Below are 115,343 nucleotides of genomic sequence, written 5' to 3'. Positions count from 1 at the left end.
ATTTTCATATCCTGACGTACCTGGTTTATAGATGATCACGTTATTCATTTCATCCTGTACGTATTTAAACCCGTGATCTTTCGCAAAATTCACAAGAAAATCACTGATCTGTTTCGTATTTCCGGAACCGTGAGGAATCTTACAGATCTCCTCAAAATAATGAAAGACTCTCTTAGGTTCACAATTCTCTAATGCTGGCATAAATTCTGCCTCCTTCTGCTCCATAAATTCATTTATTTTTATAATAATCATATACTGTAAAAAAAGCAAGGCCGGGATCTTATGAAATCGAAAATATTAACACTTTTCAGTATCTGTCTGCTGCTTTTTCTGCTTCTTCACCCGGACGAAGGGCTCCTGGGTGCCAGGGACGGATTGACGCTGTGGCTGAATGTTATGCTTCCAACCCTGCTTCCCTTCCTGATCTTCACCGGAATTCTTTTAAAAGCCGGAAATCTCACAAAACTCCTGAATCCATTTTCCCTTCTGTGGGAAAAATGTTTCGGTCTTTCTCCAGCCGGAGCCTATGTTCTGATTCTGGGTTTTCTGTGCGGTTACCCTATGGGAGCAAAGATTGCCCATGATCTTTACATAAATGATCAGATTTCCAAAAAAGAAGGCGAATATCTTCTTTCTTTTTCCTGCAACGCCAGTCCTGCTTTCGTTGTTTCCTATCTGACCGGCAGCATTTTGCAGAACAGAATCCATCCGATGCAGATAGTCCTGATCCTGTTAACTGCTGATCTTTTCTGCATGCTTTTTTTTCGATTTCTGATATATCATGGAAACACACTGACTCCTGCCAAAGTTAAATCCATAAAAAAAGAGACATACCAGCAGGACTCCACAGGAGTCATCCTGGATGTCTCGATCATGAACGGATTTGAAACCATCACACGGCTCGGGGGCTATATTCTGATATTTTCATTGGTATTTACATGTATCAGACATTACTGGCCATTCTCCGAACAGACCAGTATCCTGTTTACAAGTCCCATCGAGCTGACCACAGGATTACAGCAGATCGCTCACTCCCGGTATTCATGGAGATTTCGCTGTATATCCTCCATAACTCTTACCGCATTCGGTGGGCTCTGCGTTATGTTCCAGACAAAAAGTGTACTGGAAAACCGATTATCACTGTTTCCTTATGTTACATCCAAATGTCTGAATACATCCCTGGTTTTCCTGTTCTTAGTTCTCTCCGATATCGTCTAACAGTTCATCCTCATCACTATCACTGGAAGCACTGTCTTCGTCCTGGAAAGTATTGGAAATTGCAGCTGCCTGTGCAGTCTGTGGCGCAAGTTCCTGTCGGTTATGGTTTACAACTTCAAGACAACTCTGCAGTGCATCGATAAATGCTTTATATTTACCGCCGGCATCCTCAAGTGTCTGGTTCAGAACAGAACCAATATTCGCCATCATATCATCTGTATATGTGATCGCACTGAGACGGATACTGTTGGCATCCTGTGTTGCAGAATCAAGGATCTCCTGAGCCTGCTTGTTGGCAGCATTGATCGTTTCATTTGCCTGTGCATACGCCTTCTGCATGATCTCATGCTGTGTAACCAGCTCCTGTGCTTTCGTCTGCGCATCTGCGATCAGGCTGTCAGCCTTGGACTGTGCATCCTCAAGGATTGCATCCTTATTGCTGATGATCTTCTGATAACGTTTGATCTCATCTGGAGTTTTCAGACGCAGTTCACGTAAAAGTTCCTCAATCTCTTCTTTATTCACTACGATCTTGGTAGTGGAAAGAGGCTGAAATTTACAGCTGTCCACATACTCTTCAATCTCCTGAATGATCTGTTCAATTCTGCTGCTCATAAATACACTCTCCTTATTTCTCTGTTTCTCTTTTTTTCAATTTTTCTTCGACTGCTTCCGTAATCTCACTTGGAGCAAACTTACTCAGATCTCCTCCGAAATTCGCAACCTCTTTCATGATCGTGGAGCTTAAGTATGCATATTCCAGACTGGTTGTGAGAAAAACGGTATCCACATCCGGTGCAAGAACACGGTTGGTCTGCGCCATCTGCAGCTCGTATTCAAAATCCGTGACAGCACGAAGACCGCGAACGATCACCTGGGCATGATTCTCCCTGGCAAAGTTCACAGACAGGCCCTCAAATGCTTTCACCTCCACATTCGGGATATCTTTTGTTGCCTTTGCTAGTATCTTAACACGTTCTTCCACAGAAAACAACGGACTTTTTGCAGAATTGTGCAAAACGCCCACTATAACCCGGTCAAAAGAAATGCTTGCTCGTTTAATAATATCAAGATGACCATAAGTTGCCGGGTCAAAACTTCCTGGGTATACGGCTGTTATCATATGTCTGTCTCGCTTTCATTTTTTTAGGAAAACATGCTTATTTGTTTTATATTCCTTGGAACGTATCAGATGATAGCCCAATTCCTCCACATAAGAAAAATCCGTGTAAAGATCTTCTTCTATGATAATAAGCGTGTTCTCGTTTGCAAGAGTACTGTCAGCCAGATATTCGAGAACCGGCTGCTCCAGATGCTGTTCATAAGGTGCATCCATAAAGATACAGTCAAAAGGTTCTCCACCTTCCAGTGAACGCAACGCCTGCAGTACATCCATGTTCAGCAGTTTACCACCTTCAGAGAGTTTTGTAAATGAAAGATTTTCACGGATACATGCACATGCCTTGGGATTTTTTTCAACAAATACTGCATAATCAGCGCCTCGGCTCAATGCCTCGATACCAATAGCTCCGCTTCCGGAAAAAAGATCCAGGAACCTGCAACCTGGTATTTCAGGCTGGAGAATGTTAAAAAGAGTTTCCTTAATACGGTCTGTTGTTGGTCTTGTCTCATTTCCGGGAATTGTTTTTAAATTTAATCTACGTGCTTTTCCTGCTATTACTCTCATTTCAGATTTAATCTCCAATCCAGATCACCACGGGCCAGTCCGAGAATCAAAAGCTCCGCAGTGGCAATATTTGTAGCAACCGGAATATTATACTGGTCGCATCGTTTAACAATACTCATGATATCCGGTTCTGCCGGATCCATCATGACAGGATTATAAAACAGGATCACCATATCCAGATCCTGTCTTTCTACCATCTCCATAAACTGCTTGTCTCCGCCAATGCTTCCGGCAAGAAACTTATGGACATGAAGGCTGGTCGCTTCCTCAATTCTTCTTCCCGTTGTTCCGGTTGCATATACTTCGTGTTTGGCAAGGATATTCTTATATGCAATACAGAAGTCTTCAATCAGAACTTTCTTACTGTTATGTGCAATAATTCCTAAATTCATAATTCACCTCTCCATTCTGACCTCGGGTTACATCCCTTTTTCTCCACTGTATAGCGGTAAAACCATATAACTCTGTAATTGATTTTAGCATATCGCCCAAAAAAGTGCAATTTAATTCATACAAATTCATGAAAAATTAATATTTTCTCTTTCGGGATTCCTGTGAATTTATGGTTGCTGCCAGCTGTTTCCGGTTTGATAATCAATTTCTATTCCCGGCTGTACGTTATATACAAAAACGTGAAAGGCTACGTTCTGATCCTTTACAGATTCCGCTTCCATTTCCACACCGCGGGCCACAAGTTCTTTTCCTGCAAAAATCGGAGTAACGCGATACATACAGGGATTCCCGGTACTGTGTACATAATCTGCCACTTCATTCTCAAAAGGCAGCATTCCGGTTACATTAAGATACCGGGTTCCCGTGATCAGATTTTTTTCATTTGCATTCTCCCCGGTAAGCTGATAACCGATCAGATGACAGCGATTATAAAGATATCTGCCATCTACATTATCATATTTTACTGTATGCCAGCCCGTTGGTTTGATCATTCCGATAGCACCTCGTTCCTCTGTCGGCATCAGCTGGGGTGTGATCTTGGATTCCGCATATCCACATCGTCCAAGAGCATCCAGTTCGCTGTAAAATTCATATGCAGGGCCATTTTTCTTTTCTGCTGAAAATTCCGGAATATTTCCATCAAGCTCTACACAAGGACTTCCACTGTATTCCGGTATATTTTCCAGCGAAATATCTGCATTCTGTCCTCCGGCCTGATTTCCTGTCTGCTCCAGTATTTTATAAGCTGTGTGGGAAATCGCTTCGGATATATTTTCTGAAAAATTTTTTGTATTTTCTTCTATATATGTAAAAAATATATTACAAAAAATCTCGCTCTGTTCCCTGGCTTTATCCAGGCTGTCCGGCGGTTTCCAGCCATTACACAGTGCAATGGTAATACAAAGTATCAATCCTGTTATGATCTTTTTTGCTGGCTGTTTTTTTCTTTTTGATTTTCGTCTGTATGTGGGATAGCGCTTCTTTTTCACAAAATCCCCCTTTACTTATCTGCCAGATATTATATGCACCACAGAAAATATTATAACTTCTGTTTTTTATAAAAACAACCATACATTCGATTTTAATTTTTTATATTATTCTGTAAATTTCCTTTAACTGCCAGTGTATTATTTCCGCTATTTCATATACTAGCAATGTAACATCAAACCAAACAACAACCAAGGAGGAAATGAATTATGCCAAGTAACACTTCTTCTAACAAAGCAGTTGTACCAGAAGCAAAAGGCGCACTTGACTGTTTCAAATATGAGGTAGCAAACGAGCTGGGTGTTCCGCTTACAGATGGATACAATGGTAACCTTACTTCCAAACAGAACGGTTCTGTTGGTGGATATATGGTAAAAAAGATGATCGAAGCTCAGGAACGCCAGATGTCCAGCGGTTCTCAGGGCAGCCAGCAGTACTAATCCGATTTAAGTAAATCCATTGCCATGTAAAGCTGAAAAGTTTATGCAGTAAAAAATGCTGTCTGACAAAATCCGTGTTGTCAGACAGCATTTACTGTATTTGAGAATCCTATTCATTTCCTACAAAAACTTTCTGATCTTTTGATATACTACTTCCGCAAATTCTTTATGACCAGATGCATTGAGGTGTTCCTGATCAGCCTCACAGCAATGTACATAAGCCGCTGCCGGAAGAAATTCAATCTGACGTTCTTTTGCTATTTTTTCGTATACAGACTGGAGATTTCTGGATACGGCCACCGACTCTCTGGAAAACTCCTGATCGTAGCCTTCCTGCCATACTTTTTCCCCAAGATAAATCGGTGACATCAGAAGAACCTTCGCTTTTGGAGCATATTCCTGAATCTGATCCAGAAGTCGAAGAATCCCCTTTCCGATCACATCTGCAGATGCTCCGAAAACTGTTTTGCAGTCATTGGTTCCCAGCATAAGAGTGATCACATCTACCTGTGCATGTGTTTCCAGCAAAGTTGGCAGAAGTGCTGTCCCCTTCCGTCCATCACGAAGTGGATCTTCAAAAACAGTCGTCCGTCCACATAACCCTTCTTCAATCACTCTGTATTTTTCTTTGTTTAATTTTTCCTGAAGAAGACTTGTCCAGCGCACACCCCAGGGCAGCCGTTCTCTGCTTTCTCCGTCGTATCCCCAGGTATTGGAATCTCCAAAGCATAAAATCTGTTTCATATATATTTCCTCTTTTCATATCTGTTTACTATGTTTATGTGTTGAAGATATCGTATCATACTCTTTTTTCTTCGTCAAATATGCAAAAGAAATAGCCTGCCATAGGCTAATCCTATAGCAGGCCAGAATATATAATCGTGATATTTATTTACTCGTCCAGATTACAGGCCGATAAATCCTGTAACATCTCCATTGATCACATAATGCGCACCATTATCTTCCGGTTTGATATAGATTTTCAGATCTTTCAGATCTGTTGCTTTTTTACCCATATCATCTGTCCAGATTTTTTTGATCCGGTCAGCAACTTCAGAAGTATGTATCTCTTTGCCCCAGTACTGGACATATACTTCTGTAACTGTCTCTGCCTTTTTGGCTGTTGCAGTTTTTCTTGTAGTCGTCTTTTTAGCTGTAGTTGTTTTTCTTGTGGTTGTTTTCTTTGCAGCAGGTTTCTTAACTGGTTCCTCAGTCTTTACAGCTGCTGTTTTTTCTTCAGCAGGTTTCGCGTCTGCTTTCTTCTCCGCCGGTGTTTCAGCTGCTTTTTTTGTCTCTACAGAAGCTTTTGCATCGTCTGTCTTCGGTGTCTCAGCCTGAACGGCTTTCTCTTCGGATGCGGTTACTACAGATTTTGCAGGAGTCTCGCTTACTGAAGCCGTTTTTGCAGTTGTCTTAGTTGCAGCTTTCTTTGTTCTAGCCATTTTATAGCCTCCTTACAAGAGATTTGTTAATCTTTTCTCGAACTTTAGGATATCACTTTTTGGGGAAGAGCGCAAGGTCAGATGCCCAGATTTTCCAGATCTTCACTCATATATCCCATCAGTCGTTCCTTCAAAGCCTTATGTTGCGGTAATCTGAGATCAAAATCCAGTGCAAGGATCTCTCCTGCCGCCTCACTGGCATTCTTCAAAATCCCGGCATCATTATAGATATCACCGATCTTAAATTCCATCAATCCACTCTGGCGGATACCAAAAAGATCTCCAGGGCCCCGGAGCTTCAGGTCTTCCCCTGCAATATAAAATCCATCATTAGATTCATTAAGGATCTTCAGGCGCTTGGAAGTATCTTCTTCATTATTTCCCTGAATAAAAATACAGTAAGACTGAAACTCTCCACGGCCTACACGTCCACGAAGCTGATGAAGCTGAGCAAGTCCGAAACGTTCTGCATTTTCCACCATCATTACTGTGGCATTCGGAACATTCACCCCTACTTCTACAACTGTTGTAGACACCAGTACCTGTATCTCCCCAGAAGCAAACGCTTCCATAATCCTGTTTTTTTCTTTTGGTTTCATCTTTCCATGAAGAATCTCGACACAGATATCATCAGGAAGAGCCTCCCGAAGTTTTACAGCATAATCCGTCACATTTTCAGCATCCAGACCTTCACTTTCTTCCACCATAGGACAGATCACATAAGCCTGTCTTCCCATATGGATCTGTTTTTCAATAAAAGAATATGCTTTTGGGCGATAAGAAGTACCCACCACGCAGTTCTTAATAGGAAGTCTCTGTGCTGGAAGCTCGTCAATAATGGAGATATCCAGATCCCCGTACAAGATGATCGCCAGGGTCCTCGGGATAGGAGTAGCGCTCATAACAAGTACATGCGGTGGATTTCCTCTGGTAGTCAGTGCCTCTCTCTGACGTACGCCAAACCTGTGCTGCTCATCTGTGATAACCAGTCCAAGATTTTTATATTCTACCTTCTCCTGGATCAGCGCATGAGTCCCGATGATAACATTTGCCTCACCTTCTGCAATCTTCTGATAGATTTCCCGTTTCTGTTTTGCCGTACTGGACCCCGTCAGAAGTACCGGATGGCAGGAAGTAATATTCTGTTCTTCCATTAATCTCAGGAATCCCTCATAATGCTGATTGGCAAGTACCTCTGTTGGTACCATCAGTGCACTTTGAAATCCGTTTTCCGCAGAAAGCACCATGGACAGAAACGCAATTACTGTTTTACCACTTCCAACATCTCCCTGAACAAGACGGGACATTAATTTATGACCGCTTAAATCTCTCTCAATCTCATGCCATACATTTTTCTGGGCATTCGTCAGTTCGTAGGGAAGACCTTCGATGATTTCCTCTGTTGTCCACACTGGTTTCATGGAAAATGTATTCGGTGCTTCCTCTGTCTTTTCTTTGAGAAGCTGCACTGCCAGTACAAAAAGAAGAAACTCGTCAAACACGAGCCTTTTTCTGGCAGTAAGCAATTCCTGCATATTCCCCGGAAAATGTATGGTACGTATTGCAAAATTATCGTCCGCCAGCTGATAGTGCTCCCTGATCTCATCTGGCAGATATTCTGTTTTTAAGGGTCTTGTATCCAGGACCTGCCGGACAAGTTTGGTAATTGCCTTATTGGTAAGGCCTTTGGTCAGGGCATATACTGGCTGCATACTGTGGACAACTTCCTCATAAGCTGCGGGAGTAAATATCTCCGGATGTTCCATCTGCAGTCGTCCTTTTTTACGGATGATCTTTCCTCGGAAAATAAATACACTGCCCTTCTTCAACGTTCCTTTTAAATAAGGCGCATTAAACCAAGCTACTGGAAGACGGCCGCTCTGGTCTGCCACTGTTGTAGTCAAAATCTGCAGATTCCGTACCTGGTTGCTATACAGGCTGCCTGTTATCGTTCCACGAATGGAAACTGTTTTTTCTTCTTCTGCCGATGCGATCTCAACTGGCTCTTCATATACATCATAAGTCCGTGGATAATAACGGAGAAGCTCCTCCGTAGTCGTAATTCCGATCTTCTGGAAAAGCTTCTCTGTTTTATCACCCACGCCTTTTAATTCACGTAAAGGTGTCTTATCATTCATTTTTAGTACTCTTTATTCTACGGAAATCAGGTAATAGTAAATTGGCTGTCCACCCTGGTTCAGCTCGACTTCACAATCTGGATATTTTTCGGAAAGTTTATTGGAAAGATCCTCTGCCTCTTCTTCAGATATATCTTCTCCATAATAAACACTGATGATCTCAGATTCCTCATCTATCATCTCTGCAACCATGTCTTCTGCAACCTGAAGCCGTTCCTTACCAACCGCAAGGATACCAGCATCACCGATTCCCATAATATCGCCCTCGTGGATTTCCTTGTCATCAATCCGTGTGTCGCGGACTGCATAAGTAACCTGTCCTGTCTTTACTCTGGAAATGGCATCTGTCATAGAAGCAAGGTTCTCTTCGCCGTCTTTTTCCGGAACAAAACTGATCATTGCGGAAATTCCCTGCGGGATCGTCTTAGTCGGAACTACGATGATCTCTTTATCTTCTGTCAGATCTCTTGCCTGATTAGCCGCAAGGATAATATTCTTATTATTCGGGAAAATATAAATTGTTTTTGCATTTACTTTATCGATAGCGTTGAGCATGTCCTCTGTGCTCGGATTCATGGTCTGACCGCCTTCGATCAGATAATCCACACCAAGCTCACGGAAAATCTGAGAAAGTCCCTCTCCCACAGATACAGAAATAAATCCATGGTCTTTTGGTGGTTCTTTCTCCTTCTCAGCCTGTTCTCTGGCAAGTTTCTCAGCATCTTTGATCAGCTTTTCCTGATGCTCCTCACGCATATTATCAATCTTCATGCGTGAAAGCTGGCCATATGTGAGTGCACGCTCGAAAGCCTGACCCGGATGATTGGTATGCACATGCACTTTAACGATCTCGTCGTCTGCTACCAGTACAATGGAGTCTCCGATAGAATCCAGAAATTCACGGAAACGGCTGACCTCTTCCTGTGGAAGCGGTTTCTCAAGAAGGATGATAAACTCTGTACAGTATCCGAATTTGATATCAGCCTCTGCCTGAGGAGAAATCTTTGTAATCTTTGGAGCCGCTGATGCCTCAAACTGGGAATAATCTACTTCTTTTCCGTGATATCCGTCAATGGCACCACGTAAAACTTCCAGAAGACCCTGTCCGCCAGAATCTACCACACCTGCTTCTTTCAAAACAGGAAGCATTTCCGGGGTTCTGGCAAGTGTCTCTTCCGCATGCTGGAATATCCCATCAAAAAATGTGTCCAGATCTGATGCAGAATCTGCAAGTTCAAGTGCTCTGTCTGCTGCTGCCCTGGCAACTGTAAGAATGGTTCCTTCCTTCGGCTTCATAACTGCTTTATATGCTGTTTCAACACCACGTTCCATAGCTGCGGCAATTGCAGGTGCATCCAGATCTGTCAGCTTGCGCACACCTCGGGTAAATCCACGCAGAAGCTGTGAAAGGATAACACCGGAGTTACCACGGGCGCCACGAAGAGAACCGGAAGAAATAGCCTTGGCCAGGGTTTCCATATCCGGATCTGCAAGAGCACCCACTTCGGAAGCAGCAGACATGATGGTAAGCGTCATGTTCGTTCCCGTATCCCCGTCAGGTACGGGAAACACATTCAGTTCATTGATCCATTCTTTCTTCGCTTCCAGGTTCTTGGCTCCGGCCAGAAACATTCTGGAAAGTATTTTAGCATCTATGGTTTTGTTATTCACCACAAGTTCCTCCTCTAAAACTAATCTATTGCTCGTACGCCCTCAACCATGATATTGATCTTCTCGATCTCCATTCCTGTAAAGGCCTCGACTTTATATTTTACATTGTTGACAAGATTGTCCGCAATAGTACTGATATTCACGCCATATGCTACGATGACATGGAAATTCAGTCGGATCTTATTGTCATCAGTGATCTTAACACTGATACCATGTTTCAGACTGTCAATACGCAAAAGTTTAACCAGTCCATCCTTCATACTGATAGCTGCCATTCCAATGATACCAAAACACTCTACTGCCACACTGCCGGCATAAGTCGCAATGACATCCGTATCAATTACGATCTGACCCAATCCGGAATCTATACGTCCATTCATATGGTTACCTCCACTGTTTCATTTAAATTAAATTATATGTAAATCTATTATAACCTTTTTTTAACAAGAACACAACGCTTAATTTCGCCATGATTTTCAGCATTCCTTCCAATATAGAAGTTCCGTAAGAAAACTCTTTGCAGAATTTTTGATAAATTTCCTTTTTTTGCTTGCAAAAGAGCAATTCATCTGTTAAAATGGTGACTGTTGATAAAAGGAGGTGCTATTCATGGCTAAATGTGCAATCTGCGATAAAGGAGCTCATTTCGGAAACAATGTGAGTCATTCCCATAGAAGATCCAACAAAATGTGGAAATCTAACGTTAAATCCGTCAGAGTAAAAACAACTGCCGGCGGAGCAAAGAAAATGTATGTATGTACTTCTTGTTTAAGATCCGGAAAAGTTGAAAGAGCGTAAGTAATATCGTATGCCCCCGTAAAATGCGGGGGCTGTTTTTTATTTCTAAATATTATTATAAATAAACGGAAAGCCTGCTAACCGCACACTTTCCGTTTATCTGCAAAACATATGATATCCGCATAGCAGACATACCACTGCGATCGAGATCACAATAAAATTCTCAGTGATAAGAATTCCAAGAACCATTCCTACTCCGATAAAGAACAACATAAAACCTGTTAGCTTTCCCACTCCTGTCTGCTCATTTCTTTTTTGTTACAGTATATGCACAAAAGCAGGACAGAATACTTATCATCACAAAATCTTATACAGACTTCTTCACAGATAAGATATCCTTAATCTTCTTTCTCATCGGCGCTCTCATCTCCACCTGCACCTGGGACAAAACGATTCACAAAGTCGGGAACCATATCCAGAACTTTTGTCAATCCATCCTGATTCTTAACGTTTACAAGCTTGGTGGTTCCATTCTGGATCACAAGTACTGCACAAGGCGTCATCTTTCCGGCCAGACCGCCGCCACCGTTATTTTTTTTATCTCCTTCAAATGCTCCTGCACCTACACCAAAAGATACATCTACCAGGGGAAGAATGATCGTATCACCTACATGAATGGCATCCCCTACAACAGTTTTGGCCGATACAAAGCCATCCATTCCTTTAAATAATGAATTCACGGTATCCTTGAAATTATTCTCTTTCTCCATGATTGACCTCCTTATGTCTCCATCGGTGGATGACGTATTTGATATTTTTATTAAAATAAAGCTCTATTGCTATCTTTATAAGTACAACTCCATAAATCCGGCCTTTCAGAAAGATTTCGCCTTCCAGAATATTTTCACCATCAAAAAGCGGATTTACCATTATTTTATTTTTGTGGAAAGGAATTGTCATTCCCAGCAGCGCCAGTACCGTACCTGTGACAGCCGGATCCTCACTTCCAAAAGTAATCTTTCCGGTGATTCTGGTTGGCAACACATGATGTATCAGTTTTTTTCCATCTTCCCATAAGAAAGAAATCGCAGCTCTGGTCCGTGGATGGTCAATAAATTCCCTCCACCAGTTTATCTTATCACAGAATTTTCTGATTGTTAATGCGAATTTCTGGATTTTTTTAAGAATTCTGGATGGTACCCTCAGAGCATTTCGCACTACTGTCAAAAATTTTCCAAGTACTGATTTTATTCTGCCCGCTATTTTAAGAATTAAATCTTTTATTCTTTTTCTGTTTTTATTCTCTGTTTCTTTGTGCTCCGAAACTGAAGTATCTATTTCTTTCGATATCCCATCTTCCCGCCTGTAATCTCTTTCATCACATGCATCCGTCTGTTCCGGCAAAATTTCTGAAATTTTATCCTCCGGTTCTTTTTCCAACAGATCCGGCGTATATCTGTGCCCTTCAATCTCCTCCACTTCAACAGGAGTTGTGTCTTCTTTTATAATAACGGAAGTTTCTTCTTTTTCTTCACTATTATATGATCTGGAATATTTTTCCTGTTCTGTCTGCTTCTTCTGAACAGAAGGATCTTTTTTGCTGGTATCAGTTTTTGTTTTTTTCTTCTTTCCGGAAAGTTTTTGTTTCAATCTGGATAGTGGAACTCCAAAAACACATATTTTTGTTTGAATTTTCCCTTCTTCCCAGAAAGCACGAGCCGAAATAATATGGAGCAGCCAGCTTACCTCGCCCGAGGCTCTTATTTCCCTGATTCCCTCCGTTCGCTTTTTTTCTGCACTTGCTCGGTATCTGACCGGGCAAAAAAGGATCAGGAGCAAAAGCAGAAGAACCAGTCCGATGAGTATCCCCAGAAGGATCAATATCCATTTTAGTATCAGCCATAATATATGCAGCATTCATTCACCTGTTTTTCAGATATTCTTTTATTTTAAAATCACCGGTTTCCGTATATACCTGTTCTATAATATCCTGTACCATCCGTATCGCTCCATCTTTACCTTTAGCCATTCCGATGATCAACGGACAGATTGCTCTGGCACCGCGCTGTACCAGCATACTGGAGGGAAGAATCTCCAGTATATTCCCTGGATTATCTGACAGCGTAACAACATAAATATCCGGTACAAATTTCCCGGCAGTGATCCGTGCTCTTGCTCTGGTAGGATTCTTTATATCATCTCCAATATAATAATCTTTCATCCATTTTAGCACTTTACGACCACCTCCGCTTCTTTAATGTCAAACAGGGCTGCGTAAACACACAGCCCTGTCTTTGTTTTTAGAAATACTTCTGCTGTTTCGCCCAGACGCCCTCACTACGCATCTCCAGATACTCCTGATAAGCCTGCTCCACAATATGCTTCTCATTGGAAAAACGAAGAAGATGATAAATCTCGTGAAACTTGTAATATCCGGAATCTACAAAATATTCCTCGCGCTGGGGTTTGCTATGATAATTATCAGCTATCATGAGATACCAGTGTACCTCTTTCATTACCACATCCTCCGGAACTGTGAAATTATACTGGCTCTTACCAATGTATTTCACAATAGAAGCTCTGACACCTGCTTCTTCTTTCACTTCACGTAAAGCAGTCTGTTCAAAGGTCTCGCCTTCTTCTACAGTTCCTTTGGGAAGCACCCATCCTTCATAACGGTTCCTGTAGGATTTATACAATGCCAGGATCTTACCCCGATGAATTACCACACCGCCACAGCTTGTTGCTTCTATCATATTGCAATCCTCCTGTAATGCGTGTGTCTTTTGCACTGATTACAGTATACCTCTTTTTCTTCATATAGGCAAGGGGCAAGAAGCAGATACTGTCTTAATTAACGAAATTTAATCAAAATAATATGCATCAAATACATCTCCTGCAATGGGAACTGCTGCTTCACTTCCGGTTCCTCCGTTTTCGACGATCACCGCAATAGCAATATCCGGGTTATCTACATTCGAATAACCGATAAACCACGAATGACTGGAACCATTTTCATCAAACTCCGCAGATCCGGTTTTTCCGGCTACCGTATATCCACGCCCGTTAAGCGCAGAAGCTGTACCGTTTTCAACTACATTTTTCATGAGTTTTCCAAGAATACCTGCTTCGTTACTGGTCATCAGGCGTTTATATTCCGTCTTTTCCGTTTCTTTTACAGTATCTCCGGAATTATTTACAATTTTGTCGATCATGGTCGGCTTCATCAGTACACCGTCATTGGCGATCGCACTTGTGATCAGTGCCATATGCATAGGAGACACCAGCGTATTTCCCTGTCCAATAGAGGTCTGCATTACCAGCGCGTTTGCTGAATTTTTTTCCAGGGTAAAACGACTTGTTTTATAGGAGTTCAGAGGAAGAGCTTTGTTAAAAAGAAGATCCTCCGCGGTACTGCGCAAAGAACCGGCCCCGAGATTCAGCCCCATATCCGCAAACGCACAGTTACAGGAATGTGCAAATGCAGAATAAAAATCTTCCTGTCCATGTACTTCACCGTTATAACACTGAATGGTATGGTCATCTACTGTAATACTTCCCTGGCACAGATAAGAATATCCTTCCAGAGAGCCCTTTTGTCTGAAATAATCCAGGGCCGTAACAACTTTAAAAGTAGATCCCGGCGGATACGCACCATTTGTAGCACGGTTAAGAAGACTGCTGTTATTCTCATCATTGACAAGCGTATCCCAGTCCTGTGCAATGGTATTCGGATTAAAATCCGGTTTGCTTACCATGGCAAGGATTCTTCCTGTAGAAGGCTCTATGACAACTACCGCTCCTCTGCGGTCACCCAAAGAATTATATGCTGTTGTCTGAAGATCAGCATTCAGACTTGATATCACGGTATCTCCCTGATTCTTTTTGCCCAGAAACTCATTTTTCATCTGCTCCAGGAAAAAAGAATGGGAAGTCAGAAGCTGAAAATTCGCCTCTGATTCCAGTCCGCTTTTGCCGTTGGTATCATATCCTACCGCATGTGCAAAAATATTTGCAAATGGATAAGTTCTCTCTTCTGTTCCATCTTCATACACATTGGTCTGTGCCAGGACTTCTCCATCAGAAGACTGGATGCTTCCACGCACTACCCTGTCTGAAAACGTATCCTGTCTGGTATTATACGGACTGTTGATAAAATCGTCACTTTTTATGGCATCAAAATAAATCAGATACCCGATCAGACTGACAAAAATCAATATAAAGAACACCGATACAAAAGTAAACGGCCGGTTCTTTTTTCTACGGAGCCTGGCGATATCCCGTTCTCTCAGGCGTTGCTCTCTTTCCTCTTCTTTCAAACGTTTCTTTTCGCTGCGATTCAATTTCTTCGTCCTCATCTTCCCTCAGAATATACAGTCCCTGAATGATTGCAAGCATCAGGATGGTACACATGACAGAACTTCCTCCATAACTTACCAGCGGAAGTGTAACACCTGTCATCGGAATAAATTTGGTCGCACCGCCAATAGTCAGAAATACCTGAAACGCATATTCTGTTCCAAGTCCCAGTGCGATCAGTTTATAAAACGGATTTCGTATCTTCAGTGCAATCGTAACGATCATGAGAAAGAAACTGGTACATACCAGGATCAGGCAGATGGCAAAAATGCCGCCCAGTTCTTCACAGATAGCGCTGAAGATAAAGTCATTTTTTACAACAGGAATTTTCTCCGGAGAGCCCTGGCAAAGCCCCATTCCAAACCAACCACCAGTTCCGATAGCAAACAATGACTGCACGATCTGATAGCCTTCATTCTGATAGACCGCCATCGGATCTCTCCAGGCGCTCACTCTCTGGCGTACATGTCCGAAAAGATGATAAGCTACCACTGCACCAACACATCCACCGCCAAGTCCCAGGAGCATATATCCAGGATTTCTGGTTGCCACATAGATCAGCACAAGATAGGTGACAAAAAAGATCACCGCACTTCCAAGATCTCTGGAAAGGACCAGAATTCCCACATGGATCACCGCTACGATCGTTGCCATCACTACTTTACGAAAATCTACCTTTGTGCAGAGCAGCGATGCCATAAAAAATACAAATGTGATCTTGATCACCTCTGAAGGCTGGATTCCCATCAGTGAAAGTTTTGCGCCATAACTTGTACTTGCCAGAACGAGAACCGCTGCCAGAAGAACAATACCGATCCCTGCATAAATCCATGTAAGATCCTTTAAAAATTTCATCTTACGGATCATTACAGGAATCACCAGTGATACCGCGCTTCCTGCCGCCACGATCAGAAGCTGTTTGGTTGCAGACGGAAGTGAAAGTCTACAGAGCATGATAAAACCAACGCTCAGGAGCATACACATATTATTCAGAAGAAGCAGTGATGCTTCTTTATAGATGATCCTGTACAAAATCTGGATCGCCGCAAAAAAGATCATCATCTCAATATAAAACAAGATAACCTTAAAATCCATGCTCTTTAAATAAATCACAAGAAACGCTGTGAAATCAATAAAAAAGATCATAGTCAGCTGCTGCTGAAGCAGCTCTTTTTTTTCTTCCTCATCCTGGCGCCACACCATATAAAAACAATGAAAGGTGTAGACGATCATCAGCGTGAGGATCACATACTTGGATAACTCTGTAATTACATTAATCATACACTTTTACTCGGCTCCTCTTTTAAAATGGCCTTTTGTATATCTGCGTCCGGAAGGTTTCCCGTTTTTCTGATAAACGGACTGGAATTCTTTAAAGATTTCCCTCGCTTCCTCCGGCTTCTCAACAGTAAATGCCAGTCTTAAAGACTGAAGATTTAATTTTTCCACCCGTTCTCTCTCTCCGGGAAGCCCGTAAGGGATACTGTTATATATGATATTATAGCAGTATTTTGCTTTTTCCAGGCTGCTGCATTCCCATGGAGTACAACAACATTTCACCGGAAATTCACTGTTATAGCGGTCTTTCAGATAGACAGTCTCGCATTTTCCGGTACATCCAAAAAGATTTTTTCTTACACACTGGGCCGACAGCATCAATGGGATATATCCATATAAAAGAAGTTCCGAAGAAGTATTATTCCTGTGCCGCAGCTCTCCTTCATTCAGTTCAAGCGGAACTGTGTTGCGAAGGACACCCTCTTTTTTCCAGAACTCTGTCGCCTCATCATTCCATGTATATAGAGAGGAATCCAGAACACATTTATCTCCGTATCCACACTTCTTCAATGCGGCATAAGATTCCAGATTTCTGACCAGGAATCCTTCCATTCCCTGTTCTATCCATTTTTTTGCTTCCTGCATCCATTTCTCCGGAATCTCTCCTCTCTGAATATGCGGGGTAGAAAGATAAAGTTCCCTTTCTGCTGCAAGTTTAGGTGAAAAATACTTCTTCATGGTATCAAACGGAAAATAAAAACCTGTAATTCCCTTTTCCTTTAAAAGTGCTTCTGCAACATCTTCCTGTTCGCATGAGACATAAAAAGGAAGTGATCCCCCAATCTGCCGCCGACAGATATCTGTTCGTTCCGCATGCTGTTTTTTTACCATTTCTCTACGATTCTGACTGAGTAATGTCTCCCGCAGCTGTTCAAGAGCCTCCCTGCGAACTTCATTAAGAACCTTTACAGGAACAAAAACTTTCCCATTAATCTCAATATTCAGACTTTCCCACTGAAATTCCGTATTTCCCAGTTTTTCCATCTGCTGGCGGATCCGCTGTTCTTCCATAGGCTGATTTTTCGCAAACTGAACTTCCCCGCCCATAGCTGTTACTGTTTTATCTTCACAGGCTACTTCCAGTATAACAGGACTTTCAGGAGAAAGTATTAAATTCCCATGAATTTTTTCTTTTATTTTTCTGATCTCCGGCTGGATGTTTCCGGATTTCTTCTCATTGGCAAAAGCCATCATTTCCGGACCGCGATACATATCATAATATCCAGTGCAGGAACCTCCTCTGCTGAAAAGATCCAGAAGGTATTTCCGGTCTTCCTCCTGAACATGATATTCTTTTCCACTTAAATAGAGGTCCAGATATTTTCTGTATACAGAAGTCACTCCCGCTGTATACCCTGGCTGTTTCATGCGGCCCTCAATTTTCAGTGACATTACACCTGCCTCCAGAATATCCGGAAGAATATCAAGAGTACAGATATCTTTCAGACTCAACGCACAGAACTCTTTATCCCCTTTATATTTTCTGTGATCAAGAGTACCTTTATACGGAAGTCTGCAAGGCTGGGCACATCGCCCACGATTTCCGCTCCTTCCACCGAAAATACTGCTCATCAGACATTGACCAGAATAGCTGTAACAAAGCGCTCCATGGATAAAAGTTTCAATTTCCAGCGGACTTGCTTTATGCATAGCGGAAAGCTCTTCCAGGGAAAGCTCTCTGGCCGGGACTACACGCGTTGCCCCTTTTTCTTCCAGAAATTTCATTCCTTCCGGTCCGGTTATTGTCATCTGGGTGCTTGCATGAATATCCAGGCCTGGGAAATTCCGACGGATAAACGAAAAAACACCAAGATCCTGTACAATTACCGCATCAAGTCCTGCCTCATAATAAGGTGCAAGATATTCAAAAAGCTGTCCTTCCAGCTCTCTGTTTTTCAACAGAGTATTCACTGTGAGATACAATTTCCGGTTATGGATATGTGCGGTTTCAATCGCCGCAATCAGTTCTTCCTGGGAAAAGTTCTGTGCATAAGCTCTCGCGCCAAAAGCCGGGCCCCCTACATATACCGCATCTGCTCCCGCTCCAATGGCGGCCTCAAAGCTCTCATAAGATCCTGCAGGTGAAAGCAGTTCTGTTATCATTTTTTTCAAAGTATTTTCTCATCTCCTGTCTGTTAATCTGATCAAGCGGTTATAAAACAAAAGAGGATTACCGAAGCAATCCCCCCATCCTTTATTTAAGCAGTTCATCAAGTTCCTTCTCCAGTTCCTTCACCTTACCATCAAGAAGATTCTTCTGATCCTGAGCTTCCTGCTCGGCTTTCTTTGCCTCTTCAATCTGCATTTTAAGAGAAATCAGCTCATGCTTCAGATCGTACATTTCCTGATCCTTCTGCTGCAGATCCTGTTCAAAGATCTCTGCCTGCTTTTTCGCCTTAAAATAGTCATCTGTAATATTCAGACTGAGCAGTGTATGCTTGGTCTCCATGGCCTGTCTGGAATATCCCGGCATCTGGCTCAGTTCACTGATCTTATTATTCATATAAGCTGCAACCTTCTGAAAGTACTCCTCAGATTCATATCCGCCCAGAGTAATGATCTTTCCATCGATAACAACCTGTGCTGTATTCTTTACCGCCATTCGTAAAGCCTCCTGAATTCATCTGTTACTGGTCATTTCCACAATAACATTCCTCTATATTGCCAGCCCTACAGCTCACAATTTCTTTCATTATAACTGATTCCTGCAAAAATGTATAGAAGTTTTTCTATTATTTTGTCGATAAATCGGGACGAGGATAGCCAAGATGTGTATATGCCAGCACGGAAGCCATTCTTCCACGCGGCGTCCTGTTCAGAAAACCAGTCTGCAAAAGATACGGTTCATATACATCTTCCAGGGTTCCGGAATCCTCTCCAATGGATGCCGCAAGCGTCTCCAGTCCAACCGGACCTCCCTGGAAATTCAGGATCAGTGTCTGTAAGATACGACGGTCTGTCTTATCAAGTCCGTACTGATCCACCTCCAGAAGATCCAGTGCAAAACAGGCAACATCGTAAGTGATCACACCATCATATTTCACCTGTGCAAAATCCCGCACCCGCTTCAGAAGACGGTTTGCCAGTCGTGGAGTGCCTCTGGAGCGTTTGGCGATCTCAGCTGCACCATTGGGTTCGATTTCCACGCCAAGAACCTGTGCCGAACGGAGAACAATGGTAGTCAGTTCTCTTTTATCATAAAACTCCAGTCTCTGCGTCACTCCGAAACGGTCACGCAGAGGTGCGGAAAGAAGCCCTGCCCTGGTAGTCGCACCTACCAGCGTAAATTTCGGAAGATCCAGACGAATAGAACGGGCAGATGCTCCCTTCCCAATCATAATATCTATGGCAAAATCCTCCATGGCCGGATAAAGAACTTCCTCTACCTGTCGGTTCAGCCTGTGGATCTCGTCCACAAACAGCACATCTCCCTCCTGAAGATTATTCAAAATTGCAGCCATTTCTCCAGGTTTCTCGATCGCTGGCCCGGAAGTAACTTTCATATGTGTTCCCATTTCGTTGGCAATGATCGCGGACAATGTTGTTTTTCCCAGGCCGGGAGGGCCGTAAAACAGTACATGGTCCAGTGCGTCATGTCTCTGTTTCGCCGCTTCAATATAGATCTTCAGAGTATCTTTGGTTTTCTGCTGACCAATATATTCATCCAGACTCTGAGGTCTTAAATTCCCTTCCAGAGAAAAATCCTCTTCTGTAACGTCCGTTGTAATGATCCTGTTTTCCATCTGTCATGCTCCGTTCTATTTCTTGTAAAGCGGATATTTATATTCCACTCTGCTACATGCTTATGAATACCATCACGTTGACTTGTACTCCTGATACAAGCAAGTCCCCACCCACTGCTTATTGCTTTTCGCAATTGAAGCAGGGGACTTACTTGATTCGGTTAGAAATTCTTCAATGCAGCCCGCAGGATTGCTTCCACATCGTCTGCCGGTACATCCTCCGGAACTTTCCGTACTGCCCGGAGCGCATCCGCAGAACTGTATCCCAGCGCAACCAGAGCCTCTACTGCTTCCTGACGACTGTCACGAAGATCCGCAGCATCTATGGCAGCCTCCTCCTGCTGATGAGCGAGTTTTATCTCAAAAGCATCCTCCAGCTTCAGTTTATCTTTCAGCTCCAAAATCATTTTCTGGGCGGTCTTCTTCCCAATTCCAGGAGCCTTGGAAATGGTCTTTACATCATCCGAAAGTACTGCAAAACGCAATTCATCCGCACTGATCCCGGAAAGGATACCAAGTGCACCCTTCGGGCCAACACCATTCACACCGATCAAAAGTTTAAACATACTGAGATCATCTTTTGAAAAAAAGCCATACAGTTGCAGAATATCCTCTCTGACATAAAGAAACGTATGTATTTTTTTCTCTTCTCCTATGCGGACCTTCCCGAGATCCTGCCCTGTCATATAGATTTCATATCCAAGTCCGCCATTCTCCACGATCAGACAATTCTCCACGATATCTGCTACTGTACCTTTTACAAAAGAAATCAACTCCAACGGCTCCCTTCCCGGAAACAACTGAACATCTGTTTCCCATATGAACGCAATAGTAACATAATTTTCATAAAAAATCAACCCGGAATCCAAATCCCGGGTTGATGCTGTATACATAAATATTATTTACTGATTCAGAAAATCCTGATCTTCAAAATAATTGATACGCATGGAAGAACGTACATCATGAAGAGTTGCAGCTGCTTTTTCTCTTGCAACTTCTGTACCTGCTTTCAGGATATCAAATACATCTGCAGTACGCTGCTCCCACATTTTTCTTCTCTCACGGATTGGTCCAAGCTCCGCCTGCATTACATTATTCAGGAATTTCTTAACTTTTACATCGCCAAGACCACCTCTCTGATAGTGAGCCTTCAGTTCATCAAGATTCTGATACTCTGGCAGGAACTCCTCAAAATGCTCCGGCCGGCTGAAAGCATCCAGATAAATAAATACCGGATTTCCTTCCACGCGTCCTGGATCCTGAACCCGAAGATGATTCGGATCTGTAAACATGGACATGATCTTCTTCTTAACCACATCTTCTTCATCAGAAAGATAAATACAGTTTCCGAGAGACTTGCTCATTTTTGCTTTTCCATCGATACCCGGAAGACGTAAGCATGCCTTATTTGAAGAAAGGACGATCTCTGGCTCAGTCAGTGTCTCACCATAAACTGTATTAAACTTATGAACAATTTCCTTACACTGCTCAAGCATCGGAAGCTGATCTTCACCTACCGGTACATGCGTTGCACGAAAAGCTGTGATATCTGCGGCCTGGCTGATCGGATAACAGAAGAATCCAACCGGAATGCTGGCTTCAAAATTACGCTGTTTAATTTCAGATTTAACTGTAGGATTGCGCTGCACACGTGCTACAGTAACCAGATTCATATAATAAAAAGTCAGCTCTGTCAGCTCCGGAACCATGGACTGAATAAAAATATTGGATTTTTCAGGGTCAAGTCCACATGCCAGATAATCCAGTGCAACCTGCAGAATATTCTGGCGAACTTTCTCAGGATGTTCTGCATTATCTGTAAGTGCCTGTGCATCTGCGATCATAATATAAATCTCGTCATATAAGCCGGAATTCTGCAGTTTCACACGCTCTGCCAGTGATCCAACATAATGACCTACATGAAGACGTCCCGTCGGGCGGTCGCCGGTTAAAATAATCTTGCTCATGAATTTCGTTCTCCTTGAAGTATACTGAATATTTTATATCTTATTATAGCCCTTTCAAATAGTCTGGTCAAATATTTTTAACAGTTTATTTTACCGTAATTTTGCATTTTACAGCAACTTTTCCGGATCTATCAGCCTCAAGTAACGAGAATTCGATGCACAATTATTCAAAAGTCACCATTCCTGCGGATCAGGTCACGATACCAGTAAGCGGAATCCTTCCAGATTCTCTCCTGAGTCTCAAAATCCACATAAATGATTCCAAACCGTTCCGCATAACCTTTATCCCATTCAAAATTATCCATCAAGGACCACTGGAAATATCCTCTTATATCAATCTCTTCTGCTGCCCGTTTTAGATTTTTCAGATATCGTGCCAGAAAATCAATTCGGTTGGGATCGTGGACTTTACCATCCTGGGAAACCGTATCGTGGCAGGCCATTCCATTTTCTGTAATGTAAATCGGTTTCCGATATCTTTCATACAGAAATTTCGGTCCCCAGTAAAGTGCTTCCGGTGTTACCGGCCAGTTGGTTGCCGTCTTTGGAAAACCAGCCGGTCGCCTTACTTCTTCCGGCCTTCCATCTGGCCCCATGCGAATGCAGCGTCCGTTATAAATATTCTGTCCATAAAAATCAATAGGCTGAGAGATCAGCTTCATATCTTCATCCGTGATCACAGGCAGATATTTTTCATATTTTTTCATCCCTTCTTCCGGATACTTACCAAGAATAACAGGATCAGACCACCAGGATACATTCCAGGTCCAGTTGGAAAGATCATCCGGCAACGCAAAAAGTGCCTTTCTTGCAGCCTCAATATCTTTCGGCGTTTCTTTCTCCGGATAACACATACCACTGGTCGGTGCATAACCGATCTGCACATTCTGTTTTCCGTAAGCACGCAGCATCTGCACAGCTCTTCCGTGAGCTTTCAGAGCATTGTGGGCCATCTCAAAAGTATCACGTAGCGGCGCTTTCACACCAGGTGCATGACATCCCTGAAGAAATCCCAGGCCGACAAAACATTGTGGTTCATTTAATGTAAAGAAATATTTTACGCGGTCACTGAAACGTTCTGCCACCAGACGGGCATACTGGCCGAATCATTCCACGATCTCCGGATTCATCCAGCCACCTCTTTTATAAATCTCATAGGGAAGTTCCCAGTGATACAAAGTTATGTACGGTTCAATTCCCTGTTCCAGAAGTTCATCGATCAATGCATTATAAAAATCAATTCCTTTTTCATTTACTTTCCCGGTTCCTTCCGGCAGCACACGGGACCAGTCAATGGAAAAGCGGTACCCCTTCAGCCCCAGTTCTTTCATGTATGCCACGTCTTCTCTGAATCTGTGGTAATGATCGCAGGCTATATCTCCAGTATGGCCTTCATATACTCTTCCCGGCTCTTTTGTAAAAACATCCCAGATATTCTGTCCTTTTCCGGAATCTCTGCCAGTTCCCTCTATCTGATAGGAACTGGTCGCTGCTCCCCACACAAAATCTTTTGCAAATCCCATATTGGCACTCCTTTATAGTATATCTTTTTCGATATTGTTTTTATAAATAAAATGGTTAATTTGGGTCCTGATTTCATTATACTGAACCATGATTTCGCGGTCAAGCACTGCTTATAGTCGTCAAGCGGATATTCGCAATCCGCTTCGCTACGTAGCTCTACACCAAATAACTGCTCCGCAGTTTATCAGGAGGAGCTTCCACTCCTCCTGATACAAGCAAGTCCCCACCCACTGCTTATTGCTTTTCGTAATTGAAGCAGGGGGTAGGGACTTGCTTGATTTGGTTAAAAAAAGAAGGCTGCCATATCCGGAAAACATATTCCGGACAGACAGCCTTCTCTTCCCTCTTACAGAATTATATGTCTCGGGCAAACTTCTTTACATTTACCGCATCCTGTACATTTGTCGTAATCAATGTGTGCACAGAAATCCGTAACTGTGATTGCCTCTGACGGACAGTTTTTCTCACATTTTTTACATCCGATACAGCCAAGCTCACAGGCAGCCGTAACTGCTTTACCTTTGGCGTGGGAGCCACAGGCTACACGGATCTGTTTGTCATATGGTACAAGCTCGATCAGATGACGCGGACATTTTGCAACGCATTTACCGCAGGCCTTACATGCTTCCTGATCTACGACTGCAATGCCATTTACTACATGAATAGCGTCAAATGGACATACTTTTACGCAGCTTCCAAATCCCATACATCCATATGTACAGTTCTTCGCACCACTGCCCGGAATGAAAGCCATCATCTCACAGTCTTCCACACCTGTGTACTCATATTTCACAGTTGTCTTATCACAGGTTCCCGCACATTTTACAAAAGCAACCTGACGTGCGGTTTCTTTTACTTCCTGTCCCATGATCGCACCGATCTTGGTCGCAACCGGAGCACCGCCAACCGGACACTGATCTACAGGAGCTTCCCCTTTTGCAATTGCGGCAGCAAGTCCGGAACATCCCGGATATCCACAGCCACCGCAGTTATTTCCAGGAAGAACGCCAAGAATAGCTTCTTCCTTTTCATCTACCTTCACGGTCAATTTCTTGTCTGCAAGTCCAAGGAAGATACCAATGAATAAACCAGTACCGCCGACAATGACTGCAGCCATAATAATTCCTGTTATACTCATGCTCTTCTTCCTCCTATACGATTCCGGAGAATCCAAAGAATGCAATTGCCATCAGTGCTGCTGTAAGCAGAACAATCGGCATACCCTGGAAAGATTCCGGAATGTCATTGTATTCCATTTTTTCACGGATTCCCGCAAGTAATACAATAGCGATCAGATAACCTACGCCTGTTGCAAATCCGTTTACAACACTCTCAAGAATGCTGTATTCATATTTTACGTTATTCAGCGCCACACCAAGAACTGCACAGTTTGTTGTGATCAGTGGAAGGTACACACCAAGTGCCTTGTAAAGAGACGGTACGAATTTCTTGAGAAACATTTCTACGATCTGTACCAGTGCCGCAATAACAAGGATAAATACGATTGTTTTCAGATACTCAAAATGTGTTGGTACCAGAATAAATTTATATAACAGCGAAGCAACAAAGGATGCGATCGTGATAACAAATACAACCGCTCCTCCCATGCCGGCTGCTGTTTCAGTTTTCTTGGAAACGCCCAGGAAAGAACAGATTCCAAGGAACTGGCTTAATACAACGTTACTGCAAAGTGCAGAACCAATAGCAATTAACATTAAGCTTGCCATATTCTATTCCCCCTTTATTCTTTTTCAGAAGGGCATCCGCCACAGGTTGCACAGTTGGAACCGCAGCCGGACTGGATCTTGGAAACATCTTTGCCCTTCTTTGCCATGTTAATCTTTACCTTGTTCTGGATTGCAGCAAGTCCTGCAAGAACCAGGAATGCTCCAGGTGCAAGGATAAAAATAGTGATCGGGGTATAGCCGGCAGAACCGGTAGCTGCATCAGCAACCGGAATGATCTGTGCTCCGAAAGCTTTTCCGGAACCAAGGATCTCTCTCACAAGACCAATGGCAACCAGACCAACTGTAAATCCAAGTCCCATTCCAAGTCCGTCAAAGATAGATGGAAGGACCGGATTTTTGGAAGCATAACTCTCTGCACGTCCCAGAATGATACAGTTAACAACGATCAGAGGAATATAAATTCCAAGTGAATCATAAAGAGAAGGAGTAAAACCTTCCATCAGAAACTGTACAATGGTTACAAATGATGCTACAACTACGATAAAGGCCGGCATTCTGACAGAATCCGGAATTATTTTTCGTAACATGGAAATCAGCATATTGGACATGACCAGAACTACTGTTGTGGAAAGTCCCATACCAATACCATTAATAGCTGAAGTTGTTACCGCAAGAGTAGGACACATACCCAGCATCAGGACGAAAATCGGATTTTCGGTTATAATACCGTTTTTTAATCTTTCACCACAATTATTCATATTCAACTACCCTCCTAAAATGCGTTTTTGCAATAGCCGATAGCTGTATTGACTGCACCGGTAAAAGCTCTGGATGTAATGGTCGCACCGCTGATAGCATCAATAGGTTCTCCCTCTCCGCCATCTTTGGATACATAAAATTTATCGGTAGTTTTTCCAACATACTGATCCTGGAACTTAGCCTCTGTAGCCCGCATTCCAAGTCCGGCAGTCTCACTGATGGAAAGAATGGAAACACCACTTACAGTTCCATCTTTTGTTACTCCCACGGTGATCTTGATATCTCCGCCATAGCCTTCTTTATCTGTTACAGTTACTACATAACCTTTATCCGCAGCCTCGCAGACTTCATCTACGGTAGCTTTTATATCAAGATCTGCTACAGTTTTATCTGCTGCATCCTGATCCACATCAACCGGTTTAAATTCTCCCAGACTCACATCGCTGAACACTGTCTGCCACGCTTCTTTTTTTGCCTGTTCTTCGGTTCTTGCAATGGGCTCTTTTGTAACTTCATAAACCAGTCCAAGTCCAAGTCCGGCAACTACTGTAATGATCGTAAGGATCAATGTATTTCTGATAATCTTACTCATTATTTCCTGCCTCCTTTTCCAAAAGCAACCGGTTTTGTTACTTTTTCAATAAGCGGAACTACCAGGTTACAGATAATGATCGCATAGGAAACACCTTCTGCGGAAGGGCCAAAGAAACGTAATACTGCTGTCAGAATACCCAGGCAGCAACCATATACCAGCTGTCCCTTTGGGGTGATCGGCGTAGTTACGTAGTCAGTAGCCATAAACCATGCGCCAAGCATCAGACCGCCTCCGAAAATCTCACTGAAGAAATAATTTACATCAGTATTACCTGTAGCAATCATGTAAAAAATCAAAAAAACTGAAAAACTTCCGATATATGTAAGTGGAACTTTCAGATCAATGATCTTAAATGCAAGAAGAATCACTGCACCGATGAGAATCGCCAGGGCGGAAGTCTCACCGATCGTACCCTGGATATTACCAAGGAACAGATTTTTTACAGGAATGGAAGTTCCTTCAATAAATCCCTGATTTTTCAGAGTTGCCAGAGGTGTTGCCTGTGAAACAGTATCTACAATTGCATGTGAACTTTTTGATACTGCAAAATTAGTCATCTTTCCCGCAAAAGAAAGCATAAGGAAACATCTTCCGGCAAGAGCCGGGTTCATAAAGTTCTGTCCAAGTCCTCCGAATAACTGTTTTACAATGATAATTGCAACAAAGCTGCCAAGGATCGGCATCCAGATCGGAATCTGCGGAGGCATGTTCAGTGCAAGCAGAAGTCCTGTTACAACTGCACTGAAATCAGTAGTTGTATTCTTTTTATGCATCAGGCGGTCATACAGCCATTCAAAAAACACACTGGATGCAACAGTTGCCAGAATTACAAGAAGTGCATGTGCACCAAAATTCCAGATACCGAAAAATGTCGCAGGCAGAAGTGCGATCACTACCAGCTGCATAATACGGCTGGTCGTCATTTTATCCCTGATATGGGGATTAGATGATACGTTATACATTTGTTCCATTGTTATTCCTCCCCCTATTTCTTTTTCTTGCGTTCAGCAAGAACCATTTTTCTCATAGATTTAATACTCTGAGTCAGAGGTCGTTTGGCAGGGCAGATGTAGCTGCAGCAGCCACATTCACAGCATTCCATACCATCCATTTTTTCGAATCCTGCCATATCGCCGTGTTCTGCAAGAGTTGCAAGACGGGCGGGAACCACATGGCCTGGACAGACGCTTACGCAACGTCCGCAGTTGATACATGCAGTCTGAATCTGTTTCGCTTCGGATACTGCGTCACGCTCCAGGAAAAGCAGGGAAGAAGTTGTCTTCGTACATGGAATATGAAGATCATACAGCGCAAATCCCATCATTGGTCCGCCGGAAATTGCTTTTGCGATCTTTTCTTTCAGGCCACCTGCAGCGTCTACCAGTTCTGACAGATCTGTTCCTGTAAGAACGGAAAAGTTCTTCGGTGTGCGGATACCGTCTCCGGTCACTGTGACATTACGGCTGATAACCGGCTGTCCCAGGATTACTGCTTTATAAACAGAAGTAACGGTCTCTACGTTATCAACCACGCATCCTACGTCTGCCGGAAGCATGGTAGAATTGATCTCTCTGCCTGTTACCGCATAGATCAATGTACGCTCACCACCCTGCGGGTATTTGGTCTTGAGTTCTTTTACTTCCATACGTTCTTTGCCTTTAATGGCTTCTTTCATCTTGGCAATACAGTCCGGTTTGTTGTCCTCAATACAGATACAGCCCACCGCTTTCGGGAAAGCTTTCAGGATTACTTCCAGTCCGCCTACAACGCTTTCCGGTTCTTCCATCATTCTGCGGTAGTCACTGGTAATGTATGGCTCACACTCCGCACCGTTTACCAGGATATGGTCGATCTTGTCCGGTTCTTTAGGTGAAAGCTTTACATGGGTCGGGAAACCTGCACCGCCCTGTCCTACAACTCCGCCTTCCTGAATTCTTTTCAGGATATCTTCTTTGGAAAGATCCGAAAGTTTGGCAGGTGTGTATTCCACAGATTCGTACAGACCGTCATTCTCAATGATGATCGCATCTCCCATGGCGCCTACTGCTGTCAGACGCTTCTCGATTCCCTTTACAGTTCCTGATACAGACGAATGTATCGGGGCGGAAACAAATCCTCCTGCTTCTGCGATTTTCTGTCCTGCAAGCACATGATCACCTTTTTTTACGATGGGCTTGGCCGGAGCTCCGATGTGCTGAGAAACAAGAATTGCCAGATCTCCTTTCGGCAGATACTTCTCAACAGGACAGTTTTTTGACAAATCTTTGCCGTCATAAGGATGGATACCACCCCTGAAGGTTAAAAATGCCATAGATCTCATCTCCTCCTTTATTCTTTGCAAGTACATGCACATTGCGTTTCCGTGCTGTGCATACACTTATTTTCAAAGTTGATTCCCGTGTTTCTGATTTTTCTTTTTTCTCTTCTTTCAGATGAACCGGAAGTGTTACTGCTCATGGAATGAACAGCAACCAGGAAATCCCTCATCCCTGTCCAGCTATGTATGAAAGATTGATTCCCTATGCCATGCTGTGATATACTTCAGTAAGAAATACTCACAATTCTCTCAAGAGAATGATAGATGAAAAACCAATTTATGAAGTGATAGTAGTCATTTTTTCTCACTGTCAATTCCCACATAAATCCAGTACCATTTCCTGTTTTTTTCATCAACTCTACTAATATACTATAACTCATTTCACCTTAAATTGCACTATAGAAAAACATTTTTTTTGTGTATAATCAGATACAATCCATAAAGGAGGAAATTAACATGATTGTTAAAAAAATGCCGATTTTACAAGGGTTTCCAGACTTTGAGACTGTTAAAAAATTGACTAGAAATCACGTTTTTTCAGAACATTTTGCACCACTTTTCTATGATATCGAAACTACAGGACTATCACGAAATTCCACTTTTCTGTATTTGGTCGGTGCCGTCACCTACGAAGAAAATAACTGGCAGATGTATCAGTGGATGATCGAAAATGAGGATGAAGAATACGAACTTCTTAAAACATTTTCGAAATTTCTGGAAAAGTTTTCCTGTACAATCCAGTATAACGGAGACAGTTTTGACCAGCCTTATCTGGAAGCACGCTATCAGATCCACGGGCTTCCGTCTCCTTTTAAAAGCCTGCCTTCTATGGATCTTTATCGACAGTTAAAGCCTTTGAAAGGGCTCCTTAAACTCTCCAGAATGAATCAGCCTTCTATAGAAGCTTTCCTGGGCATCACGGATCGTATTTACTGTGATGGAGGTGCATGTATCCGTCTTTATAAACAATTCGCTTCCGGAAAGAAACCGGAAGCAGGGGAAGTCGTTATGGGACACAATCAGGAAGATCTTCTTGGCCTTGGAAAAATATTTTCCATGCTGTCTTATCTTGCTCTCTTTGAAGAAGATTACGAAGCTCTGGATTGTGAAATTCAAGACGAACAATTGACTTTTACTATTAAAATTTTTTATGATATGCCTGTAGAGTTCTCAAATCATAGTGAAGAATTCTACATAACAGGACAAAAAGATCGTGTTCGTCTTCTCGTAAAATCTCAAAACGGACGATTAAAGCAATATTACTCCAATTACAAGGATTATGATTACATTCCTTCTGAAGACACTGCAATGCCCAAAACATTAAGTGCCTGCATGGATAAAAAGCTCCGCAGACCTGCCAGAAAGGAAACCTGCTACACCTGGTTCCCCGTAACAGAAGATTTTCTGAAAAATCCTTTAAAACAAAAAACCTATCTGAAACACTGTCTTCCATATTATCTTTCCATCCTGAAATAACGTCGTCCCTCTCATATACTGAAAAAGCGAGCCCTTCTCAAAGGACTCGCTTTTTCTGACAAAATAAAAAATCTTCCTCAAAAAAGGCCGTCACATTTGCAGTGACGGCCTCTGAAATTTCAAAATATAATATCTTCTGTACAGTTTCTGAGAAAATTACTCCTCTGTCTGCTCTGCAGAATGATCCTCAAGTGCTTTCATGCTGAGGCTGATCTTTCTGTCCTCGCCGTTGAAATCAACAACTTTAGCCTCGATCTCCTGGCCAATGGAAAGTACATCAGATGGTTTTGCAACGTGCTCTCTGGAGATCTGAGATACATGAAGAAGTGCATCTACTCCAGGTGCAAGCTCAACAAATGCACCGAAATCTGTCATACGTGCAACTTTACCTTTTACTACGTTTCCTACTGCGAAGTCCTCAGCAGCTGTAAGCCATGGGTTCTCCTCCGGGAATTTAAGGGAAAGTGCGATCTTATCTCCGTTGATATCTTTGATAAGAACTGTAACTTTATCGCCTACGTTGAAGACTTTCTTCGGGTTCTCTACTCTGCCCCAGGACATCTCAGAGATGTGAAGAAGTCCGTCTGCTCCGCCGAGGTCGATGAATGCACCGAAATCTGTAACATTCTTAACAACACCCTCAACTTTGTCACCAACGTTGATCTTAGCAAGAAGCTCTTTCTGTTTCTCAGCTTTCTCAGCAAGAAGAAGCTGTTTACGGTTACCGATGATACGGCGTCTTCTTGGGTTGAACTCTGTGATAACGAACTCGATCTCCTGATCTGCGTATTTGGAAAGGTCTTTCTCATATGTGTCGGATACGAGGCTTGCAGGAATGAATACTCTTGCTTCCTCAACGTTAACACAAAGACCACCGTCAAGTACCTGTGTTACAGGAGCTTTCAGAACCTCCTGGTTCTCAAATGCCTCCTCAAGACGTTTGTTGCCTTTCTCTGCAGCAAGACGTTTGTAGGTCAGTGTGACCTGTCCCTCTCCGTCGTTTACTTTGAGAACTTTTGCTTCCATGGTATCGCCAGGTTTAACAACGTCTGTAAGCACAACGCTTGAATCGTTTGTGTACTCGTTCTTTGTGATGATACCGTCTGCTTTATAGCCGATATTCAGGATGATCTCATCATCTTTAACATCGATGACGGTACCCTGTACGATCTCTCCATTTCTGATTGTTTTTACGGAATCTTCCAGCATCTGTTCAAAACTTAACTCTGACATGTTCTTGAACCTCCTCAATAATTTTCTTTGGGGTGGAAGCCCCTGCTGTAATACCTACACAACTACTGCATTGGAACATTTCAGAATCCAAGTCTACAGGTGTTTGTATATAGTAAGTATTTCCACATTCCTTTTTACATATTTCAAACAGCTTTTGAGTATTGGAACTATGTCGGCCGCCTACGACCAGCATAGTGTCTACCTCTCCGGCTATCGCTTTAGCTTCTTTCTGCCGTTCTTCGGTAGCATTACAAATAGTGTTTAAAATATTTAGAATATTTAAAACATTATTATCATAACTCTTTTTGCGAAGAATTTCAACTAATTCTTGAAATTTGTTGTAATTAAATGTCGTCTGTGACACTACACACACTTCTTTTTCCGGAGAAATGGTGAATCTTTCAGCATCTTCGGCATTTTTGATCACAGTGTACGGTCCCTGACACCATCCGCAGATTCCCTGAACTTCCGGGTGATCCGGGTCACCAATGATCACAATATGGGCACCTCTGGCACTTTCTCTCTCAACGATCTTGTGGATCTTCAGCACAAAAGGACAGGTGACATCCACATACCCGAGGCCATATTTTTTAATCTTGTCATAGACTTTACGGCCGACTCCGTGGGAACGTATCACAACGGTGCCATCTTTTAAAGTGGCAAGATCCTCCTCGCTGATCACAGCCACGCCTTTTTTTTCCAGATCTGAGACGACTTCCTCATTATGGATGATCGGGCCCAGTGTGTAGATCGGTGCAGCATCGGAACCGATCAGGTCATAAACACGGTCTACTGCTCTCTGTACGCCAAAACAGAATCCGGCAGTTTCTGCAACTTTTACCTTCATCAATTCACCTTTTTCCTGTATACAGAAAGGATACTCTCAACCACTTCCTCAATCCCCATCTCTGAAGAATCAACAAGAACTGCATCCTCTGCCTGTTTAAGCGGGGAAACGGCGCGGCTCATATCTCTCTCATCTCTGTCAATGATATCTTTCAGGATCTCATCCATATCGCAGGCTTCACCCTTCTCTGTAAGTTCCAGATATCTTCTGTTTGCGCGGGTTTTGGCACTTGCAGTCAAAAAGATTTTTACTTCTGCATTGGGAAGAATAGTGGTTCCGATATCTCTTCCGTCCATAACTACATTGTTCTCGGCCGCAAGGTTGCGCTGCAGTTTCAGAAGATGCGCGCGCACTTCCGGATTGGCAGAACTTACCGATGCCATATTTCCAACCTCTTCCTTACGGAGAAATGCCGTTACATTCTTTCCATTAAGAATCACCTGCTGTTCTCCATTCTCGTAACGGATAGAAATATCTGCATCATGACATGCTTTGGAGATATTTTCATCACCGCTGATTCCTTTTTCCAGAAGATAAAATGCCATGGCCCGGTACATTGCTCCTGTATCTACATAGATAAAGGACAGCTCCTTTGCCACTTTTTTTGCAATTGTGCTTTTTCCTGCACCTGCCGGTCCGTCAATTGCAATATTAATACCCATAATCAAATGCTCCCTTCCTCTTTTCTGTTATTCGATCGCCTGTGCTGCCGCATATGCTGTAGACCACGCGATCTGAAGATTATAGCCACCGGTCACTGCATCCAGGTCAAGCACTTCGCCTGTAAAATACAGATTTTTTACTTTTTTGGATTCCATCGTGGATGGCTGTATCTCTTTTACTGACACACCGCCTCTTGTGATGATCGCTTCCTTAAACTCTCCCATTCCCGTGATCGTAAATGGAAAGGCTTTGATCAGACGGCCAAAAGCCTGACGCTCTTCCCTGGAGATCTCATGTACCGGTTTCTCCCCGGGGATACCGCCAATTTCGATCATGATCGGAGTCAGAGAAGACGGAAAAAGAACACCGATCACATTTTTAAACTGTTTGTTATGATTTGCATCAAATTCACGCAGGATCCGGGCGTCAAGCTGTTCTGCATCAAGCGCCGGCTTCAGATCCAGGAAAGCCTGCAAAGGCTCTTTTTCCAGTTTTTTGCCGATCTGGGCACTTGCAGAAAGGATCAAGGGTCCTGTAACTCCGAAATGAGTAAACATCATCTCGCCAAAGTCTTTATAGAGGACTTTTTTGCCGGATCTTACTGTCAGTTCCACATTCCGAAGGGAAAGTCCCTGAAGTTTGGAGACATAATCTTCTTTTGCCACCAGTGGCACCAGTGATGGTGACTGGGAAACAACTTTATGCCCCGTCTCAGCAGCAAAACGATATCCGTCTCCAGTGGAGCCTGTGGACGGGTAGGAAAGCCCTCCTGTGGCAACTACCACTGCATCAGCTTCAAAAAAGGTACCGTCCGAAAGTAATACGCCGGTAACTTTTTCATCCTGCGTACAAACTTCCTTTACCTCTGTATGAAGATGGATCTGCGCTCCGGCTTTTTTCAGTTCCCGTTCAAGCGCACGGATAATATCTGATGAATGATCCGATACCGGAAAAACCCGGTTTCCACGCTCTGTTTTCAGCGGCACTCCTGCTTCCTCAAAAAATTCCATCACATCTCTGCTTCCATAGGTGTAGAAAGCGCTGTAAAGAAATTTACGGTTTGACATCACTGCCGGAAAAAGTTCTTCGGTATCGGAATCATTGGTGACGTTGCACCGTCCCTTTCCGGTGATGAAAAGCTTTTTTCCAAGTTTCTCGTTTTTTTCCAGTATGTGAACCTGGTGTCCTCTGCGCGCAGCATATACACCGCAGAGCATTCCGGCGGCACCGCCGCCTATGATCGCAACTTTGGACATTACCTGTTATCCTGCCTTTTTTATCTTTTTTATGCACAAAGGAGCCTGCATACAGCAAGCTCCTTTTCCTGTATTGAAATGCGTCTGCATTTCTATGTGTGCTTTATACCGGGTATGCGCCGTTCTTGGTATCTGCCACAGTCTCATCAACTTTGGTCTTCTGAGCCTGACGATATTTAAAGAAGTCCATGGCAACCTGTGGGAACAGTGCGTATGTCAGAACATCCTCATCCTGCTCCTTGTACTGTGCCATCTCACTCTCAAGCTTATCAAGCTCGTCCTCCAGAAGATCAGCCGGACGGCATGTGATCGGCTCAATATCACCGATGCATTTTTTCTGTACTTCCGAATTAAACGGTCTGGCTGTTGCACCATATTTACCGCTTAATACGTCTTTTGTCTCTTTTGTCACAACTTTGTAACGCTCGCCCATGATCACGTTAAATACAGCCTGTGTACCAACGATCTGAGAAGACGGTGTAACAAGTGGCGGCTCACCGAGATCTTTACGAACACGCGGAACTTCCTCAAGTACCTCGTAGAACTTATCCTCAGCATGCTGCTCTTTCAGCTGTGATGTCAGGTTGGAAAGCATTCCACCTGGTACCTGATACAGAAGAGTCTTGATGTTTACGCCAAGGTTCTTCGGATTCAGAAGGCCTGTATCAAGTGCCTCATCACGCATCGGACGGAAGTAGTCAGCGATCTCAGCAAGAAGCTGCTGGTCAAATCCTGTATCATATGGTGTTCCCTTGAAGGTCTCAACCATAACTTCTGTTGCCGGCTGGGATGTTCCAAGCGCAAATGGTGACATAGCTGTGTCGATGATGTCAACGCCAGCCTCTACTGCTTTCATGTATGTCATGGAAGCAACACCGGATGTATAGTGAGAATGAAGATCGATTGGGATCTTTACAGTCTCTTTCAGGGCCTGAACAAGCTCAGTAGCCTTGTACGGAACAAGAAGTCCTGCCATATCTTTGATACAGATGGAATCTGCACCCATATCCTCGATACGTTTTGCAAGGTCTGTCCAGTAATCCAGTGTGTAAGCATCTCCAAGTGTGTAAGCCATTGCAACCTGTGCATGTGCTTTTTCCTTGTTTGCTGCCTTTACAGCTGTCTGAAGGTTACGAAGGTCATTCATACAGTCAAAGATACGAATGATATCGATACCGTTAGCTGCGGATTTCTGTACAAAATATTCTACTACATCATCTGCATATGGACGATATCCAAGGATATTCTGTCCACGGAACAGCATCTGAAGTTTTGTATTTTTGAAGCCGTCGCGGAGTTTACGAAGTCTTTCCCACGGATCCTCTTTCAGGAAACGTAAGGAAGCATCGAAAGTAGCACCGCCCCAGCACTCAACTGCATAGTAGCCGACTTTATCGAGCTTATCAATGATCGGAAGCATCTGCTCTGTGCTCATACGTGTAGCGATCAGGGACTGATGAGCGTCACGCAGGATCGTTTCCACAACTTTCACAGGTTTTTTCTCTATTTCTGCCATAATTATTCTCCTTACAAAATTTTATAAGACGATGGATCAGACGCCAAAGATAGCCATGAATGTACCGGCAGCAACAGCTGTACCGATAACACCGGCAACGTTCGGTCCCATCGCATGCATCAGCAGGAAGTTTGTAGGATCTGCCTCAGCACCAACCTTCTGGGATACACGGGCTGCCATAGGAACGGCAGAAACACCGGCGGATCCGATCAGCGGGTTGATCTTTCCATGAGTAACCTTGCAAAGAAGCTTACCAAGCATGACACCACCAAAAGTACCGCAGGCAAAGGCTACAAGGCCAAGAACTACGATCTTCAGTGTATCTACGTTCAGGAACGCCTCAGCACTTGTGGAAGCACCTACAGATGTTCCAAGAAGGATTACTACGATGTACATAAGTGCGTTGGAAGCTGTCTCAGAAAGCTGTTTAACAACTCCGGACTCACGGAACAGGTTTCCGAGCATCAGCATACCAACAAGTGGAGCTGTTGTCGGAAGGATCAGGCAAACAACGATTGTGATAACGATCGGGAAAAGGATCTTCTCAAGTTTTGTAACAGGACGAAGCTGCGCCATTTTGATCTTACGCTCTTCCTCTGTTGTGAACGCCTTCATGATCGGAGGCTGGATGATCGGTACCAGAGACATATAAGAATATGCTGCTACTGCGATCGGTCCCATAAGAGAAGACTGTCCAAGCTTACCTGCAAGGAAAATGGAAGTCGGGCCATCAGCACCACCGATGATAGAGATCGCTGCTGCTGCTTTTCCGTTGAATCCAAGGAAAATTGCAAGGAAGTATGCAAGGTAAATACCAAGCTGTGCAGCTGCTCCCATCAGGAAACTGATCGGGTTTGCGATCAGCGGACCGAAGTCTGTCATCGCACCGACACCCAGGAAGATCAGTGAAGGAAGAATACTCCACTCATCCAGTAAGTAAAAATAATGAAGAAGTCCGCCAACGCCATTGGATGAATCCTCAATGCTCAGCATAATGTCCGGGTAAATATTTACCAGAAGCATACCAAAAGCGATCGGAACCAACAGTAGCGGCTCAAAACCATGTTTAATGGCAAGATATAAGAACACACATGCCACTGCGATCATCAGGTAGTTTCCCCAGGTAAGGTTGAAAAATGCTGTCTGATGGATCAGGTTTGACAGGGTATTTGTTACATAAGACATTTGTCTACCTCCTGTTTAGTTCATTGTTGCAAGAGTATCTCCATTTTCAACGGCAGCACCCTCTGCAACATCGATGCTGGCGATTGTTCCATCCTGAGGAGCAACAACCGGGATCTCCATCTTCATGGACTCAACGATCACTACGCTGTCACCAGCTTTTACGCTCTGTCCAACAGATGCAACGATTTTTACAACTTTTCCAGGAACGGCTGCGGAAACCTTAACAGAACCTGCGCCTGCTGCCGGTGCTGCTGCCTTAGGTGCTGCTGCCGGTGCTGCCTTAGGTGCCGGTGCTGCTGCCTTAGGTGCTGCTGCAACTGGAGCTGCTGCGTTTCCGTTCTCTTCTACAGTAACTTCATATGCTGTTCCGTTAACAGTAATTGTATAACTCTTCATTTTAAAATCCTCCTAAATAATGATTATCTTTTTCTGCGGTTGATCTTACGGATGGAGCGGACTACAAATCCGTCTGTGCTTGTCTTTCCTTCAGAAGCAGCAATCGCTGCTGCAATCACGGCAACAAGCTCACCATCATCTGTAACATCCTCTACGACTGGCTCAGCAACTGGTGCTGCAGCGGCTGGTGCCGGTGCTGCGGCTGCCGGTGCCGGTGCGCTCTCTTTTTTCTTTCCTTCCACAAGGCCAGGAATATATTTGAAAAGAGAGATCACAAAGATCAGGAATGCCAGGATCACAAATACGGTACCAAGACCCATCAGTGTGTTCAGGGCTGCCTTCTCCATATTCTGTGCCAGTGTATAATTCACATCAACAGTAAGAGAAGTCGGTGTTCCTGATTTATCAAATACATAAGTGAAATTCGCTTTGTTTTTCTCGAAGGATACCGGAACAACAACGGTGTACTGGTCATCGGAATACTCTACTGTGATATCTTTTTCATCGATATCACCTTTTTTCTCACCAAGTTCTTCTCTGGAACCGTCCCAGGCGCTTGCTGCGCTCTGTGTGAAAGCATCCTCTGATTCCAGATAGCCCTGGATATCATCCTCGGACATTGCGATGATCGCATCTGTCAGGCCTTTTGTTGTTGTAACAAGCTGACTCTTTACAGAATCATCAACCTCATCAGCAGCCCATGCAGTAGCTGTGCATCCGATCAGAAGTGCAGCTATGCAAAGAAGTGCCATGCAGACAGAAGAGATCTTTTTATAAAACTGTCTCATACGCTCACCTCACTTAGACTGTTCCATGCTTTTTGGATGGACGGTCTTCCCTTTTTGTGAACAGCATCTCAAAAGCACCGATTACATATTTTCTTGTATCTTCTGCTTTGATCACAGTATCCACATATCCTCTTGCTGCTGCAGATGCGATACCGTTCTGGAGTTCTTTGTACTCAGCTGCCTTCTCATTCAATGTAGAAGCGTCAGCTCCCTCATACATGATCTTGGCTGCAAGGGAAGCATCCATCATACCGATCTCTGCGCTATCCCATGCATAAACCATATCTGCTCCGACAGATTTGCTGTTCATGGCAACGTATGCAGTTCCATATGCTTTACCGATCACAACATTTACCTTCGGTACCGTTGCAGATGCAAAAGCATGTACCATCTCACCTACGGATTTAGCCATCATCTTCTCGTTGCAGAGAGTGGCTTTAAATCCGGTTACGTTGGTAAGAGTAAGTACCGGAATCTCGAAAGCGTCACAGAATTTTACGAACTCTGCTGCTTTTCTTGCGCCTCTGGAAGAAAGAGTTCCATCAGAAACCTCTGTCTTATTACCATCAGCGTCATAAGACTCACTTCTGTTTGCAACTGCACCAACAGTAGCTCCGTTCAGGCGGAGAAAACCTGTTACGATATCCTGTCCGTAAGCTGCCTTTGTCTCAAAGAATTCACCATTATCAGCGATTCTTGAAAGAGCGATTGCTGTGTCGCCTGTGCAGCCTGCGATATCATCACATACTCTGTTCAGGTCGTCTGTGCATTCTTTAAAACTGTCATTGTCTTCATTATTCTCAGAAAGCATGCTGACCAGTGTGCGAATCTGTCCAAGAATCTCATCCTCTGTTCCGATACCATCAACAAGTCCTGTCTCCTCACTCTGGAACTGGGCGGAAGCTGAATCGCATTTTTCCACTCTGTTTCCCTCCAGTGCATTCGGAGTGTTTACAAACAGTCTGCCTTTTTTCTCTTCTACAAATGTAAAATCTGTAAGAGCCGGTACAACTGCCATTCCACCACCACATGTTCCGAAAACAGCAGTGATCTGCGGAACAACGCCGGATGCCAGTGTCTGTTTCAGATAAATCTCACCAAATGCCTCAAGTGCATCGGTAGCCTCCTGAAGACGAAGTCCCGCACAGTCTACAAGACCGATAACAGGTGCTCCAACTTTCAGAGCAAGATCATAAATTTTGGCGATCTTTTTGGCATGCATCTCACCAACTGTTCCGTTCAGTACAGATGCATCCTGGCTGTATACATATACCAGGCTGCCGTCAATCACACCATATCCGGTGATCACACCGTCTGAAGGTGCCTTTTTTTCAGTCATGTTGAAATCTGTAGTTCTGGCTGTGACAGCCTGTCCGATCTCAACAAAACTGTTGGCGTCAAGCAGGGAATTGATCCTTGCAGCCGCTACGCTTTGTGTCGCATTACTCATTATACTATGCCCTCCATTTTTTTATTAATATAACCAAAAATTCAGCCGAGTATAATTGTACCTTTTTTTAAGCGAAAATTCAATACTTTTCGTCATGAATGTTAAAAAATTAACCCCTGACAGATGTCAGGGGTCGACCGATCAGTGAAAATAATCCTGAAAAATCTTATTTACATACCATTTATAGGTGATTCTGCCGATTTTTTCATTCGATGTCACAGAACAGGAGACTATTTCTTTTCCATTCAGCATTGCATGAAGTGTACCGATCTTCTGATTTTCACGTACAGGTGCTGCTATTTTATCCGGAAGTTCTGTTTCCCATATAATTGTTTCTGTTTTTTTCAGAAGATATCTTTTCGTCTGCTCTTTCTCCGGCAGAGACGCATGTACTTTTAATCTCCTCTGCAATTGTTCCGGATATGCTGAATCTTTATCTTTCTCCGGGTATGGACTGTTTTCCTCCGGCACAGCATCTGTCACTGTGATTTCCGGAAGGTCCGGAAGATCCGGGAGAAGCACATAACTGTAATTTTCCCTGCCATAAGACAGCAGTTTTTTTGTATCGGACCATTTGTAATTTTTGTTTCCGGGCCAGCCACATCCAAGCAGTGCCACAATAAACAGTTTTTCATCCTGTCGTACAGCACAGACATAACAGTATCCGGCATTGCCGGTGAAACCGGTTTTTCCGGAAATCACACCAGTCTCCATATCCAGAAATGCATTGGTATTATGAACCGAATAATGTTCCTTTCCGGAAATATCTGAGAATGTATAATCCCTGGTCTGTGTGATATGAACAAATGTCGCATTTTTTATGGCATATGCCATGATCAGTGCCAGATCTCTGGCAGTTGTATGATGAACTCCTCCTTCATCTTCTGCATCCAGCCCATTTGGCGTTACAAAATGTGTGCCTGTACATCCCAGTGATTTTGCTTTTTCATTCATCAGGAGCGCAAACTTTTCCACAGAGCCGCCAATATGTTCTGCAATGGCTACTGCCGTATCATTATGGCTTTTCAGCATCAGCGAATATAACAGATCTTCCAAATAAAACTGCTGGCCTTCCCGCATTCCCAGGTGTGTCTGTGGCTGTGATGCGGCATTTCTGGAAACCTGTACATAATCGTCTCCGGAAGCCATTTCCAGCGCCAGAATGCAGGTCATGACTTTTGTAGTACTGGCATTGGGCCGTCCTTTATAAGCTTCTTTTCCATACAGCACCCGTCCGGTTTCTCCGTCCATAAGAACCGCTGAGAGTGCATAAAGCTGCTCCTCTTTTGCCCACACAGGAAAAATCTGCAGAATAATAAGGACCGCTGTCATCAGCACGACAGCGGCCATACGCCTGTTTTTCATACGATCACCCCACACACATTTCTATAATTGTTTGCAGTAACCATTATATTTTTAATTTTATGCAGAAGTGTCTCCGTGATATAACTTTCTCTTTTTATCTGTCAAACTTGTTATCCATTAAAAGTCAGATTCCATCGTTCGGAAAGATGTCCCGGACGAACTGCCAGTGCAGCCAGTTCTTCCAGCATATCCGGCGCTTTTTCCAGAGCTTCTTCCATAAGGCTGTCCAGTTTCAGAAGTTCTTTTCTGCAATCAACCTCCGGTTCCGGGCTCATAAAAAACTCTGTGATAAAAGCAGCTCGTTTCTTTCCTGCCGGAGAAAGAGCATGTTCTGAAAGTCTTTTCTTTCTTCCTCCATCATCGCATACCAGAATACAGGTAAAAATCTTCATCATCTTCAGTGACAGGTAAATATTCCAGGTACGAATAGCCGGCAGTACCTGATGAATCGTCCAAGCACTGAAAAAATTTGCGCGGATACCGTGGGACGGATAAAAATGCAGAGGATTCTTTCCAGTCTCATACATCAGCATACGGTCAAATTCTTTTTCCAGAAGTGTATGGGAAATCTTGCCCTCTTTTGCTACCTGGTTTACATAGGGGTGACAGGTAGAATCCAGAATATAGTGGCATCCAAATCCCAGCATATATGCCATCAGTGCCGGATTTTTTTCTTTCCTGACCCTGGCCATACCTTTTTCAAAAAATTCCCTTGCTTTTTCTCCATGCATCTTTACTCCATACTGTGTCACCGGATTTTTTGATATAAAATAATAAAAGAGAATATCCGGGCCATGCTGTCCGATCCGATACAGATTTCCATTGCTGCGGATCAGATGCTGCAATTTTTCAGGAAGTTTTCGGCAAACCCTTTTTCCAAAAAGATCATGTGTGTAAGTTGTGGGCATTTTCTGTTCCTCCTCTTTTGCTTATAAAGTGGACATAATCCTCCCCCTGTACAGCAGATTCTGGTATCTGTTGATGTCTTCTGCTTTCTATACATCCAGTTTCAACTGAATTTCTTCCTCAGCCTCCGCCTTAAAATCTTCCAGCTGAACAGGATCCATTTCCGGAAGTTCATCAAGGCCCTGAACACCAAAGCAGCGCAAAAATTCCTCCGTTGTTCCAAGAAGGATCGGACGTCCCGGTGCATCCAGACGGCCAAGTTCTCTCACCAGATCATAATCCATCAATTTATTAATGGCATGATCACATTTCACACCACGGATTTTTTCAATTTCTGCTTTTGTGACAGGCTGTTTGTAGGCAATGATCGAAAGTGTCTCAAGCATAACATCTGTCAACGTTGGTTTTTTCGGCTGTGCAGCAATCCTTATAAGGGAATCGTAATATTCTTTTTTTGTGCAAAGCTGAAAGGAATTCTCTAATTCAATAATCTGAATTCCCCGTTCTTCCTCCTGATAATGAATCATCATATTGCGGATGATATTCTCTGTTGTTGTAACATCCTGCTGGATTGCTTTGGCAATACGGCTTAATTCTACTGCTTCGCCCATTGCAAAAAGAATCGCTTCAATTTCCCCTTCAATTCGTTTGATTTCCACTTATCGTCCTCATTCCTGCTGTGTTATTCTTCCGCAAACTCTGTCAGATTCTTCCATGTTTCCGGATCCGTGATAACTTCTATGTGAATATCATCAAAAAGATCTGCCTGTTCTGCATGAACATGTCCCATTTTCATCAGCTCCAAAATCGAAAGAAACGTAACGATCAGCTGTACTCTGGAATGCTGATCTTCCATCAGCTGCCGAAAACTGAATTTACGATGTTCTTTTGCATAGTCCCGCATCTCCAGGAGTTTGTCTGACAATGAAATTTCTTCTTTTTCGATCCGGCCAAATTTGCTTCGGATAGGATCAATTTTATTTTCCTGCCTGCGGATCAAGCTCTGATAAATCGCACTCATCTTTTCCAGTGTCAGCCCCCGCAGGAGTTCCTGTGGATCAGATGGTGGTGCATATTGCAGCACTTTCTCCGGAAGATCCTGTTTCCGGTAATAAACTCCTGCCGCGTCCCCGAGTCTGTCCCTTAATTCATAGGACATATATTTGTACATCTTATATTCCAGAAGTTTCTGCACCAGTTCTGCTCTCGGATCTTCCTCTTCACCTTCTTCGTTGATTTCTTTAGGAAGGAGCATTTTGCATTTGATATCCAGAAGAGTAGCTGCCATGACCAGAAACTCGCTCATAACGCCAAGATCTTCCTTCTCCATGGAATGCAGATATTCCATATACTGGTCTGTGATCTCCACAATAGGAATATCATAGATATCAATCTTGTTTTTGTCAATCAGATGCAGCAGCAGATCCAACGGACCCTCAAACACATTTAATTTAACAGATATTGCCATAACATTTCCTCATTTCATTTATTCGGAAGGTTTTACATCAATCACCAGCAATTCTCTTGGGTTGTGTATCCTCAGAGGAAGCGTATGCTCTCCAAGTCCTGCACTGACAAACATGTGCTGGTTTCCCTTATGAAAATCTCCGCAGCAGAAAGGCGGCAATACCAGATACTGAGGAGAAGAAAGCCCATAATGCTCACTGAATCGTACAACACCTCCATGATAATGTCCGGACAAGATCATATCTGCACCCCATTCATAATATGTTTTTCCGTATTTGGGGTTATGTGCCAGGAGAACCTGCATTCCATTTCTTCCCGGTTTTCCTATCAGTTTTTCCATGACTTCTTTTTTTAGTTTGGGAGATCTTGGCTTATGATAATATTCAATAGGCAGTTCCAGCCCCCAGAAACAGATGCTGTTTCCTTTCAGGATCGCATGTTCATGTTCATTTCTCAGAATATGCACCCCCGCCTTTTTCAGCGTTTTTTCATATATCCTGTATTGTTTTCCGTTTTCTTCTGAAAGAGACATTTTATATTCATGATTTCCCAGGGCATAATATACCGGAAAATACTGTGCAAGCTCTTTCAGCAATTTGCATGCAGTCACCAGCGTATCCGGACAGGTACGTACCGCCATATCTCCGGCTGACAGTACAGCATCCGGTTTTTCCCTGCGTATCGCTTCAATAAGTCCGGCATTATCTCTTCCGTAAGAAAATCCATGAAGATCTGCAAGTAAAACAAATCGTATCCCTTCCAGATTCCGGATTTTATTCGTATAAATCTGGTATTTTTTTATTCTGAATTTTTTCATTTTATTTTCCAAAACCACAATTCGGGAATGTACAGACCGGACAGTTCAGACAGAGTCCACCTTCTCCAAGTGCGTTAATTTCTTCCGCTTTTATTTTATCATCTGCCATTATTCTCGGAAGGATCAGGTCAAATACTGTCCTTTTTGCATACATGACACATCCCGGAAGGCCGAGTACCGGAATCTGTCTTCCATTCCGTTTCAGATATGCCACCAGAAGCATTGCTCCCGGAAGTACCGGTGCGCCATAAGTTATGATCTCCGCTCCCGTATCACGGATTCCTCCGGGGGTTCGGTCATCAGGATCCACACTCATTCCTCCGGTACAGATGATCAGATCCGCCCCCTCATCTGCAAAAGAAAGAACTTCTTCTGTGATCAGTGCTTTGTCATCACCCGGCATTACCTGCCCGATGATTTCAGTTGGAAATTCAGAAAGTTTTTCTTTCAGCACAGGAGTAAATGTATCCCGGATCAGGCCTTTTCTGATCTCACTTCCGGTTGTGACAATACCGACTTTTTTTTGATGATAGGGCAGGATATCAAAAACAGGATACTCTCCTGCAGCTTCTTTGGCAGCGTCCATTTTCTCTTTTTCGATCACAAGAGGAATAATTCTGGTCCCTGCGATCTTATTTCCTCTTTTTACCGGAAAGTCCCCATGTCTGGATGCGATCATCATCTCTCCAAGAGAATTGACTGCCACAAGTGCTTCTCGTCGGATCTTCAGAACACCATCTATTTCTGATACCACTTCTATCTTACCTTCTTTGATATCTGTTCCATGCATTTTCAAGGAATCGCCCGCACAGATTCTGTAAAGAATTTCTGCCGCCTCATTTTCATGAAGGATTCCTTCTTTTTTTTCCCAGACAAAAAGGTGTTCTTTTCCTACTGAGAGCAAAAGCGGTATATCGTCTTCTTTTACCACATGCCCCTTTTTGAAAAGAACGCCTTTTTTTTCATCTTTTATGATCTGTGTGATATCATGGCACAGAATGTATCCTACTGCATCTTCTGTTCTGATCTCTTTCATGCAAAATCCCTTCTCTGTTCTGTTATTTCTCCAATCCGCTTTATTATACATCCTGTCAGGCATTTTTGTCAAAAACATGTTTGCATTTACAAAATGCTGCCTATAAAAGATATTCCCATGCCGCACATTTCAGCCAGTCGTGATAATCCGCTTTTTGTACTGTCTCTCCATACAGGATATCAATACTTCCTATTTTCTTTCCATTCTGATAGTATTCCTGTTTTCCGGCTTTTTCTCCTTTTTTCACCGGAGCAGTCTGTTCTTCTGGAAGAACCACTTTCTTTTTCACATGATCCGGTTTTGTTCCATCTGTACTGAGATATCGGAATTTTCCTTTATAGACAAGACTGGCTTCCTGCTTTACTCCCTTTCGGATCTTCAGAGGTTTCAATTTTTCCGGTACATCATCTGTATATAATATACATTTTGAAAAACCATAATTTAAAAGGGCAGCCGCATCACGAAATCTTGTTTTGGGGTCCGGCGCTGCCATCACAGAAGCGATCAGTGTAATCCCGTTTCTTTTTGCCACTGCACTGAGACAATATTTAGCAATACTGGTACTTCCTGTTTTCAGTCCCATACATCCTTCATAACTCCGAAGCAGTTTATTTGTATTCGTCAGAGTAAATTTGAAGGAACCTTTTCTGGTTACATGGGTAATATCTTCCATCCATACCGACGAATATGTAAGAACTTCCGGATACCGACTGATCAGTTCCCGGCTCATAAGTGCAATATCATAAGGAGTGGTATAATGATCTTTTGATTCTGTCAACCCACAACAATCCACAAAATGTGTGTTCTTCATGCCAAGTTTCTCTGCCCTCTGATTCATCTGTTCCACGAAGGTCTGCTCAGTCCCTGCAAGATGTTCTGCCATTGCCACGCTGGCATCATTTCCGGATGCGATCACAATACATTTGATCATGGTTTCTGCTTTTTGTGTTTCCCCTTCTTCCAGATATACCTGGGAACCGCCCATGGATTTCGCATAAGCGCTTGTCGTGATCGTATCATCCAAATGCAGCCTGCCATCCCGAATGGCATCAAAGATCAGGATCAGCGTCATAATTTTTGTAATGCTTGCAGGGCTTCTTTTCGTATCCGGATCTCTGGAATAGATCACTGTGCCTGTCTCTTTCTCCATCAGTACCGCACCTGGTGCTTCAATAAGGTTCTGATTTGAATTTTCCAGCGTTTCGTCAGGTTCTCCCCGGACACCAAGAGGGCTGAAAATAAAATTCAGTGCTATGCTCCATACCACTATACTCTTTTTGATCCTGCTGTATTTCATAAACTCACTCCTATAAAATTCTCTCTGTTCTATTTTAAAGGCTTCTGTCCTGAAATATGCCAGAAATCCCAAAACAGACCGAAGAGAACAAAAGCTCTTTGCTTCTATTCTCCCGGTCTCTTTCTTATGAAAACAGTAAGGGAATCGTATTTTTTATACAGTCATTGTGAGAATACCTGTCATATCTGGCTTTTTCATTCACAAAAGTAAGAGATGCCTCTCTGTTTTCCATTGTTAAGGCAGCAACACCTGTGGCAATTTCTTTTGGATCTTTTCCATAGGCTGCCTCTGCTTCTTTCACGATCCGGACATTTTCTGTATTTGCCAGGACTTCTTTCAGATAGTACCGTAAAACAGGTTTTTCCCAGACTGTATACTGACCCAGGGGAATATTCTGAAATGTAACTGCGGCAACGGCATAGCCATTTTCATCCACTTCGTAACTGTCTGGCACAAAAGTCACATAATCTTCATAATGATGAGAAACGCCCGCCAGATCTGTTCCTTCTACAGAAAAGAAAAATGTTGGATTTCCATGCGCCCAGATAATATCCGCTTCTTTTATTTTCTTCATTACAGTAATCGTTCCAAAAGGCAGGATCACAGGTGTATTTTCGGCCTGCAGAAAAATCTCACTCGTCAACACACCTTCTTTTTTCTCAAAAACAACGGTTTTGTCATAATTGCCTTTGTAGTTCTCCGGATTTTTTGTTTCCACGATCCGGAACTTCCCACCGTTTTCCTCTGTGATCAGAAGTTCTTCCGTATAGTACGATTCTCTGTCGCTGTCATATCTTAAAATTCTCTTTTCGCCCAGATCATCTTCATAGGCTTTCTTTTCCTGGTTCCACTGATAAACTGTAAATTCCGCTCCGGTAAGCGGCTCTCCAGTATATACATCTGTTTTTTTCAGGCGGATAACTCCCTTATATTCTGGTACTTTTTTATTCTGTACTTCCAGAAAAAGACTTACGCTTTCATCTGATATATCTACTTCCTGTTCCCATTTTCCTTCATATCCTTTCGGATTCCTGGTTTCTGTTATTTTAAATTTTCCGGTATTATCAGCTGTCTGCAAAAGTTCTTCACTGACATAAAGCTGCTGTTCACTGTCATATTGCAGAACTGTTCCTGTTGTCTTATACGCTTTCCTGGCAGCACTGTATTCATACAGCGTAAACTCTGCATCTTCCAGAATATCTCCGTTTTCTTCATCCGTTTTCCGGATTTCAATTTTCCTTTTATTTTTCTGATAATTCAGGGCTTCAAAGGTAAAGGTTTTAGCTGTTCCTGGCTCTGTCAGCCTGATATCTTTCTGCCAGTTTCCAGTATAATTTACAGGTGCTTTTGTCTCACGGATGCGGAATTTTCCCTGATTATCCTCCGTATAAGAAAATTTTTCCGAATTATAGGTTCGCTTCTGTTTGTCATAAGTCAGTGCTTTTCCGGTTTTTCCATAACTTCCTGTCTTCTTGCTCCATTCATATAAAGTAAATGCCGCACCGGCAAGCGGATCTCCGGTATCACCATCTTTTTTTGTAATAACAACTGTTCCACTGATATCCATAATATCTGTCACACTTACAGCCGTTGTTTTTCCGGATAAAACAGTAAAACTTTTAATCGCTGTGCTTAAGAGATAGCCTGTTGGTGCCTTTATTTCTTTCACATAATATTTACCCGGAATCAATTTGGAAAATGTGTAAACTCCCGTTTTATCTGTGGTTCCGATCTCTATCCTCTGATCTTTTTTATATCTGGTACGGTAACCGGACTTCAATGCTTCTGCCGCATAGATCGCATACTGTGCACCTGCAATCTTTTTTCCGGTATTAGCCTCTGTCTTGGTAATTTTTACATTTCCGTAACCAGATGGTTTCATTGAAAACGTGAGCTGTCCTCTTGTTCCCTGATATACGTATGCTCCAAAATCCTGCACTCCATCTTTTCCTGTCTGTGATTTTCCATCTACCAGAATATAAGAAACCGGCTGTAACAGCATTTTACAGGAATACTTTTGTGATGCTGACGTCTCCAGTGGAAAGATCAGGTAAAAGCGGGCCCCATCTTTCAGAGTCAGACTTGTACCACTCATCATATTCGGACTTGTCAGATGTGCTTCCCGGTCTGCTGCACTTTCCCAATAGGCAAGCTGCCAGGTTGCTGTGGCCGGCCTGGTTATTATAATCCCATTTCCCGCTTTTCCTCCATCTGTTATTTTCAAAAGCGGGCTCATCTGAAATCCGTTTTTCATACTATTCGGTATATACGGCAGATTGTCCGGCCTCGATCGAAATACACTAAGTGGAATTGTCTGACCAGTTGCAGATATCCAGCCGTTTTCTCCATAAACAGACAAAGCAGCTTTATTTCTGGGTGGAATCGTCAATGTCCTGATCTTATTCAGGAAACGGTTGATTCCCACATGCTCCACCTCAGTTTCTGTCGCATAGCCACAATCATTAAAATATGCTTTAGAAAGAGCAATGTGTGTAAAAACATATCGATTCTGCCATTTCGACCAGTTTATGTGACCGCAGGATGGATCATAACTGATTCCCAGATCTCCCGGACCGCCATATCCAAAATACAGCAGTTTCTGAACTGTAGAATTTTTCAGCACTTTGACTGCATCATTTTTCAGTGTAGTGCTGTCCACGCCATCTTTTGTGGCTTTCAGACAATATAAAGGAGAAACTTTTTCTGCTCCCGTATCATCTACATAGTGTACGGATCGATAAGTGCAGCCCATGCGGGTCTGGTTTCCGGATCCCCAGAAATCATTTGCAGCTGTCCAGATTTCATCACAGTAAACTCTTGTCCAGACATCCAGGTAGTACTGAGAAGCACCCAACGCAGTAACCGCAAGAGTCTCATTGTCGTCTGCCGTTACCTGTGCACTTTCCGTCTGCGTAAAACTCTCCGCAAGAGCCGGTGAAAACGCAATCATTTCTCCATTTTCAATATCCTGGATCAGTTCCTGTGCTTCTTCGCTGTTTCCGGTCAGAAGATCTGCATTTTCCTCCGAAAAGACCGCAAAATCCGCTTCCTCACCGGACTGCTGCTCTTCTTCTGAAAAAATTTCTGCTGTTTTCTTATCATTTTCAGAAAAATTTCCAGACTGTTTATTTTCCGAAATCTCTGTTTCGGAATCACCCTGTGCCAGTGTTTCTTCTGTATCAGAAACTACATTTTGTTCCTGCTGTATACTTTCTGTTTCTGATCCACCATCTTCTGGATCTTCATTTTCCACAGCTTCCTCTATCTCTGGCAGATATTCTGAAGAGATTCCCATAACCGTACTGGCAGAAGCAACTATGGAGGAACCAGAGATCAGCAGTGCCAGCAATGTACCGGTTATTTTTCTTTTCAATTTTTTCTTCCTCCTTTCCTGAGTACCAGAATTCCGGCAAGAAGGGCCACTCCTTCCAAAATCAGGAAAAATCGGATTCCTGTATCATCTCCTGTTTTTACCGGAGCTGTTTTCCCGGAAGAAGTTTCTGTTTTCCTAGAATATCCATCAGAATTTTCTTCTTTTTCGGACTGCCCGGCAGGAGTTTGAGATGGCTGTATTTTTTCTTTTTGATCTTCTTCTACGGAAAATATCCATTTTACATCCCCGTTACGAAGTGCAAAATCATTATTAAGCTCTGATGGAACTGTAATCTGGAACTTCATTTCTCCGGATTTTCCCGGTTGGAATATTCCCAGCGAAACAGCTTTATTCAGAGAAACAGCCAAAAGATCTCCGGAATACAGTTTCTTTCCATCCATTGATATCACAAGCTTTAACTTTTTCAGAAATTCCTGATCTTTCACAGACTTACATTCCGCTGAAGTGCGGAAAAAAATCTCCGCCGTATTTTCCGTTGCATTTTTGATCTTAACAGAATCCTCAAGAACATCTCCCGGCATTGCCGCAGAAAATCCTGCAAAGAAATCTTCCGGAGCCGCGATCAGTTTATGTGCGTCTCTCTCAAATACTACCCTGAGCTTAACCTGACTCTTCCGTTTTACAACCCGGCCGTTGGTATCATGTATGCATCGCAGGATCTCCTGATTTCCCCAGGGCGACATAGCATTAAAATCCGGTGAAAAATTTGCAGCCTGAATGGCATCTGCCACGATCGTGATCCCCAGTTTTTTCTCCTGATAAGGTTCTGTCCATTCTTCCGGTATTGTCACTCCGGTAAAGATATCTGCGCTTTCTCCCTGCTCCAGCTTTCTGGTACAGTAAAAATACGCACCTTTTTTTACCCAGTATTTCGGCATTCCCGTCAGATTGGTGTCATTTAATCCTTTTCGGTTTTCCAGGTTATCTGCATACGTGATCTTCACTCTTACCCAACACGGTTCCGAACGATTTGTGATCCTTGGGATTTTGGATATCCTGTCACCAGGAAGGACCATTTTCTGATTCTGATACAAAATTTCTTTTCCATTCTTTTTTTCCAGTTCTTTCATCGAAATATTGATATCACCGGTAGAAATATGGTTCGTCACAGTTACTGAATCCGAAAATTTTCCATACGCAGATACACACATTGCAATACTGCCAGCTGTCAGAATTCCCGCCAGTATCCATTTAAGAAATTTCTTCAAGCTTTTCACTCCTCTCTGTATCTGCAGATATCGGGTTTTTAAAATAGTTCCAGGCACTTTCAAAATCAGAAAATCCTTCTGCCTGAACCGATTCTTCATACACATTGATCTCAAAGTCAGTAATACTGTCCTTATATGTATCATCGATCTTAGACGAATCAATGCGGAATCCGCTGCATAAAGGTGTGGTTTTCTCTCCTTCCGTGACAACATTTCGATAGTAATAATACCCGTCTTCATTGTTATACAGCCAGTTTACTGTATCCAGTCCAAGAAGTTCCACCCCTTTTCCAACATCATAATTGGAGTAGGAAAGAGCCATTCTCACATAACAATCCGCATGAAATCCTCTTTCACCACCGGAAAAGTTTCCTGCCCAGATTTCTTTAATATAGGAGGGATTCTCTTCCACTGGTGTCGGAGTCGGATCCGGAAAATTTTCTTCTATTTCTGTTGTCACATGTCCTACTGCCAGTGTATTTACTTTCTGATCAGAAGCGGAAAGATATGCAGCTGTTCCTGCTGTCAAAAGAAAACCGGCAGTAAGAAAAAAACATACAGAAATTTTCAGATTTTTCATCTGGTGACACCACCAGCCTGTCCTTTATTCTGATTTACATATTTCTGATATGCAGCCTTGGCCTGTTCCAGAACAGTTGTACTGTCATCCCCGGTATTCATGGACTGAATCGCATAAGCACGCACCGGCATATCCAGCTGCTGTGTATCCAGCTGTCCTTCAATGATATTGGCAAAAGTTACTGTGTCAAACAGTGTTGTTGTTTTTTCTCCCGGATTTAAAATATGGTTGTAAGCGTAGGTATACACCATATTCTGTCCGATTTCCTTTTTTTCCAGCTGTGTCCAGTCATTGTTCTTTGCATAACTGAAAAGTTCTGTTTTTGCCAGGGCATTTCTGGTCCCGTCCTGAGCCGCGGTAATTACTTCACTGACAGGCACCGACACCTCCAGATACACAAACGCTTCGTTTACGCCAACATTCTTTACATATGGATCTTTTTTGATCACCTGAGTAGGAACAATCTTTGTATTCTCTTCCGGTTTCCACCCTGGTTCATCCAGTTCAATATCTACTTTACCCACTGTAAAACTGTTGGTAGTTGTTTCAAAATCTGTAAGATATGCCGCAGTTCCTCCAGCTGCCAGTGCTGCGATCATTGCTCCAAGCGCGATTCCTTTTACCATTTTTCTGTTTTTCATCATAAATTCATTCCTCCATGCAATTTTTTTTATTCTTTTTTGGGGTATATGCCAGATCAGAGATCACTGACAGACCTGCCATAATACATACGGCAGTAAATGGGATCCGGGCTTTCAGAAAATATATGATATAGCCCAGATAAGGCAGGCAAAAGACCACCCGCCCGATGATCTGCGACTTTGCCACAGGAATCGGATCTGCGTTCTTGTTGGCGTCGCCTTTTGTGATAAAGGTACCTTCTTCTTTCTTCACAACTCTGTGTGTAACAACGGTATCTTCATTATGAAATGTGATAATATCTCCCGTTTCAGGGGAATACGCTCCTTCTTTTGTAAAAACAACGGCTCCTGTTGGAATCTTCGGTTCCATGGATCCGGAATAAACCACATATGGGCGTATCCCGAAAAGACCCGGAAGGAGAAGTACCATAGCAACTATGAGCATCAAAAACAAAGCTGCATTAAATATACATCGAAACAATATTTTCATTTCTATATTCTGTTTTATATACTATTTTGACAAAGATTTCCTGCTGTGGGAAAAGAAGTTTTTTATCCCGATCGTCCGAAAGATCTGGCGGCGACCGGCCCCAAATATACTGGTCCATAAAAACCTGCTTTCTGTCTGTTTCGCAATAAAAATTGTGGATATCATATGGAACGGAACCGTTCCGAAAAGTTCGTCTTATAAAGACGCTTATAGATAAAAATAAGATCTGTTTCAGATGTTGTTATTATAAAACCGGACTGCTGATAAGTCAACGAAATTCGTCCGACAAAATTCGACCATAAATTCCGACTTTCCAGAGAATTCCAGAAAGGAACTGCCACAGTCTTTTACTCCGGCAGTTCCCGGCAATTACTGTTGCGTAAGAGAATAAATGCACTCCAGCGGAATCATCATGATCTCCTGTATTTCTTTTTTCTCCTCTTCTCTGTTTTTTCCTGTAACCGGAATTTCGATTCGAAAAGCCGGCTGATGTATTGTTTCGCCATAAAACTGTTCAGGCCTTCCCATATTTCTGCGGTCCGACTGTTTCTCATAATCCATAGAATATCGTTCCAGTTTTCCTCTTGTACATTTTTTCAGATGACGCGCCAGGCGATAGCCTTTCTGACCAGCAGAAAATCCCTGTTCCTGCCTGTAATAGATGATCTTTTTTCCTGAACTGCAAAAAACCAGAAGCCCCCTGCTTGTATATTCCTGAAAGATGCGTATCAGTGCTTTTGTCTCATTTTCACTTGCCGGCTGCTGGTGTATCTTTTTTCTGTTGCAAAAACTGGTCGGAAAATTTAAAGCCGGATCCATTCCCCTGGCATTGCACACAAATTCATCACAGGGAACATCCTGCATTTTCAGCATCTGCCGAAAGATTGGATTACGCACAGTTCCATAGCCTTTTCGGCAGATCTCATATCCATCCGGATTCACTACCGGAATAATACAAAGTCTTGTCTGATCCAGAAGTTTTCTCACCTCATAAAATTCCTGAACAGTCCATCCACACTCATAATTCCGGCAAAGTTCCACTGCTGTTTCCGCAAGCCTGTCCGACATCTGCCCATCTGTTCCGGAAAAACCAGCTATACAGAAAATACACAGATCTCCGGTTCCTATTTCAAACATGGGGATCATCCGGTCATCGTGGCTTTTTCCGATCACACGGAACTGTGTGAATTTCTGATATCTCTGAGCCGCTTCCCAGAGCAGATAATAAATATTTTCATAGTTTTTTTCCTGTACTGTTTCCATCTTTTCTTTCCCCCGATCTTTCCGTCATTTTATTATCTATGTATGCGGGAAAGCATAAAAAAAGAACCGGTATCTTAACACCGATTCCTTTTATTCACAAAACAATTCAGGATTCCGCCACCTACAATGATCACCATGGCAACCGCAACCACTCTCTTGGCGGCTTCCTGGGGCAGCTGCCCCTTTGATCCAATGGAAGCCTCATAAAAAGTCAGCGTATAATCAATTTCATGAGGTGCCCCCATGGCCAGTGTATCTGCGATCACTTCCATTTTATCATCCAACGCAGTAACCGGTATGGTAAATACGGAATTTCTGCCCTCTTCACTTTCGTTCAGGAACTTCTCTCCGCCAACGATCATGTAATCATAATTGGAACTGCTCCACTGAAGCTGTGCATACATTCTGCCATTCTTCACCAGCATCAGTGTTGGAGAAGATACACTGGCTTTTCCACTGCCGCCTTCCAGATCTACCTGTATGGAATATTCCCCATCCTCCAGATCTGTTTCTATTCCATTTTCCTTCTGCGCCGCAGCCACAGATACCGGTCCTGCCAGCATCAGTGCGAGAAACAGTACCGGCATTATCTTTATCATGTATTTCATTTCTTTTCTCTCCATTTTCCCGTCTTTTTGTATCACTATAGCACAATGCATGTTTTCTGTAAAGAACCCTTCCGCCTGTTGAAATGTTCCCTGCTTTCAAGTATAATAGAGAGAAATTTGTGTACAAACGAAAGGAATGAACAGAGATGATCGAAACTAAAAATCTCACCAAAACCTTCGACAGTTTTACTGCTGTGGATTCTCTGGATCTTCGCATAGAAACCGGCGAATTTTTTGGACTTCTTGGTCCCAATGGTGCCGGCAAAACTACTACGATCAGTCTGCTTTCCACTTTGCTTCTGCCCACTGCCGGAGAGATCCTGATCAATGGACAGACATTGGGACGCAACCGACCGGATCTGAAACGTAAGATCAGTGTGATCACACAGGAATATTCCATGCGTCAGGATATGAATATGGATGAGATCATGGAATATCAGGGACGTCTTTATTTCATGCCCAGGAAAGAAATCAAAGAAAAAACAGAAGAACTTCTGGATTTCTGCGGACTTCTTCCTTTTCGAAAACGTACGGTACGTAAGCTTTCCGGAGGAATGAAACGAAAACTCATGGTATGCCGCGCTCTTCTCACAAGTCCCGAAATTCTTCTTCTGGATGAACCTACTGCAGGAATGGATGCGCTCTCCAGGCGGCAGATGTGGAATCTTCTCCGTCAGCTCAACGGAAAAAATCTTACCATTCTTTTAACCACTCATTATATGGAGGAAGCTCAGTCTCTCTGCAACCGGGTAGCGCTTATGGATCACGGCAAGCTGGAAGAGATCAACACGCCCTCCGGTCTGATCGAAAGTCTGGGTAAATATACCGTTGACCAGGAAACTCCCGAAGGTCCCAAAAGCCACTATTTTCACAGCAGAGCTGATGCTATTGCTTTTCTGTCCTCTCTGGACGGGCAGTGTACCCTTCGTGAAACAACTCTGGAAGATGTTTTTGTAGAACGTGCAGGCAGACACCTGATGCAGCGATGATCTGCCATATATCATATTACTAATAGAATGGACGATGAATATCATGGGAATACTTACTATTTTATGGGAAAAATGGGTAGAATTTCGAAGAGATTTTTATAAGATCACACTGGCTGCCATGATCGCACCTTTAATGTATCTTATTGTTTTCGGAATGGGAATACAGACCTCTTCCCACGGGGAACCTTATCTGAACTTCCTGATCCCCGGAGTCGTTTCACTGACTACTATGAACGGAAGTTTTAATGCAATTGCCCAAAACTTAAACGTACAGCGTCTTTACGAGAAGGCATTTGACCAGGTCATGATCTCGCCAACTCCTCTGTGGCAGTTTATTGCAGGTCAGATCATCGGTGGCAGTCTCCGCGGTCTTTATGCAGGCGGGATCATTCTTCTGCTGACTATGCCCATTGGAACGGGACTGGTCTTCAATGGATGGTCTCTGCTGGTAATGTTTTTAAATGGTGCTGTATTTTCCGCAATTGGAGTTGTCGTTTCTTTCCTTGCGAAAAATCATGCGGATGTGCCCCGTTTTTCCAACTATATCATTATGCCAATGGCTTTTCTGTGTAACACATTCTTCTCTACAGAAAAGATTCCGGGATTTCTCGGCAATTTCGTGGCTGCACTTCCTTTGTCGCAGACCAGCCATCTGATCCGTACCATCGCTTCCGGCGGTGCGGTAAACTACATCAGTATTCTGATCCTGGCAGCTTATCTTGTTGCATTCAGCATTGCCGCTTCCTGGTTTATCTATAAGAAGAAAAATCTGTAACCATGCTCTGCAACTGATGGTTTCTGCTCATTGAACAAAACTTGTCAAACGGATATTCGCAATCCGTACTCGCTACTTGCTCATAACCGAATAACAATCATATATCTGACAAAAAATCACCGGCTTCTCTGAAGATTGAGAAAACGGTGATTTTTGTTATATCTTTGTTATCCTATTCCGTGATCAGATATCTTTTTTTCTTCTTCTCACAATTACATATCCGCCTGCAAGAAGTGATGCCACGGCAAGTGCTGACATCGTTCCGATCGGTGAATTATCAGCTGTGGATACTGCACTTCTGGAAGTACTTCCATTACCTCCGTTGGAGGAAGTTGCTGATGCCTCTCCTGTTACCGTTGCATCCGGATCTGTACCTGTCTGACCATCTGTTCCACCTGTGCCATCCGCACCAGGAGTTCCCGACGGAGTTAACTCTGCAGATTTGAACTGATATACCGCAGACTCGATGGTATCAAGCGGCTGCCAGTTACCATTGGTGTAAACATATTTCTGGAAGAATACATACAGATTGTAAGTATCTGCTTTTTTAATTCCCTTGGTAGAGCCGATCTTCCATGCTGTATGCTGCTGTTTGGCAGTTGGATTGGCAGCAGTGCTCCAGTAAAGTGGAACCCACTTCACATCACCCTCACCAGGATTGTCATTCGTAGTTCCTGCACCAATGACCGTAAAATCATAGAAGGTATTCGGATAGAACTGCAATGCATCATCCAGTCCCTGCACAATACTGTCTGTTACAGGTGGAGTAAATGCTCCAGGTGCATTGGTTGGTGTTGGTGTCGGAGTTGCCGGTCTTGAAGACTGAGACAGTGTAATCTTAAAGGATTTTGCTGTTTTTACAACACCATTGATCGTTGGCTGTAAATAAATATCTTTTCCCTTGGAATCTTTCGCTGTAAGGTATACTTCAATTTCTTTATCCGGAAGATTGTTAAGTTCGATATTGAATGATTTATCGGCTTTGATATTTATGCTTCCGCTTCCACCGTCTTTATCGGATCCTTTTACTTTCCAGGTGTAGTTACATACACCATCTGCGCCGATGATACAGGTAACCGTAGCGGAAGAATGATCACGCCAGCTTAATCCGGTCCAACGGAGAGATGCTTTCGTGGTAGTGGCTTCTTTCGGACGTTTGGATTCAAGCAGTTTGATCCTCTTGGATACTTCCTGTCCGTCTTTATCCACGAACCATACCAGAAGATCAATCTTGTTCTTGGAATCAAGCTTATCCAACGGAACTGAGAAATTACCGGCTTTGGAAACATCAACTTTGTTCTTTTTATCATTTTTTGCAGTTTTACCACGTACTACCCATTTATAATAGCAAGTTCCTGCTTTGGTAGTATTCAGGGTTACGGATACCTTTGTACGGCCTGACCACTTGGAACCAACGGCTTTTATAACCGGTTTGGTAACCGTAGCCGCAGTCTGTTTGATGGTCTTTTTTGCAGGCTCTGCATTTACAGATCCATCATTTGCTTTTACCCATACATAAAGATCAACTACGCTGCCTGTAAGGTTCTTAAGAGAAACGCTTGCTGTTTCTCCAGCTGCGATCGCTACGCCTTCAGTGGCGTCATCTATGGATGGAGCTGCTGCACCTTTTGCAACCCATTTATAGTAGTATGTACCAGCTTTATCTGAGGTGATCGTTGCTGTTGCGGTAGTTGAACCGTTCTCCCATGTAGAGCCTGTAATCTTAACGGTCGGTCTGTTGGAGACGAGTACTCCTGTAGTGGTATCTACTTTAAAATTCTTATCTCCCTCATAGTGTGGAGCCAGAACGCCAAGCGCTGCTTTAAAAGCTTCATCTGTGACATCTTCAGATTTTGCGATAGCAACATAATTCTCTGCCGCATTTTCTACAGAAAAACCGATCTGTGGAGACGTGATCTCTCCATTGACAACAATTTTTCCGTCTGTACCTGCAAGCACTACATTGGCTGCTGTCTGGCCGTCTGTCTTTGTATTTCCGGTGATCGTTGGCTCAGTATCTGCTGCTCCGTCACCTTTCTTTACAAGGATCATACCTGTACTGTAGACAGCTCCACCATCAGAATGATTGTTACTGATCTGACCGCCTGTGATCTGAACAGTTCCACCTTCATTAAAAATAGCTGCTCCTCTTGCAGTTGTCGTATTATTGGTAAGAGTAATGCCTGTTGTCATGGCAAATTTCGCACCGGATGCTACATGGACCAGAGAACCTGTCACCTGTGTTTCACCTTCAACGGAACCATCAACAGAGAGTGTTCCGGCTCCTTCCGCAACATCTCTCTTTGCCATGTAAAGGATACCGTTTACCTCGAAAAGATTGCCGGCATAGCTGTCCGCACGCTCAATTTTGGCATTCTCATCTTCTCCGACAATTGCAATTCCTTTATTTGCCGGAATTGTAACAGTGTTTGTAAAGGGAATCGTTCCACTGATAATAATCTTTGTAAGATCTGACTCCTGTACATTCGTCGTATCACTCAGTTCCGGAGCTTCATTGATAACTTTCTGAAGTTCTTCTTCACTTTTTACCACAGTTCCCTGCTCCGCTGTCTCCGCAGCAGCCGCCGCCTGTTCCTGTTCCAGCTGCTGCTGGGCAGCCTCGGCCTGAGCCTGTGCTTCTGCTTCTGCCTGAGCCTGCGCTTCTGCTGCTGCCTGGGCCTCAGCATCTGCTGCAGCCTGTGCCCCGGCATCTGTATCAGTCTGAGCATCCGCCTGTCCATCTGTATCTTCCTGCTGGCTGTCCGCTCCGTCTACATTTGTCTGGGCATCAAACTCTGTGCCATCTGCAGCTCCTGTATTCTCCTCTGCAGCCTGGGCCTCGGCAGCTGCTGCGCCTGTATCTTCAGCAGCAAATGCTGCGGCAGGTGCCATTCCCACTGTCATGGAACCGGCAAGCAGGACTGCAAAAAGTTGCTTTTTTTTCATTTATAAGTCCTCCTGTTCGAGTTGATCTGTCTATTCAATTCAATAATCAGAAAAAGTATAGCACACCGTCCAAAAAAAGTAAAGCGGATGCAACACTCCGCTTTACCGGGCATCCGCTTACGGACGGACCTGTCCGTTTCCGTAAATGATATATTTGGTTGTCGTCAGTGCAAGAAGTCCCATTGGTCCTCGTGCATGAAGTTTCTGAGTGCTGATTCCAATCTCTGCACCAAACCCAAATTCATTTCCATCGGTAAACCGCGTGGATGCGTTCACATAAACGGCCGCCGCATCTACCTCATCCAGGAATTTCTGAGCATGGCTGTAATCATTGGTAATGATCGCCTCTGAATGTTTTGTATTATATTTATTAATATGTGCAATGGCTTCCTCTACAGAATCCACTACTTTTACAGAAAGAATATAATCCAGATATTCTGTTCCCCAGTCTTCTTCTGTCGCAGGAACAGATTCCGGCATCAGTGCACCGGCATCTTTATCCGCACGCACTTCCACATGCTTCTCTTTCAGGCGCTCTGCCAGAACCGGAAGAAAAGCGTCCTTTACCTTGCGGTTTACAAGAAGAGATTCGCAGGCATTGCACACACCTACACGCTGTGTTTTGGCATTGATCACAATATCAGCAGCCATCTGAAGATCTGCGGTTTCATCCACATAAATATGGCAGTTGCCGGTTCCTGTCTCGATCACCGGAATCGTGCTCTGGTTTACGACCGCTTTGATCAGGCCTCGTCCTCCCCGTGGTATGAGAACGTCTACATATGCGTTCATCTTCATAAATTCTGCTGCTGTCTCCCTGGAAGTATCTTCGATCAGCTGGATCGCATTCTCAGTAATCCCGCAGGATCTCACGGCTTCACGGATACATTCCACAATCGCGGTATTGGAATGAATGGCATCACTTCCACCTTTCAGGATGACAACATTTCCGGTTTTAAAGCAAAGTCCGAACGCATCAGAAGTTACATTTGGGCGTGCCTCATAAATGATTCCGATCACGCCTAGTGGTACCCGTTTCTGTCCGATCATAAGTCCGTTGGGACGTTTTTTCATGCCGGTAACTTCTCCTATCGGATCTTCAAGACCTGTAAGCTGGCGAAGTCCGTCTGCCATTCCCTCAATACGCTCCGGTGTCAGCATCAGACGGTCAATGAGGCCCTCTGACATCTGATTTTTTCTTCCGTTTTCCACATCCAGGGCATTGGCTTTCAGAATTTCTTCTGTGTGCTCCACAAGAGCTGCTGCTGCAGCTTCAAGGGTTTTGTTTTTATCATTTGTAGAAAGATTTCGAAGAACGGTCTCTGCATCTTTTGCATTCTGTCCCAGTTTTTCAAGCATTTCATTCATTTCAAATACTCCTGCCTTTCTTTCTGTCTCTTTATTGCATTTCAGCATTTTACTGCATATCGCGATAGATCTTTTCTTCGGTAACAACAACCTGTGGCCGGATATCTGTCGGTTCTGTGGGAACTTCCGGAAGGATCTGGAAGGAAAAACCTACCGCAACTCTGCAGATTCCCGGATGTTTCTCCAGAAATCGATCATAAAAACCGCCGCCATAGCCTACACGGTCACATTTCTCATCAAATGCAACTCCCGGCATGATCATCATGGCATCTTCCCATGAAACAGTTTCTCCGTCTTCCCTTGGCTCCGGAATTCCAAAATAACCGGATTCCAGCTGTGAAAAATCCGTCAGTTTATAAAATATCATATCTTTCCCGAATACCTTCGGTACAGCCACTTCTTTGCCATCTTTCCATGCCTGCTCGATCATATAACGGGTGATCACTTCATGATTGTAATCTGCATATGCCATGATCCGCTCTGCGTTTCTGTATTCCGGAAGTTTCGTCAGTGTCTCTGTGATCACATGGCTTTTTTCCTGAATCCAGGCATCATCATGTTCTTTTCTGGCTTTAAAGATTCTTTTTCTAATTTCCTTTTTTTCTTCCATATTTTTCTCCCAGGTTGGTGATACTGCCATCCTTTTCTTTGATATCGATATTATTCAGATGTGCACGAAGGCTTCCCTTTACCGCATCCAGATACTCTTTGCGCAGCTTCGCCTGTTCTACTTTTTCCTCTTCCGTGAGGCCTACACTTTTCTGTTTATGTGCCAGTGCGTTGATTCTGTCGATCTTGATATTGTCCATCATAATAATTATTCTCCTTACAGCAGTTTCTCAATATAATCAATGAGGAAGAATTCTTCCTTCTTGTTTCCAACAAACAAAGTTCCGCAGTTCTTACCCTCCACGATCCTGTGGATATTATGGAAATCATTTCCATTGGCAATAACCATGTCCGCTCCGGCTGCTGTTGCAATGATCGCAGCGGTAAGTTTGGTTGCCATTCCACCGGTTCCCACATTGCTTCCTGTGGAAGATTTTCCAAGTTTTCTCATATTGTCATCCATATTTTCTACAATGTCAATAAACCGGGCATCAGGATTGGAATTGGGATCGTCCGTGAAAAGTCCGTCAATGTCAGACATCAGGATCAGAAGATCCGCGCCGATCAGAGCCGCAACTACAGAAGAAAGTGTATCATTATCTCCGAATTTTACCAGATTCTGGAATTCATAGGAAGAGACAGAGTCATTCTCATTTACAATAGGGATCACGCCCTCTGCCAGAAGCTGATTAAAGGTATTCTGAGCATTCCTGCGGTTGGTATTATTGACCATAGTATTCTTGGTCATCAGGATCTGCGCCACCATCTGATTGTATTCTCCAAAAAGTTTCTGATAGATAGTCATCAGTCTGGCCTGGCCAACTGCCGCACATGCCTGTTTCTTTTCAAGCTCAGCAGGTTTTCCCTTCATTCCCAGAGCTGCTGCTCCCACAGCAATGGCTCCGGAAGATACCAGAACCACATCTTTCCCCTGGTTGTGAAGATCACTGAGTTCTCTTGCAAGGATCTCCAGTTTACGAAAATCCAGTCTTCCTGTTTCTGAATGGATCAAAGATGAAGATCCGATCTTGATTACGATACGTTTCTTGTCTTTCAGACGTTCTCTGTAATTTGCATTCATGTTTCCAATTCTCCTGATACCTGTATATTCACTGCATGATCCGGCCAACCATATTATTGTCCGGATCTGCTTTTTTCTTTATATGATACGGGCTCTGATTCGCTGTATACGCTTCCCGCTTTCTATTGATATGTGACAGAATCAATCCTGTCGTTCTGTACAATCTCAACCCAGGTAGTTCCCTGATTTAAACGGATCTCCTGTTCATTTCCATCATAATAATGAGTTATTCCCCAGGGTGAATCTTTCTCCCAGCGGATATCGATGGCTTTTCCTCTGGTAATAAACTTACCTTCTCCTCCGGAAATGGCATCAATGTTCAGATATCCGTTTCCGTCGTAAGCCGGGCATGAGGAATACTGCAGGATAATATTATCGCAGGTTATCTGCTGGTTATCCAGCTGATCTACATGTTCCTTTCCGAACTGGAACCGTTTGTATTCCCCGGATGTCTCATCGTATTCATACCATGGATGGTTATCTGTGAAATTATCCAGTTTCACTGTATTAGCGGTGATCCCATCCTCCGGTACGATTTCCACCCCATCTTCCGCAAAAAGATAATGTCCCTCGTAGTCTTCTTTATATTCCTGGCTGTATCCCATGGCATCAATACCAGCCTGAAGGTGTGCAGCATCTGTATAGGCATTGTGAGGTGCCTTCCTGTCACTGGTCCGGAAAAATGCCAGTTTTCCCATCTGGATCCCGTTGAGATTGTCGATCACATGCTGTTCCAGATAAGGCAGGGCATAAGCCGCCTGTCCATAATGCGCGTAAATCGCATTGAATTCATTGGCATAAAAGAGATAATAATCGCGGCAGCTGCGTACAGACCCGATCCGTTCCAGCTGATCGTAATCTTCAAGAATTCCCATAAGACGGGTAATGTTTCCCTCTACCGGAGCTTCATACACAACTCCGGCATGATTGATCCCACTCTGCGGCGCACCGGAACTGTTGTTGCCCATCATAACGGCAACCGGCCGCCGGCGTCCGATGCTCTCGGGAACATTCTCACCGGTAAGATAGCTCTTTACCTGTGTTTCTGCCTGACTGCCTGTATTCGGCTCAAAGCCTACCAGATCCTGCTGTGCTCCGAATGCAGGGACGCTCTGAGCGACACAGATGCATGCTGTCATAATACCTGCCAGAATACCTGTCTTTTTCGTTCTCATATATTACCTCCTTTTCTTCCGGCGGAAAGATCTTCCGCTTAACTTTTTTCGCGGTTACGCTGTCTTCCGATCTGTCTTATCGATTGATACCCAGCTCTTTAAGTGCATTCGCCTGCTTGGCTTCCATGACTTTCGCCTCATCCTCTGTCATATGATCATACCCAAGAAGATGGAGCATGCTGTGGGCAACCAGAAAGCAGAATTCTCTTGTAACACTATGTCCGTACTCCTCTGCCTGGGCAAAAACTTTCGGCACTGAGATCATGATATCTCCCAGCAGGAGTTCATCACTGTCCAGATCAAAATAAGATTCATCCTCTTCCACTACAGAATAGTCTGCCGGGGTTTCGAAAGGGATCATCGGAAAAGACAATACATCGGTAGGGGCCTGGATATTCCGGAATTCTGTGTTTACTCTCTTGATCTCCTCATTATCGGTAAGAACCAGATTGACCTGTCCATCATAAGGACATTTCTCCATTTCCAGAACCTTATCCGCAACCTGGGATGCAAGGGCAGCATAATCGATCCCGAGCTCCTGGTCTGTTTCATATTCGATATTTATGGTCATCTTCTGTACTCCTTATTCTTCACAGCATACCTGTCATCTTTCCGGGATTTGGCAGGTTTCTGTTTTTTCTCATAATCATCGTAGGCCTGCACGATCTGCTGTACAAGGGGATGACGTACAACATCCTTGCTGGTCAGCTGGCAGAACCCGATATCATCAATCTTCTTCAAAACCTTCATGGCCACATCAAGGCCTGATGTGGCATCTTTCGGAAGGTCTTTCTGGGAAGCATCGCCTGTGATGATAACCTTGGACCCAAAACCGATTCGTGTCAGGAACATCTTCATCTGTGCAGGAGTGGTATTCTGTGCTTCATCCAGAATGATAAATGCATTATCCAGAGTACGACCTCGCATATAGGCAAGAGGAGCAACCTCGATCAGGCCTTTTTCCATATTTTTTGCAAAGCTGTCTGCCCCCATGATCTGATAAAGTGCATCATACAGGGGACGAAGATACGGATCGACCTTACTCTGGAGATCTCCCGGAAGAAATCCCAGTTTCTCGCCGGCTTCAATGGCAGGTCTGGTAAGAATAATCCTGGAAACTTCTTCATTGCGGAATGCGGTTACTGCCATAGCCATGGCAAGATATGTCTTACCGGTTCCTGCAGGCCCCACTCCAAATACGATCATCTTCTTACGGATCTGTTCCACATAATCCTTCTGTCCAAGTGTCTTGGGTTTAATGGGTCTTCCCTGTATGGTATTACAGATAAAGTCCTTGTCGATTTCCTCCATCACGGAACCGATCTTCTCCATGGCAAGAGAAAGTGCATAATTCACATTCTGCTGTGTGATGGTATTGCCTCTGCCCGCAAGGGTATTCAGTTCCTCCACGATCGCCTTCGCCTGTGTAGCTCCCTCCTGGCTTCCCAGGATTTTAAGAGAACCATCCCGGAAGATCATGGTTACGTTCAGAGTTCTTTCGATCAGCTTCAGATGCTCGTCAAACTGTCCGAAAATATTCGCCTGGCGGTCTGCCGGCACATCCACATATAATTCGATAATGCTGCTAGCCATCCTCTGGTGTCCTTTCTTTCGGCTGCGTCTTTCTTTCTGTAGGGCCTTCCTTTCCTGTCTTTTCTATGACAGTAAGAGAACCTCTGCTGACGCAGTCCTGATGTTTTATTTCTATTTTAACATTATTTTCAGATATTTGAACCCCTTTTTCTATTAATTTTTCTTCATAAATATAAAGCCTCTGAATGGCCTGTTTTTTTGCGGCCTTTTCTGTCAGTTTTTCTTTTCTGATCTCATATTTTCTGGTGGTGATGATTCCCGCGGAAATGGGGAGTCGAAAATTTTCAGAAGGTACAAACGGATATTCACAGATCAGACGATCCTCATTCTTCTTCGCAGCAGGAGACAGATCCAGGATCCAGTTTTTATTTCGGATAAAAAAACTCCGTTTTTCTTTTTCCCTGTAAACTTTTTTCTCTATAGTAAGTGGAAATGTATCATAATAATCAATGGTATAGCGTACATAAACATCTGCATCTGCCTGAACATACTCATAACGGACTACCTCCTGACTGTCATCTGTAATGTTGACAATACCGGAAATCAGTTCCTGTCCCTTTTTTACTTCTTCACCACTCTTGATCAGGGGAGTGCCCTGTCGTGTGACCACAGACTCTACAATTCCATCCACAGTTGAAAAAAGGCTGCAGGCAGCTTTTGATGTTTCTTCAGATAATTTCGTATCTCCTTCCCGGATTTCAAAACTCAGCCTGGTCCCGGAAAGTTTTGCCGATACCCAGGTAATTTCCGGAAACTCCCGCCGCATCTCTTCTGCCAGTGCATTGCAGTGGATCTTCTTTTTGGATACTCCACAACAGATGCCTTTCTCTTCCAGAAAGTCTACCAGCTGTGGCGTAGGATTTAAAATATTCCCCTCTATATGAATGTTCCAGACCCTTCCGGACAGAAAAAAAAGGACTCCGATCACCGTCAGAACTCCTGCCGGCAGGAGTTTATTCCGTCTGCACGCCAGCAGAAAAAAAACAGGTCCTCTTTTTTTCAGGATATGAATATGTACACCCGTTTTCCTCCGAAGAGGACCGATCAGAAAAAAATCTTTCACCCGCATTGTCAGCAGAAGTTCTTTTTCTCCTGTCTGAACGATTCTCCTGAACATTATCCCACGGCTTTTGCACAGATTCAGGAACCGTTCACGCTGTTCGCCTGTAACGGACAGTCTTACAAAACCAGGAATCATTTTTTCTTTCCCTCCTCAAGCAGAATGCTTTCGATCCGTCCGCAGACACACATTTCAAATGCTGTATAACAGGAAATTTCCAGGCGTTTTCCATGGATCACAAGTCTGCCGGACGGAGTCAGAATTATGATCTCCTCTCTTGTATAGCGCTGAAGATTCCTGTAATTTTCAACGATCGCCCGGCGTTTTCCGGTAAGGATCACCTGTGTTTCACGAAACGCCGGTTCCACCGGCAGATCCAGAAACTCCGACATTTTTTTCATAAAAAAATCCTCCGGCATTTATCATTAATCTATGCCAGAGAATTTCTTCATATGTATTATTTGCGGATCAGAACCATGGAAAACCAGAGAATGGTATTTCCCCCCAGATTATATTCCATCTGTTCCCGTTCCACGATCTCATTTACCACGACACCATAGCTTTCCAGACAGGGATGCATATGTTCCGGAAAACGGCAGGGTTTTCCATCCAGATACGCACATCGTTTACAGTAATCACAGGATTCCGTGGAAAGAGTAAAGGTCTCATATCCTTCTCCCTCCAGAAAATCCCGGACTTTTTCTGTAAGATCTTCGTGTGCCATTCGTGTGGAAAGCATCTCTTCCATATTCATCATGTCCGATACTTCCGCCACACTGGAAAAAAAGATTGCCTGGGGAAAACTGTGAATCTTTTTCTCACATTCCGGAAGTTCTCCTACTGCCGGGGGACAGGCCCAGGTGCTGCCATAGCGCTCACATTCCTGTTTGCAGATTGTCCGTACACGTTCCTGCACTTTGATATCAGCTGTGTCCAGCAGACGATACTCAAAAATCGGATACTGGGCAATAAAATCTTCAAATTTTTCTTTTATATCCATACTTACAAAATCTCCTGTTCTCCAAAAAGGCTCATAACTGCCGCCTCATAGTCACCCAAATGCTGGGATTTTTTGATCTTTTTGAGGTATTTTGCGTAATTGGTAAATCCCGGTGCCATATAGCTCCACAGTTCTTTCATACGAAAAAGCACATTTCGTTCTCCGGAAAGGTACTCCTGATACTCCCGATAAAGACAGTCATGGAACTGGCGCATTTTCTGCTTATACTGAGACTGACGGTCTTCTTTTTTCATTCTGGTTCCGCACATAATTTCATCCAGAAGGTAAGGCCTTGCAATGATCCCCCGTCCGTACATGAAGCTGTCCGCATCCGGAAATTTTTCCTGGATTTCCTGATAAGCTTCCACGGAAAAAATATCTCCGTTGTAGCCCAGCGGAACTTTGATTTTTTTCCGCGCCTCTTCGTATAATCCATACCGCGGAGTTCCCTTATAATGGTCCTTCAGAAGGCGTGGATGGATGATCAGCTCCTTTATTGGATATTTGCTGTAAATTTCAAGAAGTCTTTCCCAGTCTTCCTCGTAATCGGTGCCCACGCGCGTCTTAATGGAAATCTCCATCCCTGTGTTAGCAAAGATCTCGTCCAGAAAACGTTCAAGCTTTTCCGGTTCTCCCAAAAATCCGGCCCCTTTTCCCTTGGCTGTTACGGTTCCTGAAGGACATCCAAGATTTAAGTTCACTTCTTTATGGCCATATTCATCCCGAAAAATATGTGCGGTTTTGACAAAGTCTTCCGCATTATTGGTCAGGATCTGGGGAACCACCGGAAGCTTTCCGTTTGTGTCAGGGGACACTTCTTTAATTTCCTTGCTGCTGAGTCTCTTGTTTGGCTTGGCGGTAATAAAGGGGGTAAAATATTTATCCATGGGATAAAAGCATTCATGATATGCATTGCGGTAAACCCAGTTGGTAACACCTTCCATGGGTGCCATATAATTCTTCATTACCGTTCCTCCTTCATACGGAAATAAATCTGTTTCCTTCCGCCACTGCCGGTAGGAATCCTGCCGGTTTCATAACTGCCCAGGGATTTGATAAACGGAGTCAGCTTGGAATACCCGTAATTACGCACATCAAAATCCGGAAGACGTTTTCCCAGCTGATCGCCCAGCTGTCCGGAAGACAGCCAGCCTTCCTCGTCAGAAAATTTCTCGATGATGGCATTAATGGTTTTCCGTACTTTTTTTAAGTCTTTATTTTTCTTTGAACCGGAACTGTTCTGTTTGTTATTACTGCTTTCTGCTTTCTTTGCCTCCGCCGCAGTTTCCAGATCTTCTTTTTTCTCTTCTTCCTGCTGATTGCGGTAAAGGAGATCCAGATATTTAAACTGATTACATGCGGAAATAAAAGGTTTGGGCGTCTTTTCCTCGCCCATACCCAGCACCAGCATTCCGGATTCCCGGAGTCTTGCTGCCAGTCTGGTAAAGTCACTGTCCGAAGAAACAATACAATATCCATCCACATTTCCGGAATAGAGAATATCCATGGCATCAATGATCATGGCCGAATCCGTGGCATTTTTTCCCGTAGTATAGCTGTACTGCTGAATGGGAATAATAGAATCCTCCAGAAGAACATTTTTCCAGGAAGAAAGCCTGGCACTGGTCCAGTCTCCATAGATTCGTTTATAGGTAGCGATACCAATGTTCGCCACTTCATCCACAATGATCTTGATATATTTGTCTGATACATTATCTGCATCGATCAGTATTGCAATTCTTAATTCATTGTCCATAAATCCAACCTTTTCTTTGTCAAGCGGATAAAAGCATCCGCATTCGGTTAATCTGTGCCGTCTCCGCCCCGGCGTCTTTTAAGAACAGTATAACTGAAATTTCCTCAGTGTTCCAGCATGATCTTAAGGATTTCCCGGTCTGTTTCTTTCATTCCGTCTTTTCCGATCTGTCCCACACAGCTGATGGTTTCTGCTGTTTCTTCCTGAAGAATTCCCGTATAAGGAGCATAAGACTGACCGTTCATGGCAAGATGATGAGCAAGAAACGCCGCATCCAGACTGGCCGCGATCTTGGCAGCACAGGAGATCTTTGCTCCATCGCAGATGATTCCCGGAATGTTCGCCAGAGTATTTTCGATAGTCTTTTTGATCTGGGAAATACTTCCCCCTACCATATAGGTGATGGCTGCTCCTGCCGCACAGGATGCAGACACCGCACCACAGAATGCCGATAGTTTGCCAATATAATATTTCTGATACACAGTAAGAAGATTGGAAAATACAAGCGCCCGGTACAGACTATAGTCCGGCAGCTCCATTTCCCTCGCATAAACGATCAGTGGAACGGAACAGGCAATTCCCTGATTTCCGCTTCCGGAGTTAATGACAACCGGCATGTCACATCCGCCCATACGCGCCTCGGAAGCCGCCGCAGTAAGGCTTCGCATTCTGGTAAGCATATCATGGGAATAGTTTTCGCGGATCACACGTCCGATCCCAAGTCCGTATTTTCCGGTCATTCCCTCATGGGCAATGGCCATGTTGCTTTTGATCTGGGTATCCAGAAGAGTTTTTACATCAGAAAGTTCTACGGTATCTGCAAACTCCCGGATATCTTCCAGATTTAAAAGACTGCGGTCTGCCGCCTCTTTTTCTTCCAGTGCCTGATCCGCATCCAGCAGAATTTCTCCGTTTTTTTCAATTCTGGTCACATTAATGTGATCGTATTTGATCTCCAGACAGACAGTATCTTCTCCTGCACACATTTCAATTACAATATGAAGTACAACCGGGGTGTCCAGAAGTTCCACTTTACAGATATCCGCATCCAGAAGTTCCCGGCAACGTTTTCTTCCCTCGTCTGTTACTTTTGAGAGAACCTCCATATCAAGCGATGCATCGCCTGCCACCGCACCAAGAACCACTCCTGCGGGAATCCCCTTTAATCCTCCGGAGTTTGGAATGATGACACAGCGCACATTCTTTATAATATTTCCGGAGCATTTTGCCACAATATGCTCCGGTTCTCTTCCAAGAACTTCTCTTGCCCTTGCCGCACCGTAAGCCAGAGCAATCGGCTCCGTGCAGCCCATGGCAGGAACCATTTCTTCCCTCAGAATGGCCAGATAATTATCATATATATTTTTTTCCACCTTTTTCTTTTCCCTTCTCATATTGTCTGAAATTCCTGATATCAGTATTTATGGCAGGCCACCAGATGTCCTGGCTCTGCTTCCCGAAGCAGTGGAACTTCCTGTCTGCATCGCTCTTCACACCACGGGCAGCGGTTATGGAACCGGCATCCACCAATGGAGCGGGACTGTACGCCGGTATCTGTCACAATCTGGTCCAGCGTTTTTACTCTCGGGTCCGGTACCGGAATGGAAGAGATCAGCATTTTTGTATAAGGATGCAGAGGATTGGAATAGAGCTTGTCCGCATCTGCGATTTCCATAAGATTTCCCAGATAGAGAACTCCGATCTCATCGCAGATTTTCTGTACCACCTGCAGCTGATGGCTGATAAACAGGTAAGTAAGTCCGTATTTTTCCTGAAGATCCTGAAGCATCTGAACGATCTGCGCCTGGAGAGAAACGTCCAGTGCGGAAATGGGCTCATCGCAGACCACAAACTCCGGCTGTACGGAAAGTGCCCTAGCAATGGAAATTCTCTGTCTCTGTCCACCAGAAAACTCATGAGGATATTTCAGAAGATCCTGCTCTTTAAGGCCAACAACCCGGATCAGTTCTTTTGCACGTTCTTTCCGCTCTTTTGGCGTATACAGTTTATGGATTTCCATAGGCTCGCAGATAATATCCTGCACGGTATGGCTTGGATCTAGGGATGAATACGGGTCCTGAAAAACAGACTGCATTTTTTTGCGGTATGGAAGAAGCTCTTTTTCTCCCATGGCTCCAATCTCCGTTCCTCCGTAAAAGATCTCCCCTCCTGTAGGCTTATGATAGCGGAGGATTGCTTTTCCGATGGTAGACTTTCCGCTTCCGGACTCTCCTACCAGACCAAAAGTTTTTCCCTTTTCAATGGAAAAGCTTACCTGATCTACGGCTTTCAGGATACCCGGCTTAAAAGACAGAAGTTTCGGAGATTTCTGTTTAAAATATACTTTCAGATCTTTTACTTCAATTAAAGAATTGCTCATTTTTCCTCCTCCCTTCTGTGACAGAGAATCTTATGTTCCTCCGAAGATTCATAATATTTCGGAAGACAGGCCTCGCAGGTTTTATCCGCATATTTGCAGCGATTCAGAAACGGACATAAATTTCCGCTTCCATCAGAAAGATCTCTTTCCAGAAACTGTTCAAAAGTTCCTCCCACACGTGGCATACTTGCGATCAGTGCCTGGGTATACGGATGGCCCGGATTAAGAAAAATCTCCTCTACCGTTCCCTCTTCCACCACGTAACCCCCGCACATAACAGCTACTCTCTTACAGGTCTGTGCCACAACGCCCAGATCATGGGTGATCAGAATGATACTCATATTATTTTTTTTCTGAAGTTCCAGAAGAAGATGAAGGATCTGTGCCTGAATGGTTACATCCAGAGCTGTCGTAGGCTCATCGGCAATAAGAACTTTCGGATTGCTGCTCATGGCCATGGCGATCATTACACGCTGGCGCATACCACCGGAAAGCTCATGGGGATAACTACGCATGGCTTTTTCCGGATCTGTGATCCCTACTGCTGTCAGCAGCTCAAGCACCCGGGCCTTTGCCTCTTTTTTTGTCATGGAAGTATGGCGGCGGATCAGCTCCACCATCTTGTTTCCTACGGTATAGACCGGATTCAGTGCAGAAAGAGAATCCTGAAAAATCATGGCAATCTCACCACCACGGATTTCCCGGAGCTCTGCCTCACTTTTTTTCAGAATATCCTCACCCTGAAAAAGGATTTCTCCTCCCATAATCCTGCAGTTGGACGGGCCAAGACGGAGAATGGATTTCGTTGTTACACTTTTTCCACTTCCGGATTCACCTACAATTCCGAAAAAATCTCCCTCTTCAATGGCAAACCCGGCATCTTTTACTGCCTGTGTTTCTCCAAGATCCGTAAAGAAAGACACTTTCAGATCTTTTACTTCCAGTAATTTTTCCATTTGTGCATGTCCTCCTTACTTGGGCTCAAATACTTTTCTCAACACTTCTCCCAGATAGTTGAAACTGATAACCGTGATCAGGATCAGAATACCCGGAAAGATGGCAAGGTACGGAGCCTGCTGGATATAACGCTGTGCATTGCTGAGCATGCTTCCCCAGGAAGCTGTGGGCGGCTGGATGCCCAGGCCGAAAAAGCTCAGTGCGGACTCCATCAGGATCGCGTTTGCAATATTCATAGTTGCGGCAACAATAATGGTCGGCATGATATTCGGAAGAATATGATGCACAATTGTAGAAAGCTTTTTCTGTCCGGAAATCTTTGCATAGATAACATATTCTCTCTCATTCAGGGAAATCGTCTCACCGCGGACGATCCTGGCAATGTTCATCCAGGTCAGAAATCCAATGATCAGGACAATATTCTGTAAACCCGGTTTCAGAAAAGCGTTCATAACGATCATGATCAGGAATGTAGGAAGGCTCATCAGTGCATCTACCAGACGCATCAGTACCGCATCCACGGTTCCTCCTACAAATCCACTGATGGAGCCCACAATCACTCCAAGAGCTGTAGAAAGGATCATGGACAGAAATCCAACCAGAAGAGAAGCTCTTCCGCCATAAATACAACGTGCCAAATAATCCCTTCCCATATCGTCGGTTCCAAAGAGATGTGACATAGAAGGGGCATTCAGTCTCTCTGTAGCGCTGATGGCATTGGGGTCCACCGGATACAGAAAGGCAAAAATAGAGATCAGTGCCAGAAGAAGGATAGCCACTGCTCCTGCAACTGCCAATTTATTTGTCTTAAAACCAAGTTTAATGTTTTTCCAGATATTTTCTCTCATGACCCTTCACCTCCTAACATCCGGCCTTGCGGATTCTCGGATCAAAGACAGCGTACAGAACATCTGCCAAAAGATTTCCGAGCACCACAAGAAGTGCTGTAAACATGGTAATGCCCATGATCAGGGGATAGTCATACTGCATAACGGCAGTAACCGCCAGCTGTCCGATTCCCGGCCATGCAAAAACCTGCTCTGTAATAATGGCTCCGGAAACCAGTGACTGCAAACTCATTCCAAGAACTGTGATCATGGGAAGCATGGCATTTTTCAGTACATGGCGGAACAGAATCCCGGACTCTTTCATTCCATAGGCTTTCTGCACCATAACATAATCTGAGGACATCTCCGTAATGGTACTGCTTCTCAGATACCGGATATACTGGGATGCATTGGCAAAAGTCAGCACCGCACAGGGCATCACCATGTGAAGCACCAGATCTCCAAAAGAGCGGTCCCCGTCTGAATGCATACCAATACTTGGAAGGATATGAAGATGCACACTGAACAGGTAGATCAGCATGATACCGAACCAGAAAGTGGGGATGGAAATTCCCACATAGCAGAAAAGACTGGTGATTTTATCCAGAATTCCGTTCTTATTCTTACCGGAATACAATCCCAACACAATGGCAATGAGAAATCCCAGTAACATACTGGTTCCCATCAGGATCACTGTTGCGGGAAGACGCTCCAGCATCTGTGTCAGTACCGGACGGTTATTCATCAGGGAATTTCCGAAATTCCCGTGAAAAATCCTTCCCAGCCACAGAAAATACTGTTCATAAAGAGGCTTGGTAAGACCCAGGCTTTCCCTTAAATTCTGAATGTATTCTTCACTCATATTCGGCTCCACATAAGTCAGGACCGGATCTCCGGGCGCTGCTTTTGTCAGTGCAAAACAGAGAACGGAGACAATAAACAGTGTCAGAATACACTGCACCAGACGGTTTGCGATTTTCTTCAAAATGTACCTCCTTTATTTTCCCCGAAAACAGGAAATCGGCTGGCGCGAAAAACGCGTCAGCCACTTCCTTTCCGTGATTATCTTTTATAAATTTGTGTTTTATTTCTCCAGTGTGTAGATCTTCGAATAATCATAATAAATCGTCTTTAACAGACATTCATCAAATCCGCCGAAATCTTTATTTACCGCATAGAATCCATTGGAATACGCAATCGGATAAATATACATATTATCGTTGATAGTATTCTGAATTTCTTTATATATGTCGCTGCGCTCTGTCTCATCCGCTATACTGTTTCCTTTTTCCCACAGTGCATCCAGATCCGTATCTTTGATTCTGGAGTAGTTGGAACGGCTGTCGGAAGAGCACATATCCGCATAAAGACTCGGTTCCTCACCTAAAGTATAAAAGCTTAATACCAGGTCATAATCTGTACATTCCGGATCCTTGGTTTTATTCTTGAATGTTGATTCGTCTGTCGGAACAAGATTTACCGTGATTCCCACATTTGCAAGTGCAGACTGTACATACAGGGCCTCACTCTCCATAGTCTTGTCTGTGGAGATATACATCAGATTCAGAGAAAGAGATGTCTTTCCTGCTTCGGAAAGAAGCTGCTGTGCCTTGGCCGGATCATTGTCATAGGTATTGTCCGGTTTTGCATAATAAAGAGTATCCGGTGTAAACAGGGAATCCGCCGGTTCTGCATAATCTTCGGAAATGAATGCAAACTGACAGAATTCCTCTTTATTCAGTGCGTATGCAATAGCCTGACGTACCTTTACATCCTGAAGATCTTCATTCAGCTCATTCATGAACATGGCATTAACACGTCCGGAATTGTAGGTATTGATATTTACGTTGTCGTATGCACTGACTGTATCGTAATCATCCGCGCTGATCAGACGTGCATCCAGATCACCGCTTGCAAGTGCCGCATTGGCGGAACTGGAATCTTTAACGATCTTGAAAGTGATGGAATCCAGATTTACATCTTCATAATAATCATCGAATTTTGTTACTTTAAGGTACTCACCGGATTTGTACTCTTCGAACTTAAACGGTCCGTTTCCTACCGGCTCATTGTTCAGATCGCTCTCTCCGATATTCTCCACACCTTCATAAATGTGTTTCGGAATACAGTAAACCTGGCTTAAACCGCCAAGAAATCCTGCGGAAGAAGATCCAAGGGAAAGTTTTACAGTAAGATCATCAATTTTTTCTGCCTCTACCGCCTTATCATTCACATATCCGTAAGAAGAATATGGCACATTCTGTTTCTCATCTACCAGAACCTGCATGGTAAATACCACATCATCAGCAGTAAGCGGCTCACCGTCATGCCATTTCAGTCCGTCCTTCAGCTTCAGAGTAAACTCGCTGGCATCCTCATTGGCTGTCACGCTCTCACAAAGTCCGTTTCCGTAATACATCTCTCCGTTCACGATCTCAAAAAACGGGCTGTACAGTGCCTGCATCATATCAAAACTTGTCTGATCCACAACATACAGTGGATTGATATTCTGAGGATCTGTGGTTTCTGCAATTGTAATATTACCGCCGGCAGCCTTGGCTCCTTCGGTGTTCTCTGCCGCAAATACTGCTGTTCCTGCCATAACAGTCGTTCCTGCTACTGCAGCTGCCAGAAGCGCTGCCAGTACTTTTTTTCTCATCTCTTTGTTCCTCCTCTGGCTCAGCGGGTATTCCCGTTTTCCCACTGAGTTACTATGATATATGTACGATGGTACTATATCCTCATATTTTTGTCAAGCCTATCCTGAAATTCTATCCGGAATTTCCCTTTCGCACATAAAACCTTATCTTTTATTCTACCTACAGGCAAGACAGGCGTCAAGAAATATTTGTCATGGTTTTGATCCAGTGCCCGTAATTGCATTTCAGAAATGCAGGTACACACTTAAAGATCTGATCTGCATTGAGGCAGCACACAACGATGGCCGGTGATGCTTTGACCACAAATGCCATGAACATGGATAACGGGATCACAATCGCCCAGGTACTGATCAGATCCACCTTCATGGAATAGGCAATACTGCCACTTCCCCGAATAATGCCTCCATTGGTAGGCATCTGATAAGACATTCCCACCATCACCACGCTTAAGATAATAAGAAATGTATTCGCCATTTCTCTGGTTTCCGGAGAAAGCTGGTAAAGGCTTAAGACCGGAATACGGATAAAGAAAAGCAGCACGCCGCAGATAATTCCCATGAATACAAAAAGTTTCTGAAGTTTCTTGGAATAGAGTTTTGCAAGCTTCAGATCTCCGGAACCTATCGTTTTTCCCATGGTGACCGATGCTGCAGTTAATTATCAGAGTCATGACAGAAAGCCCGAAAGCGATCCCCGCGATTTCCACACAGCGCAGCGTAGCCAACAAAATCTGTGTCACTGCAAAAAAAAAGTAGGTAAAACGGATGATCGCAAGATAGGAAAGACCGGCTTCAATAATTGTCTGGTCTGTTGTAAAAAGCCCCAGCAGCTGACGTGGAAAAAAGCTTGCCAGAAAAAACAGGATGAGAGCAATAAAAATGCCTGTGCGCATGGCCCAGGCACTGATCTTTCTCACCGGTTCTGTCTCTTTCTTTCCCCAGTACTGACTTCCGAATATGACAAGTCCGTCTCCCAGCGCCATGAGCAGCTGCTGAAAGACGAACTATACCTGATTTACAGTGGTTACTCCGGATAATGCAGTCTCGCTGAATGCACCAAGCATAATGTTGTCAGCAAGGTTGACACTTAAAGTTACTACATTCTGCAAAACCAGCATGGAGCATAATTTCAGAAAATTACGGTAAAAATTCTTCATCAGTCTTTTACAATGGCAATAATATCATCGGCATTGATGACCAGATATTTCTCACCTTCGTATTTGATCTCAGTTCCTGTGTATTTTCCGTAGATTACACGGTCGCCGGGTTTTACCTGTATCGGAACTTCTTTCCCGTCTACGATCCTACCGGAACCAACAGCAATAACTTCTGCCTGCTGTGTCTTCTCTTTGGAGCTGTCCGGAAGAACAATACCGGATGCTGTCTTATCCTCTGTCTCAAAATATTTCACGATTACTCTGTCTGCAACTGGTTTTAATGCCATGTTTATTTCCTTCTTTCTGTATTTATTAGCACTCTTTTAATACGAGTGCTACTCTTTTCTTATCATACTACAAATCCGGAAATTGTCAAGATATTTACCGCAATCCACACAGTTTCATCAGGATCCTATCGTTTTTATTCTTTGTCGCTGATTTCTATAGGTTCTGTCTCATAAATAAATTTCACACTGCCCTCCATATCGTCTGAACGCTGTGTAAAACTGTCATAGGAAACATCTTCCGCCTTCAGAGCTTTAAAACGGTCAATAACATTCTTCAGATCTTTGTTCACACCGTCATCCAGTTTTTTCACACCTTCTTTATAGAACTTTGTCTGTCCGTCACTTAAAGTCTTTGCACCTTCACTCAGCTTGCTGATTCCTTCCTGCACCTGACCGCTTGCATCTTTCAGCTTATCCGCGCCGTCAGACAAAGTTCCCACTCCAGATGACAGTGTCTGCATTCCGCTCTTCAAAGCCTGAGTTCCGGACGCAAGACTTCCGGCACCAGATGCAAGCTGGCTGGCACCATCGTTCAGTTGTTTTCCTGACGAAACAAGCTGATCCGCTCCCGATGTCAGAGTACTGCTGTTTGAAGAAAGTGCCAGAACGCCGCTCTGAAGCTGTGCAAGGGCTTCTTCAATCTGTTTACTTCCTGCTGTCAGTGTTTTTCCTGTCTTTTCCAGAGAGGAAGCTCCATTTATCAGCGAATCTGCGGTTTTATTTTTTTTGCCCTGCAGATCGGTAATTCCTGAATTCACAGCATTTCCCAGTGTATCCAGCGTATCTGCGTTCTTTTCGAACTGCTCTCCTGCTGCCGAAAGATTACTCTGATAGCCAGACTGAATTTTCTTATTTTTCTGAGACAGTGTATCTGCCGTATCTTTTAATGTACTGATCTCTGTCTGAATTCCCGGAAGCTGCTTTCCAAGATCCGAAAGGGCATTATCCATAGTTTTTACCGTATCAGAAAGCTGTTTTCCAAGATCATCCAGTGAACTTCCGGTATTTTTAAGCTTCTGGCCATCTCCTGCCAGATCCTGTACCTCCTGTTCAAGTTTATTGACCGCATCATGAAGCTCTGTGATCGCCCCTCCTGTTGAATCCACGGTATCTGCCAGTGCATTCAGACTCTGAACAGCACCCTGCGTTTTCTGTGCGGCAGTACTTGTGGAAGATGCAGTACTTTTCAATGTATCTGCTGCATTTTTTAATGGTGAAGTATCTGACGGCTGTCCTTTCAGAGAGGAAGTATCAATTCCGTCCGCACTGCTTCTGGCGGCCTGGACTGCTTCAAGTGCAGCCTGCACCGCCGCCCTGGTTCCCTCATCCATGGTACTGTAATCAATCCCGGAAAGCGAAGACTCCGTCATAGGAAAAAGTCACTGGAAGATCTTTCTCTGTTTTTCCTTCATAATGAATATCTCTTCCATCTGTTTCCCAGGTAAGCGTTTTTCCATCCTGGGTAAAACCTTCATCACCTTTTGTATTTTTGATATCACTTAAATCTGAAATATCCGTGATTGTCGAATCAGATAATGTCTTTGCGTTTTTAAGCCATTCTGACACGGTAATCTCTTTTATTGTCCCGTCTGCCTCTGTATTAACATAAACAGTTTCTTCCTTGCGGATACTGTTATCTGCATCTGTCTGCTCCGTGGCACCTGTGATCGTACCTGCTCCCAGTAATACAGACATACCCGCGGCCAATACTGCAGCTGATCTTCGTTTTCTGTTTTTCATACCGAATAACTCCCTCTGCCATGATATTAGTTAATTATCTATAACTTTGTTATACAATAACGAGTTAGTTTCGTCAATCTTTTTTGTCAATTTTTACTTTTTCTGTAGAAATTCAGATATAAAACAGCCTTCCACAGATAGCTGTGAAAGGCCGCTCTCTCATTCTTATTTATGATATGGCTCTCCGTTGATGATCCGGTAACTGCGGTAGATCTGTTCCAGAAGGATCACACGCATCAGCTGATGTGGAAAAGTCATCTTCGAAAAACTCAGCGCATAATCTGATCTCGCAAGAACTTCTTTTCCAAGGCCGATGGAACCTCCGATCACAAACTGGATATGGCTGACTCCACGGATGCCGAGGGTATTGATCTTTTTTGCAAACTTCTCCGAAGTAAGCTGTTCCCCGGCAATCTCCAATGTGATCACAAAAGCATCATCACGGATATATTTCAGAAGGCGTTCTCCTTCTTTTTTACGGATAGCCTCCTCCACTGTTTCACTTGCATTATCCGGTGTCTTCTCATCGGATACTTCTATGATCTCCAACTTACAGTAACGGCCAAGGCGCTTGGAATACTCTGCGATCGCATCTCTTAAATATTTCTCTTTTATCTTTCCTACTGTCAGGATACTGATCTTCATCCGCCGTTCTCCTCCAGATAATTTTCAAATTCTTCTGCTGACATAAGAACCTTTCTGGGTTTCGTTCCTTCTTCCGGTCCCACGACACCGGCATCGCAAAGCTGATCCATGATTCTTGCCGCACGATTAAAGCCGATCTTAAACATACGCTGGAGCATACCGATAGAAGCTTTTTCTTTCTCAATAATAAACTTGCCTGCTTCTGTAAAATACACATCCCGGTCGCCGCCGCCTGCTCCTCCGGGAGCACTGGCTGTGTTCACCTGTTTTTCAATTGCAGTATCATAAACTGCACCCTGATTTTTGTCAGAGACATATTCCACAACAGCGCTGACTTCTTCGTCGGAAACAAAAGCGCCCTGCAGTCTGGCCGGCTTCTGATATCCCTGAGGATAAAACAGCATATCGCCCTTTCCAAGAAGTTTTTCTGCACCATTCATATCCAGAATGGTTCTGGAATCCACACCGGAAGATACCGAAAATGCGATCCTTGACGGCATATTAGCCTTGATAAGTCCTGTAATAACATTAACAGACGGTCTCTGAGTCGCAATGATCAGATGGATTCCCGCCGCACGTGCAAGCTGAGCCAGACGGCAGATCGCATCCTCAACCTCTCCGGGTGCAACCATCATAAGATCTGCAAGCTCGTCCACGATGATCACGATCTGTGGCATTTTTTCCGGAGCTTTCTCGCCTTCCGGCACTCGCATATTGGCAACTTTCTTGTTATATTCACCCAGATTACGTACTCCATATTCCGCAAAAGCATTGTAACGGCTGGTCATCTCGGAAACGGCCCAGTTCAATGCGCCTGCAGCTTTCTTCGGATCTGTGACAACCGGAATGAACAGATGTGGGATTCCATTGTATACACTCAGCTCTACCACCTTCGGATCGATCATGATCAAACGCACTTCATCCGGCGTTGCCTTGTAAAGAATGCTGATGATCAGGGTATTGATACATACCGATTTACCGGAACCCGTAGCTCCCGCGATCAGAAGATGCGGCATCTTGGCAATATCCGCTACAACCGGTTTACCGGCAATATCCTTACCTGCTGCAAAGGAAAGTTTGGATTTTGCATTTTTGAATTCGTCGGACTGCAGAAGATCCCGAAGCATAACCGGACTGTTTTCTTTATTTGGGACTTCGATTCCCACAGCCGCTTTTCCCGGAATCGGCGCTTCAATACGGATATCCGGCGTTGCCAGGTTCAGTTTAATATCATCGGAAAGTCCGACGATCTTGCTGACTTTCACACCCATTTCCGGCTGAAGTTCATAGCGGGTTACCGTAGGTCCGCAGCTGACATTGGTAATTGTTACATTTACTCCGAAATTATGAAGTGTCTCCTGAAGTTTCTGGGCTGTTTTTCTTAAATGCGCATCAGAATCCCCCTGGGCTTTTCCATCTCCACGTTTCAGCAGTTTCAGAGGCGGATACTGATATGGTTTTTTCTCCGGTATTTCCGTGCTGCTGATCTCATGCTGGATATTTTTAATTCCATGCTCAATCTCCGCCTGGGAAGATTTCGGATTTCTGGTGGACGAATGAGAAATCCTCTCTGTTTCTTCCGGCTGCGCTGCTGTCTCATCGTCGATATCCGGAACGGATGTCTTTTCTGTTTTTGCTGACGATTTTCCGGTCCTGGATTTCTGCTTCTGGGATGATATCTGACTCATCTGAGGAATATCCGCATCCTCGTATCCATCATAGTCATCCTCTTGCGCTTCCTGCATATCCCGTTCAAAATCCGGCTCTTCTGTTTCTTCCCGTGGTGTCTGCGGCTGCGAACGATGGATCTGAAATTCCAGAGGTTTCTGCTTGGGAGGTTTTATTTCTCCTTCTTCCGCCTCCTCCGTCAGATCTGTATCTTCAGTTGGAAGTGCAGCTTTTTCTTCATCAAGAAAAGAAGGAAGATTGAACTCACCTTTACGGTTGGCTCTTACTGCCTCCTGTCTCTCTTTCTCAGCTTTTTGGGATTTTGTTTTACGCTTTCCGGATTTTTTTGCCGGATTTTCTTCCGAAAGAGCCAGTTCCTCCTCTTCCAGTTCTTCCTCCAGCTGTCGGATCTTCTCTGCCCTTTTCTCCGCCCGGATCTTTCTGCGGAGTTCTTTCTGTTTCTCTCTGTCCGGCTGTGCCTCCAGATATGCCTCACGTCCCTCTCTTGCAGCATCCGCGAACAGATCCAGAATTTTATTCATAAATCCAAAAAAGGATCTCTGCGTAATGATGATCATAGACACCAGCAATACCAGAACAATGATCACTACACCCCCAACTGTGCCAAATGCAGATGCTGTTGAAATGCAGACAGCACCTCCCAGCACTCCGCCACCAGTGTGGTATTCTGAACTGAGCGCATAATAATCCGCAAAGGTCGTACTCGGTGTATATCTTTCTGTAAGCAGCTGTAAAAGTCCGCACAGAAAAATAAAAAATACAATTCCTGCAAAAATCTTTTTATATGCAAGACGATTCTTATTATTAACGATCAGAAAAGTAACGCCTCCAAACAGAACGATGGGGAAAAGGTACGCACACAACCCCATAATCCCAAAGCAGATACTGCTGATCGCATTTCCCACAATACCGCCCATACCAAACGCACTGATCATCAGGATCAGACAGGCCGCAAACATAACAAGAATTAAAATTTCCGTTTGAAACCGATTACCGGTATCCTGCTGTCTGGACGCAGTTTTACTTTTTCTTTTTTTAGTTGTTTTTGAAGCTGCCATTGTCAGACTCCTCCCGGTTGATTAAAATCAAATATAATTGGCTGCCAGAATAAGGATCCCGGCTGCAAAGGAATAAAACGCAAAATAACGCAGTCTGACCTGATTCGAAAGCTTAAGCATAAAACGGATCACCAGATAACCGGTAACCCCAGCCACGATCATTCCAAGAATATATGTAAAACCCTTTCCAACTGTCATGCTGACAGCAGTAAATTCTCCCGCTTCTACAAAAAAAGCTCCGATCACTGCAGGTATGCTCATCAGCAGAGAATACTTCACCGCAAATTTCCGGCTGAGGCCGCAAAAAAGACCTGCACTGATCGTAAGACCAAATCTGGAAAGACCTGGAAGCACAGAAATTCCCTGGCATATTCCCATCCACATGGCATCTCCGAAATTCGCTTCCCGCGTGCCCTTATTACCGTTTATATTGCTGTAATCCACAACCAGCAGGATCACGCCGGTAAGAAGGATCCCGATCCCGGAAAACATATGAGAAGATGCACTGCGTACTACCAGACGTTTACACTGATATCCGATCAGAATGGTGGGGATCGTTGATACAAAGATCAGCGCGGTAAGTTTCCGATACGTTCCGCTCACAATCTTTGCATAGGTTAAATTCTTTCCTGTTCTCCTGTTATAAAGAAAAATATTGGCATTTCCGATCAGATCCAGAAACATTCCGATCAGTTCTATTCCGATCTTCTTAATATCTTTCCGGAAAACAAAGATCAGCGCTATCATGGTGCCCAGATGTAACATCACTTCAAAAAGTACGCCGGAACCCCGGCTTCCACCAAGAAGATCCTGTACTGCGCAGAGATGCCCAAAACTGCTTACAGGCAGAAATTCGGTGATTCCCTGGATAATTCCTAATATAATCGCATGTATCACTGACATAATGATATTTCCTTTTCTAAAAATTTTTCCAACATATTATAGCATAACTGAGTAAAACTTACAATCCACACTTGGCAAAACTTTCAAACATGTGTTCTTTTTTGTGTTGAGGCAAAAAAATCCCCCGACCGCAACAAAAAGCAACAGTCGGAGGACCTATTCATCTGCTTATGAACAGAATTTTTACTTATTTATTTTTCAGATATTCATCGATACCTCTTGCACCAGCTTTACCTGCACCCATAGCAAGGATTACAGTAGCTGCACCTGTAACGGCATCTCCGCCGGCATATACACCGTCTTTGGATGTCTTACCAGTCTCTTCTTCGGCAACGATACATCTTCTCTTGTTGATGTCAAGGCCTTTGGTTGTGGAAGAGATCAGAGGGTTCGGTGAAGTACCAAGGGACATGATAACGGTATCTACATCCATGTCATACTCGGAACCAGGAATCTCTACCGGACGTCTTCTTCCGGAAGCATCCGGCTCGCCAAGCTCCATCTTTACAACCTTCATACCATTTACATGGCCGTTCTCATCTACAAGGATCTCCTTCGGATTGGTAAGAAGATCAAAGATGATACCCTCTTCCTTAGCGTGATGAACTTCCTCTGCTCGTGCAGGAAGCTCTGCCTCACTTCTTCTGTATACGATATGTACCTCAGCGCCAAGTCTCAGAGCTGTTCTTGCAGCATCCATGGCAACGTTACCACCACCGACAACTGCAACTTTCTTGCCTGCCGCGATCGGTGTATCGTAAGAATCATCGAATGCTTTCATGAGGTTGCTTCTTGTCAGGTACTCGTTTGCAGAGAATACGCCGCTTGCATTCTCACCCGGGATACCCATGAACATCGGAAGACCTGCACCGGAACCGATGAATACAGCCTCAAATCCCTCATCTTCGATCAGCTGATCGATCGTTGTGGATTTACCGATAACAACGTTTGTCTCGAATTTAACGCCAAGCTCTTTAACTTTCTCGATCTCTTTCTTAACGACTTTCTGTTTCGGAAGACGGAACTCCGGAATACCGTAAACAAGAACACCGCCCAGTTCATGAAGAGCCTCGAATACAGTCACATCGTAACCAGCTTTTGCAAGGTCACCTGCACAGGTAAGTCCTGAAGGGCCGGAACCGATGACTGCAACTTTATGTCCGTTCTTAACCTCTGCTCCTGCAGGTTTGATATCATGCTCCAGAGCATAGTCAGCAACAAATCTCTCAAGCTTGCCGATGGAAACAGCCTCGCCTTTTTTGCCACGGATACACTGTCCCTCACACTGGGATTCCTGTGGGCAGACACGACCACAGATAGCCGGAAGTGCGGAAGATAATCCGATCACTTTGTAAGCTTCTTCCATGTTGCCCTCTTTGATGTGTTCGATAAATCCAGGAATATTGATGGATACCGGACATCCCTCTACACATTTCGGTTTCTTACATCCGAGACATCTCTGTGCCTCTTCCATTGCCTCTTCCTGATTATATCCAAGACATACTTCCTCGAAGTTTGTCGCACGTACCTTCGGATCCTGCTCTCTTACAGGAACTTTTTTTAACATTTTTGCATCTGCCATTACTTGTCACCTCCGCACTGTCCGCATCCACCGTGGTGGGTATCGCCTTCCTGAAGTTTCAGTAATGCACGTCCCTCCTGGGTCTTATACATCTGACTTCTCTTCATAGCCTGATCAAAGTCAACGAGATGTCCGTCGAACTCCGGTCCGTCTACACAGGCAAATTTAATCTCATCGCCGACCTGAAGACGACAGGCACCGCACATACCGGTTCCGTCAACCATGATCGGGTTCATGCTGACAATTGTGTGGATACCAAGTTTCTTGGTAAGAAGACAGACGAATTTCATCATGATCATCGGTCCGATCGCTACACAGACATCATAATGTTTGCCTTCGTTTGTTACAAGATCCTCAAGAGTCTTGGTTACCATACCGGAACGGCCATAGGAACCATCATCTGTTGTAACGTAGAGATTGGAAACAGATGCAAGCTCTTTCTCAAGGATAACCATATCCTTTGTCTTGGAACCAAGGATAACATCTGCTGTGATACCGTGCTCATGAAGCCATTTAACCTGCGGATAAACAGGTGCAGTACCAACACCACCGGCTACGAATACCATTTTCTTTTTCTTAAGTTCTTCGATATCCTCGTGTACGAACTCAGATGGACATCCAAGAGGTCCTACGAAATCACGGAAAGAGTCTCCCTCTTTCAGAGCAGACATCTTGATCGTAGATGCTCCGATCTCCTGGAATACGATAGTGATCGTACCAGCCTCGCGATCGTAATCACAGATTGTGAGCGGGATTCTCTCGCCCTTCTCATCAAGTTTCGCAATGATAAATTGTCCTGGCAGACAGTGGCTTGCCACACGTGGTGCATGCACAACCATAAGATGGATCTTAGCTGCCAGCGTTTCAGCTTTTAAAACCTTATACATGGTCTTCCTCCTCGCGCAAATTATAAACCTTTATTAATAATACGCTAAAAATCCGCATATGGCAAGGGGAGATTTACAATTTCCGTCGATTTTCTTTACCACGGCACAGCGCAACCACGTTAGTCATGTTTAATCAATATAACCAAAAATCGCATAAAAAAACGATCATTTCTGTAATTTTCGCTCTTCGATCAGGGCATACAGTTTATCCAGCGCCTCCCGGATCCCGCCAACTTCATCAATCACCCCTTCCTTCACTGCCTGTTCTCCTTCCAGCATGGTCCCCACGTCTTTTACCAGCTGAGAAGTATCCAGCATCAGTTCCTCCATCCGTTCTCTGGTAATCCCTGAATGTTTCGATACAAAGGCCGTGATGCGATCCTGGATCTTTTCCATATTGCGGTACGTCTGCGCCACACCGATGAACATTCCGTTCTGGCGCACCGGATGGATGACCATGGTAGCACTTGGCACGATAAAAGAATAGTCCGCGGAAACCGCCATGGGAACTCCTATGGAATGTCCGCCACCCAGGACCAGGGAAACGGTGGGAATACTTAAAGATGCGATCATCTCCGCAATGGCCAGCCCCGCTTCCACATCGCCGCCCACTGTGTTTAAAAGGATCAGAAGTCCCTCGATTTCCTCATCGTCCTCGATCAGGGCCAGTTTTGGCAATACATGTTCATACTTGGTAGTTTTGCTGTGTGACGGCGCAGATTCATGGCCTTCGATCTCCCCGATCACTGTCAGAAGTTCCACCTTATGTTTCCGGGAATTTCCATCCAGCACGACCTGTCCGGTTTCCTGGATCTGCTTATCCTGGCTTTCTTCACGGTCCAGTTCCTTCTGTTTTCCCTCTTCTTTATTTTTTTCCATAAAAAATACCTCCGGAATCTGAAATTCTGGAGGTATTATATGCAAAATATTACTTTCTATTCAGAGATCACTCGTCCCAGTTTGTCCATACATCAGTAACATCATCATCCTCATCAAGAAGATCCAGTGTTCTGTGGAGATCCTTGATCGCCTGGTCATCGGTGAGCTCTACGTAGGTCTGCGGGATCATGGCGATCTGCGCCTCCATAAGCGGAATTCCGGCTTTCTCAAGAGCCTCACGTACAGCGCTGAAATCATCCGGATCTGTGAGAATCTCGAAGCTGTCTTCCTCCTCACTAAAGTCCTCTGCACCTGCGTCCAGAGCTGTCATCATCAGCTCGTCCGCATCCATCTCACCGCACTCATCTTCAAGCTCTTCTTTGTCGATGATGATCTGGCCTTTCTGATCGAACATAAAGGATACGCATCCCTGGGTTCCGATGCTTCCGTTACCCTTGGTAAAAGCGTTACGTACATTACCGGCAGTACGGTTCTTATTATCTGTAAGAGTCTCCACGATAATGGCAACACCGTTCGGGCCATATCCTTCGTATACAGCTTTCTCATAGCTATCTGCAGAATCAGCACCTGCTGCCTTCTTGATTCCACGGTCGATGGTATCGTTCGGCATATTGTTTGCTTTTGCTTTTGCGATGACATCACGAAGTTTGCTGTTGTTTGCAGGATCCGAACCGCCGGCCTTTACGGCCATAACGATCTCACGGCCGATGACTGTGAAGATCTTACCCTTCTTGGCATCATTTTTCTCTTTCTTATGTTTGATGTTGGCAAATTTTGAATGTCCTGACATGTTATCTTCCTCTCCTTGTTACCGTATATTTTCTTTCGTGCCCTTGCTTGTTCCGGGTACCGTTTTACATAATTGCAACTCGGTTTAATATAGCACTTATGGAAGATTTCGTCAAGAATCAGAATCCAAACCTGTCAAAAATCCCATGAAATCGCCCTAAAATGTAAGTTCCAGGCTGATCTCAAGTGCATGATTCACCTTATCAAGCATAACACTGTCCAGATGACACACCTTATCTTTCAGCCGCCGTTTATCAATGGTGCGAAGCTGTTCCAGAAGGATCACGGAATCCTTCTCGATCCCATAAGCAGATGCATCGATCTCAATATGTGTCGGCAGTTTTGCCTTGTTCATTTTGGATGTAATCGCCGCACAGATCACTGTGGGGCTGTGTCGGTTGCCCACATCGTTCTGAATGATCAGCACCGGCCGTATTCCCCCCTGTTCACTGCCTACAACAGGCCTTAAGTCCGCGTAAAAAATATCCCCTCTTTTTATAACCACACAATTCACACTCCGATTCTGGTCCGACTTTTTTATAAGCCGTATTCCTTTTTACAGATAAGTATTTCCACAATTCCTCTGTGTATACCATGCGTGATACTTTTTTACCGGACTTCTGCCTGGTTCGAAGTCTTAATAAATCTGAAATCTATAAATTTACTGGAAAAAGCTCTCCTCTTCTCCGCATTCCTTTCCGTCTTTGATATAAATCCTTGGAACTCGTTTGCTGATCTCACAGACAAACTCATAGGAAAATCTTCCGGAAAGATCACCCAGAGTTTCCACACTGATGAATTCATCTCCATCTCTTCCCATCAGTGTCACCTCATCACCGGCTTTTACCTCCGGGATATCTGTAACATCCACCATAAACTGGTCCATACAGACACGACCAAGGATCGGAGCTTTTTTGCCATGGATCAGGACCCAGCCTTTATTGGAAAGCTGTCTGGGATATCCGTCCGCATAACCTACCGGAATCGTTGCCATTCTGGTAAAACGCTCCGTAACAAAAGTTCCGCCATAACTTACCGCAGTCCCACGCTCCACATTTTTCACATAGGATACATGGCTTTTTAATTCCATGGCAGGAGTCAGCTTCACAATATCCCGCTCCACTTCTTCGGATGGATAGATACCGTAGATCGTGATACCGGCGCGGACTACATTAAGATTTGCCTCCGGCACACGGATGATACCCGCACTGTTGGAACAATGGCGTACCGGAATATGAACGCCTCTCTTCTCCAGAAGATCCGCAAAACGGAGATAACGGTCAAGCTGCACCAGTGCCGGAGACCGGTCAAACTCATCCGCTCTGGCAAAATGGGTAAACATTCCCTCGATCACCAGATTCGGGATTTTTGAGATTTCTTCGATCTTTACCGCGTTTTCCGGAATATCCGCATATCCGATCCTTGTCATTCCCGTATCCAGAGCCAGATGAATATGTACATTTTTTCCAATGCGTGCACCAGCTTTTGCATATTCTACTGCTGTGTTAAGATCCGATATTGTGATCCGGACATCATTCGCAGCAAGTTCCTCATAGTATTCCTCAAACACAAGGCCAAGGATCAGGACAGGCTTGGTGATTCCTGCATGTCGAAGTTCCAGCGCTTCTTCTGCGGTAGCCGTGGCAAATCCCCAGATATAGTCATAATCCTGGATCAGACGTGCAATAGCTCTGGCACCATGGCCATAACCGTCCGCTTTGATCACAGCAATGATCTTTGTCCCTTCTTTGACATTTTTATGCATTTCCTCAAAATTGTGAGCAATGGCATCCAGTGATACCAGCGCCTTGACTCTCTCGTATTTTTTCATGATTTTGACTCCTCTTCACATATCGCTAAAGCCCGGGGCAGATATGCGATGATATCTCCCGCCAGCATACTGCGTTTTCCTTTTTCTGCAGCTGCAAGATCACCGCAAAGTCCGTGAAGATAAACACCTAACGCGGCCTTTAAAACCATGGAGGGTTGTTCCTCCGTTTTCAGATACATACATAAGATCCCGGCAAGAAGTCCGGCAAGTACATCCCCGCTTCCTGCAGTTGCCATTCCGGAATTACCGGAAAGATTCAGATAAATATCATCTTTGCCGTCTGTAACAACCGTACATGCATCTTTCTGAACACATACCGTTCCTGTTTCCTTTGCATAATCCACAGCTGTCTGTGCGATTGTTTCCTGAATTTCTCCAATGGATCTGCCGCAGAGCCGGCTCATCTCTCCAATATGAGGAGTCAGGACTACATTCCCGCCCAAAAATTCCTTCCACTGCGGATGCATAGCCAGAAGATTCAGTCCATCCGCATCCAGGATCAGCGGTTTCTTCTCTCTGGCAGCTGCCGTAAGAAACCACTGTGCTCTCTCACGGCTTGCCACCGATGTTCCAAGCCCTGGACCGATGACGATCACGTCACACCAGGAAAGAAGCTGTTCGTTGGATTCTTCGTCAAACCTGCTGCATACCATTGCTTCCGGAAGAAGGATCTGCAAAGGAATCCTGTTCTCTTCCACAGTCTGGATCTTTACCATTCCCGCTCCGGTCCGAAGTGCCGCGCTGGCACTCAAATAAGCAGCACCACACATTCCTGCACTTCCGGTAACAAAAAGTATCTTTCCAAAAGTCCCCTTGTTCCCACCGGGATCACGTTCCGGAAACAGTTTCAGATCTTCTTTCTCCAGACATCTCGCCGATGCTTTTACAGCTTCCTGCTCATAGATCCCAATGTCAGCTATAACGATCTTTCCCGCATACAGCCTTCCCGGATAAAAACAAAGACCTCTTTTCCGGTAACCAAAAGTAACGGTAAGATCGGCACTGAAGGCAATTCCCATTTCCAGGCCAGTATCTCCGTTCACTCCTGATGGGATGTCAACAGCAATTTTTTTCGCCCGGGCACTGTTCATCTCGTGGATGATCTCAGCATAATGTCCCTCGATCGGACGCGCCAGGCCTACGCCAAACACGGCATCTACTATAGTAGTATATTCATCCCAGGCCGGGTTATTCACTTCCGGAACCTGATAACCTGTAGCGATCTTATACTGAAGCAACGTTTCCCTGGTCATTTTTTCTTTGTTTCCGGCCATATAAAATTCAGCCCGAACACCTTTCAGATGAAATAATCTGGCAATGGCAATACCATCTCCTCCGTTATTTCCACTCCCGCATACCACCAGGATCTTCTCGCTCTTCCCAAGATATTTCTCTGTTTCCTCAACTACTTTCAACGCTGCCCGCTCCATCAGAACTTCAGAAGCAACCCCGATCTTGTGGATCGTAGCATTATCCAGCTTCTTCATTTCTTCGCAGGTAACAATTTTTTTCATGCTGCACTTTGCCTCCCCTCTTTAACAGAGAAAGCTGCCGTTTCCGGCAGCCCGCTAAAATTTATTTCTCTACATGTTCCTGCCTGTATTTGCTCAGATTATAAGACAGTGTCATCAGGCTCTCAGAAAGATGCACGTTCTCTACGATCACATCATCCGGTGTCTCAAGATCAAGATGTGCAAAATTCCAGATTGCCTTGATTCCGTTCTCCACCAGAATATCTGCCATTTCCTTGGCCTTATTCTTCGGAAGAGTGAGAATTGCGATCTCTACGTTATTTTCTCTCAGGAAGAATGGAAGTTCGCTGAGCATCTGGATCTCAAGTCCGCGAACCGCAATGCCTTCCAGCACAGGATTTACGTCAAAGATTCCTACCAGCTTAAATCCCCTTTTCTCAAAATCCACATAATTGGCAAGTGCCTGTCCAAGATTACCGGCACCCAGGATGATCATCGGGTGGGCGATATCCAGTCCCAGGATCTTACCGATCTCTGTATAAAGATAATGTACATTATAGCCATACCCCTGCTGCCCGAAACCGCCGAAATTATTAAGATCCTGACGGATCTGAGAAGCTGTGGTATGCATCTTCTTACTTAATTCATTGGAAGAAATACGCTCTACATTGTCTTCCATCAGCTCTCCTAAGTAGCGGTAATAGCGTGGCAGACGCTTAATCACCGCTTTCGAGATTTGTTTTGTCTCCACGATAGTTTCCCTCCTTACTTTACACTAGGTTAATTATACCGAATTGACATTTTCCTGTCAATCAAACTTGTAAGTTATGTACAAATTTCTTCATATTTTTTTAAAAAATTGATTTTTTCTTTGAATTCCTGGCGGTTTCCGTTATAATAAGTGGAGGATTTTCCCTGTTTATTTACTATTCAGGGATAATTCTTTATACAGGAGGACAGTTTTTATGATTTTATCATGTCAGAATATATGCAAAGCTTTTGGCGAAAAAGTAATTTTAAATGATGCATCTTTTCATATTGAAGACCGGGAAAAGGCAGCTCTTATCGGATGTAACGGTGTTGGAAAGACTACTCTTCTTCGTATCATCATGCAGGAGATTTCCGCGGATTCCGGCACGGTAGTACTTGCCCGGGACAAAAATATCGGCTATCTTGCCCAGTACCAGGATATCCACGGACACCATACCATCTACGAAGAGCTTCTTACCACCAAACAGCATATTATCGATATGGAACGCCGTATCCGTAATATGGAGCAGGAAATGAATACCGTAAAAGGCGATGACCTGAACCGCCTGATGGAGACATATACCCGCCTCACCCATCAGTTTGAACTGGAAAACGGCTATGCTTACAAAAGTGAGCTCACCGGTGTCCTGAAGGGTCTTGGTTTCACGGAAGAAGATTACGACAAACAGATCGAGAAACTTTCCGGAGGCCAGAAAACCCGTGTGGCACTTGGAAAGATGCTTCTCTCCAAGCCGGATATCCTTCTTCTGGATGAGCCTACCAACCACCTGGATATGGAAAGCATCTCCTGGCTGGAAACTTATCTTCTGAATTATCCGGGAGCTGTTTTCATCGTTTCCCATGACCGTTATTTTCTGGATAAAGTCGTCACCAAAGTTGTGGAGATCGAAGCCGGACAGACACGTGTCTACAGCGGCAACTACTCCGCCTATGCCCTTAAGAAGGCGCAGCTGCGCGATGCCCAGTACAAGGCGTACTTAAACCAGCAGAGAGATATCAAACATCAGGAAGCAGTCATTGCCAAACTGAAATCTTTTAACCGCGAAAAATCCATCAAGCGTGCAGAAAGCCGCGAGAAGATGCTGGACCGTGTACAGCGTATCGAAAAACCTCTGGAAATCCAGGACCGTATGCGTATTTCCCTGGAACCGCGTGTATTAAGCGGAAATGATGTACTCCATGTGGAGGAACTTTCCAAATCCTTCCCGGGGCAGACCCTGTTTTCTGATATTTCTTTTGATATCAAGAGAGGGGAACGTGTAGCTCTTATCGGCAATAACGGAACCGGAAAAACAACGATGCTGAAGATCATCAACGGACTTATCGAGGCAGATGCCGGCAAGTTTTCCCTGGGTTCCAAAGTTCAGATCGGATATTATGACCAGGAACATCATGTTCTTCATATGGATAAAACTATTTTTCAGGAAATTTCCGACACGTATCCAACTCTTACCGAAACAGAGATCCGAAATATGCTTGCAGCATTCCTCTTTACCGGGGATGATGTATTTAAAGAAATCTCCGCACTTTCCGGTGGAGAAAGAGGTCGTGTTTCTCTTGCCAAGCTGATGCTTTCCGAAGCCAATTTCCTGATCCTGGATGAGCCTACCAACCATCTGGACATTGCTTCCAAGGAAATCCTCGAGGAAGCGCTGGTAAGCTACACCGGTACCGTCCTTTATGTCTCTCACGACCGTTACTTTATCAACCAGACCGCAACCCGGATCATGGAGCTTACCAACCAGGCCGTAGTAAATTACATCGGTGATTATGACTATTATCTGGAGAAAAAAGAAGAGCTGACCAGTGCTTACGCTCCGGGAAGTGACTCTTTGGAAGCGCCATCAGAAGAAAAGGCCGTTTCCGAAAACAAGCTTTCCTGGCAGCAGATGAAAGAAGAACAGGCCAAAAAAAGAAAGCGGGAAGCCGAACTGAAAAAAGTAGAAGCCCGCATTGAAGAACTGGAAACAAGAGACAGCGAAATTGATGAAACCATGGTTCTCCCGGATGTCTGTACTAACGTTGCGGAATGTACCAAACTGAGCCGTGAAAAAGCAGCTATCGCCGAAGAACTGGAAGAACTTTATGAAAAATGGGAAGAGCTGGCCTGATGGTCAGCTCTTTTTGCCGGTTGATCCGGCGCTACATCTGTCCGTTTATAACAGTTCCTTCAGAAGATTCTCTTCAAACTGAGGCACACAGGCAAGAATGTCTTCATTTTTAAGATAAGATGGTTCTTCACCTTTCCAATTCTTTACTACACCGCCGGCTTCACGGAGGATAACTGTTCCCGCGGAATAATCCCAGGGTTTCAGGTCACGTTCAATATATCCATGCTCTCTTCCGCAGGCAACATAACACATGTCAAGTTCTGCAGAACCGGTACGTCGGAAATCCCCGCATTTCATAAAAATGCTGTAAAAAATGGGAAACAGATTTCTGGCTTCCTCTTTTTTATAAGGAGTGGAACCATAGGAAATAACCGCATCACCAAAATCCGGAGTATCCGATACCTGGATCTTTCTGCCATTAAGATAAGCACCTTCCCCTTTTGCCGCCTGGAACATTTCATCAGTAAAAGGATTGTAAACAATTCCAAAAACGATCTCGCCTTTTTCATAAAGTCCCAGTGCCACAGCACTCATATGAAAATCACGGATCAGATTGGTGGTTCCGTCAATAGGATCAAGGATCCAGTAGGTTTCCTCCTTTGAAAGCCCCAGATTCTCTTTCTCTTCCGCGATCAGGGAAATTTCCGGAAAAACCTTTCCAAGTTCTTCTTTCAGAAAGTTCTGTACAGCCAGATCTACATTTGTCACATAATTGGCAGCACCTTTTATCATCACTTCTTCCTCATCCATCTCTTTCAGGATAAGATCTTTTGTCTGTTTTACAAGATCTGCCACTTTTTTCTGTTCTTCTGCAGAAATCATTCTATTTCCTCCTTCACCATAAGCCATTTCTGATCTAACGGATCAGTCTGCCAAGCTGCTGTTCGAAACATACACCATCATTACGGTCTGTTCCCTCTTCCACTGCGTCCCGGATAGAAGCAGAGATAAAATCCACTGCCATGTTTACACAGTTTTCCATAGGATATCCCTTCACCAGCCCCGCACTGAGTACAGAGGCAAAAAGATCTCCGGTACCGGAATAACTGCCACCTGTTTTCCCGGCGAATACCCAGGAGCACTTTTCTTTTTCCAGAACAAGATTTCCCATTTTCAGTGGCTCGTCCTCTTCCCGGTGATCCACTCCGGTGATCACGACCGCAGGAAGAGAAAATCTCTTTGCAAGTCTGTATCCGGTTTCCCTGATCTGTGCCAGCCGTTCCTCACCGGAAAAACTCTGAAATTCCTTCCAGATTTCTTCCATTTTATTTTTCCCATAAAGAAGGAGCAATGCTTCTGTCAGATTTGGGGTGATCACATAGGAACGTCTGGCCAGTTCCCGAAATCTGCTGCAAAGTTCTTCTGTATAGATGGGATAAACTGCTCCGTCATCTCCCATTACCGGATCTGTCAGGATCAGCGTATCCTCTCCTGCAAATGTATCAATAAATTTCAGGATCTTATCGGCCTGTTTCTCATCCGAGAGAAATCCCGTGTAAATTCCGTCCGGAACAAATCCTCGTTTTTTCCATTCTTCCATATATGGAGCCATATGTTCTGTAAAATCTTCACAGAAATAGGTTTCATAGCCTGTCTGATTACTTAAAACAGCGGTGGGAAACGGACATGCCTGCACTCCCATCACCGAGATCACGGGAATTGCCGCTGTCAGCGAGCACTTTCCCAGCCCGGAAAGATCATTGATCACTGCTATTTTCTTCATCTCACTTCTCCAGTCTTGAGTTTTTTTCTGTATTATTATAGAATGAATTGTCAGGTTTACGCAATCATTTTTGGAAGGAAATTATCATACCTATGTTAAATATATCCACAGAACACAAAAAAGAACATCTCTACCTGGAGGTTTATCATTATTACCGGAAACTGATCATGGAAGAACGTCTTCTTCCGGGCAGCAAAATGCCATCACTCCGTAAATGCGCCCAGGAACTGAAATTAAGCCGTACCACTATAGAAAATGCATATCTTCAGCTTGCGGCAGACGGTTATATCATTGCCAGGGCACAGAGTGGTTATTATGTCACAGACATTGCCACCAAACAGCATCCTGTCATCCTGGAAAAGCATTCCGAAAACATGGTTCCCTGCCTTTATGATTTTGCTTCTTCCGGTGTTGACCGGGAGAGTTTCCGTTTTGATCTGTGGCAGCGCTATATCAAAAGTGCTCTCCGTCAGGATAACCGTATGCTTTCCTACGGAGAACCCCAGGGGGAAAAAGATCTCCGGGAGGTTCTTTCAGATTATATCCGGGAACGGCGAAATGTGATCTGTTCTCCTGACGATATCGTGGTAGGTGCCGGACTTCAGAGCCTTCTCCAGATCCTCTGCCCTCTGATCCGGGAGAGAAAAACCGTTTCATTCCCTACCCCGTCATTTATCCAGGGCAGTACGATTTTTGAAGATTACGGATTTGATGTCCATTACCGGGACAAAAACTGCGATGTGATCTATGTTTCCCCTGCCCACATGACCAAGTGGGGAGAGATCATGCCGGTGAAACGGCGTCTGGAACTGATCCATCATGCGGAAGCAAACAACCACCTTATCATTGAAGATGATTTTGAAAACGAATTTGTTTACCTGCAGAAACCTACTCCTTCTCTCTTTGGACTTGCAGGCGGGGAAAATGTTGTTTATATTGGTTCCTTTTCCAGACTTCTGCTGCCTTCGATCCGTGTAAGCTTTATGGTACTGCCTTCATCCCTCCGGGAACTGTATGCCCCCAAAGCTTCCTTTTATAATCAAACCGCTTCCAAGGCAGAACAGATTGCTCTGTGTCAGTTTATCCGTGACGGACATCTGGTTTCCCAGACAAGAAAGCTTCGCCGTCTGTACGCCCAGAAGCTGAAATCTCTTTCCTGTGCGGTACGGGAAGTCTTCGGAACAGACTGCCAGATCAAAACAGGGGCCGCCGGAACCAGTCTGGCTCTTACAATTCCCTGCACTGTCAACGGTAAAACACTGAAAGAGGCAGCTCGTGCAGAGGGTATGCGTCTGGAAATCCTGAAAGAAACTTCCAGTGACATTACCCTGGTTCTTTCCTGTTCTTCCATTCCCGTAAAAGATTTTCTGCCTGCATGTCAGCTGTTGAAAAATATTTCAGACAACTGCTGCAGCTTTTCTGCTTCTTCGGACATCCTTTCATAAAAAAAGGGCCTTCGCTGCTGTTTCTGAAAAAACAGACCACGAAGGCTCTTTCTTTATTCTTTAATCTCTTCGATTATCGATCATATAAAGCAGTGCATTTACAATACATGCGGCTATATTACTTCCGCCTTTGCGTCCTTTTGCAACAATATAAGGCACATCTGCGTGCATGATCAGTTCCTTCGACTGCACTACATTCACAAATCCGACCGGAACACCAATAATAAGCTCCGGAGAAATTTTTCCTTCCTCGATCAGCTCATAAAGGCGGACCAGTGCAGTAGGCGCATTTCCAATGGCAAAGATCAGCTTCTCATCCATTTCTGCTGCTTTATCCATACAGGCAGTGGCTCTTGTAGTCCCGTTTTTTTTCGCAAGAGCAGCCACATCCTCATCTGACATAAAACAGTACGCTTCTCCACCGTAACGTGCAAGCGCCCGCTTATTAATACCCGCTTTTGCCATCTGGGTATCTGTGACAATGCACGCACCATTTCTGATCGCTTCCATTGCTTTTTCCACGGCACCATCCGAAAAGCAGAGATTTTCTGCATAGTCAAAATCCGCACTCGTGTGGATACAGCGTTTTACGATCAGTTCTGTTCCCGGGATCAGCGGTGTATCCCCAAGTTCTTCTGTAATGATCTCAAAACTTCTTTTTTCGATCTCCATGGGTTTTACATTTTCAAGCTCAACTTTCATTTCTGTTCATCCTCCGTAATCCCGTTTTCCAGTATCTCATATATTTTTTTCATATCCAGATGCTTCCGAAGCTCAGCTGCCAGGATATCATACTGCTGCTCTTTAAATGCCGCAAAATCCACCCCTGTCATATTCTCCACATCAATTCCTTTTTTTTCACCGATAACACGGATCATGGCTTCTGCTGATGCTTCCTTATCAAAAATGCCATGGATATACGTTCCACAGACATTTCCGGAAAAAGCACCTTCTTCTTTCTTTTCGCCGCTGACACTGTCTGTGATCCTGGTGACAGTTCCGGCATTTTCTTTCAGGATACTCTCTCCCATATGGATCTCATAACCCTCAACCTCTGTACCGGAAAGCGGTGCGAACACTCCGGAAAGCTCTCCAAAATGTCCCTGTACTCTTGTCCTTGTCTTCTTTTCGGCAAATACCGTCTCCATTGGGAGCAGGCCCATTCCCTTCATGGAACCTCCGTTTTCAACACCATGAGGATCACTTAATGTCTCCCCAAGCATCTGATAACCGCCGCAGACGCCAAAGATCAGCTTGCCTCTGGAAGCTTCCTTTAAGACTGCCGCCTCCATTCCGCTCTCCCGCATCCAGATCAGATCACCCATGGTATTCTTCGTTCCCGGAAGAATGATCATATCCGGCGAATGGAGATCTCTCGGGTGCTTCACATAACGCAGGGAAACTCCCGGAATACTTTCAAAAGGATTAAAATCTGTAAAATTGGAGATCCTTGGTGTACGGATCACCGCAATATCAATAACTCCGGCTTCCTGCTTCCGGTCAAAACGCTCCGTCAGGCTGTCTTCATCTTCTACCTGGATATCCAGATAAGGAGCCACACCGACCACCGGGATCCTGCTTCTCTCTTCCAGCATTTCCACACCCGGGTCCAGAATGGTCTTATCTCCACGGAACTTGTTGATGATCAGTCCCTTAACCATCGCCTTTTCGTCTTCTTCCAGAAGTTCCACTGTACCGATCAGCTGTGCAAAAACGCCTCCCCTGTCAATATCACCAACAAGGAGGACCGGTGCCTTGGCCATTTTTGCCATTCCCATATTTACGATATCTTCATCTTTAAGATTGATCTCTGCCGGGCTTCCTGCACCCTCGATCACAATAATGTCATTTTCTTCGGCAAGGGCATTGTAGGCTTTCATAACATCCGGAACCAGTGTTTTCTTATATTTAAAATAATCTCTGGCACTCATGGTCCCCAGAACTTCCCCGTTTACGATCACCTGGGAACCAACATCATTGGTAGGCTTCAAAAGGATGGGGTTCATAAGAACCGAAGGTTTGATCCCGGCTGCTTCCGCCTGCATGACCTGAGCCCTTCCCATCTCCAGACCATCCTCTGTGATAAATGAATTCAGCGCCATATTCTGTGATTTAAAAGGAGCCACGCGATAACCATCCTGTTTAAAGATCCTGCAAAGCCCTGCAGCAAGCAGGCTTTTTCCTGCATTGGACATGGTTCCCTGTACCATTATTGCTTTTGCCATAATATACCTCCCTCAAGTACTTCGATCAGTCTTATATTCTCCTCATGACGCTTCACCGCAACCCGGTAATAACCTTTTTTCAGACCAGGATAATTGCTGCAGTCACGGATCAGTATTCTCTTCCGCAAACAGAAATCAAACAATTCTTCCGGGCCTTTAAAGAAAATATAATTGGCCTCTGACGGAAATACCTGATATCCGATACGGGTCATCTCCTCTTTCAGCCACTGTGCTTCCTGAAAAACAAGCTGCCGTCCCTTTTCCACATACTCCGTCTCTTCAAGTGCCTGGATTCCTGCTGCCTGTGCCATGGTGGAAACGTTCCATGGCTGAACGCACAGTTCCATTTTTTCCAGAAGTTTTCTGTTGGAACAGAGGCCATATCCAAGACGTACACCGGCCATAGCATACCGTTTTGTAAATGCTTTCAGGATAAAAAGATTGTTAAATCCGGAAAGTGAACGTTTCAGAGAATACTCCTGCGGCTCTTTTACAAAATCAAGAAAACACTCATCCACAACCAGAAGGATCTCAAGCTTTCTGCATTTTTCCAGGATTTTTTTCAGAAGCCTGTGTGGGATCAGCATGCCGGTAGGATTGTTGGGATTGCATAAAAAAGCTATATCCAGACCTTTATGGAGGATATCCAGATACGAATCACCCAGTACAAATCCGTCATTTTCTGTGAGCATATAATATTCCAGCTCACACCCCATACTTGCCAGTGCCTGTCCGTACTCTGCAAATGTAGGCGCAGGGATCAGTGCCCTTTTGGGATTTACCGCACGGCAGAGCGTAAAGATCACCTCTGCCGCCCCGTTTCCGCAGACAATTTCTTCTTCTTTTACACCTTCATACTCTGCGATTTTTTCCCGGAGAAGGCTGCACCCCACCTGAGGATACTGTGCAATATGATCCAGACTGCGGATAATGGCCTGTTTCACACGTTCCGGTGTCCCAAGCGGATTTAAGTTTGCTGAAAAATCCAGGCAGTCTTTATATTTATATACGTCTCCCCCATGTATGTGTTTTGTCATTGGTCATTCTCCTGTCTGTTCTGTAATTGTCTTCTCTGCTTTTTCACAGTCTGTTAAAGAAACATCAAACGGATTCCTGCACTGATCGCCGCAAAAACGATCACGCCCAGCACAGATGCCGCATACATCAGACGGTTGGCTCTCCTGATATCTTCCGGCTCCACCGGACGGATCGGATCACCAATCGTAGGTTTTTCATATAATTTTCCAAAATAATATGCATTTCCAGCAAGCTGTACATCCAGAGCGCCCGCCATGGCAGCTTCGGTCTGTGCGGAGTTGGGACTTGCATGGTTTCTCCGGTCTCTTCTGTAGATCTTTGCCGCATTCTTCGTATCCATCCCTGTAAAAACAGTTCCTGCTACCATCAGCCAGCCGGAGAGCCTGGCAGGGATATAATTTGCCACATCATCCAGTTTGGCTGCAACACGGCCAAAGTACAGGTATTTATCATTTTTGTATCCCAGCATGGAATCCATGGTATTGATGCCTTTGTACAGAAACATCAGCGGCACACCACCAATGGCCATATAAAGCATGGGCGCGATAACACCATCCGAAGCATTTTCCGCAACTGTTTCCACTGCTGCTTTTGTCACACCGGTTTCCGTAAGCTCTTTGGTATCACGGCCAACGATCATGGAAACCGCATAACGCGCCTCATCCAGTGTCCCGTTTTTCAGGCTGTCATAAACTTTCATGCTTTCATCTTTCAGAGAACGGGTGGCAAGCAGCTGATAGCACCAGAATACCTCCAGCACAAAACCGGCCACCGGCAGAAAACGATAAAGATAATAAAGGACCAGAAATGGCACACCACCACTGAACAGACAGATAAGAACTACGGTCACAAAGCCTCCTGCCAGCTCTCCTCCATGACTTTTCGGAAAAATCTTCCGAATGGCTTTCTCCAGTACCGTGATCAGATTTCCGATAACACAGACAGGATGGTACAGCCATCTGGGATCCCCGATAAGAAGATCCAGCACAAATCCAAGGATCAGTGCCAAAAGACTATATTTCAGCATCTTTTTTCTGCCTCCGTTCTTTTTTATATTCCAGCGCATTTTTAAGGAAATGTACGGGAACTTTCGGATTTCCATAATAATAAAGATGGGGAAATCCTGCCATCAGCCGTCCCTCATAATGCATACAGTCCCAGCCTCTTGTGGATGCCGGTTTGGATGCATGAAAATCGGTTCCGCAATCTGTGGAGTCAAAATAATGGAATTCATGAGCCGGGATCTCACCAAGGCCGGAATCCTTTTTTTCCGTAAGAGTAATATATCCAAATCTGGTCAGTTTCGGTGTACGGAAAGATCTTCCCGGGATCACGCCGCAGACTTTGCGGAAATTTCCCTCCATATCTTCCATTTCCTGATGAAGATACATAAAACCGCCGCATTCCGCCAGACAGGGCATTCCACCTTCCACGGCCTTCCGTATCGAGCTGCACATCTCCTGGTTTTCCTCCAGGGCTTTTCCATTCAGCTCCGGATAACCGCCACAGAGAAGAAGCCCGTCCAGATCCCCGGGAAGCTCTGTATCATGGATCGGGGAAAAATGTACCAGTTCTGCTCCCATCTGTTCCAGCAGGCTTAAATTATCTGCATAAAAGAAACAAAACGCCTCATCGTCCGCCACACCGATCCGCACCTTTTCTGACGAGCGATATCCAAACGCACTGTCTTTCCGGATAAGATCCGAAAATTCCGGTATAGATAGTTCTGGTGCTTTTCCTGCCAGTTTCAGGATTCCGTCAATATCCAGTGTTTTTTCCAGTATTTCCGAAAGTTTCCCCAGCCTGTTTTTAAGTTCCGGGATCTCTTCCGGAAGCACAAGACCCAGATGGCGGCTTTCGATCACACAGTCCTCCACTTTCGGGACATATCCCAGCACTTTTACAGAAAGCTCCTCTTCCAGAAGTTTTTTCATCCGGGGATACAGCATTGGAGACATCTGGTTAAAGATCACGCCCTGGATATGACTGTCGTTTTTATATTCCAGAAAGCCTTTCACATAGGCAGCCAGAGACACACTCATCCCACGACTGTTTACGATCAGGATCACCGGCGTATCCGTAACAGAAGCCAGATCATAGGCACTGGCTCTGGATGTGGTGCCTCCCACACCGTCATAATATCCCATAACGCCTTCCATTACCGCAATCTCACAGTCTCCGGCATTCTTTGCCAGAAGATATCTCGTACGATCTCCATCTGTAAAAAAAGTATCCAGGTTCCTGGATTTTGTTCCGATCACACGGCTGTGGAACATCGGATCAATATAGTCCGGTCCGCATTTAAAAGATGCAGTTTTTAACTTCCGGTTCACCAGTGCCTGAAGAAGTCCGCAGGTGATCAGTGTTTTTCCGCTTCCGCTGGCACCTGCCGCGAGAAGTATCCTTGGAATCTTCACCGAATTTCCTCCCCTCTTCCACTGCAGGAAATGATATAAATAGGATTCTCTCCCATCATCATATGATAGCGCCCTATGGATTTGGATCTTGCCGCCGCAAGCTGCACAATATCCACATCTTCCAGTCCAAAATCACGGATGGCATTCATGGCTTCTGTCACAGTTTCCAGGGTAATACAGTTGATCACGATCCTTACTTTCGGATTTTTTTCCAGAAGAAGGTTTATGATATCCTGCATATTTCCGGAAGATCCGCCAATAAACGCATGAGTCGGAGCAGGAAGTTCTGTCATGGCTTCCGGCGCCACTCCCGGTATGATCACAAGGTTATCCACCGCGAATTTCTTTTTATTTTCTTTCAAAAGAGCAAGGGCATCTTCTTTTTTCTCAATGGCATAAACCTGGCCCATCCATGCACGCAGAGCCATCTCTACAGACACGGAACCTGTGCCCGCACCCACATCATAGCACACCGAATCTTCGGACAGGCGAAGCTTGGAGAGAGAGACGGTACGCACTTCCTCCTTGGTCATAGGCGCTTTTCCACGGAGAAATTCTCCATCACTGATCCCATGGACTGCAGACAGTGGCGTAGCCTTTTCATTGCAGGCAGTCACCACACTCAAAGCATCTCCACGATACTCTGTAAGGTTTGCCGCCTTATCATGAAAGATCTTCTCGTTTTCGTAGGAAAGATTTTCTCCCACATAGAGCGTCACATCTCCCATTCCATAATATACAAGCCTGGATGCCAATACAGCCACTCCGTCTTCTGTTCCGAGAATCGAAAATACTTTTGGATTATGGCGTATCAGGGAGATCAGATTACAGTTCCGTCCATGAGCACTGACGATCTTCGCGTCATCCCAGGAAAGACCGATCTTCGACATAAAATATACCACAGAAGAAATTCCGCAGATCACCTCAACATTGCCATCCAGCTGATCGATCAGCTTCTTCGCACCACTGTAAAATCCCACATCGCCGGAAAGGGCGATCGCCACCGTACGGTACTTCGGATGTTCCCTGATGTACTCCACGATCTTTTCGCTCCGATATTCATGAAGAACCATCTGACCGGGTTTCTGCACTGCTTCGGTCATACGTTTCGCCCCGATAAGAAGTTCAGCCTCATTGAGCGCTTTTTTTCCCTCCAGCGTCAGCGTCTTCTCTGCTCCCATGCCGATTCCCACAAGAGAAATCTTCTGAGACAGCGTAAATCCAAACATTTTTGAAAGAAATACTCTTGCATCCTGCAGGGAAAGCCCCTCTTCTTTCAGAGGTCTTCCAATGATCACAGGAGTAACCCCGCAACGCTGGCAGGCCTCCATCTTCTCCGGAAATCCTCCCGCAAGACCGGTATCTTTTGTCACCAGATAACTGCACTGAAACTGGCGCAGCATCGCTTCATTGATCTCAGCGGAAAACGGCCCCTGCATTCCTATGAGGTGTTTTCCCTCGATCCCAAGTTCCGCACAGGAGCGGATCACAGAAGGAATGGACAGGACTCTGGCAAATAAACGCTCTTTATAATCCGGAATTCCTGTAAATTTCGCCAGTTCCTTACTTCCTGTTGTAAGAAAAATATTTCCCTCTGTACCGGAAAGAAACGCTGCCGCTTCTTCTGTGCTTTCCACATAGATGGCTTCACTGTTCTTCTCTCCTTCAGGGCGAAGGATCCGCTGATACAAAACACCTGCGCTCTCACAGGCTGTGCGGATATTTTTCGTTACTTCCGCAGCATAAGGATGAGTGGCATCCAGAACGATCTCCGGGTTCTCCTTACGGAAAAGTTCCTCCATATCCTCTGTTTTCAGCCTGCCGGCACTGACATGAAGAAATTCATTTTCCTGTAGAAGAGATCCGCCATATTCCGTAGCTGCACATGCATAAACAGAAACCCTGTTCTCCGCAAGAAACTCACAGAGTGCATAACCTTCTGTCGTGCCTGCAAAAACAATGGCTTTATACATTTTTATATCCTCTTGGTGTTACCATTTTACCATTGATATTTTTGGTCTGGGAATTTCCCACAAAAACAGTGGTAAACATATCTACTTCTGTATCCCGGAGTTCTTTCAGGGTCATTACCTGTGCATGTTCTCCGTCACGGGCGATCTGTGCAACCGTACCGCAGACAGTATCCGGAGATTTGTATTTCATCATCAGATCGCATGCTTTCTGAAGATAATCTTTACGCTTTCTGCTGGAAGGATTATAGAGACACACTACAAAATCTGCCTGTGCGGCCGCCAGAAGTCTTGCCTCGATCTTTTCCCATGGTGTGAGAAGATCGCTCAGGCTGATCAGGCAGAAATCATGGATCAGCGGTGCTCCCAGGACTGCCGCTCCTCCCGTGGCTGCTGTCACACCTGGAATGATCGTCAGCTCCACGTCCGGGTAATTTTCTCCGACTTCATACATCAGTCCTGCCATTCCATATACACCGGCATCCCCACTGCAGATCATGGAAACAGTTTTTCCTTTTTTTGCTTCCTCAAAAGCAAGGACACAGCGGTCTACCTCTTTTTTCATGGGTGTGGTCATAAATTCTTTTCCTGCAAAATATTCTTTTACAAGATCCACATATACTGTATAACCGATGATCACATCACTTTCATTTAATGCACGGATCGCTCTTCCAGTCATCTGGTCGTATGCGCCCGGTCCAATTCCAACAACATAAATCTTACTCAAAACGTATCCTCCGATTTCCGGCTGCAAGAGCGGTAGTCACACCGTCCCGGCCTGTTTTTTTTCTGATCAGGGTTCCCTGTCCGGATGCAAGCACTGCGCTTCTCTCACAGACATTGTCAACTCCCGTTATTTTTTTCACAAATTTTGACGGAGTAAACTCTCCTTTTACTGTCTTCAGTTCTTCTTCCGTGAACGTCTCAAAAAGAAGATGCCAGGATTCTGCCAGGGAAAGCAACCCTGGTTCCTCTTTTTTCAGGTCGATGCTGGCTATGGAATGTAGCGCTTCCTTATAAAGATCTGCTTCCTGCAGGCATTCGATCGCTGCGCTTTGAATTGATGCAGCATCCTTTCCCTTCCGGCATCCCATGCCAAGAACTGCTGCCGGGGGAACTACATGTACGGTGTTGGTAAATGGCAGACAGCTTCTGTGCAGAGTGACCGCGATACCTGTTTCCGGCACTTCCCCGGCTGACGCATTCCTCTGCCCTGTCCCTGTCGTTGATGGGATTCCGTCTTTCCCACAGAGTACCAGCCCGTCCGGCAGATCGCCTTCCCATGGAAATTCACTGTAAAAACCGATCTTCTCTCCTGCAAGCAGTGCGGCAGATGCTTCCTTGGCCGCTTTCATATGGAAAATGGCACACCCGTTCTTTTTTGCAAAAACATCTACTGCAAAACGGCTGTGAAGATCTGTCGCCGTAGTCACCACCGGCGTAGCGTGAAGATATCCGGCACAGCGGACCGCCAGCTCATTGGCTCCCCCAAGATGTCCGGAGAGAAGAGAAATCACAAACTGCCCGCACTCATCAATTACCAGAACTGCAGGATCTGTTTTTTTCCCGGCAATATACGGTGCAATGCTGCGAACGGCAATTCCACAGGCCCCGATAAAGATCACGCCATCTTTTCCCGCCTGAAACTGTTCCCCGGCCCACTGGGAAGTGGAGATGGAAACAGAATCCGGGAGATAACGGCTTTTTTTTGCAAGAGTGACCTGCTCCCCTTCTGTTTTCAGTGCTTTCTGAAGTTTTTCCCCTGTCTCCAGCCCTGTCATACTGAAGCAAATGATGGAAATATTCATATTTTATTTCGTAGCCTCACGGAATTCTGTGGTAAATCCCGGATCATACAGCTTAGATCTGTCATAATGGGCAGCATTTACCGCATCACCTACCAGCATCAGAGCTGTTTTTGTGATATTGTTTTCTTTTGCTGTCTGAGCCAGTGTTCCCACTGTACAGATAAATTTCTTCTCATCCGGCCAGGTTGCCTTGTAAACAATGGCAGCCGGTGTATCTTCCCGGTATCCGCCCTCTACCAGTCTGCGGCTCAGTTCTTCCAGCATACCTGTACTGAGGAAAATTACCATCGTTGCGTTATGGGCCGCAAAAGACTGAATGCTCTCTTTCGCCGGTACCGGTGTTCTTCCTTCCATTCTTGTAATGATCACACTCTGGGAAATATCCGGAAGTGTATATTCCAGGTTCAGTGCGGATGCTGCTCCACAAAATGCGCTGACACCAGGACAGGAATCATACGGGATCCCTTTTTCATCCAGGATATCCATCTGCTCACGGATCGCACCGTAGATACATGGATCACCGGTATGAAGGCGGACTGTCATTTTTCCCTCTTTCTCCGCTCTCTCCATAACGGAGATTACTTCTTCCAGTGTCATTTTCGCACTGTTGTGGATGGTGCACACATCCTTGGAATATTCCAGAAGCTGAGGATTTACAAGAGATCCTGCATAAATGATCACATCCGCTTCCTCAAGATACTGTTTTCCTCTTACTGTGATAAGATCCGGTGCTCCCGGTCCTGCGCCTACAAAATGTACCATAATCTATTCCTCTCTTCTGTCTTTATTTTCTTTGATAATGATCAGAGAATAATATCCTGCATCCTCCGGGATCTCTTCTGCAGTTCTGTAGATCTTTTCATCCGGCATTCCGCAGTTTTCGATCATCATGGCTTCCGCTCCCTGAGCAAGAAGTTCTGCTTTCACATCTTTCATTTTCTTTCCGGCTTTCATGAGAACCTTGGTTCCCGGAAGTTTCAGGGCATCTTCGATCTGATAAGAAGCCGGAATCACATGAAGAGGCTCTGCCTTTTCCACAAGGCCCGTGTTCAGACGTGCGGAAACCGCGCAGAAAGATGTGATACCACAGACAATCTCTGTCTCATATCCCTGTGCCACAAGTCTGTGATGAACATAGAGATATGTGGAATAAACAGTCGGGTCTCCCAAAGTCAGAAACACCACATTTTTTCCCTGGTCAAGAACTTCCTTTACTTTCTGTGCCCCTGCATCATGATAACTTTTCAGAACTTCAGGGTCCTTGGACATTGGAAATGGTACCGCAAGAAGTTCCTTTTTTCCAAGCTCAGGATATGCTCCCTCTACGATCTTAAATGCTACTGTATCCTCCGGAACCTGTCCCGGAAGTGCGATCACCTCTGCCTCTTTTACAAGTCGGAGTGCTTTTAAAGTGAGAAGTTCCGGATCTCCCGGTCCTACACCTACACCGTATAATTTTCCTGCCATTTTTATTTCCTCCTGTTATATTTTTACGACAGGGATATATTCCTGTCTGTTATTCAGATTGTATCTTATGGATCAGTTTTTCCGCATCCCGAGTCTGTCCCAGAAAGCCATACACATTGGAAAACACCACTGCTCCCAGAAGGATCTGTTCATAAGACCTGTGATCCAGATAAAACTGTATCTTCTCCATAACGATATCCATCGTTTCTCTCAGAATCCCATATCTGTTAAGAACCTCCAGCGCTTCATCTGTAGTACCGGCTTTCAGGATCTCTCTGGCACATTCCAGTGGTCCTCCCGCACGGATAGCACTTGCACAGAGAACCTCCATCCTTCCATCTGCACAGTGAGAATGCGTGTTCATGATCCCGGCTGCAACTTTCACAAATTTACCGATATGCGCTACAAAAAGGATTCCTTTTACTCCCATATCGATGGCCATGTCGATCGTCTCACCTACATAATTGCTGCATTTGATATTGTTTTCAAAAGGGATGGTCATATGCTCCCGCAGATAATCCGCCCCGTAATTTCCAGGTGTTACCAGAATATATTTCTCTCCCTGGCAAAAATGCTGTTTCATCTCCACATGGATGCTTTCGATCAGGGCTTTTTCACTCATGGGCTCTACAATACCACTGGTTCCAAGAATTGAAATTCCTCCGATGATTCCCAGACGGGGATTAAAAGTTTTCTTTGCGATCTTCTCTCCCTCAGGAACCGATACCGTGAGCTTCAGCCCGCCTTCATAATCGTATTCCTGCGCCGCTTCTTCCGCTTCTTTCAGGATCATTGCCCGCGGGACCGGATTGATCGCCGCCTGACCAATCTTCTGCGACAGACCCGGTTTCGTGACACGGCCTACTCCGATGCCACCATCCAGAATGATCTGAGGACGGCCTGCACCGGTTCCGATATCTTCACAATTATCTGTTTCTGAATCCCGGCAGCAGATTTTTTCTGCTTTTACATACACCAGGATTCCGTTAGTCGTGTCCGGATCATCTCCCGCATCTTTCCGGACAGCACAGGAAACATAATTATCTCCACGAGTAATATCGTGAAGAGCCAGCGTAAGGGTGATACCCTTCGGAGTGGGAAGCGTTACCTCGGAAAGTTCCCTCCCGGATAACAGCATACGGACCGCACCACTGGCAGCCCCAGCCGCACAGGAACCGGTGGTGTAACCGTAGCGGAGGCGTTTGTTGTTTTTTATAATGTATTTGTTTTCCAGACCATTCATATGGGGCACCTCCTTTTTTTAATGAGTTTTTTGTAGGAAATTTTTTTCGTTTGTTCTAAATTACCTTATGCTCCAACCACTTGCGGCTGTGGAATCTCCATGTAAATATGATTCCGCGTACCGTCCAGTCCGCAAACATTCCGATCCAGACACCCATGGGACCAAATCCCAGGACACGGATGAGAAATACGCAAAGACAAAATCTGCAGGCCCACATGGTACAACAGGATGTGATCATGGAAAACTTCACATCTCCGGCCGCCCGGAGTCCATATCCCGGGACAAATCCCATTGTCCACACGAGGGGTTTCACAATGGTGATCCAGTTGATCATGTGGATGCACATGGCTGCACTCGTTTTTTCCATGCCACCCAGGATGGTGACCGGTCTGGCCAGAACGTAAACGATCAGGCAGCTTACGATAATTACGCATTCTGCGATAACGCAGAGTTTTTTTATGTAATAGACCGCTTCGTCTTTCCGTCCTGCACCCAGGCACTGGCCTACGATGGTCATCAGGCCTACTCCCACACCGATAGCCGCAATACCATTCAGATTCTCCAGGATATTTGTCATTGCCTGCGCGGCGATGGCTGTTGTTCCAAGCGTGGATACAGTAGACTGGATTGCCAGTTTTCCCAGCTGAAACATGCTGTTCTCGATCCCCGAAGGGATTCCAAGTCCCAGAATACGGCCGATCATGCTCCAGTCCGGGCGGATCTTGAGGTAATTACGGACAACAATAGGCTGACGGTCTTTTCGCAGCTGGTAGAGAACTACCACTGCACAGAAAATACGGGAAACCAGTGTGGAGACTGCCGCGCCGGCAACACCAAGATGAAATACCCAGATCAAAATGGCATTTCCACCAATATTCATAACATTGGAGATCATGGAAATCATCATAGGCCCCCTGGTGTTCTCCTGGGCGCGGAAAATAGATGCCGCGGAATCATACGCCGCAATAAACGGGAATGACAGTGCCGTAAAAAAGAAATACGTTTCCGAAGCACGCATAACATCCGCTTCTACAGCTCCAAAAATCAGACGCAGCAACGGTTTCTGAAAGATCAGACAGACCGCCGATACTGCCACAGAAATCGCCGTGATGATAAAAAGTACCTGTCTTGCTGACATATTGGCTTTTTCATAATTTTTCTGTCCGATATACTGCGCACAGACAATTGCTCCTCCGGCTGCCAGTGCTGAAAAAGCCTGGATCAGAAGTACGTTGATGGAATCCACCAGCGATACCGCAGAAAGAGCCGCAGATCCCACATTACTGACCATCATGGTATCTGCGGTTCCCATTATCGAATTCAAAATCTGTTCCAGCACCACCGGCACCAGAAGATTACGGATCATCCGGTTGGTAAACATATGCTGCTGTTCCATTAACTACATCCCCCGCATTTTCATTTATAATCTGATAAAATATTTGTTTATATTTTATCAGGTGTGTCATCTTTGACATTATAACCTTTTCTTGCAGTTTTTCCAATATGTTTTGTGTGTTTTTCTGCATCGGCGGAGTATATAATGCGAAAAGCCACAGAGATTTTTTCTCTGTGGCTTGTGGGAGATGATGTTTGTGTTAACAATAATTTCGTCTGCACCTATACCCCTTGGGTAACAATCCTTGTAAGGTCAATCCTCAATAATCAGTACCTGTTCATCTTAGCACATTTCTGAGATAATCGCTCCAACAACATTTCTAAACATGAATTCGTGCAATTCGCTCGATTTGCGCGATTCGCTCAAATGGCTCTAACATAAAACGTAAGCGCAAAATATTGCTACGTTACTCGTAAATTACGCTTGCACCAAAATGATAGATGCAAGCATTCTTTCCCAATACATTCCATCTGCGTTCCGCAGGTTGGACAGTTTCGCTCCTCCTCCGGAAGAGAAATGATCTCGTTGCAGGAAGGAACGTTTTTAAAGAGATCTGCATGTGTCCGTCTTGCTTTTCCCTTATGTTCCGGAACAGTGATGTCATCAGGAAGTTCTTGTTCCCATGTCGGATCTGCTTCCTGCTCGGCTTCATCAAAAAGATTCAACTGGCCATTGATATTTTTCCGTTTTTCACTGGAAGTACCAAAAAGTTTCTTCGTGAGATATTCAATCTGCTGATGAAGGTTTTCTTTTTCCAGCCGGTCTGCTTCCAATGTTTTTTGTAAAGACTGGATCAGTTCTGTCTGTGTGGAAATGGTCTTATTCAGTTGGTTGATCATGTCCTTGTACGCGAGTATTTTTGAATCTTTTGAATTACCAGCCATATGTTTTCTGCTCCTTTTTCACTGCTCTTATTGTACCATAAAAAGCAATGAAAAAGAAGCAGGAAACCCAGCATTTACAAGGGATTTCAGACATGATACAGGATGAAAAGCCCCTCCGTTTCTGTTGGCTGGCATAGATGTTTTACGCGATCATTCCGTAGGCTTGAATGCCTTTGGTTGTTCGATTTCAAGCCCGGACATGAGCCAGTCGAATTGCTGCCAGGTCAATTGTTTTACTTCCAACTGATTTCTGGGCCAGCGGAATCTGCCCTGGACTTCCATACGTTTATACAGCAGCACAAATCCGTCAGATTCCCAGAGCAAAGCTTTGATCCTGTCACAACGTTTTCCACAGAAAAGATACAGGGCACTTCGCCTTGGATCCATATGGAGTTGATTCTCTACAATAGCACACAGCCCGTCAATGGATTTCCGCATATCCGTTCTGCCTGTTACGATATAGATTTCATCGGCGGCTGTGATATCCCCTAACATTCCAACTCCTTCACAATGCGAAGCGTTTGAGCCAGAAGCTGAGGATCTGTTCCATTTGGTATTGTTAGATGAAAGCTTCCTACAGACAGCTTCATTGGCTCTGCTACAGAAAGGTTATTTCTTTCCGTAGCTGCCGGAATTATATTTAATGGCTGTTCATAAGGAATCGGGTCAGTATCATGAAAATCCACTCTGACAACTTCCTGGCTTTCTGGTGCACGATAGGTGCTTCCAGTTGACGCCGGCAAATCCACACAACCTTTCTGACGCAGTCTTTTTACCCAGTTGTAAAAAGTTCCTGGCTTGATATCATGTTCCACACACCATTGATGATCTGTCAATCCACTTTGACGGCATTCCATGATGAGACGGTATTGTTCTTCAGCAGGTATTCTTTTGCTTCTCATGAGCACACCTCCATAACTTGAATAGAGTAAAATGCTCGCATCTATCATTTCTAGCAAGAGAAAATGAAGTGAAATGCTTGCATTCTCTAATGATTATTATGGATTGATTTTTAGGGCAACACAATCCGTCGAATTATTTTGCGCTTACGGAGAACTTGTACTACAAGAACACACCGGAAGGCAGAGCCGTCCAAAGTAAGTATGGCAAAATCCTCCATGCCTCCCGCCCGGAGCCACCACATAATCATCCCCGTATGCCGATGTCAAATCGAGCTAAAATCTTCTCTCCGTTTTCCGCCTTACGAGGCTATGAGGATGAGATTGCTTCCGAGGGCAGAGACCACCTCAAAGGAAACAGAATCGAGCTGTCTGAAGAAGGCAAGGAAGTTCTAAATCAAAAGATCAGCCAGCTTTGGAAAGGTCAAGAGATCACAATAAAATATTTCACGGACGGCTACTATGAGAATGTAGCCGGAGTATTGGATGCTGTGGATGTGATAAACAAAGAACTACGAATTTACACAGGATTTATAAATGATACCGGCAAAGAGCTGCCGACCATTATTGCATTTAAGGATATATTAGAGATTGGGGTGAATATGACTTGAACTACTACTTTTGCGATTCCTGCCGCTACTGCTTCTCTGCTGAGAAACTGCCGGATCGATGCCCCGACTGCGGAGCGGTAGCACACGATAATAAAAAGGCAGTACGGCCGGCGAGTAAAACGGAAATCGAGGAATTGCTCAAAATACAGAAAGAAGATAAGGAGGACACACAAAATGAAAGCACATAAATATTGGTCACTTGGCGCACTTGCCTGCATGGCAGGATGCTTCTACACGGGCTGCAAAAAGCTGATGCAAGCTCACAAGTATTTCGCTTGCGGCTCTCTGGTCTGCATGGGTATGGCAATCTACTCCGGTCACAAAATTGCACCGAAGAAGAAAAAAGCTGAAAAGCCTGAAAAATAAGAACACACGCCCTCGCCGTAACAAGCGAGGGCTTTTTTGAACTTCGGGAGTTCATTTTATTTCCGTCACAAACTATATACTTCCATCATGAGTCGTATTCCGACTTTCAGACCTTCCTCAAAAGCGGTCTTCTCCCATGTGCAGCACACCGTCCCCTGCCGGTCCATAATCTTTTCCCAAAGTGGGATCTTATCGCCGACATAGTTTCCTTCCAAGCCACGCAGCCACTCTTCCAGTTCCTTTTCCTTGGCCTTTGCTGCTTTCCCGGCAACTGTGTTTTTCTCTACTGGGTTGTTCTCCGTGTAATGCTCGTAGATCAGATCCAGCAGATTCTCCACTGGCGGGTAATACTCCGGCTCTGTTTTCTTCAAATACTCCTCCAGCATTTCCTTCAATTTTTCTATAATGCTACCATCCTTCCCAACTGAGATTCACATCCTCAGTTACGGCACATCTTACCGTAGACTTTTGCACATAGCAACCTATTTTTTGCGGTCTTTAGGATGCCCCATCTTCTCCTTCACTTCATCCGGCACATCGATCAATCCGAACCGATAGAACATTCCGTAGATGTAAGTCACTCCCCGGATATCGCCCAGAGCTTTCGGGCGGTCTACCACTTCTCCTTTAATATTCTTCAGCGCCAGCAGCACTGAACTCCACGCTAGACTTTTACTCTTCTCCCGGCGGTCGATCCACAGTTCTTTTGTGTATTCGCCGTTCCTGCCTTTTTTAATTTGGTAAGAGAATGGCAAGCCGGAGTAAGTTTTAAATTGTATCCCGGCATAGGCCAAAACCACTCCCCAAAAGTTTTCTTCTGTCGGATCAACCCTCCACCGCTTCATTGCTCTGTATCTCCGCTGCCGTTCTGCTCCAACACTGATCTTCTCTTTTTCTGCTGTGCTTGGGAAGTACACACCTTTTTTATAAGGCAGGTACGAAGTGACAGAGGCTTTGGAAAGCTGAAGAATGTTTGCGGTTGAAAGTATGGAGGTTTTGTAGTCCTGTGTTTCTCGGTATTCTTCAAAAGTGTTTTTTACTTTTTCCGCCACTTCTGATTCATACACACCTGCCGTGATGAGCAGCTTCCGTACCTTGATGGGATTTAATCCCAGCTCATCGCCGATGGACTGCAAGGACATCTCAGAATCATAAAGCACCACAGCACTTTCCATCTGCTCTTTCAGGTTCTTCCCGGCATCGTACTCCGGCTTCAGCTTCTTCCGGCCACCGCCGGGTTTCCGGGATTTATATGCTCTTTTCTCTCCCATATCTCACATTGTCTCTCCATCCTTTACTCATGTAACTCCAGCGGCAGTCCATCCGGGTCATGGAAGAAAGTCATCTTCTTGCCAGTGTAATCATCCACGCGGATTGGCTCGCATTTAATCCCGACCTCTGCCAGCTCATTCACCGTCTGTTCCACGCTATCAACGCAGAATGCAAGGTGACGTAGGCCACAGGCCTCCGGGCGGTTCACACGCTTCGGCGGATTTTCCTCTGCAAAAAGCTCCAGTTCCGTGTGCTCATTGACACGCAGATCCAGCTTCCAGTCCTTACGCTCTGGACGGTAGTTCTCTCTAATAACAGAGAATCCCAGCTTGTTCACATAGAAATCCTTTGCAGCTTCGTAGTCAGATACGATTATTGCAATATGATGTATTTTTGATAAGTTCATTTTCTCACGCTCCATTTCTTTTATTTCTATTCAATCTTTATTTTCGTTACAAACTATATATCAGCCTTCAAAAAAAACCGTGTGAACTTCTGGAGTTCAATTTGTCCACACGGCATTTATTTTTCTTGGGTTCTTGTTTATCTCAGTTTTTCAAGAATCTCGTCCGCGCTCATGCTGAATAATCCGGGGTGAAATCCATCACCTGTCCGGCGTATGGAAATCAATGTTCC

General features: G+C 44.4%; 115 protein-coding genes and 4 pseudogenes (1 of these 119 running past the window's edge). 10 read left to right on the top strand and 109 right to left on the bottom strand.

Going from position 1 to position 115,343, the window contains the following annotated elements:
* On the bottom strand, positions 1-201 hold the beginning of the coding sequence (locus G5B12_RS02795) for an aminoacyl-histidine dipeptidase (RefSeq protein ID WP_118062913.1). It extends 1,245 nt beyond the left edge of the window; the window shows 201 of its 1,446 coding nt (coding positions 1-201); its start codon is at positions 199-201; the stop codon falls past the left edge of the window.
* Positions 202-282: 81 nt separating this feature from the next.
* Here G5B12_RS02795 and G5B12_RS02790 point away from each other — a divergent pair, with 81 nt between their 5' ends.
* The gene (locus tag G5B12_RS02790; RefSeq protein WP_174087700.1) at positions 283-1,218 is read left to right on the top strand and encodes a hypothetical protein; all 936 of its coding nucleotides are present in this window, start codon (positions 283-285) and stop codon (positions 1,216-1,218) included.
* On the opposite strand, the gene G5B12_RS02785 is transcribed toward G5B12_RS02790, so the two are convergent.
* The 5 genes and pseudogenes from G5B12_RS02785 to G5B12_RS18230 form a co-directional block, all read right to left on the bottom strand.
* A complete protein-coding gene (locus G5B12_RS02785; RefSeq protein ID WP_021976566.1) occupies positions 1,195-1,833 on the bottom strand; it encodes a hypothetical protein in 639 nt (212 codons plus the stop codon). The two genes, G5B12_RS02790 and G5B12_RS02785, sit on opposite strands and share 24 nt — an antisense overlap.
* 13 nt (positions 1,834-1,846) lie before the next feature.
* The gene (gene coaD / locus G5B12_RS02780) at positions 1,847-2,341 is read right to left on the bottom strand and encodes a pantetheine-phosphate adenylyltransferase (protein WP_021976565.1); all 495 of its coding nucleotides are present in this window, start codon (positions 2,339-2,341) and stop codon (positions 1,847-1,849) included.
* A gap of 15 nt (positions 2,342-2,356) precedes the next feature.
* Positions 2,357-2,905, bottom strand: a complete 549-nt coding sequence (gene rsmD, locus G5B12_RS02775; RefSeq protein ID WP_021976564.1) for a 16S rRNA (guanine(966)-N(2))-methyltransferase RsmD — start codon at positions 2,903-2,905, stop codon at positions 2,357-2,359.
* Positions 2,902-3,297 (bottom strand): methylglyoxal synthase, encoded by a 396-nt coding sequence (locus G5B12_RS02770; protein ID WP_021976563.1) that lies wholly within the window; start codon positions 3,295-3,297, stop codon positions 2,902-2,904. The genes rsmD and G5B12_RS02770 overlap by 4 nt, the downstream gene beginning before the upstream one ends.
* 183 nt (positions 3,298-3,480) lie before the next feature.
* Positions 3,481-4,116: pseudogene (locus G5B12_RS18230) on the bottom strand (DNA/RNA non-specific endonuclease); the annotation flags it as partial.
* Between the two features lie 438 nt (positions 4,117-4,554).
* Between G5B12_RS18230 and G5B12_RS02760 the strand changes: the two are divergent.
* Positions 4,555-4,785: an alpha/beta-type small acid-soluble spore protein gene (locus G5B12_RS02760; protein ID WP_174087699.1), complete on the top strand. Its 231-nt coding sequence runs from the start codon at positions 4,555-4,557 to the stop codon at positions 4,783-4,785.
* A 120-nt stretch (positions 4,786-4,905) separates the two neighbouring features.
* On the opposite strand, the gene G5B12_RS02755 is transcribed toward G5B12_RS02760, so the two are convergent.
* From G5B12_RS02755 to G5B12_RS02735, 5 genes are all read right to left on the bottom strand, one after another.
* Positions 4,906-5,529, bottom strand: coding sequence for a GDSL-type esterase/lipase family protein (locus G5B12_RS02755; RefSeq protein ID WP_021976560.1), 624 nt, complete (start codon positions 5,527-5,529; stop codon positions 4,906-4,908).
* A 161-nt stretch (positions 5,530-5,690) separates the two neighbouring features.
* The gene (locus G5B12_RS02750) at positions 5,691-6,227 is read right to left on the bottom strand and encodes a DUF6465 family protein (RefSeq protein ID WP_174087698.1); all 537 of its coding nucleotides are present in this window, start codon (positions 6,225-6,227) and stop codon (positions 5,691-5,693) included.
* Between the two features lie 77 nt (positions 6,228-6,304).
* Positions 6,305-8,365 (bottom strand): ATP-dependent DNA helicase RecG, encoded by a 2,061-nt coding sequence (gene recG, locus G5B12_RS02745; protein ID WP_174087697.1) that lies wholly within the window; start codon positions 8,363-8,365, stop codon positions 6,305-6,307.
* A gap of 12 nt (positions 8,366-8,377) precedes the next feature.
* Complete coding sequence (locus G5B12_RS02740) at positions 8,378-9,997, bottom strand: DAK2 domain-containing protein (protein WP_180214406.1); 1,620 nt, start codon at positions 9,995-9,997, stop codon at positions 8,378-8,380.
* 59 nt (positions 9,998-10,056) lie between these two features.
* Positions 10,057-10,416 carry an Asp23/Gls24 family envelope stress response protein gene (locus tag G5B12_RS02735; RefSeq protein WP_015524900.1) on the bottom strand — a complete coding sequence of 120 codons (360 nt, stop codon included), beginning with the start codon at positions 10,414-10,416 and terminating at the stop codon, positions 10,057-10,059.
* 229 nt (positions 10,417-10,645) lie between these two features.
* On the opposite strand from G5B12_RS02735, the gene rpmB reads away from it, so the two are divergent.
* On the top strand, positions 10,646-10,834 hold the full coding sequence (rpmB, locus tag G5B12_RS02730) for a 50S ribosomal protein L28 (RefSeq protein ID WP_015524898.1): 189 nt from the start codon (positions 10,646-10,648) through the stop codon (positions 10,832-10,834).
* 96 nt (positions 10,835-10,930) lie between these two features.
* On the opposite strand, the gene G5B12_RS02725 is transcribed toward rpmB, so the two are convergent.
* The 19 genes and pseudogenes from G5B12_RS02725 to rsxC all read right to left on the bottom strand — a co-directional run bounded on the left by G5B12_RS02725 (position 10,931) and on the right by rsxC (position 29,058).
* Positions 10,931-11,068 carry a hypothetical protein gene (locus G5B12_RS02725; RefSeq protein ID WP_173755753.1) on the bottom strand — a complete coding sequence of 46 codons (138 nt, stop codon included), beginning with the start codon at positions 11,066-11,068 and terminating at the stop codon, positions 10,931-10,933.
* 104 nt (positions 11,069-11,172) lie between these two features.
* Positions 11,173-11,544, bottom strand: coding sequence for a GerW family sporulation protein (locus tag G5B12_RS02720; protein ID WP_021976556.1), 372 nt, complete (start codon positions 11,542-11,544; stop codon positions 11,173-11,175).
* Positions 11,528-12,424 carry a DUF2953 domain-containing protein gene (locus G5B12_RS02715; protein WP_243006080.1) on the bottom strand — a complete coding sequence of 299 codons (897 nt, stop codon included), beginning with the start codon at positions 12,422-12,424 and terminating at the stop codon, positions 11,528-11,530. Before G5B12_RS02715 ends, G5B12_RS02720 begins: the two co-directional genes overlap by 17 nt.
* 271 nt (positions 12,425-12,695) lie before the next feature.
* On the bottom strand, positions 12,696-13,007 hold the full coding sequence (locus G5B12_RS02710; RefSeq protein ID WP_021976554.1) for a hypothetical protein: 312 nt from the start codon (positions 13,005-13,007) through the stop codon (positions 12,696-12,698).
* 67 nt (positions 13,008-13,074) lie between these two features.
* Positions 13,075-13,530, bottom strand: a complete 456-nt coding sequence (locus G5B12_RS02705) for an NUDIX hydrolase (RefSeq protein WP_021976553.1) — start codon at positions 13,528-13,530, stop codon at positions 13,075-13,077.
* A 108-nt stretch (positions 13,531-13,638) separates the two neighbouring features.
* Positions 13,639-15,132 (bottom strand): peptidoglycan D,D-transpeptidase FtsI family protein, encoded by a 1,494-nt coding sequence (locus tag G5B12_RS02700; protein WP_118062927.1) that lies wholly within the window; start codon positions 15,130-15,132, stop codon positions 13,639-13,641.
* On the bottom strand, positions 15,035-16,414 hold the full coding sequence (locus tag G5B12_RS02695; RefSeq protein WP_118071448.1) for an FtsW/RodA/SpoVE family cell cycle protein: 1,380 nt from the start codon (positions 16,412-16,414) through the stop codon (positions 15,035-15,037). Before G5B12_RS02695 ends, G5B12_RS02700 begins: the two co-directional genes overlap by 98 nt.
* A gap of 6 nt (positions 16,415-16,420) precedes the next feature.
* Positions 16,421-18,574 carry a peptidase U32 family protein gene (locus G5B12_RS02690; RefSeq protein ID WP_021976550.1) on the bottom strand — a complete coding sequence of 718 codons (2,154 nt, stop codon included), beginning with the start codon at positions 18,572-18,574 and terminating at the stop codon, positions 16,421-16,423.
* 91 nt (positions 18,575-18,665) lie between these two features.
* A complete protein-coding gene (locus G5B12_RS02685) occupies positions 18,666-19,073 on the bottom strand; it encodes a cell division protein ZapA (protein ID WP_021976549.1) in 408 nt (135 codons plus the stop codon).
* Positions 19,074-19,203: 130 nt separating this feature from the next.
* Positions 19,204-20,214 carry a Holliday junction branch migration DNA helicase RuvB gene (ruvB, locus tag G5B12_RS02680; RefSeq protein WP_021976548.1) on the bottom strand — a complete coding sequence of 337 codons (1,011 nt, stop codon included), beginning with the start codon at positions 20,212-20,214 and terminating at the stop codon, positions 19,204-19,206.
* Between the two features lie 161 nt (positions 20,215-20,375).
* Positions 20,376-20,987, bottom strand: a complete 612-nt coding sequence (gene ruvA, locus G5B12_RS02675; protein WP_118071488.1) for a Holliday junction branch migration protein RuvA — start codon at positions 20,985-20,987, stop codon at positions 20,376-20,378.
* Positions 20,988-21,116: 129 nt separating this feature from the next.
* Positions 21,117-22,181, bottom strand: a complete 1,065-nt coding sequence (trpS, locus tag G5B12_RS02670) for a tryptophan--tRNA ligase (protein ID WP_021976546.1) — start codon at positions 22,179-22,181, stop codon at positions 21,117-21,119.
* Between the two features lie 167 nt (positions 22,182-22,348).
* Positions 22,349-23,704 (bottom strand): annotated as a pseudogene (locus G5B12_RS02665) (GH1 family beta-glucosidase).
* Positions 23,705-24,051: 347 nt separating this feature from the next.
* Entirely contained in the window at positions 24,052-24,843 is a 792-nt protein-coding gene (locus G5B12_RS02660; RefSeq protein WP_174087696.1) for an RnfABCDGE type electron transport complex subunit B, read from the bottom strand.
* Positions 24,844-24,856: 13 nt separating this feature from the next.
* Positions 24,857-25,432 (bottom strand): electron transport complex protein RnfA, encoded by a 576-nt coding sequence (locus tag G5B12_RS02655; protein WP_021976543.1) that lies wholly within the window; start codon positions 25,430-25,432, stop codon positions 24,857-24,859.
* Between the two features lie 14 nt (positions 25,433-25,446).
* The gene (gene rsxE, locus G5B12_RS02650; RefSeq protein WP_021976542.1) at positions 25,447-26,151 is read right to left on the bottom strand and encodes an electron transport complex subunit RsxE; all 705 of its coding nucleotides are present in this window, start codon (positions 26,149-26,151) and stop codon (positions 25,447-25,449) included.
* Positions 26,152-26,165: 14 nt separating this feature from the next.
* Complete coding sequence (locus G5B12_RS02645; RefSeq protein ID WP_174087695.1) at positions 26,166-26,744, bottom strand: RnfABCDGE type electron transport complex subunit G; 579 nt, start codon at positions 26,742-26,744, stop codon at positions 26,166-26,168.
* Positions 26,744-27,718, bottom strand: a complete 975-nt coding sequence (locus tag G5B12_RS02640; protein WP_021976540.1) for an RnfABCDGE type electron transport complex subunit D — start codon at positions 27,716-27,718, stop codon at positions 26,744-26,746. Before G5B12_RS02640 ends, G5B12_RS02645 begins: the two co-directional genes overlap by 1 nt.
* 14 nt (positions 27,719-27,732) lie before the next feature.
* Positions 27,733-29,058: an electron transport complex subunit RsxC gene (gene rsxC, locus G5B12_RS02635; RefSeq protein ID WP_021976539.1), complete on the bottom strand. Its 1,326-nt coding sequence runs from the start codon at positions 29,056-29,058 to the stop codon at positions 27,733-27,735.
* 462 nt (positions 29,059-29,520) lie between these two features.
* Here rsxC and G5B12_RS02630 point away from each other — a divergent pair, with 462 nt between their 5' ends.
* Entirely contained in the window at positions 29,521-30,540 is a 1,020-nt protein-coding gene (locus G5B12_RS02630) for a ribonuclease H-like domain-containing protein (RefSeq protein ID WP_021976538.1), read from the top strand.
* Positions 30,541-30,696: 156 nt separating this feature from the next.
* Here G5B12_RS02630 and rpsA read toward each other — a convergent pair whose 3' ends face one another.
* The 23 genes from rpsA to G5B12_RS02515 form a co-directional block, all read right to left on the bottom strand.
* Positions 30,697-31,773 (bottom strand): 30S ribosomal protein S1, encoded by a 1,077-nt coding sequence (gene rpsA, locus G5B12_RS02625; protein WP_021976537.1) that lies wholly within the window; start codon positions 31,771-31,773, stop codon positions 30,697-30,699.
* Positions 31,754-32,620: a 4-hydroxy-3-methylbut-2-enyl diphosphate reductase gene (gene ispH, locus G5B12_RS02620; RefSeq protein WP_118062937.1), complete on the bottom strand. Its 867-nt coding sequence runs from the start codon at positions 32,618-32,620 to the stop codon at positions 31,754-31,756. Before ispH ends, rpsA begins: the two co-directional genes overlap by 20 nt.
* Entirely contained in the window at positions 32,620-33,282 is a 663-nt protein-coding gene (gene cmk / locus G5B12_RS02615) for a (d)CMP kinase (RefSeq protein ID WP_118062939.1), read from the bottom strand. Before cmk ends, ispH begins: the two co-directional genes overlap by 1 nt.
* Before the next feature lie 27 nt (positions 33,283-33,309).
* Entirely contained in the window at positions 33,310-34,539 is a 1,230-nt protein-coding gene (locus G5B12_RS02610) for an NAD(P)/FAD-dependent oxidoreductase (protein ID WP_021977787.1), read from the bottom strand.
* 103 nt (positions 34,540-34,642) lie between these two features.
* Positions 34,643-36,055, bottom strand: coding sequence for an oxaloacetate decarboxylase subunit alpha (locus tag G5B12_RS02605; RefSeq protein WP_174087694.1), 1,413 nt, complete (start codon positions 36,053-36,055; stop codon positions 34,643-34,645).
* Positions 36,056-36,091: 36 nt separating this feature from the next.
* Positions 36,092-37,240, bottom strand: coding sequence for a sodium ion-translocating decarboxylase subunit beta (locus G5B12_RS02600; protein WP_021977785.1), 1,149 nt, complete (start codon positions 37,238-37,240; stop codon positions 36,092-36,094).
* Between the two features lie 15 nt (positions 37,241-37,255).
* Positions 37,256-37,636, bottom strand: coding sequence for a biotin/lipoyl-containing protein (locus G5B12_RS02595; protein ID WP_015524870.1), 381 nt, complete (start codon positions 37,634-37,636; stop codon positions 37,256-37,258).
* A gap of 23 nt (positions 37,637-37,659) precedes the next feature.
* Positions 37,660-38,424, bottom strand: a complete 765-nt coding sequence (locus G5B12_RS02590; RefSeq protein ID WP_174087693.1) for an OadG family transporter subunit — start codon at positions 38,422-38,424, stop codon at positions 37,660-37,662.
* Between the two features lie 13 nt (positions 38,425-38,437).
* A complete protein-coding gene (locus tag G5B12_RS02585; RefSeq protein WP_174087692.1) occupies positions 38,438-39,874 on the bottom strand; it encodes an acyl-CoA carboxylase subunit beta in 1,437 nt (478 codons plus the stop codon).
* Positions 39,875-40,015: 141 nt separating this feature from the next.
* On the bottom strand, positions 40,016-41,239 hold the full coding sequence (locus G5B12_RS02580; protein WP_174087691.1) for a D-alanyl-D-alanine carboxypeptidase family protein: 1,224 nt from the start codon (positions 41,237-41,239) through the stop codon (positions 40,016-40,018).
* A gap of 110 nt (positions 41,240-41,349) precedes the next feature.
* Positions 41,350-42,147, bottom strand: coding sequence for a zinc dependent phospholipase C family protein (locus tag G5B12_RS02575; protein WP_174087690.1), 798 nt, complete (start codon positions 42,145-42,147; stop codon positions 41,350-41,352).
* 87 nt (positions 42,148-42,234) lie between these two features.
* Positions 42,235-42,804, bottom strand: a complete 570-nt coding sequence (gene scpB, locus G5B12_RS02570) for an SMC-Scp complex subunit ScpB (RefSeq protein WP_021977779.1) — start codon at positions 42,802-42,804, stop codon at positions 42,235-42,237.
* Positions 42,805-42,827: 23 nt separating this feature from the next.
* Positions 42,828-43,613, bottom strand: a complete 786-nt coding sequence (locus G5B12_RS02565; protein ID WP_174087689.1) for a segregation and condensation protein A — start codon at positions 43,611-43,613, stop codon at positions 42,828-42,830.
* Between the two features lie 18 nt (positions 43,614-43,631).
* Positions 43,632-44,429 (bottom strand): metallophosphoesterase, encoded by a 798-nt coding sequence (locus tag G5B12_RS02560; RefSeq protein WP_174087688.1) that lies wholly within the window; start codon positions 44,427-44,429, stop codon positions 43,632-43,634.
* Position 44,430: 1 nt separating this feature from the next.
* Complete coding sequence (locus G5B12_RS02555) at positions 44,431-45,465, bottom strand: molybdopterin-binding protein (RefSeq protein WP_174087687.1); 1,035 nt, start codon at positions 45,463-45,465, stop codon at positions 44,431-44,433.
* Positions 45,466-45,565: 100 nt separating this feature from the next.
* Complete coding sequence (locus G5B12_RS02550; protein WP_174087686.1) at positions 45,566-46,762, bottom strand: D-alanyl-D-alanine carboxypeptidase family protein; 1,197 nt, start codon at positions 46,760-46,762, stop codon at positions 45,566-45,568.
* Positions 46,763-46,886: 124 nt separating this feature from the next.
* Positions 46,887-50,135: a SpaA isopeptide-forming pilin-related protein gene (locus tag G5B12_RS02545; RefSeq protein ID WP_174087685.1), complete on the bottom strand. Its 3,249-nt coding sequence runs from the start codon at positions 50,133-50,135 to the stop codon at positions 46,887-46,889.
* Positions 50,132-51,364 carry a hypothetical protein gene (locus G5B12_RS02540; RefSeq protein ID WP_174087684.1) on the bottom strand — a complete coding sequence of 411 codons (1,233 nt, stop codon included), beginning with the start codon at positions 51,362-51,364 and terminating at the stop codon, positions 50,132-50,134. Before G5B12_RS02540 ends, G5B12_RS02545 begins: the two co-directional genes overlap by 4 nt.
* Positions 51,348-51,944: a hypothetical protein gene (locus G5B12_RS02535; RefSeq protein ID WP_118062953.1), complete on the bottom strand. Its 597-nt coding sequence runs from the start codon at positions 51,942-51,944 to the stop codon at positions 51,348-51,350. The genes G5B12_RS02540 and G5B12_RS02535 overlap by 17 nt, the downstream gene beginning before the upstream one ends.
* The gene (locus tag G5B12_RS02530) at positions 51,941-52,588 is read right to left on the bottom strand and encodes a TasA family protein (protein WP_021977771.1); all 648 of its coding nucleotides are present in this window, start codon (positions 52,586-52,588) and stop codon (positions 51,941-51,943) included. The genes G5B12_RS02535 and G5B12_RS02530 overlap by 4 nt, the downstream gene beginning before the upstream one ends.
* Positions 52,589-52,592: 4 nt before the next feature.
* Positions 52,593-53,075: a signal peptidase I gene (locus G5B12_RS02525; protein WP_118062955.1), complete on the bottom strand. Its 483-nt coding sequence runs from the start codon at positions 53,073-53,075 to the stop codon at positions 52,593-52,595.
* A 369-nt stretch (positions 53,076-53,444) separates the two neighbouring features.
* Positions 53,445-54,338 (bottom strand): M14 family zinc carboxypeptidase, encoded by an 894-nt coding sequence (locus tag G5B12_RS02520; protein ID WP_174087683.1) that lies wholly within the window; start codon positions 54,336-54,338, stop codon positions 53,445-53,447.
* A gap of 74 nt (positions 54,339-54,412) precedes the next feature.
* Entirely contained in the window at positions 54,413-54,946 is a 534-nt protein-coding gene (locus tag G5B12_RS02515) for a hypothetical protein (protein ID WP_244096024.1), read from the bottom strand.
* Positions 54,947-55,092: 146 nt separating this feature from the next.
* On the opposite strand from G5B12_RS02515, the gene G5B12_RS02510 reads away from it, so the two are divergent.
* The gene (locus G5B12_RS02510) at positions 55,093-55,935 is read left to right on the top strand and encodes an ABC transporter ATP-binding protein (RefSeq protein ID WP_021977766.1); all 843 of its coding nucleotides are present in this window, start codon (positions 55,093-55,095) and stop codon (positions 55,933-55,935) included.
* Positions 55,936-55,978: 43 nt separating this feature from the next.
* A complete protein-coding gene (locus tag G5B12_RS02505; protein WP_021977765.1) occupies positions 55,979-56,710 on the top strand; it encodes an ABC transporter permease in 732 nt (243 codons plus the stop codon).
* Between the two features lie 183 nt (positions 56,711-56,893).
* Here the strand turns inward: G5B12_RS02505 and G5B12_RS02500 are convergent, their stop codons facing one another.
* The 36 genes and pseudogenes from G5B12_RS02500 to G5B12_RS02335 all read right to left on the bottom strand — a co-directional run bounded on the left by G5B12_RS02500 (position 56,894) and on the right by G5B12_RS02335 (position 91,812).
* Positions 56,894-59,656 (bottom strand): hypothetical protein, encoded by a 2,763-nt coding sequence (locus tag G5B12_RS02500; protein ID WP_174087681.1) that lies wholly within the window; start codon positions 59,654-59,656, stop codon positions 56,894-56,896.
* Positions 59,657-59,773: 117 nt separating this feature from the next.
* Complete coding sequence (locus tag G5B12_RS02495; protein WP_118064323.1) at positions 59,774-61,024, bottom strand: glutamate-5-semialdehyde dehydrogenase; 1,251 nt, start codon at positions 61,022-61,024, stop codon at positions 59,774-59,776.
* 49 nt (positions 61,025-61,073) lie between these two features.
* Positions 61,074-61,634 carry a 5-formyltetrahydrofolate cyclo-ligase gene (locus G5B12_RS02490; RefSeq protein WP_021977762.1) on the bottom strand — a complete coding sequence of 187 codons (561 nt, stop codon included), beginning with the start codon at positions 61,632-61,634 and terminating at the stop codon, positions 61,074-61,076.
* Positions 61,612-61,833: a DUF896 domain-containing protein gene (locus tag G5B12_RS02485; protein WP_118064326.1), complete on the bottom strand. Its 222-nt coding sequence runs from the start codon at positions 61,831-61,833 to the stop codon at positions 61,612-61,614. The genes G5B12_RS02490 and G5B12_RS02485 overlap by 23 nt, the downstream gene beginning before the upstream one ends.
* 17 nt (positions 61,834-61,850) lie before the next feature.
* The gene (gene proB, locus G5B12_RS02480; RefSeq protein ID WP_021977760.1) at positions 61,851-62,714 is read right to left on the bottom strand and encodes a glutamate 5-kinase; all 864 of its coding nucleotides are present in this window, start codon (positions 62,712-62,714) and stop codon (positions 61,851-61,853) included.
* Between the two features lie 122 nt (positions 62,715-62,836).
* Positions 62,837-63,889 (bottom strand): DUF3048 domain-containing protein, encoded by a 1,053-nt coding sequence (locus G5B12_RS02475; RefSeq protein WP_118064257.1) that lies wholly within the window; start codon positions 63,887-63,889, stop codon positions 62,837-62,839.
* A gap of 76 nt (positions 63,890-63,965) precedes the next feature.
* On the bottom strand, positions 63,966-64,460 hold the full coding sequence (gene ybeY / locus G5B12_RS02470; RefSeq protein WP_021977758.1) for an rRNA maturation RNase YbeY: 495 nt from the start codon (positions 64,458-64,460) through the stop codon (positions 63,966-63,968).
* Positions 64,457-65,482: a PhoH family protein gene (locus G5B12_RS02465; protein WP_174087680.1), complete on the bottom strand. Its 1,026-nt coding sequence runs from the start codon at positions 65,480-65,482 to the stop codon at positions 64,457-64,459. The genes ybeY and G5B12_RS02465 overlap by 4 nt, the downstream gene beginning before the upstream one ends.
* The gene (locus G5B12_RS02460; RefSeq protein WP_174087679.1) at positions 65,475-66,680 is read right to left on the bottom strand and encodes a sporulation protein YqfD; all 1,206 of its coding nucleotides are present in this window, start codon (positions 66,678-66,680) and stop codon (positions 65,475-65,477) included. The genes G5B12_RS02465 and G5B12_RS02460 overlap by 8 nt, the downstream gene beginning before the upstream one ends.
* Entirely contained in the window at positions 66,677-66,943 is a 267-nt protein-coding gene (locus G5B12_RS02455) for a YabP/YqfC family sporulation protein (protein WP_021977755.1), read from the bottom strand. The genes G5B12_RS02460 and G5B12_RS02455 overlap by 4 nt, the downstream gene beginning before the upstream one ends.
* A 56-nt stretch (positions 66,944-66,999) precedes the next feature.
* Entirely contained in the window at positions 67,000-67,542 is a 543-nt protein-coding gene (locus tag G5B12_RS02450) for a DUF2284 domain-containing protein (RefSeq protein WP_021977754.1), read from the bottom strand.
* 2 nt (positions 67,543-67,544) lie between these two features.
* Positions 67,545-68,507: a tRNA dihydrouridine synthase gene (locus tag G5B12_RS02445; RefSeq protein WP_174087678.1), complete on the bottom strand. Its 963-nt coding sequence runs from the start codon at positions 68,505-68,507 to the stop codon at positions 67,545-67,547.
* The gene (locus G5B12_RS02440; protein WP_021977752.1) at positions 68,507-69,298 is read right to left on the bottom strand and encodes an NYN domain-containing protein; all 792 of its coding nucleotides are present in this window, start codon (positions 69,296-69,298) and stop codon (positions 68,507-68,509) included. Before G5B12_RS02440 ends, G5B12_RS02445 begins: the two co-directional genes overlap by 1 nt.
* 104 nt (positions 69,299-69,402) lie before the next feature.
* Positions 69,403-70,692, bottom strand: a complete 1,290-nt coding sequence (locus tag G5B12_RS02435; protein WP_021977751.1) for an L-cysteine desulfidase family protein — start codon at positions 70,690-70,692, stop codon at positions 69,403-69,405.
* Positions 70,693-70,712: 20 nt separating this feature from the next.
* Positions 70,713-71,678, bottom strand: a complete 966-nt coding sequence (locus G5B12_RS02430) for an ABC transporter ATP-binding protein (protein ID WP_021977750.1) — start codon at positions 71,676-71,678, stop codon at positions 70,713-70,715.
* Entirely contained in the window at positions 71,675-72,634 is a 960-nt protein-coding gene (locus tag G5B12_RS02425) for an ABC transporter ATP-binding protein (RefSeq protein WP_021977749.1), read from the bottom strand. Before G5B12_RS02425 ends, G5B12_RS02430 begins: the two co-directional genes overlap by 4 nt.
* Before the next feature lie 15 nt (positions 72,635-72,649).
* Positions 72,650-73,483, bottom strand: a complete 834-nt coding sequence (locus G5B12_RS02420; protein ID WP_021977748.1) for an ABC transporter permease — start codon at positions 73,481-73,483, stop codon at positions 72,650-72,652.
* 13 nt (positions 73,484-73,496) lie between these two features.
* A complete protein-coding gene (locus G5B12_RS02415; protein WP_021977747.1) occupies positions 73,497-74,447 on the bottom strand; it encodes an ABC transporter permease in 951 nt (316 codons plus the stop codon).
* 99 nt (positions 74,448-74,546) lie between these two features.
* Entirely contained in the window at positions 74,547-76,121 is a 1,575-nt protein-coding gene (locus G5B12_RS02410; RefSeq protein WP_118071467.1) for an ABC transporter substrate-binding protein, read from the bottom strand.
* A 178-nt stretch (positions 76,122-76,299) separates the two neighbouring features.
* Positions 76,300-76,758, bottom strand: a complete 459-nt coding sequence (locus G5B12_RS17975; protein ID WP_021977746.1) for an MATE family efflux transporter — start codon at positions 76,756-76,758, stop codon at positions 76,300-76,302.
* A 70-nt stretch (positions 76,759-76,828) separates the two neighbouring features.
* Positions 76,829-77,104 (bottom strand): annotated as a pseudogene (locus G5B12_RS18225) (MATE family efflux transporter); the annotation flags it as partial.
* A gap of 21 nt (positions 77,105-77,125) precedes the next feature.
* Positions 77,126-77,278 carry a hypothetical protein gene (locus G5B12_RS17970; RefSeq protein WP_330597595.1) on the bottom strand — a complete coding sequence of 51 codons (153 nt, stop codon included), beginning with the start codon at positions 77,276-77,278 and terminating at the stop codon, positions 77,126-77,128.
* Positions 77,278-77,565, bottom strand: a complete 288-nt coding sequence (gene groES, locus G5B12_RS02400; protein WP_174087677.1) for a co-chaperone GroES — start codon at positions 77,563-77,565, stop codon at positions 77,278-77,280. The genes G5B12_RS17970 and groES overlap by 1 nt, the downstream gene beginning before the upstream one ends.
* Before the next feature lie 134 nt (positions 77,566-77,699).
* Complete coding sequence (locus G5B12_RS02395; protein ID WP_174087676.1) at positions 77,700-78,935, bottom strand: hypothetical protein; 1,236 nt, start codon at positions 78,933-78,935, stop codon at positions 77,700-77,702.
* Positions 78,907-79,305, bottom strand: coding sequence for a hypothetical protein (locus G5B12_RS02390; protein WP_021977743.1), 399 nt, complete (start codon positions 79,303-79,305; stop codon positions 78,907-78,909). Before G5B12_RS02390 ends, G5B12_RS02395 begins: the two co-directional genes overlap by 29 nt.
* A gap of 165 nt (positions 79,306-79,470) precedes the next feature.
* Positions 79,471-79,950 carry a 23S rRNA (pseudouridine(1915)-N(3))-methyltransferase RlmH gene (gene rlmH / locus G5B12_RS02385; RefSeq protein ID WP_021977742.1) on the bottom strand — a complete coding sequence of 160 codons (480 nt, stop codon included), beginning with the start codon at positions 79,948-79,950 and terminating at the stop codon, positions 79,471-79,473.
* Positions 79,947-82,697 (bottom strand): FtsK/SpoIIIE family DNA translocase, encoded by a 2,751-nt coding sequence (locus tag G5B12_RS02380; RefSeq protein WP_174087675.1) that lies wholly within the window; start codon positions 82,695-82,697, stop codon positions 79,947-79,949. Before G5B12_RS02380 ends, rlmH begins: the two co-directional genes overlap by 4 nt.
* Positions 82,698-82,724: 27 nt before the next feature.
* On the bottom strand, positions 82,725-83,600 hold the full coding sequence (locus G5B12_RS02375; RefSeq protein WP_118071470.1) for an undecaprenyl-diphosphate phosphatase: 876 nt from the start codon (positions 83,598-83,600) through the stop codon (positions 82,725-82,727).
* Between the two features lie 187 nt (positions 83,601-83,787).
* Positions 83,788-85,182 (bottom strand): NADPH-dependent glutamate synthase, encoded by a 1,395-nt coding sequence (gltA, locus tag G5B12_RS02370; RefSeq protein WP_021977739.1) that lies wholly within the window; start codon positions 85,180-85,182, stop codon positions 83,788-83,790.
* Positions 85,182-86,069 (bottom strand): sulfide/dihydroorotate dehydrogenase-like FAD/NAD-binding protein, encoded by an 888-nt coding sequence (locus G5B12_RS02365; RefSeq protein ID WP_021977738.1) that lies wholly within the window; start codon positions 86,067-86,069, stop codon positions 85,182-85,184. Before G5B12_RS02365 ends, gltA begins: the two co-directional genes overlap by 1 nt.
* Positions 86,070-86,234: 165 nt before the next feature.
* Positions 86,235-86,948: a ClpP family protease gene (locus G5B12_RS02360; protein ID WP_021977737.1), complete on the bottom strand. Its 714-nt coding sequence runs from the start codon at positions 86,946-86,948 to the stop codon at positions 86,235-86,237.
* A 67-nt stretch (positions 86,949-87,015) separates the two neighbouring features.
* The gene (locus tag G5B12_RS02355) at positions 87,016-87,759 is read right to left on the bottom strand and encodes a YebC/PmpR family DNA-binding transcriptional regulator (protein WP_021977736.1); all 744 of its coding nucleotides are present in this window, start codon (positions 87,757-87,759) and stop codon (positions 87,016-87,018) included.
* Between the two features lie 156 nt (positions 87,760-87,915).
* Positions 87,916-88,263: a type II toxin-antitoxin system PemK/MazF family toxin gene (locus tag G5B12_RS02350; RefSeq protein WP_021977735.1), complete on the bottom strand. Its 348-nt coding sequence runs from the start codon at positions 88,261-88,263 to the stop codon at positions 87,916-87,918.
* Between the two features lie 156 nt (positions 88,264-88,419).
* Complete coding sequence (gene alr / locus G5B12_RS02345) at positions 88,420-89,589, bottom strand: alanine racemase (protein ID WP_118064287.1); 1,170 nt, start codon at positions 89,587-89,589, stop codon at positions 88,420-88,422.
* Positions 89,586-91,103, bottom strand: coding sequence for a bifunctional ADP-dependent NAD(P)H-hydrate dehydratase/NAD(P)H-hydrate epimerase (locus tag G5B12_RS02340; protein ID WP_021977733.1), 1,518 nt, complete (start codon positions 91,101-91,103; stop codon positions 89,586-89,588). Before G5B12_RS02340 ends, alr begins: the two co-directional genes overlap by 4 nt.
* 61 nt (positions 91,104-91,164) lie before the next feature.
* Positions 91,165-91,812 carry a redox-sensing transcriptional repressor Rex gene (locus G5B12_RS02335; protein ID WP_021977732.1) on the bottom strand — a complete coding sequence of 216 codons (648 nt, stop codon included), beginning with the start codon at positions 91,810-91,812 and terminating at the stop codon, positions 91,165-91,167.
* A 214-nt stretch (positions 91,813-92,026) separates the two neighbouring features.
* Here G5B12_RS02335 and G5B12_RS02330 point away from each other — a divergent pair, with 214 nt between their 5' ends.
* A complete protein-coding gene (locus G5B12_RS02330) occupies positions 92,027-93,943 on the top strand; it encodes an ABC-F family ATP-binding cassette domain-containing protein (protein WP_174087674.1) in 1,917 nt (638 codons plus the stop codon).
* 45 nt (positions 93,944-93,988) lie between these two features.
* On the opposite strand, the gene G5B12_RS02325 is transcribed toward G5B12_RS02330, so the two are convergent.
* Together G5B12_RS02325 and G5B12_RS02320 are read right to left on the bottom strand one after the other, a co-directional pair.
* The gene (locus tag G5B12_RS02325; RefSeq protein WP_021977730.1) at positions 93,989-94,765 is read right to left on the bottom strand and encodes an inositol monophosphatase family protein; all 777 of its coding nucleotides are present in this window, start codon (positions 94,763-94,765) and stop codon (positions 93,989-93,991) included.
* 34 nt (positions 94,766-94,799) lie between these two features.
* Complete coding sequence (locus tag G5B12_RS02320) at positions 94,800-95,666, bottom strand: pyridoxamine kinase (RefSeq protein ID WP_021977729.1); 867 nt, start codon at positions 95,664-95,666, stop codon at positions 94,800-94,802.
* A gap of 92 nt (positions 95,667-95,758) precedes the next feature.
* On the opposite strand from G5B12_RS02320, the gene pdxR reads away from it, so the two are divergent.
* Positions 95,759-97,111, top strand: coding sequence for a MocR-like pyridoxine biosynthesis transcription factor PdxR (gene pdxR, locus G5B12_RS02315; RefSeq protein WP_174087673.1), 1,353 nt, complete (start codon positions 95,759-95,761; stop codon positions 97,109-97,111).
* A gap of 60 nt (positions 97,112-97,171) precedes the next feature.
* On the opposite strand, the gene G5B12_RS02310 is transcribed toward pdxR, so the two are convergent.
* The 15 genes and pseudogenes from G5B12_RS02310 to tnpA form a co-directional block, all read right to left on the bottom strand.
* Complete coding sequence (locus G5B12_RS02310; protein WP_118064295.1) at positions 97,172-97,813, bottom strand: precorrin-8X methylmutase; 642 nt, start codon at positions 97,811-97,813, stop codon at positions 97,172-97,174.
* The gene (locus tag G5B12_RS02305; RefSeq protein ID WP_118064298.1) at positions 97,810-99,336 is read right to left on the bottom strand and encodes a cobyric acid synthase; all 1,527 of its coding nucleotides are present in this window, start codon (positions 99,334-99,336) and stop codon (positions 97,810-97,812) included. The genes G5B12_RS02310 and G5B12_RS02305 overlap by 4 nt, the downstream gene beginning before the upstream one ends.
* Positions 99,321-100,373 (bottom strand): threonine-phosphate decarboxylase CobD, encoded by a 1,053-nt coding sequence (gene cobD, locus G5B12_RS02300; protein ID WP_021977725.1) that lies wholly within the window; start codon positions 100,371-100,373, stop codon positions 99,321-99,323. Before cobD ends, G5B12_RS02305 begins: the two co-directional genes overlap by 16 nt.
* Positions 100,374-100,426: 53 nt before the next feature.
* Entirely contained in the window at positions 100,427-101,401 is a 975-nt protein-coding gene (gene cbiB, locus G5B12_RS02295; protein ID WP_118071474.1) for an adenosylcobinamide-phosphate synthase CbiB, read from the bottom strand.
* On the bottom strand, positions 101,388-102,791 hold the full coding sequence (locus G5B12_RS02290; protein WP_021977723.1) for a cobyrinate a,c-diamide synthase: 1,404 nt from the start codon (positions 102,789-102,791) through the stop codon (positions 101,388-101,390). The genes cbiB and G5B12_RS02290 overlap by 14 nt, the downstream gene beginning before the upstream one ends.
* Positions 102,788-104,764: a bifunctional cobalt-precorrin-7 (C(5))-methyltransferase/cobalt-precorrin-6B (C(15))-methyltransferase gene (locus G5B12_RS02285; protein ID WP_021977722.1), complete on the bottom strand. Its 1,977-nt coding sequence runs from the start codon at positions 104,762-104,764 to the stop codon at positions 102,788-102,790. The genes G5B12_RS02290 and G5B12_RS02285 overlap by 4 nt, the downstream gene beginning before the upstream one ends.
* Positions 104,757-105,488: a precorrin-3B C(17)-methyltransferase gene (cobJ, locus tag G5B12_RS02280; RefSeq protein WP_118071477.1), complete on the bottom strand. Its 732-nt coding sequence runs from the start codon at positions 105,486-105,488 to the stop codon at positions 104,757-104,759. Before cobJ ends, G5B12_RS02285 begins: the two co-directional genes overlap by 8 nt.
* On the bottom strand, positions 105,481-106,569 hold the full coding sequence (locus G5B12_RS02275) for a cobalt-precorrin 5A hydrolase (protein WP_174087672.1): 1,089 nt from the start codon (positions 106,567-106,569) through the stop codon (positions 105,481-105,483). The genes cobJ and G5B12_RS02275 overlap by 8 nt, the downstream gene beginning before the upstream one ends.
* A gap of 3 nt (positions 106,570-106,572) precedes the next feature.
* The gene (cobM, locus tag G5B12_RS02270) at positions 106,573-107,331 is read right to left on the bottom strand and encodes a precorrin-4 C(11)-methyltransferase (protein ID WP_021977719.1); all 759 of its coding nucleotides are present in this window, start codon (positions 107,329-107,331) and stop codon (positions 106,573-106,575) included.
* Positions 107,332-107,334: 3 nt separating this feature from the next.
* Positions 107,335-108,036 (bottom strand): precorrin-2 C(20)-methyltransferase, encoded by a 702-nt coding sequence (cobI, locus tag G5B12_RS02265; protein WP_118064311.1) that lies wholly within the window; start codon positions 108,034-108,036, stop codon positions 107,335-107,337.
* 49 nt (positions 108,037-108,085) lie between these two features.
* Positions 108,086-109,279 carry a cobalt-precorrin-5B (C(1))-methyltransferase CbiD gene (gene cbiD / locus G5B12_RS02260; RefSeq protein ID WP_174087671.1) on the bottom strand — a complete coding sequence of 398 codons (1,194 nt, stop codon included), beginning with the start codon at positions 109,277-109,279 and terminating at the stop codon, positions 108,086-108,088.
* A gap of 55 nt (positions 109,280-109,334) precedes the next feature.
* A complete protein-coding gene (locus tag G5B12_RS02255; RefSeq protein WP_021977716.1) occupies positions 109,335-110,675 on the bottom strand; it encodes an MATE family efflux transporter in 1,341 nt (446 codons plus the stop codon).
* Positions 110,676-111,106: 431 nt separating this feature from the next.
* Positions 111,107-111,559 (bottom strand): annotated as a pseudogene (locus G5B12_RS02250) (transposase domain-containing protein); the annotation flags it as partial.
* 150 nt (positions 111,560-111,709) lie between these two features.
* Positions 111,710-112,054, bottom strand: coding sequence for an IS66 family insertion sequence element accessory protein TnpB (gene tnpB / locus G5B12_RS02245; protein ID WP_119636218.1), 345 nt, complete (start codon positions 112,052-112,054; stop codon positions 111,710-111,712).
* The gene (gene tnpA, locus G5B12_RS02240; protein WP_173759467.1) at positions 112,048-112,461 is read right to left on the bottom strand and encodes an IS66 family insertion sequence element accessory protein TnpA; all 414 of its coding nucleotides are present in this window, start codon (positions 112,459-112,461) and stop codon (positions 112,048-112,050) included. Before tnpA ends, tnpB begins: the two co-directional genes overlap by 7 nt.
* A 155-nt stretch (positions 112,462-112,616) precedes the next feature.
* Between tnpA and G5B12_RS02235 the strand changes: the two genes are divergently transcribed.
* Complete coding sequence (locus tag G5B12_RS02235) at positions 112,617-113,069, top strand: YolD-like family protein (protein WP_174087670.1); 453 nt, start codon at positions 112,617-112,619, stop codon at positions 113,067-113,069.
* 174 nt (positions 113,070-113,243) lie between these two features.
* Positions 113,244-113,435 carry a DUF6219 family protein gene (locus G5B12_RS02230; protein ID WP_055247149.1) on the top strand — a complete coding sequence of 64 codons (192 nt, stop codon included), beginning with the start codon at positions 113,244-113,246 and terminating at the stop codon, positions 113,433-113,435.
* 65 nt (positions 113,436-113,500) lie between these two features.
* Here G5B12_RS02230 and G5B12_RS02225 read toward each other — a convergent pair whose 3' ends face one another.
* The 3 genes from G5B12_RS02225 to gloA2 all read right to left on the bottom strand — a co-directional run bounded on the left by G5B12_RS02225 (position 113,501) and on the right by gloA2 (position 115,113).
* A complete protein-coding gene (locus tag G5B12_RS02225) occupies positions 113,501-113,806 on the bottom strand; it encodes a DUF6809 family protein (RefSeq protein WP_174087669.1) in 306 nt (101 codons plus the stop codon).
* A gap of 111 nt (positions 113,807-113,917) precedes the next feature.
* Positions 113,918-114,706, bottom strand: coding sequence for a hypothetical protein (locus tag G5B12_RS17365; RefSeq protein ID WP_244096023.1), 789 nt, complete (start codon positions 114,704-114,706; stop codon positions 113,918-113,920).
* A gap of 23 nt (positions 114,707-114,729) precedes the next feature.
* Complete coding sequence (gene gloA2 / locus G5B12_RS02215; RefSeq protein WP_174087668.1) at positions 114,730-115,113, bottom strand: SMU1112c/YaeR family gloxylase I-like metalloprotein; 384 nt, start codon at positions 115,111-115,113, stop codon at positions 114,730-114,732.
* Positions 115,114-115,343: the final 230 nt, after the last annotated feature.

The organism is Blautia sp. MSK.20.85, assembly GCF_013317245.1.
GTDB lineage: Bacteria > Bacillota > Clostridia > Lachnospirales > Lachnospiraceae > Blautia_A.
The sequence above is the reverse complement of the archived record's forward strand: the minus strand, read 5'-3'. Positions and strand labels throughout refer to the sequence as shown.

Excerpts from the sequence above, each read along its gene's own strand:
- G5B12_RS02490 (WP_021977762.1), bottom strand. The coding sequence starts at position 61,634 with ATGGAAGAAAAAAAGGAAATTAGAAAAAGAATCTTTAAAGCCAGAAAA.
- gloA2 (WP_174087668.1), bottom strand. The coding sequence starts at position 115,113 with ATGAACTTATCAAAAATACATCATATTGCAATAATCGTATCTGACTAC.
- cbiB (WP_118071474.1), bottom strand. The coding sequence starts at position 101,401 with ATGCTGAAATATAGTCTTTTGGCACTGATCCTTGGATTTGTGCTGGAT.
- G5B12_RS02695 (WP_118071448.1), bottom strand. The coding sequence starts at position 16,414 with ATGATTAATGTAATTACAGAGTTATCCAAGTATGTGATCCTCACGCTG.
- tnpB (WP_119636218.1), bottom strand. The coding sequence starts at position 112,054 with ATGTTAGGGGATATCACAGCCGCCGATGAAATCTATATCGTAACAGGC.
- G5B12_RS02485 (WP_118064326.1), bottom strand. The coding sequence starts at position 61,833 with ATGGACAATATCAAGATCGACAGAATCAACGCACTGGCACATAAACAG.
- G5B12_RS02360 (WP_021977737.1), bottom strand. The coding sequence starts at position 86,948 with ATGGAAAAAAATAAAGAAGAGGGAAAACAGAAGGAACTGGACCGTGAA.
- ruvB (WP_021976548.1), bottom strand. The coding sequence starts at position 20,214 with ATGGAAAACAGGATCATTACAACGGACGTTACAGAAGAGGATTTTTCT.
- G5B12_RS02685 (WP_021976549.1), bottom strand. The coding sequence starts at position 19,073 with ATGGCGGTAAAGAATACAGCACAGGTTGTTATCGATGGAAAGATCATT.
- G5B12_RS02430 (WP_021977750.1), bottom strand. The coding sequence starts at position 71,678 with ATGAGCAATTCTTTAATTGAAGTAAAAGATCTGAAAGTATATTTTAAA.
- G5B12_RS02320 (WP_021977729.1), bottom strand. The coding sequence starts at position 95,666 with ATGAAGAAAATAGCAGTGATCAATGATCTTTCCGGGCTGGGAAAGTGC.
- G5B12_RS02750 (WP_174087698.1), bottom strand. The coding sequence starts at position 6,227 with ATGGCTAGAACAAAGAAAGCTGCAACTAAGACAACTGCAAAAACGGCT.
- G5B12_RS02330 (WP_174087674.1), top strand. The coding sequence starts at position 92,027 with ATGATTTTATCATGTCAGAATATATGCAAAGCTTTTGGCGAAAAAGTA.
- G5B12_RS02465 (WP_174087680.1), bottom strand. The coding sequence starts at position 65,482 with ATGGCTAGCAGCATTATCGAATTATATGTGGATGTGCCGGCAGACCGC.
- G5B12_RS02375 (WP_118071470.1), bottom strand. The coding sequence starts at position 83,600 with ATGTCAGTGATACATGCGATTATATTAGGAATTATCCAGGGAATCACC.
- G5B12_RS02640 (WP_021976540.1), bottom strand. The coding sequence starts at position 27,718 with ATGGAACAAATGTATAACGTATCATCTAATCCCCATATCAGGGATAAA.
- G5B12_RS02595 (WP_015524870.1), bottom strand. The coding sequence starts at position 37,636 with ATGAAGAGTTATACAATTACTGTTAACGGAACAGCATATGAAGTTACT.
- G5B12_RS02630 (WP_021976538.1), top strand. The coding sequence starts at position 29,521 with ATGATTGTTAAAAAAATGCCGATTTTACAAGGGTTTCCAGACTTTGAG.
- G5B12_RS02275 (WP_174087672.1), bottom strand. The coding sequence starts at position 106,569 with ATGAATATTTCCATCATTTGCTTCAGTATGACAGGGCTGGAGACAGGG.
- G5B12_RS02510 (WP_021977766.1), top strand. The coding sequence starts at position 55,093 with ATGATCGAAACTAAAAATCTCACCAAAACCTTCGACAGTTTTACTGCT.
- G5B12_RS02505 (WP_021977765.1), top strand. The coding sequence starts at position 55,979 with ATGGGAATACTTACTATTTTATGGGAAAAATGGGTAGAATTTCGAAGA.
- G5B12_RS02355 (WP_021977736.1), bottom strand. The coding sequence starts at position 87,759 with ATGTCAGGACATTCAAAATTTGCCAACATCAAACATAAGAAAGAGAAA.
- G5B12_RS02660 (WP_174087696.1), bottom strand. The coding sequence starts at position 24,843 with ATGAGTATAACAGGAATTATTATGGCTGCAGTCATTGTCGGCGGTACT.
- rsxE (WP_021976542.1), bottom strand. The coding sequence starts at position 26,151 with ATGAATAATTGTGGTGAAAGATTAAAAAACGGTATTATAACCGAAAAT.
- G5B12_RS02735 (WP_015524900.1), bottom strand. The coding sequence starts at position 10,416 with ATGAATGGACGTATAGATTCCGGATTGGGTCAGATCGTAATTGATACG.
- alr (WP_118064287.1), bottom strand. The coding sequence starts at position 89,589 with ATGAAAAAATACGAGAGAGTCAAGGCGCTGGTATCACTGGATGCCATT.
- G5B12_RS02525 (WP_118062955.1), bottom strand. The coding sequence starts at position 53,075 with ATGAAAATATTGTTTCGATGTATATTTAATGCAGCTTTGTTTTTGATG.
- G5B12_RS02475 (WP_118064257.1), bottom strand. The coding sequence starts at position 63,889 with ATGAGAACGAAAAAGACAGGTATTCTGGCAGGTATTATGACAGCATGC.
- G5B12_RS02590 (WP_174087693.1), bottom strand. The coding sequence starts at position 38,424 with ATGAGACAGTTTTATAAAAAGATCTCTTCTGTCTGCATGGCACTTCTT.
- G5B12_RS02520 (WP_174087683.1), bottom strand. The coding sequence starts at position 54,338 with ATGGAAACAGTACAGGAAAAAAACTATGAAAATATTTATTATCTGCTC.
- G5B12_RS02435 (WP_021977751.1), bottom strand. The coding sequence starts at position 70,692 with ATGAGAAGGGAAAAGAAAAAGGTGGAAAAAAATATATATGATAATTAT.
- rsmD (WP_021976564.1), bottom strand. The coding sequence starts at position 2,905 with ATGAGAGTAATAGCAGGAAAAGCACGTAGATTAAATTTAAAAACAATT.
- G5B12_RS02700 (WP_118062927.1), bottom strand. The coding sequence starts at position 15,132 with ATGAGGACGAAGAAATTGAATCGCAGCGAAAAGAAACGTTTGAAAGAA.
- G5B12_RS02585 (WP_174087692.1), bottom strand. The coding sequence starts at position 39,874 with ATGAGTAATGCGACACAAAGCGTAGCGGCTGCAAGGATCAATTCCCTG.
- G5B12_RS02445 (WP_174087678.1), bottom strand. The coding sequence starts at position 68,507 with ATGAAGAATTATATGGCACCCATGGAAGGTGTTACCAACTGGGTTTAC.
- G5B12_RS02705 (WP_021976553.1), bottom strand. The coding sequence starts at position 13,530 with ATGATAGAAGCAACAAGCTGTGGCGGTGTGGTAATTCATCGGGGTAAG.
- G5B12_RS02535 (WP_118062953.1), bottom strand. The coding sequence starts at position 51,944 with ATGAAAAATCTGAAAATTTCTGTATGTTTTTTTCTTACTGCCGGTTTT.
- G5B12_RS02455 (WP_021977755.1), bottom strand. The coding sequence starts at position 66,943 with ATGAAAAAAATGTCGGAGTTTCTGGATCTGCCGGTGGAACCGGCGTTT.
- cobM (WP_021977719.1), bottom strand. The coding sequence starts at position 107,331 with ATGGTACATTTTGTAGGCGCAGGACCGGGAGCACCGGATCTTATCACA.
- G5B12_RS02565 (WP_174087689.1), bottom strand. The coding sequence starts at position 43,613 with ATGGCAATATCTGTTAAATTAAATGTGTTTGAGGGTCCGTTGGATCTG.
- G5B12_RS02720 (WP_021976556.1), bottom strand. The coding sequence starts at position 11,544 with ATGGAGAAAGAGAATAATTTCAAGGATACCGTGAATTCATTATTTAAA.
- G5B12_RS02285 (WP_021977722.1), bottom strand. The coding sequence starts at position 104,764 with ATGTATAAAGCCATTGTTTTTGCAGGCACGACAGAAGGTTATGCACTC.
- rlmH (WP_021977742.1), bottom strand. The coding sequence starts at position 79,950 with ATGAAGATCAGTATCCTGACAGTAGGAAAGATAAAAGAGAAATATTTA.
- G5B12_RS02420 (WP_021977748.1), bottom strand. The coding sequence starts at position 73,483 with ATGAGAGAAAATATCTGGAAAAACATTAAACTTGGTTTTAAGACAAAT.
- G5B12_RS02500 (WP_174087681.1), bottom strand. The coding sequence starts at position 59,656 with ATGAAAAAAAAGCAACTTTTTGCAGTCCTGCTTGCCGGTTCCATGACA.
- rsxC (WP_021976539.1), bottom strand. The coding sequence starts at position 29,058 with ATGGCATTTTTAACCTTCAGGGGTGGTATCCATCCTTATGACGGCAAA.
- proB (WP_021977760.1), bottom strand. The coding sequence starts at position 62,714 with ATGAATGCAAATTACAGAGAACGTCTGAAAGACAAGAAACGTATCGTA.
- G5B12_RS02515 (WP_244096024.1), bottom strand. The coding sequence starts at position 54,946 with ATGAAATACATGATAAAGATAATGCCGGTACTGTTTCTCGCACTGATG.
- G5B12_RS02460 (WP_174087679.1), bottom strand. The coding sequence starts at position 66,680 with ATGATTCCTGGTTTTGTAAGACTGTCCGTTACAGGCGAACAGCGTGAA.
- rpsA (WP_021976537.1), bottom strand. The coding sequence starts at position 31,773 with ATGTCAGAGTTAAGTTTTGAACAGATGCTGGAAGATTCCGTAAAAACA.
- cobD (WP_021977725.1), bottom strand. The coding sequence starts at position 100,373 with ATGACAAAACACATACATGGGGGAGACGTATATAAATATAAAGACTGC.
- G5B12_RS02440 (WP_021977752.1), bottom strand. The coding sequence starts at position 69,298 with ATGGACAATGAATTAAGAATTGCAATACTGATCGATGCAGATAATGTA.
- recG (WP_174087697.1), bottom strand. The coding sequence starts at position 8,365 with ATGAATGATAAGACACCTTTACGTGAATTAAAAGGCGTGGGTGATAAA.
- G5B12_RS02395 (WP_174087676.1), bottom strand. The coding sequence starts at position 78,935 with ATGACGGAGTCTTCGCTTTCCGGGATTGATTACAGTACCATGGATGAG.
- G5B12_RS17970 (WP_330597595.1), bottom strand. The coding sequence starts at position 77,278 with ATGAAGAATTTTTACCGTAATTTTCTGAAATTATGCTCCATGCTGGTT.
- ispH (WP_118062937.1), bottom strand. The coding sequence starts at position 32,620 with ATGAAGGTAAAAGTTGCAGAAACTGCCGGATTCTGTTTTGGCGTACAG.
- G5B12_RS02365 (WP_021977738.1), bottom strand. The coding sequence starts at position 86,069 with ATGTATAAGGTTTTAAAAGCTGAAACGCTGGCAGCTAAGATCCATCTT.
- G5B12_RS02560 (WP_174087688.1), bottom strand. The coding sequence starts at position 44,429 with ATGAAAAAATTCAGAATAAAAAAATACCAGATTTATACGAATAAAATC.
- G5B12_RS02610 (WP_021977787.1), bottom strand. The coding sequence starts at position 34,539 with ATGTCCAAAGTTGCGATCATAGGCGGCGGTGCCGCCGGAATGCTCTGC.
- G5B12_RS02550 (WP_174087686.1), bottom strand. The coding sequence starts at position 46,762 with ATGAAATACAGCAGGATCAAAAAGAGTATAGTGGTATGGAGCATAGCA.
- G5B12_RS02760 (WP_174087699.1), top strand. The coding sequence starts at position 4,555 with ATGCCAAGTAACACTTCTTCTAACAAAGCAGTTGTACCAGAAGCAAAA.
- G5B12_RS02255 (WP_021977716.1), bottom strand. The coding sequence starts at position 110,675 with ATGGAACAGCAGCATATGTTTACCAACCGGATGATCCGTAATCTTCTG.
- G5B12_RS02450 (WP_021977754.1), bottom strand. The coding sequence starts at position 67,542 with ATGGATATAAAAGAAAAATTTGAAGATTTTATTGCCCAGTATCCGATT.
- coaD (WP_021976565.1), bottom strand. The coding sequence starts at position 2,341 with ATGATAACAGCCGTATACCCAGGAAGTTTTGACCCGGCAACTTATGGT.
- G5B12_RS17975 (WP_021977746.1), bottom strand. The coding sequence starts at position 76,758 with ATGGGAAAAACGATAGGTTCCGGAGATCTGAAGCTTGCAAAACTCTAT.
- G5B12_RS02410 (WP_118071467.1), bottom strand. The coding sequence starts at position 76,121 with ATGAGAAAAAAAGTACTGGCAGCGCTTCTGGCAGCTGCAGTAGCAGGA.
- G5B12_RS02230 (WP_055247149.1), top strand. The coding sequence starts at position 113,244 with ATGAAAGCACATAAATATTGGTCACTTGGCGCACTTGCCTGCATGGCA.
- G5B12_RS02390 (WP_021977743.1), bottom strand. The coding sequence starts at position 79,305 with ATGAAAAACAGAAAACGAAGATCAGCTGCAGTATTGGCCGCGGGTATG.
- G5B12_RS02655 (WP_021976543.1), bottom strand. The coding sequence starts at position 25,432 with ATGGCAAGCTTAATGTTAATTGCTATTGGTTCTGCACTTTGCAGTAAC.
- G5B12_RS02740 (WP_180214406.1), bottom strand. The coding sequence starts at position 9,997 with ATGTTTCTGGCCGGAGCCAAGAACCTGGAAGCGAAGAAAGAATGGATC.
- G5B12_RS17365 (WP_244096023.1), bottom strand. The coding sequence starts at position 114,706 with ATGGGAGAGAAAAGAGCATATAAATCCCGGAAACCCGGCGGTGGCCGG.
- G5B12_RS02325 (WP_021977730.1), bottom strand. The coding sequence starts at position 94,765 with ATGATTTCTGCAGAAGAACAGAAAAAAGTGGCAGATCTTGTAAAACAG.
- G5B12_RS02305 (WP_118064298.1), bottom strand. The coding sequence starts at position 99,336 with ATGGCAAAAGCAATAATGGTACAGGGAACCATGTCCAATGCAGGAAAA.
- rpmB (WP_015524898.1), top strand. The coding sequence starts at position 10,646 with ATGGCTAAATGTGCAATCTGCGATAAAGGAGCTCATTTCGGAAACAAT.
- G5B12_RS02755 (WP_021976560.1), bottom strand. The coding sequence starts at position 5,529 with ATGAAACAGATTTTATGCTTTGGAGATTCCAATACCTGGGGATACGAC.
- cmk (WP_118062939.1), bottom strand. The coding sequence starts at position 33,282 with ATGGGTATTAATATTGCAATTGACGGACCGGCAGGTGCAGGAAAAAGC.
- G5B12_RS02600 (WP_021977785.1), bottom strand. The coding sequence starts at position 37,240 with ATGTCTTATGTAACAAATACCCTGTCAAACCTGATCCATCAGACAGCA.
- cobI (WP_118064311.1), bottom strand. The coding sequence starts at position 108,036 with ATGGCAGGAAAATTATACGGTGTAGGTGTAGGACCGGGAGATCCGGAA.
- G5B12_RS02575 (WP_174087690.1), bottom strand. The coding sequence starts at position 42,147 with ATGCCCACAACTTACACACATGATCTTTTTGGAAAAAGGGTTTGCCGA.
- G5B12_RS02555 (WP_174087687.1), bottom strand. The coding sequence starts at position 45,465 with ATGAAAGAGATCAGAACAGAAGATGCAGTAGGATACATTCTGTGCCAT.
- G5B12_RS02530 (WP_021977771.1), bottom strand. The coding sequence starts at position 52,588 with ATGATGAAAAACAGAAAAATGGTAAAAGGAATCGCGCTTGGAGCAATG.
- G5B12_RS02310 (WP_118064295.1), bottom strand. The coding sequence starts at position 97,813 with ATGAAAGTTGAGCTTGAAAATGTAAAACCCATGGAGATCGAAAAAAGA.
- G5B12_RS02605 (WP_174087694.1), bottom strand. The coding sequence starts at position 36,055 with ATGGCAGAAATAGAGAAAAAACCTGTGAAAGTTGTGGAAACGATCCTG.
- ybeY (WP_021977758.1), bottom strand. The coding sequence starts at position 64,460 with ATGACCATAAATATCGAATATGAAACAGACCAGGAGCTCGGGATCGAT.
- tnpA (WP_173759467.1), bottom strand. The coding sequence starts at position 112,461 with ATGAGAAGCAAAAGAATACCTGCTGAAGAACAATACCGTCTCATCATG.
- G5B12_RS02380 (WP_174087675.1), bottom strand. The coding sequence starts at position 82,697 with ATGGCAGCTTCAAAAACAACTAAAAAAAGAAAAAGTAAAACTGCGTCC.
- pdxR (WP_174087673.1), top strand. The coding sequence starts at position 95,759 with ATGTTAAATATATCCACAGAACACAAAAAAGAACATCTCTACCTGGAG.
- gltA (WP_021977739.1), bottom strand. The coding sequence starts at position 85,182 with ATGGCAGATGCAAAAATGTTAAAAAAAGTTCCTGTAAGAGAGCAGGAT.
- G5B12_RS02690 (WP_021976550.1), bottom strand. The coding sequence starts at position 18,574 with ATGATAACAGAACTGCTTTCACCTGCAGGATCTTATGAGAGCTTTGAG.
- trpS (WP_021976546.1), bottom strand. The coding sequence starts at position 22,181 with ATGAGCAAGATTATTTTAACCGGCGACCGCCCGACGGGACGTCTTCAT.
- G5B12_RS02785 (WP_021976566.1), bottom strand. The coding sequence starts at position 1,833 with ATGAGCAGCAGAATTGAACAGATCATTCAGGAGATTGAAGAGTATGTG.
- G5B12_RS02340 (WP_021977733.1), bottom strand. The coding sequence starts at position 91,103 with ATGAAAAAAATTGTTACCTGCGAAGAAATGAAGAAGCTGGATAATGCT.
- G5B12_RS02645 (WP_174087695.1), bottom strand. The coding sequence starts at position 26,744 with ATGAGTAAGATTATCAGAAATACATTGATCCTTACGATCATTACAGTA.
- groES (WP_174087677.1), bottom strand. The coding sequence starts at position 77,565 with ATGGCATTAAAACCAGTTGCAGACAGAGTAATCGTGAAATATTTTGAG.
- G5B12_RS02580 (WP_174087691.1), bottom strand. The coding sequence starts at position 41,239 with ATGAAAAACAGGCGTATGGCCGCTGTCGTGCTGATGACAGCGGTCCTT.
- G5B12_RS02425 (WP_021977749.1), bottom strand. The coding sequence starts at position 72,634 with ATGGAAAAATTACTGGAAGTAAAAGATCTGAAAGTGTCTTTCTTTACG.
- G5B12_RS02770 (WP_021976563.1), bottom strand. The coding sequence starts at position 3,297 with ATGAATTTAGGAATTATTGCACATAACAGTAAGAAAGTTCTGATTGAA.
- G5B12_RS02790 (WP_174087700.1), top strand. The coding sequence starts at position 283 with ATGAAATCGAAAATATTAACACTTTTCAGTATCTGTCTGCTGCTTTTT.
- cbiD (WP_174087671.1), bottom strand. The coding sequence starts at position 109,279 with ATGAATGGTCTGGAAAACAAATACATTATAAAAAACAACAAACGCCTC.
- G5B12_RS02495 (WP_118064323.1), bottom strand. The coding sequence starts at position 61,024 with ATGAATGAAATGCTTGAAAAACTGGGACAGAATGCAAAAGATGCAGAG.